This window comes from Brachyspira pilosicoli P43/6/78 (assembly GCF_000325665.1).
GTDB lineage: Bacteria > Spirochaetota > Brachyspiria > Brachyspirales > Brachyspiraceae > Brachyspira > Brachyspira pilosicoli.
Genome location: NC_019908.1, coordinates 173,014 through 288,356, shown reverse-complemented (window position 1 = coordinate 288,356; position 115,343 = coordinate 173,014). Strand labels below are relative to the sequence as shown.

The following is a 115,343-nucleotide window of genomic DNA, read 5'->3' as shown; positions in this document are numbered from 1 at the left end:
TATTTTTTTAATAAGTTGCCAAAGCCCTCTATTTCAAACTGAATATAATGCTCAAAATGATCTAGCTGAACAATCAGAATATTATGGACAATATGTTAGCAAAAAAAATGTAGGTAATAATGCAAATGAAAATCTAAATGTTTTCTTAACAAATGATAATGGTATAGGTATTTATATTTGGATAGGAAGTACATCTTTGCCTTCAATTAATAATCAAAGATTCGATATAGAAACTTCTGATATTGACGGAGAATTTCCGCATTATGCTTTTAATAATGAAAAAGTAGTTGGAAAATTCACTATAGTTAACCAAAATGTAATAACTATAACTTTTGCTACACTTTACCAACCATATCTAAATATTCAAAATATAACATGTAATAAAATTCAATAAAATATTTACTTCTATTAAAAATTAAAATATATATGTCGATAATATTAATATATATAAGTTTGGAGTTTTTTATGAAAAAAACTATTATCTTAATAACTATATTTATAATATTTTTAATATCATGTAAAGCAAATACTACAGCCCCAGAAAATGAATATTTAACAACTGCTAATAATTATAAGAGTAGCTTTCCAATACTTGGAAAAACTTATCTTTGGGTAATAACAACCACTGATCAAATATCTTTAAAATTTGGTGCTGATACTGCTCCAACAGAAACAGGTGAAATTATTTATGATGCTGCAACAGGAATTACTAATACAATGCTATCAACTGATAAAAACAATACTAATACATATGCATTTCAAACAGGAACTCTTACAGGAAGTTTAGAAGTATTAGATGCAACTAGAATAAAAGTATATTTTACTCAAAATGTAACTCCATACGCAAAAATAATGGAAGCTGTATGTGAAAAAATGAATTAAACAAAAATCATTATTGACTAAATTAAATAAATTTATTATACTTATGATATATAATTGGAGATGTTATTATCATGAAGAGAATAATAAGTTTTGTAACTATTTTTTTATCAATAATATTTTTTATATCTTGTAAAGCAAATACAGGTCCTATTGAACAATCAGAAAAAACTGCTGGTATAGTTGGAAAAGGATTAAAAAGTTCAAGCCCTGTATTAGCTACAACATATCTTTGGGTAACTTTAGATACAGATGGTTCTACTACTTCAACTATAAATTTACAATTTGGGGATAACGGTACTACAGCACCACAAAATAAAGGTGAAGAAGTTAAGTTTAATGGTAATATAGAACATATATCTCCAACAGCTAATGAAAATGCTAACTCTTATGCATTTCAAAGCGGTACTGTAACAGGTGTAGTAGAAATATTAAGTGAAACTCAAGTTAAAGTAAGCTTTTCTAGAAATATATCACCATATTTAAAAATCAATGATGTAGTATGTACTGCACAATAAAAATTATATAATATTTCCGCAAATTTAAATAAAGGTTAATACTCAATGGAAAATGTTGCAATTATAGGTGCCGGCGGTTGGGGACTTGCTTTAGCTAATATTTTTTCTGAAAAACATCATATTAAAGTATGGGTGCATAGTGAAGATAGCTATAACAATCTTAAAAAATTCCATAGAAACGACAATTATTTACAAAATATACAATTAAATGAGAAAATAGAATTTAGTATGGAGCTTGATGAGGTTATCAATGATGCTAAAATAGTAATTATTGTAACCCCCTCTTTTGCATTCTATAATACTTGTGAAAACATAGAACCATATATAAGCAATGAGCAAATAATAATATCAGCAACAAAAGGCCTAGATAGAAATACCGGCAAAACAATGAGCGAAGTTGCTAGAAGTATAATATCTGGAGAAGTAAATATTCTTACACTCTCTGGTCCTTCTCATGCTGAAGAAGTTGCCAAGGGAGTACCTACTGCAGTAGTAATAGGCGGAGAGAAAGGTGTTTCAGAATATGTGAGAGATACTTTAACAGTTCCTCCAAAATTTAGAATATATAATTCAACAGACCAAAAAGGCGTAGAAATTGGAGGAGCTTTAAAAAACATTATAGCAATAGCAGGCGGAATAGTTGATGGACTTAATTTAGGAGATAATACTAAAGCTGCACTTATAACAAGAGGTCTTCATGAAATAGTAAGATTTGCTTTAAGTAAAGGAGCAAGAATAGATACTATGTATGGTCTTTCAGGAATAGGCGATTTAATAGTAACATGCTCTAGCGGATTAAGCAGAAACAATAGACTTGGAAGAGAGCTTGCTAAAGGAAAAAAATATCAAGATGTTATAGCAAACTCCCATGGTCAAGTAGCTGAAGGAGTATACGCTACAACAGCAGCATATGAGTACGCTCAAAAAAATAATATATATATGCCAATCACAGAGGCTATTTACAATATATTATTTAATAATGCCAATATACAAGAAACCCTAAAAGAACTAATGAGCAAAGATGCTAAAAGTGAAGGTTTTTATTAATTAAAAAATTATTTAATTAATTATTCAATTTCTAATTATTCAATTCCATTAGCTTCTGGTATTTCATTATTTTTCAATTTATTAATGAAACTTCTAAGTTCATTTTTAGATGTATTTGCAGTATTTACTTTTCCTCTCTCTATAATTCTCTTAGTACCTAATCCTACTATGGTTTGAATATCAAGTATAAAACTAACTGTACCATCACCCAAGATAGTAGCCCCTGCTATACCTTCAGATTTTGTTACAGTATCTTTAAGAGTCTTTATAACAATATCTTGCTCACCTATTAAGTTATTAACAAGCAAAGCTACTTTTTTATCTTCAGAAGATATAATAACAGCATAATATGATTTAATATCAGTATATCTTGAAGGAAGTCTAAATAATTCTTTTATGCTAAGTATATTAACTACCTCATCTCTTACTTTAATAACTTCAGTGCCTTCCAATTCATGTATTTCACTAGGCTCTATTTTTATAGTTTCTAATATACTATTAATAGGAACGGCATAATATTCTTTTTCTGCATCCACTATCAAAGCCTGAATAATAGCTACAGTTAAAGGTATTCTTAAAGAGAAAGTAGAACCCTTACCATATTCTGTATCAATACCTACAGTACCATTAATTTTCTCTAAACTTTTTTTAACTAACATCCATTCCTACCCCTCTTCCAGAAACATTTGTAATTTTGGAAGCGGTAGAAAAACCAGGAGCAAATATATATTCAAGCATTTGCTGTTCTGTTAATTTAGCATCAGCAGATACAAGTCCTTTTTTAACAGCACTTTCAAATATCTTATGAGGCTGCATTCCTTTACCGTCATCTGATATTTTAATAATAATGAGGTTACCTTCATGAGATGCCTGCAAAATTACACTGCCTACTCTAGGCTTTCCTGCATTTACCCTCTCTTCAGGCATTTCTATACCATGGTCTACAGCATTTCTTATAATATGCACCAATGGATCAACCAAAGTCTCTATTACAGATTTATCAAGCTCAGTATCTTCTCCATACATTTCTAACTTGATTTCTTTACCTAAATCTCTAGATAAATCTCTTATTAAACGAGGAAATCTATTGAACGTTTGTGCTATAGGAACCATTCTTATTTTCATTACAGTTTCTTGCAATTCATTTGTTACTCTTGTAAGAAGCTGATAAGAACTTCTATATCTATCTAAAGTATATTTGAAATCATCTTCTATTTTTGATATTTCGTTTAACTTACTATTAAAACTATTAATATAGTTAGCTCTCAAGTCTTTAATTTCTTTTTTTTGTGCATAATCTTCAAACTTTCTAAGAATTTGCACTATAGTATCTCTATAATATTTTTTTATATCATTTATTGAATTTGAAATTAACTTACCATAAGAAGACAAATCATCATCATATTGAACATAAGAACTTTTATTTGTAACAAGCTCTCCAACCTGATTCATCATGGCATCTATTCTATCGCTTTCTACTCTCAAATAAGAACTTTGTCTATCAACTTTTTTATCTTTATTATTAACATTTTTTCCATCTTTTGCTGATGAAGAAGCTTCTTTTGATTTTTTACTAGCAGCTATTTTCTCATAATCTTCTAATATAAACTCTTCTATTTTTATTTCCTCTGTTGTTTCTGGGAAAGTTATATCATTAATTATATCATCATCTTCTTCAGGAGTGGCTAATAAATATATTACATCTTGATAAAACTCATCTCCCTCCAAATTTTGTAATGGAGGCACACTTGTAACAATATCCCCTTTATCTTTAAGAGCAACGAATACCTGAACCCCTCCAACTGTTCTCATTGGGCTTTCAGCATTAAATTTAACATGTACTAATTTTATTTTTAAGCCGTCATCTTTATGTTCTCTTATAGCACTTATAATACTATTATCTAAATTCAAATTATCATATATATTTGAAATTTTATCATCTGTTGTTTTATTATCTGCTACCTTACTAGTATCTAACTCTTCTAGACTAGTCTGTGTTTCTGAGCCTAATTTTGAATTTTTAAAATCATCTAGTTTTTTTATTTCGCTTTCTATATTTATAGAGCATACTGACTCATTACTAGCACAGTTAATAAGCTCTTTTAAAATATCTATTCCTTTTAATAAAATATCTATAGTAGCATCATCAACATTAATTTTATTATCTCTTATTAAATCGAGTAAATCTTCAAATCTATGGGCATATTTCTGCGTATCAAAAAGCTCCACTGCCCCAGCACTTCCTTTTAAAGTATGCACTGCTCTAAATATTTCCTGCACAGCATCAACATTATCTCTATCTTTATCAAGAATAAGAATATTCTCTTCTAATCTATCCAACATTTCAAAAGCTTCTTCAAAGAAATCTTTAAGCAAACTTTTTATATAATCATCCATTTAAAATCCTCATATTCTAAAAAAATATTATTACCCATTATTTATTATCGGATAATATTAATTATATCTATAAATTTTACTTGACAATATACTTCTTTATTATATGATAAAATAAATTAAAAGTCTATATCATAAAGAGAGGCACAATTATGGAATTATGTATAATAGGTACAGGTTATGTCGGACTTATAACAGGTGCTTGTTTAGCTGAAATGGGTAATTATGTTACATGTGTGGATAATGATAAAGAAAAATTAAAAAAATTAAAAAATGGAATTACTCCATTATATGAGCCTGGACTAGAAGAGCTTATAGTATCAAATGTATCTGAAGGCAGATTAGAGTTTACAGATGATTTAGACTATGCTGTAAAAAAATCTATTGCTTGTTTTATAGCGGTAGGCACTCCTTCTGGAGATGATGGAAGCTGTGATTTAAGCTTTGTACTTTCTGTGGCTAATGATATAGGCAAGGCTATGAATGGATATAAGGTAATTGTTGATAAATCTACTGTGCCTGTAGGAACTCATAAATTAGTAGAAGATGCTATTAAAAAACATTATAATGGTGAGTTTGATGTGGTTTCTAATCCTGAGTTTTTAAAACAAGGTGCTGCTGTTGATGATTTTCTAAAGCCTGACAGAGTTGTTATTGGTTCTAATTCTGAAAAAGCAATAGATATTATGAGAGATATTTATAATCCATTTACAAGGACTGGCAATCCTATTATTATTATGGACGTGCGTTCTGCTGAGATGACTAAATATGCCGCTAATGCTTTTCTTGCTACAAAGATTTCTTTTGCTAATGAAATTGCTAATATATGTGAAAAAGTAGGTGCTAATGCTGATTTAGTTAGAATCGGTATGTCTAGCGACAGAAGAATAGGAAATCAATTTTTATTTCATGGGCTTGGATATGGCGGAAGCTGTTTCCCTAAAGATGTGCAGGCTTTAATAAAAACTGCTTCAGACTATGGAATTAATTCTGATTTACTTAAGGCTACTCATCAAGTAAATATTAATCAAAGAAAAATTTTTGTTGAAAAGATATTAAAACATTATAACAACGACATTAATGGAAAAACTTTTGCTTTATGGGGATTAGCATTCAAACCTAGAACTAATGATATGAGAGAAGCTCCTGCTATCACAATCATTAATATGCTTCTTGAAAGGGGTGCTAAAATAAGAGCTTATGACCCCAAAGCTTTTGATAGTGCTAAGGCTATATTTGGAGATAAGATATATTATGCTGAAAACTCTTATGATGCTTTAGAGAATGCTGATGCTTTAATACTTGTTACAGAGTGGAATGAGTTTAGAAGACCTAGTTTTGATAAAATAAAAGAATTATTAAAAGAACCTGTTATATTTGACGGCAGAAATCAATACGATAAACAAAGAATGACTGAAAGAGGAATAAAATATATATCTTTAGGAAATGCTTAAAGAATAATGATATATTTTACTTCAGATACTCATTTTTTCGGCAGTATGCATGCTAAAAGAAAGCTATTATTTAATGAATATGCTGACATGCATAAAACTATATTTGATAATTGGAACTCTGTTGTAAATAATAATGATGACATATATATAATTGGCGATTTCTCTAATGAAAAAGGATATATAAAAACTACAGAGCTTCTAAAAAACTTAAATGGAAACAAATATCTAATAAAAGGCAGTAATGATAAATTTTTAGAAAATAAAAAATTCGATTATTCTCTTTTTAATTTTGTTAAAGATTATCATGTACTTAATTTTGAAAATAAAAAAATAATATTGTTCCACTACCCTATACTAGAATGGGAAGGCTATCATCAAAACTCAATTTTAATTCATGGTCATTGGCATCAAGACAAAAAATACAATACCAGAGCATTTAACGTAGCTTCAGATATTCATAACTTTACACCAGTATCCATAAAACAAATATTGAATAATATAAATTAAATGTTATTATATAATTATGAATATATACAAACAACTACTTTTAAATAGACTTCATAAAAACATACAAGATAAAAATAAAATAGAAAATGAAACTATAAGGCTTTTAACTTATGATGTAACAATAGAGCCTAAAATTGTAGAGCTTGAAGAGAAAAGCAGCGTATTATGTTCGGTTTATTTTTACATAAAAGCTCCAATAATAGGAGAAGATTTTTATGAATACTGTTCTGTTATAGCTAATGATAAATATAAGGCTATAGAATTGGTCGCTGATGATTTTGTTTACTGTGCTTTTAATGGAATGATTGATTTTTTGAATGGTGTTTCTCATCATGAGATAGATACTTATATACTTGGAAATAAGAAAAGATTTAGTGTATGTGAAAGCCCTATAATAGGTCTTGGAAGCAGTATTGAAAAAGAAAAATTTTATAATGAATATATAAAAAATGATGATAGTAATAATTATTCTTCTTTTTTGTGGTATGCTATAAGCAGAGAAATTCCTTTTATGCTTGCAAACACTAGAGTAAATATTATTAAAGTGTATGGTGCTAAAATGCCTGATGGTGAAATTGTTACAGAATGCTATATAAATAATAATCATAGCGAAAGTATTGAAAATGCTATAATTGAATATATTGATAAATGGGACAACAAAGAAGAGTTTTTCTCTATAAAGCAATTCTTTTTTATTCTTCAATATGATTATAGTTATAAAAAATATCCATACACGAGAGAAGAAATTGAATATTTTGTAATAGAATATGTATTGGAATTTGAAAAGAGTCATAAAAATTATGAAATGTTTATAAACAATATAAAAAATATAATAACAGATAAAAACATAAGAGAAGAGATTATTAACTTTGTGCCAGAAATATGCACAGAAAATGCTTTTAAAGATATTAGGTTTGATGAGAGAGTAAAAGTTAATATAGGCTCTAACAATTATACAATATTAAAAAGCCAATTTACAAGCTACAAATATATAGAAGATGCATTAATAGACGGTTTTTCTAATAAAATATTTAAAGAAGAAACATTTAATAATTTAATACATATAAGCAATTCATACAACATTATATACGAAGCTATGCAAAACAATATTAAAACTAAAGACATAATAGTTTCAACAACATTTAATTTTACAGAAGATTATCAGTATATTTAAAATATATTATTCATATTATCTTTTATAGATGCATTTACAGAGTTAATAGAATCAAAACAATTTTGAAGTCTATAAAATATATAAGAATCAGTTTTTATTGGTTCTTTTAAATCTTTGCTGTTAAAATCATCAATTTCATTTTTAAATAGTTTTGCTATATTCTCTAAAATAAATGATATATTTTCAATAAACATAAGCATATTATTTTTATCTTCTTTTCTGTTGTATTTCTTTAACAAATATATTAATTGCTCAGCTTCTACTATAAACTTTCTATTTGCCTCTATAAGTGAATCTGTAATTGGAGTGCCTTTATATTTAGTTTGATTTTTTTCATGTATTATAATATTGTTTTTTATCATATAAGCTTTTAATAATATTTCATACAAATAGCTTGAAGTATCTTCACTATTAATAACTCTTTTCATTTGATTAATTATCATAGTATCTATTTCTATAAGCTCGCTAATTTTATCAACCATACCCTTATGGCTTTCAGTTTTCATTATAAAATTGTCAAACAACCATACTATAAACAAAGCAATCATAATAAATCCTACTCTCGATGAAGTAGAAAGCAATTTCGTCATATATGGAAAAGAAGATATTAATGCAGACATTGTTCCGTATATTTTTTTAAATAAAGTATTAATAGAAGCTAAAGATAATACAAAGCATAACCCTATAAAAGGTATAATCATATAATAAGGCATATATCTAAATACAGCACCAAATATTAAAACTCCTATAATATTTCCTATAAGATTAATTTTTAAATTAGCCTTAACATCTTCATAAAAAGGATACATCATTATATAAGAAAGTATAGGAAGCCAATATCCACGTATAGCTATTTTCTCAGGCAAAAAATATCTAATTGTAAAAGTTATACACATTATAATGCCCATCTTTAAAGCAAATCTAAAATGACATTTATTAATATTAAACTCTTTTTTTATTATTCTAAATTTTAAATAAAACTCCTTTTCTATCTCTAAATCATCAGCCCTATTCTCAAACATATTATGCAGTATATTATCAAGCTTTCTTAATACATAAAGCCATTCATAATTTTTATTCTCATCGCTAAGAGTATAATTATCATTAAAAGTTTTTATTTGTTTTGTTATAGAATTAAACTCTTCTTCTTTTTTAGTAATATCATTTTTTAAAAACTCTCTAATATTCTCTAAAAGCTTATATAAATTAGAAAAATAATCAAAATCACTATCTATTAAATTATTAATATTTTTATACTCTTTTTCTATTAACTGATTAATCTCTTCCAAAAATAATACAAACTCAAAATCATTAATATTCTTATTGCTCATAATAGAGTTTCTTTTTAATGAATCTGTATATATAGAAGATGTATATAGTTTTATACTAGAAAACAAATCATCTATCTTTTTTAAATCACATTTTTTGCTGCATAGTAATAATAATTTTTTGTTTATAATTCCAATACATTTTGAAGCCAAAGCATTATTATTATTTTTAGTGATTATTTTGTTTAATGATAAAAATATAAATATAATTATCAAAGCAAAACCAATAGATTCCATTCTAAGAGATATATTTTCTATCGGAATATTATAAGCTTGAAATATCACATAAGCAAAACCATATATAAAGTATCCCCTAGGCACAAAATCATCAGATAATAAAAACACTATCAAAAAAGGCACTACAAAATTAAGTATTATTATTAAAAAAATATTTTGTTCAGCAATGGTAGCTAGAAACCCAAGTAAAAGTATTCTAAAAGCTACAAGAGGATAATTTGATGCTGTAAAACTTTGACGCATTAATCCGCATATAAATATACTAACAACACCAATAGTAGAGTTTTCTCTTCCATAAAGTTTTGCTGTTATAACAAGAATAAAAAGCCCTACCAAAACACTTGGGGTAAAGTCTGCTACCCTTTTTAAAAATGATATAAATATTTCTTTTTGCTTTATATAAAAATATTTTGACAGAAGATTTGAATTTATTATTTTATTCATAATAATTACTATAAATAAAAACAAAAAATAGTCAATACAAAAATAATATATAACTTAATTGAATTTTATATTGTAAATAGTATAATAGCATGCAATATTCATATAGGTTTAATAATGAAATTAAATTACACCCACACATTATATGCAAGTTATAATGGATATATAACTCAAGCTATAATAAATATTTTTCCTCCTCTTATTTTTATAGTATTTCAAAAAGATTTTAATATATCACTCACACAAATAGGTTTATTATCTTCTTTTAATTTTGCAATGCAAATGATAATTGATTTTTTAGCCATTAAGTTTATAGATAAAATAGGCTATAGAATACCAATAATTTTAGCACATATATTTTCTGCTTTAGGTTTAATACTGCTTGGTATACTTCCATTTTTTATTAATCCATATATTGCTATATTAATATGTTTTTTTATCAATGCTATAGGAGGAGGATTAATAGAGGTTTTAATAAGTCCAATAGTTGAAGCACTTCCAGAAAACCAAAAAACTAAAGCTATGAATATACTTCATTCTTTTTACTGTTGGGGTTCTATGTCAGTTGTAATATTTTCTACAATATATTTTAATTTATTTGGCATAGAAAATTGGAAATACTTATCTATCATCTGGGCAATAGTGCCTTTAGTAAATATATTTTTGTTTGCCAATGTACCTATAAATGTATTAGTTACTCATGAAGAAAATAAAAATGCTGATAATACAGTCTCTATAAGAAAATTATTATCTGTAAAAATAGTGTTAGTTTTTGTTTTGCTTATGATATGTGCGGGCTCTAGTGAACAAACTATTGCACAGTGGGTATCATTATTTGCTGAACTTGGTCTTAATGTAAATAAAAGTTTTGGGGATATATTTGGTACAAGCATGTTTGCTTTTTGTATGGGAATAGTTAGGCTTATTTACGGATTTAAATCTGAAAAGATAGATATAAAAAAGGCTCTTACTATATCTTCAATATTTTGTTTTATTGGCTATATTATAATAGTCTTTAGCCCTTATGCTTTAATATCATTAATAGGCTCTGCTTTAGTTGGTCTTTCTGTTGCTATAATGTGGCCTTCTGTATTTAGCTTGGCATCAAAAACTTATAGTAAAGGCGGCACTGCTATGTTTGCTTTGCTTGCTTTGGCTGGAGATATTGGCTGTGCTATTGGGCCTGGAATTGTAGGACTTGTCTCTAATAATAAAAAAATAATCAATATATTTAATAACATCATTTCAAACAATGATATAATGCAAATAGGTTTAAAGGCAGGTATATTTTTTGCTGTAATATTTCCTATAATTATGTTTATAACTTTAATATTTTTTAGAAGAAAAGAAAATTAATCTTTTACAACTTCATCTATTAACTTAAACAAATCATTTTTATTTTTCGCATTTCATAAACTCAATTTTTTTATCCATTCTAAAACCAGTAAGATATTTCATAATAAATTTACGCATAAAATGTATACCGCTTACTTCGCCATAAAGTTCACAGCAGCCGTTTATATGCTCTATTAAAACAGATTTTAAATTTCTAGTATCATCATCATTATACTCAGCATTATCATCAAATATAGTATTTAACTCTCTAAACACCCAAGGATTACCAATAGCAGCCCTTCCAACCATAATGCCGTCAACCTTTGATATTTCAAAAGCTCTTTTAGCATCTTCCTTTGTTTTTATGTCCCCATTTCCAATTAATATATAATCATCTCCTAAAGCCTCTTTTACCTTAGCAATAGCTTCCCAATCTGCAACTCCTCTATATAAGTCGCTTGCATATCTGCCGTGAAGAGTAAGAAATACTGCTCCATTCTCTTTTAAAGCTAAAGCCCTTTCTATCTCACCGCCCTCGCCTCTCTGAAAGCCTAATCTTATCTTAACACTAACAGGCAAAGGAGAAACGCTTTTTACAGTATTTAGTATAGAAACCATTTTGTCTGTATCCGATAAAAGTCCAGCTCCTCCATTGTTTCTCACCACCTTTTTTGTAGGGCAGCCCATATTAATATCTATAAATGAAAAACCAGATAAATCTGTAAGCTCTATTGCCTTCTTAAAATCATCTTCTTTATTTCCAAATATTTGCAAAGATATAGGATATTCATCTTCCTTATGCTCCATATATCTATAAGTCTTTTTTATCATTCTAGCCAAAGCAGCAGCACTCACTAATTCTGTTACAAGAAGCCCCGCACCAAACCTTCTGGAAAGTCTTCTAAATACATAATCAGTATAACCTGCCATAGGTGCTAAAAAAAATCTTGAAGGAATCTCAACGTTTGCTATTGTTATTTTTCTATTCATAAACTAAAACCTTATTTCAAATTAGAGAATTATAAACAATTAATAAAAAACTTCAATAAAAAATATAGAATTATAGTACTAAAATAGTATATAAAAAATTGATTTAATAAATTTTTATGTTAAAATGTATTGCTATGAATAGAAACTTTAATATAGAAATTTTTGATAATATAAATATCTTAAAAGAACTTGCTAAAACTTGGAATGTATTTCTACATTTTAGAATATGCTGCGTATCTCTAAAAAACTCTGAATATTTACTTAGCATACTATCTTCTATAGTAAATAAAAATTACAGCTATAAAAATGTAGAAGCTTTATCAAACAACATGATAAACGAATACAATTCAAAACATGCAGACTTTTATCTTATAAATAAATATATAAATAAAGATTATAATAATAAAGTTTTATCAGAAATAGTAAGCTCTATCGAAGGCAAAGAAGTATATATAACAGAAGATTATAATAAAGATATTGAATATTTAGATAATTTGGATTTAGACCCTATATTAAAACTACTTGTATTTCAAAGAATATCATATGATTATTTAAAAAATTATAAAAATTGCATAAATATATTTAAAATAATATTTAACCTATACTCTAAAAGAATAAAATTATTAGATAATCCAATATTATATCCAGATGCTTTTTTTCAAATTAATATGGTTGACCATTTTAATCATGAATCGGTGATAATATATTTAAAATTTTTAAGAGATATTTGTTTATATGGTATGGAGACTATTAACTTCGTATATGATAATTTAAATATATTAAAAAGCAAATTAGACAAAGATAAAAAATTTAAAAGCATTTTAAAAACGAAATCATTTTTCATAATCTTCATGACGCCATATATTAAAATAGTAGATTTAATGGAATTATTCAAATGGAAAAGAGATAAAGCAGCAAGGTTATTATTGAGACTAAAAAATGAAGGATTATTTTTTGAATTAAAAATAAAAAAAGAAAAACTCTATATAAATAAATATCTTATAGACTTATTTGCTAAGGGTAAACATAATAAACCTGATGACTTTTTATCTAAGAAAACAGCAACAAAAAAAATTAAGGAGAGCTAAAAATGAAATACTTTCAGTTTGACAGCAATTTTTTGCATAGTGTTTTAGAAGAGGCTTTAAAAAATGGAGGCGAGTATGCTGATTTATTTTTTGAAGATACTAAGATTAATAATATAAGTTATTTAGATAAAAAAGTTGATGATATGAGTCTTGGCAATAATTATGGTGTTGGACTTAGAGTAATAGTTGATAAAAAAACAATATATTTATATTCTAATGACACTACTAATGATAGTTTAATTAATTTAGCAAGAAGTGTCTCTTCTATTGTAAAGAATAAAAAACATATAGTAAAAGATTTTATAAAGTCTAAAGAAAAAGATAATCACCCTGTTCATATTAATCCTTTTGATGTTAATTTTGATGAGAAAATAGAAACTCTTGCCTATTTGGATAAAACGGCAAGAAAAGTATCAGATAAAATAAAACAAGTAAGTGCAAGATATATGGAAAAAGAGAGAAATATTTTAGTATGTACAAGCAACGGTATATTAAAAGAAGACTCTCAAACTTATATAAGATTAGTAATGATGTCTATGGCTTCAGACGGCACTAACACACAAACTTCAAGCAGAACAAAAGGAGCATTAGACGGTTTTCAGGTGATAAGAGATATTAACTTGGAAAATATGGCTATAGAAACTGCTAATTCTGCAATAAAAATGCTTGATTCAGAATATCCAAAATCTGGTAAATACCCTGTTGTAATAGACAATGCTTTTGGCGGTGTAATATTTCACGAGGCTTGCGGACATGCTTTAGAGGCTACTTCTGTTGCTGATAATGCTAGTGTTTTTTGTAATAAATTAGGAGAGAAAATAGCTTCCGATGTTGTTACTGCTATAGATGATGGCACTATAAAAAATGCTTGGGGAAGTTATAATATTGATGATGAAGGAAATGATGCACAGAGAACTGTTTTAATAGAAAACGGAATACTTAAAAGCTATTTGGTTGATGAGCTTGGTTCTATAAAGATGAATCAAAAAGTTACAGGAAGTGCAAGAAGAGAAAGCTATAAATATGCCCCTACTTCAAGAATGAGAAACACATTTATTGATAAAGGCAACTCCACTTTTGAAGAGCTCATATCTGGCATAGAGTATGGACTTTATGCTAAAAAGATGGGAGGAGGCTCTGTGGACCCTGCTACTACAGATTATAACTTTGCTGTATCTGAAGGCTATTTAATAGAAAATGGTAAAATTACCAAACCTGTAAGAGGTGCTACGCTTATAGGACGCGGTGATGAAACTCTTATGAATATAGAAGCAGTATCATCAAATTTAGAATTAGCTGACGGAATATGCGGAAGTATTTCTGGAAGTGTGCCTACTACAGTTGGACAGCCTGCTATTAGAGTAAAAGAGCTTACAGTTGGAGGAAGATAAAAAATGGAAAGAAGCGAAAAAATAAAAGAAATATTTAACATTGTCAAAAATAAATTGGATAATGATTATAAAATAGAAATTTATATGTCTAATAGCGGTGAAGAAGAGTTTACTGTTAGAGAGAGAGATTTAGATAAATACACTTTTGCTGAGTCTGGAGGCATTGGTTTAAGATTAATAAAAAATGGTCAAGTGGGTGTAAGCTTTACTGAAAAAATTGACTTTAATGATGAAAACATAAACAATTTAATTAACAATGCTAAAAACTCTCTTAAATATGCCGCATCAGAACCAGAGTTTAATACTCTTATAGAAGAAAGCGAAGAGAAAGCATATAATTTAATTAATAAAGACATAACTAATTTAACAAATGATGAACTAAAAAAAATATCACTTTCAATAGAAGATAAACTATATTCATTAGATAAAAGAATTGTAAATGTGCCTTCATGCGGTTTGGCAAGATATGATTTCTCTAAACATATTATAAACAGCAATGGAATATGCAAGGAAGAGAAAAAAAACAGTATATCATATTATGCTGAAGTAATAGCAAAAGATTCTAATGCTGTAAAAACTTTTTTTGATGTTTATTCTTCAAAAGACACTAAGTTTGATGTTGATAGTTTTTGCAAAAATATAGTTGATAATGTTGTAAGCAAATTGGAAGCTAAAGAGATAAAAAGCGGAAAATATAAAACTGTTTTTACAAGCAAAGCTATGAGAACAATGCTTGGAGCTTATTTATCATTATTTTCTTCTGAAGCTGTTCAAAAACAGTTATCCCTACTTCAAGGAAAATTAAACCAAAAAATAGCAAGCGAGATTATAAACATAAAAGATATTCCAATGTTTGATAATGGACTAGCCAACACTAATTTTGACGGAGAAGGCTCTGCTACAAAAGATTTAAATATCATCACAAATGGTGTATTAAATAGCTATCTATACAATAATTACACAGCAAGAAAAGAAAACAGAAAAACAACCTCTCATGCATCAAGAGGATTTAAAACTTCTATAGGAATATCATGCCATAACTTAATTTTAGAAAATGATAAAAATACTCAAGAAGAACTGATATCACAAATAAAAGACGGCATATTAGTAAACTCACTTACAGGTACTCATGCAGGTGTAAACTCTATAAGCGGAGATTTCTCTCTTCAAGCAGAAGGAATAAAAATAGAAAACGGTAAATTATCACACACAGCAAATCCGTTTATAGTTTCAGGAAACATATTAGATTTTCTAAACAATATAGAAATGCTTGCCAATGATACCGACTATCATCATTCATCTATATACACGCCAAGTGCATTGATAAAAGAGCTATCATTTTCAAGCTAATAGTAAAAATTTTGAAGTTTTTTATTTGTGGAGGCTTTGCCCCCTGCGAAGCGTACCCGTAGGGTGCACACCCCCACTTCTTTTTCTGCCGAAAAGAAGCAAAAAAGGCTGCATTTTTTTAACTTAAAATATATGCATTATCTTATACTTTATACATATTCCAAAATATATAACGCTATAGTATTTGTACTTTTTGCAACTTTTTGCTACGGGAAAAAGTTGATAGAAAATAATTATTTTAATATAGACTAAAAATTTTTAAGTCTCTCAAAAATATTTTTATGTTTTTTTATTCTCGGGGGCTAGCCCCCCCTGCGAAGCGTACCCGTAGGGTAGAACCCCCACTTCTTTTGCCGATAGGCACCTACTCGGTATTGATATAAAAGAAGCAAAAGAACTACATTTTCAACTAAAAATACTTTTTATTATTTAATGTAACTAACTCCAATTATAGAGTAAAAATAATACAAATATTTATTTCTTATCTGTCTTTCCTTTAAGAAGCGGCATATAATCAAAAAATGAATATATAGTAATAATTGTTACAACAAGTAAACTATAATATATTATCTTGTCATAAGGTAAAACTATAGAAGTATATTTAAGTATCTTTATTAAAAATATTATCACAACAGCAATAGCCCTTGAAGCAGTTTTTAATTTACCGCTAAACTTGGCAGCAACAGCAAATCCTCTAAGCCCTCCAAGTATTCTTACAAACATAGAAAACATATCCCTATAAAGTGAAATAATATACATCCACATAGGCATAGAGCCTTCATACAAGAATATTGTAAACATAGTAATATGAAAAACAGTATCAGCAAAAGGGTCTAATACTTTGCCCAAATCACTCACTATATTAAACTTTCTTGCGAGCATACCATCTAAAGCATCAGTTATCTCTAATATAATCAAAAATATTAAAGCAAGTATTGCCGTAATGATAGAATTATAAAAATATAAAAATATCACTAACGGCGACAAAATAATTCTGCTGAAGCTAAGTAAATTAGGAATATGTTTTTTCATAATTTTATCCTTAAATTATTTTTATAAAATTATTTTTCTAAACCTTCGTATAATTTAAGACTTTCTTCATCTGTAGAATCTAATACTTCTTCACTGTCTTCTACACTATCACTTTTTTCATAATAATCTTTGCTTCTCATAGCTGCATCATATATAGAATAATCCACCTCATAAACTATACCGCTTTTAGGCATTACATATATCTTATCATCTACAGTATATACCAACTCATAAACTTCTTTAGTATTATCCTGCATATATATTGTAATAACAGCATCTGGAATTTTAAATAACTGTTTCATTAAATCTTGGTCATATACAAAAGCAGATGCCTTAACTAAAGATAAAGTTTCATAATCTCTATATGCTTTATCCAAATCAGTCTGCTCAGCCAAATCATCTACAACCCAATTAGTTCTATTTAATTTTTTTATTGTATTAGTATAATCTTTAGTAGCAATTTCTACTGTTGTTACAGAATCTAAAATTATAGGGCTTTCAAATATCTCTTTATCTCTCAACATATCTATTGTTTTTTTAAGAGCTTCTATATAAACATACTCAACACTAAAATACTCATCATTATATTTTACATAATATCTTTCGCCATCAGGAGTTTTATTTCCAACATATATTTTATGTTCTTTTTTTCCGTCCCAAACTGTAAACTCATTAGTTGGATTATCCAAACCAAAAGAATCAACCTCGCTTAAATTGGTTATTATCAAATCTATATTAAGAGTATTAAAGTTCTTAACATTAGCAAAAGCTTCCATTTGGTCAACTTTATAATTATTCTCTGGAGAAGTTATAGTCCAAACATCATTCTTTTTTTCTACTGTTATATCCTGATTGTCATATATAAGATGATACTTGTTTACATTAGTTTCATTAAGCTCAAAAATCTGAGTTCTTGGTTTATTTGCTATTAATTGCTGTTTTTTATATTTAGTTGTAAAAAAAGCACCAAAGCTAATGATAATTAACACAACTAAAAGAATTATTATTTTTTTTAAATTTTTATTCATATGTTTATCCTAAATTATTATATATTATTTTCTATTTTGAAGAATGATATTTGCTAAATACAAAAATATAGTTGTTACAGAAAGAAAATAAACAATATCTCTTAAATCTATTACGCCTCTTGCAATATTAGCAAAATGATAATCCCCGCTAATAAATAATATAAAATTAGAAGTATTTGGAAAAAGAAGCCCCAAAAACTTTAATAATATATTTAAAGATACCATTATAGCCAAAGCAACAATCAAGGCTATTATTTGATTTTTTGTAACAGATGAAGCAAATATACCTATAGCACATAAAGCTGATATTAAAAATACACTTCCAACATAACCGCCTATCACAGGTCCAATATCTAATCTGCCTAAAAAAAGCAAAGTAATAGGATAGAGTATTGTAGGCAATAAAGCAAAAAGCATAAATACTACAGCAGATAAAAACTTACCTATTATAATATCTAATGTAGTTACAGATTGAGTGCTTATTAACTCATAAGAACCGCTTGAAAACTCACTTGATAATAAACCCATTGTAATTGGAGGTATTATAAGAGAAAGTATAAAAGGCAAAATTGAAAAATAATCTTGCATATCATTTTGCGATAATATAAAAAATCTTGAGAAAAAATATATTCCTGAAGCTATTAAAAATATTGCAGAAAATATATAAGCTATTGGAGATAAAAAGATATGTCTTAATTCTTTTTTTAATATTATTTTAGTTTTATTAAAAGAAAAAATATTAGTCATCAATTTTCTCCTTTAGTTAAAGTATGGAATACTGTCTCTAGGTTCTCTTTCTCTTTTACAAACTCATATATTATCCAATCTGTATTTTTTATAAATTTGTAAACCTTTTCAATAGGCTCTTTGTCTGTTGTTTTTACAATAATTGTTTTTATATTATTATCTTCTTCAACTAGAGTTATATCTTGAATATTATCTAAACTATTTAACTTTGTCTTTATAGTTTCAAAGCTATCATTAGTCTTTAGAGAAAGTTTAATAGATGATATTTTATTATCAACAGTTAAATGTTTAGGGTCATTATCAGCAATAATAGTTCCTTTGTTTATAATAATAGCTCTAGAACAAGTAGCCTCAACTTCGCTTAATATATGTGTAGATATTAAAACTGTTTTCTCTTTTCCAAGTTCTTTGATAAGCTCTCTAATTTCAACAATCTGATTAGGGTCAAGACCGTTTGTAGGCTCATCTAATATAAGTATTTTAGGGTCATGTATAATGGCTCCAGCAAGCCCTACTCTTTGCTTATAACCTTTAGAAAGCTCTCCTATAGGCTTTGATATTACATCTTTAAGAGAACAAGCCTCAACAACATAATTAAGTCTCTCTGATAATTTATTTCTATCTAGCTCCTGTATGTCTGCCATATAAACCAAATAATCAAAAACACACATATCATTATATAAAGGAGCAGATTCTGGAAGGTATCCTACTATTTTTTTTATCTCTATATCTTTATCTAAAATACTTTTTCCATCTATAATAGCATCTCCACTTGTAGGAGAAAGATATGATGTTAATATTCTTAAAGTGGTTGATTTACCAGCACCATTAGGTCCTAATATACCGACAATCTCTCCAGATTTTATTTCAAAGCTAATGCCTTTTAAAGCTTGAAAATCATCATAATATTTAGTTAAATTCTTAACTGAAATCATATTTTGTATATATCCTTAAAAAACATTTATTAAATAATAACTTATAATCTAAACTAATAAGAAAGAATTATAATATAAAAAATGTAAAATCTCAACTATAATAATAACCATAAAATTCTTTAAGTGTTATATATATTTTAATACATATAAATAAAAAAAGAGTGCCGGAATAATATCCAACACTCTATTATTTAGTTATAAAAAATATTTCTTAAATATTTCTTACTGATTATTAGTTACTATTTCTACGTTTTGAGTAAAAGTATAAATTAAGTTAGTACCAGAAGTAGTAGTAATAGTTAATACATCGCCGTCTAAAGCAATAGTATCAGCACCATTTAATATTTGTAAATATTCCATTTCTGCATTCATATCTTCTTCAGGACCAGCCATTTTAGTAGAACCCATAGGGCTTAATTTAATTTTGTCGCCTTCCAAAGTAAAACCGCCAAAATAATTGTTGATAACAGCTTTACCGCCTAACATATTAGTAGCAGAAAAAGCAATAGTTACTGTTTTTCCTTCATACATATTAGTAAGAGCAAACTCTTTACCTAATAAATCATCAACTGTAATCATAGCAGCATTTGCTGTTTCAGTTGTTGTATTTGAAGATTGTCCGCAAGATACTGCGAATATTGCTCCTATAACAGCAAGAACTAAAATTAATATTTTTTTCATTTTTATCCTCTCTATTAAATTTTGTAAAGAGAATTATATTATAATTAAATTTATTATCAATATAAATATTATAATTTTAATAGAATTTAATATATTTTTTTAATATTTTGGCAATAAAAATAGTATTTAATAAAAAATTATTTAGTAAATACTATTTTAAAAATATTATTTTATTAAATTATTTTGCACCAGCTGCTTTTAAAATTTCAACTATATTCTGATGTCCTCTTTCGCTTGCATAGCTTAATGCTGTTTTTCCGTATTTATCTTTGATATTAATATCAGCACCAGCATTCACCAACATACGCACTATTTCAGTATAACCTTTATATGAAGCTCTATTTAAAGCAGTTCTCTTTCTAACATTTACAGCATTTAAATCTGCTTTCTTTTCTATTAAAAGGCTAACAACTTCTGTAAGTCCTTCTTCAGCTGCCTCTATTAATGGCGTCTCTCCCATTCTGTCTTTTGTGTTAATATCCGCCCCTGAGTTTATAAGTTCTATTGCTCTTTTGCTATCTTTTTTCTCTAAAGCTTCCATCAATGGAGTCATCTTTCTTTGAGCAAATAAAGATAAACTAAAAAGCATTATCAAAATAATAATTTTTTTCATAAAAAACTCCGTTTAATTTATAAAACACACATTATAAAAATAGTATAATAAATGCAACAGAGTTTGTCAATTTTTTGTAAATAAAATTTGTAGTAAATTTACGTTTTGGCTTATATATAGAGAGACAAATAAAATTAATTTACATTGAAAGAATTTCATTATATTTTTTTTGATTAAATATAATTATAAAAATCTGCATTATTTCTTATTTTTTGCATTCATCTTTTTATAATTATTTCTATGTTTAGTGATTTTTTTAAGTAGCCATTTTTCTGTCTTTCTTTATCTCTATAGAACTTTTTTGTAATTCTCTATTTTCATTGAGAAGCGTTATATAAGCATCATATCTCTCATAAGGTATCTCATCGTTTTCAAGAAGCTCCAATATATAACAATCTGGTTCATGCTGATGCGTACAGTCTTTAAACTTACATTTTTTAGCATACTCTTCCAAATCTTCAAAAGTTTTCTTTATACCTTTATCATCTTCCCATAAACCTAAATTTCTTAAACCCGGAGTATCTATTACAACGCCTCCGCTCTCTAAAACTAAAAGCTCTCTATGTGTTGTAGTATGCATTCCTTTAAAATCGTACTCTCTCACCTCTTGAGTTTTCATTTTCTCATCTTTCAAAAGATAATTAATAATAGTAGATTTTCCAGCACCAGAGGCCCCTATAAAAACTGATGAAGTATCTTTCTTAATATATTTTAAAAATGTATCAGCGTTTTTTCCTGTTTTTGAACTGTAAGCAAATGCGGTTTCATTAGGATAAGTTTCTTTTATAGTAGCTAATAATTCTTTATATTCAGCATCTTCATACAAATCTATTTTACTTATTGCAATTATTGGTTTAATACCAGAAGTGTGAACTACAGATAAATATCTAGCAATAGCAGACATAGGCATTTCATTATCAATTCCTACTATAATAAAAGCATAATCAATATTGCTTACAATAGCTTGAATATCATTTTTCTTGACATTGGCTTTTCTATATAAAATATTTTTTCTAGTGAGAATAGTATCAATAAAAGCATTATTATCCGACTTTTTCATTAATACCCAATCACCAACAACAGGAAGCTCACTTTGTACTTCGGAGTTATATCTAATCTTTCCTTTAATTCTTGCTAAAAACTCACCTTCATCAGAGAACAAAGTATAATATCTTTTATTAATTCTTATCACTCTTGCAGGCACAAGTTCTTCGTTATTGATTTCTTTTAAAGAATTAATTTTCAAACTTTCTAATGCTAACTTTTCAAAATATTCGTCAAAACCAATATCTTTTATCTTCAATATATTTATCCTTAATATTTATTATTAATTATATAATACTAAACATAAAAATATTTGTCAATTTTATTATTATTACATAAATAATAAATTTATTAACTATTTAATACAATAGGTATTTAATAAAAAATTATTTGCCTTATAATATCAAAATAAAATTATGGATATTAATATGGTTAATTTACTTCTTTCTATTATATATTTATCTTTTATTAGTTTAGGACTTCCAGATGCTTTGCTTGGTTCTGCTTGGCCTAGTATGTATAAAGAATTCAATGTAGCAATTTCTTATGCTGGTATAATATCAATGATTATATCCGTAGGAACTATAATTTCTAGTTTGCAAAGCGATAGATTAACCAAAAAATTCGGAGCAGGAAAAATAACAGCATTTAGTGTAGCAATGACAGCTGCTGCACTTTTTGGATTTTCTATTACTCATTCATATTTATTTCTTTGTGTTTGGGCTATACCTTATGGATTAGGTGCAGGAAGTGTAGATGCTTCTTTAAATAATTATGTAGCCCTTCATTATGAAAGCAAACATATGAGCTGGCTTCATTGTATGTGGGGAATAGGAGCAACAATAGGACCTTATATAATGGGTTATGCTATCACTAATAATAATTGGAATGCAGGATACAGATATATATCAATAATGCAGATTGTGCTTACAGCCATTTTATTTTTTAGCCTTCCTTTATGGAATAAAAATGATAAAGAAAATAAAGAAAAAATAAACACAAAAACCTTAAGCCTAATAGAAATAATAAAAATAAAAGGGGCAAAAGAAATTATGATATGTTTTTTTTGCTATTGTGCCCTTGAAGCTACAACAGGATTATGGGCAAGCAGTTATCTAAATATATATAAAGGAGTAGATATAAAAACAGCAGCTTCATTTGGAAGTTTATTTTATATAGGTATCACTATTGGAAGAGCTATATCAGGATTTATCACAATGAAGTTAAATGATAATCAAATGATAGTATTAGGAGAATCTCTAATTCTTATAGGCATAATATTAATGATTATTCCTACTGTAAATACTGTATCTTTGATAGGTTTTATAATTACAGGTTTAGGCTGTGCACCAATATATCCTTCTATTATACATTCAACTCCTTATAATTTTGGTGCAGAAAATTCTCAGGCTATAATAGGAGTACAAATGGCTAGTGCTTATATAGGTACTCTTGCAATGCCTCCATTATTCGGTTACATTGCAAATCATATATCAATATCTTTGCTTCCTTTTTATTTAATATTAATTTTAGCATTAATGTTTATTATGCACAAATTGATGATAAAAAAGACTATAGAAAACAAATAAAAATACATATATATAAATCATACATCTATATAAAATATAATTATCAATAATTAATGTATGAATCTATAATTTACTAACTTTTATATTTCAAGTTTTAATAACTTTTTACATTGCTTTTCACTTCAAAGTCATAAATAATTCTTTATATAATATTTACTAAAAAATTTTCTATCATAATGAAAAATACATAACATATCTTATCAATAATTAAATTAACACTAAACATAAAAATATTTGTCAATTTTACAAAATTATTATTTTATAAAAATATATTATATTATTGACTATAAAACACACTATGATATAATCTATCTCAAACGGCTAATATGTAGAGGTTTTAGTGAATATAAATGAAATAATGGATAACCCTGAAAAACAAATTGAGGTGTTTTCTAATATCATAAAAAAAATGAATTCTTCAACAGATTATGAAGAAAGTTTAATAACTCTTATATCTGAAATAAAAGCCGTTATGAATTCAAATACAATACTTTTATATCTAGTAGACCAAGAATTAAATAACCTAAACTTCGAAATGTCTATAGGTCCTCTTGGCAATAATTTTTTTGGCTCTATTATAGATAATGATAAACCAATAGCAGTAAGAGCTTATACTACATCAGCTTCATTATATTCTAATGACCCCAAAGAAGATTCAAATTTCGTCCCTATAAAAGATATGATAGGAGATGAATTAAAAAATATATTATTTGTACCTGTAAAAATTAGAAAGAGAAATATAGCGGCAATATTTTTATTAAATAAAAAAAATGGTAATTTTGTAGAAAAAGATACTATATTAATGAAGTCTTTTGCTCATTTAGTATCTTTATCTTTAGTAAATAAAATTAATTATGAGAAAGCACAATCGAGAGCATATGAAGTAGCTGCTTTATATGAAATGTCTATATCTATTAATAGATGCGAGACAGTTGATGAAATATTAAACAATAATATTAGCATAGTATGCGAAGCTTTTGAGGCACATAGAGTTTCAGTAATATTAAAAGAAAATGGTGTATTTAAATTTAAAGCTGCAATAGGTATTGATGAAGATGTTTTACAATATGGTGCAGTTACTGTAGAAGACAATGTGCTTGCAGAAATATTAAAAACGAAAAAAGCTGTTTATTCGGTTAATGTTTCTAAAGACCATAGATTCAAGCCAAACAAATCATTAAGATATAAAAGAGAAAGTTTTATAGCAGCACCAATAATTATAAAAGATGAAATAATAGGCTTTTTATGTGCTACAGAAAGAAACATTAATAAAGCATATAATTTAAGTAATTTGATGTTATTAGAAATGTTGGCTCAGCAATTAGGTGAAAATTATATGCATGTGCTTTTATCTGAAGAATCTAAAATAAAAGAATCCCTCACAGAAGAGATTAACTATACAGAGCAATTACAAAAAAGTGTACTTCCAACACATTTTCCAAATGATAATTTATTTGATATTGCTGCAATAAGCATACCGAGTAAAAACGTTGGAGGCGACTTTTATGATTATATAAAAATAAGCAGCAGTAAATATGCTCTTATAATAGCTGATGTATCAGGTAAAGGTTTAGGTGCTGGTTTCTTTATGACTATGACAAGGTCTATATTAAGAGTTTATTTCTCTCAAATAGATGACCCTGCAAGCATATTAAAATATACTAACAAACATATTTATGAAGATTCTAAAAACGGAATGTTTGTTACTTGTTTTTTACTTGTAATAGATACAAAAAATAAAACTTTAACCTACTCTAATGCCGGACATTTGCCTCAATATTTAGTTAGAAAAGATGATTCTTCAAATACAAAAATAATAGAAGAAATGCATACAAAAGGCAAACCATTAGGATTTGTAAAAAATGAAACTTATATAAATAATAAAATATCATATTCTTCAGATGATACAATAGTATTATTCACAGACGGAGTAACTGATACTTTCAATAGGTTTGATGAAGTTTATGGAGAAGATAGGTTAAAAGAATTGCTTAAAAATGACTATGATAAACCTAAAGAATTATTAGATGATATAGTAGAAGAAACTGTTACATTTAGAGATGAGATTGCCCAATTTGATGATATTACTCTATTAATAACCAAAATTTTATAATTTTTTAAAAATCAATTAAAATTTATATGCTTGATTAATTGAATAATTGTTTTATAATATATAGAATAATTTTAAAACATTTAGGATAAAAAATTGAAAGCAAAAGATTTTTTTAAAACAAAACTATCTAATTTAAAAAATAAATATCATACAGTAAACCTTAATAAATTTATAAAAATATATATAGCAGTATTAGTTGTCATATTTTCTATAGGCACTTTAGTATTTGCTTTTTTAATAGCAGATATTATAAGACAGCCAGACGTTCAAGCGGTAGAATTATATAAACCAACAATACCAACAAAAATATATGATATAAAAGGCGAAGTTATATCAGAGTTTTTCTCAGAACAAAGAGCATTAGTAGAATATAAAGATTTACCCCCTCATCTTATAGAAGCAATTATATCTATGGAAGATAATAATTTTATGAAACATAATGGTATAGATATAATAGGTATATTTAGAGGCACTCTTGGAAACATGATAGTTGGTAAAAGACCAAGAGGAGCAAGTACTTTAACTCAGCAGGTAGCAAGAGGGATAGTATTAAAATCTAGAGAAAGAACTATCATAAGAAAATTAAAAGAGATATGGGTAACATTTCAAATAGAAAAAAGATTAACTAAAGAAGAAATAGTAACATTATATTTCAATCAAATATTTTTTGGTCATTCTGTTTATGGCGTACAGGCAGCAAGCAGATTTTATTTTAATAAGAATGTAGAGGATTTGGATTTAGCAGAATGTGCTATGCTTGCAACACTTCCGCCTTCTCCAAACACATACTCCCCTATCAATAATCCAAATATATCTATGAGCAGACATAAAGTTGTTTTAAAAAGAATGACAGATTTGAAGTTTATAAGCAAAGATGAAGCAGATAATGCCTACAAAGAATTCTGGGCTTCTTATAGCGGAAAAATAGGAAGAAGAGGTTCTACTGCTTACAGTGCTTCAATAGACAGAGCTCCATATATTACAGAATATGTTAGAAGAGAATTGATTGATAAATATGGAGAAAAAGCATTAAAAGAAGACGGATTAAAAATATATACTACTATAGATATAGAAAAACAGGAAGCTGCACAAAAATTATTAACAGAAGCATTAAAAGAATATAATGATAAATACGAAGGCGGCTCTATGGATATAAGCACTATTTATGACAGAGAGCTTATAGATAAAGTAGAAATGCTTTCTTTACTCTTTGAGCTTCCAGAAAATATGGCAAGAAATAAATTCTCTATATCAGTACGCTCGCTTCTAAACCAAGACACATCAAGTTCATTAGCACTTATCTCAGATATGTTTGGTATGGAAGAAGTTAATGATATTATGATGGAAGTAATGAAAGCAGATGAGGCAGAATTATCACGTCAAATAGAAGGAGCATTAGTTGCAATAGACCCAAGAAACGGATATATAGTTTCAATGGTTGGCGGTTCAGGATTCACTCCAAGAAACCAATTTAACAGAGCAACACAAGCAAGAAGACAGGCAGGAAGTGCATTCAAACCTTTTGTATATGCTGCTTCTATGGACATTACTAACTATAACCCTGCAACTATAGTAAGCGATGCTCCTATTGGATTTGTTCCTGAAGAAGGCGAAGAAGGAAAGGTATGGATACCAAAAAACTATTCTGGAAACTTCAAAGGAGATGTTAGCTTAAGATATGCTTTAGCTGTTTCGCTTAATATTGCTACTGTAAATGTTGTAAATTATGTTGGTATTACAAATACTATAAGATATGTAGAGCCTATATTTAAAGCACAGCCTGATGATGCTAAGTCTAAAAGAATGTTTAACCCAGATTTAACATTGGGTCTTGGTACAGGTTTATTTACTCCATTAGAACTTACTACAGGTTTTGCTACTATAGCAAACAAGGGAAAAGAAGTTGAGCCTATACTTATAAGATATGTTACAGACAGATACGGCGTTATGATGGATAATTTTGAAGAGGAATTAAAAAGAGAAATTACTCTTAAAGGCGGAGCTAAGCAGGTAATGAGCGAAGAAGTAGCTTACATGATTAGTGATATATTAGCTGGTGTACTTAGAGGAGGTACTGCTACTAGTGCTATGTATGAGGCAGGATTTACTAGAAGAGGTGCTGGTAAAACTGGTACTTCAAATGACTGGAAAGATGCTTGGTTTGTAGGATACACTCCTGAACTTACTACTGGTATATGGATTGGTTTTGACTCTTTCAAATATTCTCTTGGTAACCATCAAGTTGGAGGAAGAGTTGCTGCTCCTATTTGGGGTAAATATATGGTGGCTGCATTAAAAGATATAAAACCTACTTGGTATTCTCAGCCTGAAAATGTTGTGAGATTAGAAGTGTGTGCAAGAAGCGGTAAATTACCTAGTTCTTCTTGTCCTGCTCTTACTACTGACTTATTTATAAAAGATAAAATACCTCAAGAGACTTGCGATGTTTGTGATACTTATTTAGAAGACACTAGCAATCTTGACAGTATAATTGATTCTTTTTTTGATTAATTTTTTATGAGTAATATAGTTAATATTGATTCTAATGTTTTAAGATATAATAATATTTTAGCTATTCCCTCTATACATTCAAGAGTATATTTTGCTTTAGCTGTGAGGGAAGCTTTTTACAATTTTAAGCCTGATGCTATAGTTGTAGAGCAACCTTTGAACTTTTATAAATCTCTAAAGAATGCTGTTGCTAGACTTCCATTTATTAGCTTGATTATAAGAGAAATAGAAAATGAAGCTGTTTATATACCTATTGACCCTTGCGATTCTATTATAGAAGCTATAAGGCTTTCAATAGATGAAGAGCTTCCGTTATATACAATAGATAAAGATATTACATCAATAAATACTAACTCTCATTATCTTATGCCTGATGATTATTTATTAAATAAAATTGGACTTGAAAGTTTTTATAATGAAGTTAAAAACAATTATTCATTTGTAAAAACTAAAACAGATGAAGAGAGAGAATTATTTATGGCTAGAGAATTAGCTAATATCTCTCAAAAGCATGAAAGAATATTATTTGTTTGCGGAATGTCGCATTGGGATAATATTTTAAATTTACTTAAAAAAGATAAAAACGAAATTGATAATGAAAAAATTGAATATAGTGAAGATAACAATAAAATATTTAATATACATAAAAACTCTATAAATAAAGTACTTGGAGAGTTTCCATTTACTTCTTATATGTATGAGAAATACAGAAACAATGAATTAGAGAAGTTTGATAAAATAGAAATTATAGAAAGTATTTTTTAGAGAGGCTAAATTAAGATACAAGCTTCCTATATCTATGCTGCAGCAAAAGAATATGATGAAGTATTTAAGAAACTTATGCATATTAGACAATTATATTCTTCCAGATTATATAGATATGCTTACAGCTTCAAAGTGCATGATTAATAATGATTATGCTTTGGAAGTAATGGAAGGTATGGAATATTATCCTTACTACACAGATGAAGATGAAGATTATCCTACAATAAAATTAAACCGCGACCCTGCTACTAATGGAATGGAAGGTTTATTAAAAGACAAAAAAATAAAGCTTCATCAATATGACAATATATGGAAAACTTCTTTTAAGAAAGTTCATGTTACAACCAGACCAAAAGAAAAATATGACGGTGAATGGGCTGACACTTGGAATAAGAGAACTAATTTACTTTCGCATATACCTGAAGATGTACTTATGGAAAAGCATATGAACATACTTAGAAACAAAATTAGAAACATGCTTACAGAAGATAAAGCAAAAATAGAGCCTTTTAAGGTGAGCATTAAAGACGGTATTGATATGCGTGAGACTATAAGAAATTATTATAAAAAAGAGATATATGTTAAAGAGATTCCCAAAATAAAAGGTAATATTGGGCATATGGTTGTAATATTTGATGAGGAACATGATGAAAATTATGATTGGAATATAGTTTGGTATAGCGAAGCACATGATGACAGCGATTTAATACTTTATTCAACAGAGCCAGGTAACACTTTAGTTGGCCCTGGTATATCAAAATGCTTTTTTGGAGGGTACGCTTCATTAATGCCTCCGCAAGCTCCGTATGATGTATGGAGAGAATATGCTAGACTTAAAAAAGACGGTATAGTGAGAAATTATGCTGATTTGTTATTGTATACTGCTATAGTTTATTCTGTGGATAAATATTTAGGTTATGTTGCTCCTACTCCGCCTTCAAACATATTAAAAGAGTTTGCTAAAATGACAACAAAAGTAGAGATAGTTTATGTACCATTAAATACATTCTCTAGTGAAACATTAAGAAAACTAAGACATTTCCATGTACTTGGAGCTAAAAGATTAAGAAGCATCGCTAACGATTATATTATTTAATTAATATAATATTTCAAAACTACTTACTAACTTTATATTTAAATTATAAAAAATATATACTCAAACAATTATCAATTATATATTTTATTTAACTTTTTCCCGCCTTCGCAGCACAGGCACTTCCTTCGGTCGCGGTGCGGGCTTCATCAAAGTTGCAAAAAGACAAATACTATAACTTTACATTTTACAATATATCTTCAATATAATATAATATAATATAATATAATATAATATAATATAATATCTAAAATTTAATATATACCTAAAGATATATTTTGTTAAATGCAGTTCTTTTGGTTCTTTTATACCAATACCGAAGGCTCTTCCTACGGTCGTACCGAGTAGGTGCCTATCTGCAAAAGAATCGGGGTGATGCACGGTGTGTATTTTGTTAAGAACAAAGCCACGCAATATTTTAAAAGTTAAATTATTTTAAAATAAAAAATGCATGCATTTATAATGCATGCATCCATAAGGCAATATATTTTTTAAGCTATTTCTATTCTTTTCTCATACTTGACTTCTTCTTTCTTTGGAAGAGTAAGAATTAATACGCCATTTTCAAAATTAGCAGCTATATTATCAACATCTATTGATTTATCGCTTATGTTAAAGCTCTGCTCATATTTTGAAACAACTTCTTCTTTATCACCCTCTTCACTTTTTATAACTTTCTTTCTCTCAGCATATATTGAAAGTATGTTCTCTTTTACTCCAATCTCTAAATCTGATTTTTTTACTCCAGGCATATCCATCTCTATTGTATAGCCATTATCATCTTCATATATTTTATAATTTCTTTGATACAAAGAATAATCTCTCATACAACCCTCCCCTCTATGACATCTATTATTAAACATTGGAAAAAACATTCTTGACATAATACTAATCTCCTTTATTTTTTATATTATTTTTTAAGCTATTTCTATTTTTTTCTCATACTTAACTTCTTCTTTTTTTGGAAGAGTAAGAGTTAAAACACCATTCTCAAAATTAGCAGAAATGTTTTCAATATCTATTCCTTTCACGCTAATATTAAAGCTTTGTTCATATTTTGAAACAACTTCTTCTTTCTCATCAGTTTTTGACATTCTCTTTCTCTCAGCATATATTGAAAGCATATTCTCTTTTATACCAATATCCAAATCCTCTTTTCTTACACCAGGCATATCCATTTCTATAGTATAGCTATTATCATTCTCCTCTATCTTGTAATCGCTATATTTAGAAACGCTATTTTCTTCATTATAAAAATTAGAAAAATTATCAAAATCATCTAATATAGAATGTAAAGCAGGTAAAAATATTCTTGACATAACCAAATCTCCTTTTTTCAATCAATAATAGTAAGCAGCATTTTTTATTTTTGCTACACTATATATTATGCAAGAATCATGCCAGACATTATTTAGCATATTGTATATTTTTTATACATTTAGAATATCTTTTCATAAATATACTAAATTGTTATTTTAATATATGTATTATTTATATACACAAAAAATAGAGCTTTGTAGACTTTTAATACTATAAATAACACTACTAAAAATAAATGTATCATAACTAATACAATAATTTTAAATATATTATATAATTACATAACAGTAAAATTAAGGAGTATAATTTATGCTCAAAGAGTTTAAAAATTTTATAATGCGTGGAAGTGTAATAGATATGTCTATTGGTATTATAATAGGTTCTGCTTTTAGTAAAATAGTAAACTCATTCGTAGAAGATATTTTAATGCCTCCAATAGGCTTAATGCTTAGCGGTATAGATTTTTCTAATATATTTATAGTTATAAAAAAAGGAATAGAAAATCAAGGTCCATACACTTCATTAGAGATGGCCAAAAATGCTGGTGCTGTTGTTATAAGTGTTGGAATGTTTTTTAATGCTATAATAAGTTTTATAATAACAGCTATTTCAATATTTATAATAATAAAAGCTGTAAATAAAATACAAGAAAAAATGCCAAAAGAAAAGAAAGAAGATAAAAAAGAAATTAAAGTATGCCCCTACTGTTATTCTAATATAAATATTAAAGCTATAAAATGTCCAAATTGCACATCGGATTTAAATTAAAATATTTATTTCATAAGTGAAAAATAAATATATAAAAATTATTTAAAATATTACTAAATACAGTATTGTAAAATATGTATAAAGTAATATAATATCTAAATATACCACAACAGAGTATTTTTAGGAGATTATACTATGAGAGACAAAACTTTTTTAATTGATACCAGGACCTACACCAGTACCAGAATCTGCTTTAATAGAAATGGCCAAACACCCTATGGCACATAGAAGCAAAGAATTTTCAAACATATTAAAAGAAGTTTACGAAGATTTAAAATATGTGTTTCAAACTAAAAATGATATATTTTTGTTTACAGCAAGCGGCACTGGGGCAATGTGTGCTGCATTAGAAAATATAGTTAATGAGGGAGACAAAGTACTATGCTTAGTGATTGGAAACTTTGGAGCAAGATGGGCAAAAATTGCAGAAAGCAGAGGCGCAGAAGTAATAAAACTAGAAGTACCTCTTGGTGAAGTAATTAAACCTCAAATGCTTGAAGAAGCTTTAAATAAAAACAAAGACATAAAAATAGTAACACTCACTCATAGTGAAACTTCTACAGGTGCTGCTAATGATGTAAAAACACTATGTTCTATAATAAAAAAACATGGTGCATTATCTGTAGTTGATGGTATAACAAGTTTATGTGCTATGGAGTTTAAAACTGATGAATGGAATATCGATGTTGCATTATCAGGCTCTCAAAAAGGATTTATGATAGCTCCAGGGCTTTCATTTTTAACTGCAAGCGAAGAAGCTTTTAAAATGCATGAACAATGTAAATATCCTAGTTTTTATTTTAATTGGAAAGAGCATAAAAAATCTTTAGCTAAAGATACTACACCTTTTACACCTGCAGTAAGTCTTATAAGCTCACTTCATACATCTTTGAAGATGATTAAAGAAGAGGGAATTGAAAATGTTAATAAAAGACATAAAAAACTTTCTCTTGCTTTAAGAGCTGCTATAAAAACTATAGGCTTAAAACTTTTTGTAGAAGATGATAATAATGCAAGCTATGCCATCACTTCAATACTTCCTCCAGAAGGAATAACTGTTCCAGATATAAGAAAAACTTTGAAAGATGATTATGATATTATCGTAGCTAATGGACAGGGAAGTTTAGAAAATAAAATATTCAGAATAGGTACTTTAGGATTTGTATGCGAGAGAGATTTAATAATGGCTGTTGGTGCTTTGGAAGCAAGCTTAATTAAACTAGGATATAAATTTGAAGTTGGAAGCGGAGTTAAAAAATTAATAGAAGAGTTAAACAAATAAAATTTTTTATATAAAAAATTTTACTATAGTATGCTAATAAAATAAATATAAAAAACAAGAAATTAATATTTTATTGTTTTTAAAATACATACTAAAAATTATAACAAACTAAATTAAATGGAGATTATACAATGAAAGTTTTGATAACTGACAAAATAAATGAATGCGTTAAAGATATCATAGCAGATGTTTCTGAAGTTGTATTTCTTCCAACAATGAGCGAAGATGAACTTACTAACATTATAGGCGAATATGATGCTCTAATGGTAAGAAGCCAAACAAAAGTAACAAGAAAAATCATAGAAGCTGGAAAAAACTTAAAAATTATAGGACGTGCTGGAGTTGGTGTTGACAATATAGATGTTGAAGCTGCTACAGAGAAAGGAATAATAGTAGTAAACTCTCCAGATGGAAACACTATTGCAGCATCAGAGCATACTATTGCTTTAATGCTTGCCATATCAAGAAATATAGTTCCTGCTGTAGTTTCTACAAAAGAAGCTAAATGGAACAGAGATAAGTTTACAGGAAATGAACTTTTTGGAAAGACTTTAGGAGTTATGGGCTTTGGAAGAATTGGAAGAAAGGTTGTGCATATTGCTCTTTCTATTGGAATGAAAGTTATAGTATACGACCCATTTGCCACAGAAGAAATTGTACAAAAAGTAGGAGCTGTATACGAAACTTCTTTAGATGAGTTTTTACCTAAACTTGATTATTTATCTCTTCATATACCAAAAACGCCTGAAACAAATAATATTATAAACAAAGATAATTTATGTAAGATGAAAAAAAATGCTATCATTATAAATTGTTCAAGGGGCGGACTTGTTAATGAAGAGGATTTAAAACAGGCATTAGAAAACGGCACTATAGCAGCTGCTGCAGTTGATGTTTTTGTTAATGAACCAAAGATAGAAACTTGCCCATTAGTTGAATACAAAAATGATAATTTAATACTTACTCCTCATCTTGGTGCTAGTACAAAAGAAGCTCAAATTAATGTTGCTTTAGATGTTGCTAAACAAATAAAACAAGTATTATCTGGAGGATATACTGAATCAGCTGTTAATATACCTTCACTTAATCCTGAAAAATTAGAACCTGTAAAAGACTATATGAATATCGCAGAAAATGCAGGGGAAATGATAATGCAAATATCAACAGGCAAAATTAAATCTTTTGAAATAACAGCACAGGGAGAATTAATAAATTTAGATATTCAGCCTCTTGAAGTAGCAGTATTAAAAGGTGCATTATCTTCAATGCTTCAAGATGTAAACTATGTTAATGCTCCTTATCTTGCAAAGCAAAGAGGAATAGAAGTAAAAACAATAAAATCTGAAACTCCTTCTACATTTACAGGCATATTAAAAGTAAAACTAACTACAGACAAAGAGGTTAATAATGTATCTGTATCTTTAATAGCTAAAAATATCGCAAGAATAGTTAAGCTAAATGATTATGATGTTATAATAAAACCTCAGCCTCATATATTAATAGTACCGCATATAAACCAACCTGCTATGATAGCAAAAGTAGCAACTACATTATCAAGCGACGGAATAAATATTGGTTCTATGAATGTATCAGAAAATATAAAAGGAAGTAATATGTCTATAATGGCTATAAACGTTGACAGAATAATAGAAAGCGACATGATAGATAAAATATCACAAATAGATGGAGTTCATCAACCAAAGTATATTAAACTTACTTCAGGATATACACTATAAGGACAAATATAAATGAAATTAGCAGTTTTTGATTTTGACTCCACTTTGATGGACGGTGAGACTCTAGACATTATTGCAAGAGAAACTAATTTTGCAAAAGAGATTGCTGAAATTACTGCAAAAGGAATGAGAGGAGAGATTGATTTTTTTGAAAGTTTAGAGATGAGAGTTGCCTTACTTAAAGGAGTAAAATTAGAAACTGTTAATGAAATTTGTAATAATCTTCCTATAATGAATGGTGCAAAAGAAACTATTCAAGAGCTTCACAAAAAAGGATATAAATGTGTATGCTTTTCTGGAGGATTTAAAAATGCAACTGTCCTATTTGCAGATAAGCTTAATTTAGACGGAGAGTTTGCAAATATCTTTCACACAAAAAATAACATACTTACAGGAAAAGTTGGAGGCGAGATGATGTTTTCAAACAGCAAGGGGGATATGCTTGTAAGATTGCAAAAGCTTCTTAATGTTTCCTATGATGATACTTTAGCTGTTGGTGATGGGGCTAATGATTTAAGTATGTTTAAATATGCTAAAAAAAAGGCTGCCTTTTGTGCTAAAGAAGTTTTAAAAAAAGAAGCAAATATTGTAATAGAGAAAAAAGATTTAACACTTATATTAGATAAAGTTTAAATATATTTTCAAAAGTTTTAATAAAATATCTAAACCAAGTATATTTTATTATATAAATTTTTATTTTATTCAGCTTTTTACAGCCTTCGCACCTATACCTAAAGGTACTTCATATGGTTGCAGACACTTCCTTCGGTTACTTTGCGGACTCCATCAAAGTCGGAAAAAACGCAAATACTATAGCCAATATTTTTTGGAGTAGATGTCAAATATTATGATATTGCAGCCTTTTTGCTTCTTTGTGGCAACAAAAGAAGTGGGGGTGTGGGGCAAAGCCCTGCAAATATTAATTTAAACAAATAATTTTTTATATTAATCTATATATTTGTTTTATTCAAATTTTTCCCTCCTTCACTTTGCAGACTTCGTCAAAGTTTTTACCATTTAGGCACGCTTCGCGAAAGTGCCAATATTTAAGTTTTTCTCTTACGTTTAGCCAAAGTGCAAATTAATAAAATAATATTATTTTATATATAATATAAATTATTAAACTAAAAACAATATAAATATTTATTAATGTATTGAAATAAGTCTAATAATAAAAAGAAGCTTTATACAAAATAAAACTCCTTTTAAAAAAATTCATTATTAGAAATTATATTTAATTATCTCTTATCCATAGAAATAAACTCTTGAGGGTCAGAAACATTTTTATACGCAGGTCTTATAATTCTTCTGTCATCAAAATTAAGTTCCTCTATTCTATGAGCACACCAGCCTACAATTCTTGACATAGCAAAAAGCGGAGTATAAAGCTCTTTAGATATGCCAAGCATTTCATATATAAATCCAGAATAAAGGTCAACATTAGCACAAACTCTTTTTTTCTCTCCTTTTACTTTTATAAAACACTCTATAGCTCTCTCTTCTATTAATTCCATAAATGCAAGCTCTTTTTCTTTTTTCTTTTCTTTAGCAAGCTGACGAGCCAAATCTTTTAATATAACAGCACGAGGGTCTGATAAAGTATAAACAGCATGCCCCATTCCATATATAAGTCCGCTCTTGTCATAAGCTTCTTTGTTAAGCATTTTCATTAAATATTCATCTATCTCTTTTTTGCTCTCCCAATTATCTATAGCCTCTTTCAAATGAATTAACATATCCATTACTTTAGCATTAGCTCCTCCATGCAAATCCCCTTTTAAAGAACCAATACCAGCAGAAATGCTTGAATAAGTATCTGTTCTTGTAGAGCTTGTAACACGTACTGTAAATGTAGAGTTGTTACCGCCGCCGTGTTCTGCATGAAGTATCAAAAGCAAATCAAGCATTCTAGCCTCTAATTCGCTAAACTCCTGCTTAAGCATATATAAAAAATTCTCTGCTATAGAATATTTTGGTTTTGGCAATGTAATATTTAAATATTTTTGATTAACACTATATTGAAACATATTATAAGCATAAGCAATAACAGCAGGAAATCTTGCTATTAATTGTATAGATTGAAGCATTAAGTTTTCTAATGACAAATCTTCAGGATTAGGGTCATGAATATACATCTCAAGCACACTTCTTGAAAGTATGTTCATAATATTTTGCCCTTCCAAATCTATTATATTCATTATAGTTTTTTTATCTAAATACATATTATCAGATATTAACTCTTTAAAAGACTGCAATCTCTCCATATCTGGAAGCTTACCAGAAAGAAGAAGATAACAAACCTCCTCATAACCAAAACGTTTATTAGTTAATATATCATTAGCAATATCATTTAAATCATACCCTCTATAATAAAGCTTACCGTCTATAGGGCATACTTTTCCGTTTTTATCTCTTTCATAACCTACAACATCTCCAATATTTGTAAGCCCAACAAGCACCCCTGTTCCATCTTCATTTCTTAAACCTTTTTTTACATTATATTTCTGAAAAAGTTCACTATCTATTTTTATTCTTTTGCTTGAATGGTCATAAAGTTTGTACAATAAATATTCTTTTTTCATAAATATACCCCTATATTATTTTTTATTACATTATAGAAACAATTTTTTCTGCAAACTCTTTTGTGCCAAGTTTAGTTCCATTATCCATAAAGCTAGCCAAATCTTCTGTAGCATATCCGCTTTCAAAAGATTTCTCTAATGCATTTATTATTAAACTAGCAGCCTCATTCATATTCAAATATTCTAATGCCATCACAGAAGAAAGTATTAATGAACAAGGATTAGCCTTATTTTTTCCTGCTATATCTGGTGCTGTGCCATGGGTCGCTTCAAAAATAGCATGCCCTGTTTTATAATTAATATTTCCTCCAGGTGCTATTCCTATTCCCCCAACCATAGCTGCTAATTGGTCTGATACATAATCACCATTTAAGTTTAACGTTGCTATTACAGAATAGTCTTCCGGTTTTAATAATGTGTTTTGTAAAAAGGCATCGCAAATATTATCTTTTATTATGAGTTTACCTTGTGCTTTTGCTTCTTTTAATTTTTCTTTCGCTTTATCTTCTCCAAACTCTTTTTTTATTTCTGCATATTCTTCCATAGTAAAAGTTTGATGAGCAAACTCTTTTCTAGCTAGCTCATATCCGTATTTTTTGAACCCGCCTTCAGTGAACTTCATTATATTACCCTTATGAACCAAAGTAACAGAAGGAAGTTTATTTAATAAGGCATATTCTATTGCAGAGCGTATGAGTCTTTTAGAGCCTTCTTCAGATACTGGCTTAACTCCGAAAGATGATGTTTCTGGAAATCTTACTTTAGTTACACCCATTTCATTTTTTAGGAAGTTATAGAATTTTTTTGCTTCTTCAGTGCCTGTTTTCCATTCTATACCAGCATATATATCTTCGGTGTTCTCTCTAAACACAACCATATTAACTTTATTAGGCTCTTTTATAGGTGAAGAAGTCCCCTTAAACCATCTTACAGGTCTTAAACAAACATAAAGGTCTAAAGTTTGACGAAGTGCAACATTTAGTGAACGCATACCTTCACCAACAGGTGTAGTTAAAGGCCCTTTTATGCCTATAAGATATTCTTTAAAAGTGTTTATAGTATCATCAGGTAAAGGTGTTCCTAATTCTTTTTGAGCTTTATCTCCTGCAAGTACTTCAAGCCATTCAATAGACTTCTCGCCGTTGTAGGCTTTTTTTACAGCCGCATTTACAACCATTTGAGAAGCAGGCGTAATTTCAGCCCCTACTCCGTCCCCTTCTATAAAAGGAATTGTAACTTTATTTGGTACTATCAATTTACCATTTTTCATTTCTATTTTACTCATATTAAAATCCTATTATTGATTGTTTTTTATTTACGGGGACTAGCCCCCGCACCTCCAGTTCTTTTACGACCGTAGGAAGTGCCTTCGGTATTGGTATAAAAGAACCAAAAGAACTGTATTTTATTTATGATACTATAAAGAATATCAAACATTTAAATTTATATAAATTAATTTTTCATTAAACTATTCAATGCTCCTCCGTTTTTAAACCATTCAATCTGTGCTTCATTATATGTGTGAACCGCTTCAAAAGTCTCTTCACTTCCATTTTGATGAATTACTTTAACAGTTAAGTTTTGTTTAGGCCTAAAATCATCAAGACCTAATATGCTTATTTTATCTTTTTCTTCTATCTTGTTATAATCATCTTTATCTTTAAATGTTATAGCAAGCATACCTTGTTTTTTAAGATTAGTTTCATGTATTCTAGCAAAACTTTTAGCAAGCACTGCTTTAACATTCAAAAATCTTGGCTCCATTGCAGCATGCTCTCTGCTTGAGCCTTCTCCATAATTCTCTTCTGCCACTACTATAGAAGAAATATTTTTTTGCTTATATTCTTTTGCTGTTTTTGAAACTTCTTCATAAGTCTTGCTTAACTGATTAAATACAGAGTTTGTTTTTTCATTAAAGAAATTAACAGCTCCCATTAGCATATTGTCTGAAATATTTTCCAAATGCCCTCTGAACTTTAACCAAGGTCCAGCCATTGATATATGGTCTGTTGTACATTTACCTTTAACCTTTATAAGCAAAGGCATATTCTCAAAATCTTTTATATTAAACTTATCAAAAGGCTTTAATAATTGTAAACGTTTGGAATCTTTATCTATTATAATTTCTATGCTGCTATCTGGTGCATTTTGTCTATTTTTATTTTCTGTGCTAAGTCCGTTTTTTGGCAAAGCTATTCCAACAGGTTCATCGAGTTTAACTTCTTTTCCTTCTTCATTAATTAAACTATCTTTTAAAGGATTAAATCTTAAATCTCCTGCTATGCTTAAAGCCATTACAGTTTCAGGAGAAGCAACGAATGCATGAGTATTAGGGTTACCATCAGCACGTTTTGCAAAGTTTCTATTAAAAGATGTTACTATTGAGTTTGCTCTTGTGTTGTCTTTCTCTTCTCTGTTCCACTGACCAATACAAGGTCCGCATGCATTAGTCATTATAATAGCACCAATTTTTTTGAAGTCGTCAATTATACCATCTCTTAAAGCTGCATTATATGAAGCTTCAGAACCTGGATTAATTATTATTTTTGATTTTACTTTTAATTTTTTATCTATTACCTGACGAGCTATTGAAGAAGCCTTACTTAAATCATGATAAGAAGAATTAGTACAAGAACCTATCAAGCCAACTTCCATAGCTGTAGGATATTTATTTTCTTCAACCTTTTTAGCAAACTCGCTTATAGTACATGCTGCATCTGGTGTAAATGGTCCGTTTATATATGGTTCTAATTCTGATAAATTAATCTCTATTATTTTATTATAATATTTCTCTGGATTATTATACACTTCTTCATCTGCTTTTAGATTATTTATATTTTCATCAGCAAGTTTAGCAATCTCTTCGCGTCCTGTAGCAATTAAATATTCTTTTATATTATTGTCATAAGGAAATATTGAAGTAGTAGCCCCAACCTCTGCCCCCATATTACAAATAGAAGCCTTACCTGCTGCTGATAAACTATTAGCTCCCTCTCCAAAATATTCAATAATAGAGTTAGTTCCTCCTTTAACTGTTAATATTCCTGCCAATTTTAATATCACATCTTTTGCACTAGCCCAGCCATTTAGAGAACCTGTTAATTTTACTCCTATTATATTAGGTATTTTTAGCTCCCACTCCATTCCTGTCATAACATCAACCGCATCAGCTCCGCCAACACCTATGGCAAGCATTCCAAGACCGCCTGCATTAGGTGTATGAGAGTCTGTTCCTACCATCATGCCGCCCGGAAAAGCATAATTTTCTAAAACTATTTGGTGTATTATCCCAGAACCAGCCTCCCAAAAACCAAGCCCATATTTTTTAGCAACACTTTCCAAAAAATCATAAACTTCTTTATTAACATTAAGTGCATTTTTTAAATCCTCTTCAGCACCCTTACAAGCCTCTATTAAATGGTCGCAGTGTATTGTTGCAGGTACTGCAGAAGAAGTTTTTCCCGCATTCATAAATTGAAGTAATGCCATTTGTGCTGTAGCATCTTGCATTGCCACTCTATCTGGTCGAAAATCTGCATAATCTTCTGCCCTCTTAAAATCTTTTATTGTTTTCTCATCATACAAATGAGCGTATAATATCTTTTCTGATAATGTCAATGCTCTATTTAATTTTTGTTTTATGCTATTAACTTTATTAGAATAGTTTAAATAAAACTTTCTTATCATTTCTACATCATATATTGGCATACTTTTACCTCAAAATAAAAAAAATAATATTGTTATTAGTAATACTATACAACAATATTATTTTTTATCAATTAGTAAATTAATATTTTTTTATTTATATTTTAATATTAAAATTTTATATTAGTCCTTAAAGAAATTGCCATAAGCAAACCAAAGCTGCAAAGTAACAATACCATAAAGTATTAAACCAATTCCAATAACTACACTAACATAAACAGCACCAAGTATAGGATTGAATGCTAATACAATTCCAGCTAATAATGTTAATACTCCGCTAAATAATGATAGTCCCCATTTACTGTAGCCTTCTTTTTTTAATTCTATAGAAGAAGATATAGCAATAACACCTCTCACTATTACAAAAAATGAAACCATATATGGTATAAATGCACCGCTGATTGTGAGATTAGATATAATTATAATACCACATATAGTTGTTATTATACCATCTGCTAAAATTAAAAGAGAACTTGATAAATGTCTTAAACTGAAAAAATAAAATATAGTGCTTATTCCAGAGAATATTGTTAAAAAGCCTATTATATATGCTAATAACAATACTGTTTCTGCCGGATTAAATATAGTAGCTATACCTGATATAATAAGTAATATTCCAAATACTAACCATAAAACTCTTCCTAATTTTCCCATAATTTATACACTCCGCTATAAAAAATTTAATAAATTATAATAACTATAATTCATTATATAATAATGATAATTTAATATATAAAAAAATCAACATTTTATATATAACTTTATAAAAATAATTGCATTTTTAATTATTACTTGGGAACTTTAGTAACTATAACTTCGTCTAATATAATACAAAAACAAAACAGGAGTTACTAGAAATGAAATCAAAATTATTATTATCTACATTTATATTAACATTAGTATCAGCATTGGCATTTGCTCAGCCGCCTGCTCCAAGAGGTGGTGATGTTCCGCCTGCACCAGGACCAAGAGAAAGAGCTATGCCAAGGGCTATGGGCGGTCCTAGAGGTGATATATACAGAATTTGCAGAAACGCTGGTATATATCTAACAGATGCACAGCTTGAAGAAATGGGAAAAATATCTTATGAATATGAATTAAAAATCAATGATTTAGAATATCAAAAAAGAAGCATTGATTATAAATTCAAACTTGAAAGAGAAAAAATTGATTTAGACTTAAACCTAATAAAAGATTTAATAAATCAAAGAAAAGATTTAGAAAAAGAAATTGATTATCTTAGAATAGAAAAAGATGTTGCAGTTTTAGATGTTCTTACAGATGAACAATTAACTCAATTAAACTCATATAGAATGAGATATTATTACTATAGATAATCATTTATAATTTTTTAATAAGGAGGTAAATAAGTTATTCTTAAATTACCTCCTTTTTTTGTTTATAATTTTAATACAATTTTTTATCAAATATATTAGCCATATCTGTAAAAACGCCATCTACACCTATAGAATAAAGTTCATTAGCAAGCTCTATAGAATTCACAGTATATATATAAAGCTCATATCCCTCATTTTTAATATTTTTAGCTAAATCTTTATTTATAGTTTGGTCATACAAATGCATAGACTGAGGTTTTAATTCATCTGCTATATCTTTCCAATGAGCTGTTTCTTCCCAAAGCAGTATTCCAAATTTTGAGTTTTTTGATATTTTTTTTAGTGTTCTAAGCATGTCAAATTCAAAACTAGAATAAAATATCAAATCTTCAGCTTTATTGTCTGCTACAGTTTTTACAGTATTTTCTACTATACTATCCCAATATTTTTCATTTTTTGAAGCTTCACCTTTCAATTCTAAATTTACTATTGTATTTGTTTTTTTACATAAATCTATTAACTCTTTTAGAGTAGGTATTCTAGTGTTTTTGAATTTTGCATCTTTCCAAGAACCAGCATCTATATTCTGTATAGCATTATAATCTAAATCATTTATAATACCATCAAAATCTGTATGGTCTTTAGTCTCATAATCATGAAATAATACAAGTGTACCATCTTTCAATATTGTTACATCTGTTTCTATACATTTTATTCCAAGTTCTATTGCTTTTTGAAATGCTAACATAGTGTTTTCTGGATACTCATGAGAAAATCCTCTATGTGCTATTACTTTTCTTAAATACATATAAAACTCCTTAAATAGATTTTTTTAATTATTCATTTACTTGAGCTTTTGCTTTTCTTATTTTTATTAATCTTGATAAAATTATTGCAGATAATGCTCCTATAATAGTAAAAATCAATCCTATTAAGAATATATAATAATATCCCTGAGATGGATTATCTTTATTCATATCAATTAATGCCCCATTTACTCCATAAGCCCAAAATACAGGAGAATAAGTTAAGAAACTTGCTACAGCCATAGCAGAACCGCTAAACTCTTTAGGTATATTTGCTTCACCTATAGGAGCAAAATAAACAGACCTTGATATAAATATAACAAAAGAATATATAAACATTAATATCATACTTACATACAAATAATCAGGATTTTTTGGAGTAAGTACTACGCCCAACAATACTACTACTGTTAATAATAAGGAATAAGAAAGCATTTTAACAGGAGATTTAAACACTTTATCACCTAATAATCCGCCTATTATACCGCCCAATATACCTATTCCAGATGCATTAAATAAACCAAAAACTACCGCCTGTGAAGTAGATAATCCAAAAACATTTTGCATATAAGGAACAGAATAAACAACCGCTATATAGGCAGTATATACTGACATACCAATAAGACCAGAAAGCCATACCTCAGGATATAATAATGCTTTTATAAGTCCTGATAATGCCTCTTTGTTTTTTTCTGTACTAGTTTCTGATTTTAACAATTTTATATTAGGGATAAATTTAAATGCCAAAAACACCCATAATACTATTAAAACAGTATAAATAGTTATTATTATTCTCATAGCTGTAGGATTAGAACCTAAGGCTGTAAATATAAATAATGCCAAAGCATTCATTCCAAGTTCCATAGCTCTTCTGCCAGATTCTAATAAACCAAAAGCAATACCCTGATTCTCTTCACTTGCAAAAAGTCTAGTACCATTTAAAATAGCAGGCCAGAAGAAAGCATCTACTATACCCCAAGATAAAGCAACTATACACAATGATATATATGATGCATTTACAACTGCTACCATATATACTGTTCCTATAATTCTTATAATAAGTCCGCTGATTATTAATTGTCTGGGAGTAAATCTATTATTTAGCCAACCTGCAGGAATATAAAAGAACATAGCAGAACCTATCAATGTAAATAAAAAACCAAATTGAGTATTAGTGATATTTAACATTGTTATTAACGGTGTATAAAAACTAGCTTTAAAAGCTTCAAAGGCACAATATATTATTTGCCCTGCGGTTATAACAGTGATAAATGCTCTAAAATTTTCTTTACTTGTAAACCCTAGTTTTTTAAATAGCATATCTACCTCCTACATATGAAAATTATATATTCTCAGTATAGGAAATAAAAAATACCTTTGCAACTCTATAAAAAGTATTCTTGTAATATTAATTTAGTTTTTATCACAATTGATAAATATTCTATCTTATTAAAGATTAAAAGAAATCTAAAAAAGCTTTATCCTTAACATTATTATCATCTTTCATTTCGCCTGTATCATATAAATACCTTGTAACAGCCAAAGAAAATCCGCCTTTGATAGGAGTTCTAGGATAAAGAATTATTAGCGGTGTTCTCTTTTGAATAGACATCATTACTTTCTCTTCATCAAACAATATAGGTCCAAGTAAATTAAGTTCTATATTAAGTTCAAATTTATCAACTACTTTTTTTATCTCTTTATATAAATTAACTGCCCAATCTATATTTTTTACTTTATTTACAACTAAATAAAGTTTCTCTGTAATTTTATTAGAACATATCATTTTTATAAGTCTATACAAATCGGTAAGAGATGTTATTTCAGGATTAGCAACTAAAATAATATCATCAGAAATCTCATAAAACTTTAACATAGATTGAGTAATTCCTGCAGCATAATCTATAATAACATAATCATATTCTTCAGATAAATCTTTTAAATCATTGGCAAGTTTTGACAAATAAAAATCACTCTCAAACTGAAGAAGTTTCTGTATATTAACTCCCGCACTAATAACATCTATATTAAAAGGACTATTCAATATACAATCTTTTAAAGATATATTTCCCTCAAAATATTGCTGTAATTTAGACTGAGGCTTTACCTGCAACAATATAAAAACATTAGAACAATTAATATCTATATCAAAAACTAGTACCTTATACCCTTTGGAAACTAATTCACTAGCAAAATTGACGGAACATAAAGTTTTTCCAGCTCCACCTTTCCCACTAGAAAAAGATATTATTCTCGCCATATATTATTTCTCCATATATATTTTTAATAAATGAGCAACCTTAGCCCTAACCTCTTCGTCCCAATCTAATATATGTTCTTTTAATACTTTAATAACAGCTTTCTTATCGGCAGTAGATATTTGTTTTTCTAACTCATCAAGGGCCTGTAGTCTTTTTTCAACATTCTCACTTTCTAATCGTAAAAATATTTCTCTCATAATATGTATTTAATTCCATAAAATAACTATTATTCTAATAAATTATACATTATAATGTTTATTTGTCAAAACATTATATACAATTACATCATATAAAATAAAACTATCAAAATATATTATTATTAAGTTTCAAAAATTAAGTTACTTTTGTATTGTTTTTTAGTTCTATTTTCATTTCTCTTATTATACTATAACCTAAAGGTATTGATATAATAAAAGTAAATAAATCTGCCAAAGGCTGAGCTATTTCTATACCAAATAATCCTAAAAACTTTGGTAATATATAAACTATAGGTATAAAAAATATCCCTTGTTTCGCTAAAGCAAGTATTGAAGCTCTTATTGTTTTTCTAGTAGTTTGAAGAATCATGCTAGATAATGTTATAAGTCCCCACAATGGAAGAGTTAATGCTTGATAACGTAAAGCTCTATTTGCAACAGAGAATAATGCCTCATCTTCTTTATTAAATAGATTTACTATATAATGAGAATTAATAAAAATTATAAAAGCAAATATTATAAGCACAATTGTAGAAACTTTAACACAAAAATAAAAAGCTTTTATAACTCTATCATATTTTTTTGCCCCATAATTAAAACCGCATACAGGCTGAAAACCTTGACCAAAACCTATTATTGCAGAGTTGGCAAACATAGATACCCTATTTACTATAGACATAGCGGCTATTGCAGCATCTCCAAAAAATGAAGCAGATGTATTTAAAAAGGCAGTTGAAAAACTTGATATACTTTGTCTACAAAGACTAGGAAGCCCCCCAACAATTATAGCCTTATACTTTTCTAAACTAGGTGAAAAATCTTTTAATCTAATAGGAAGAGTACCCCATACATTTGAACCAATTAATAACACACAAAAACTTATAAATTGACTTATTATAGTACCTATAGCAGCACCTTTTATTCCCATATCAAAATAAAAAATAAAAATAGGGTCTAATATTATATTAATTATAGCTCCGCTTATTAAACCTATCATCGCAAATAAAGCATTACCTTGAAGTCTTAATTGATTATTAAGCACTATAGAAGCCGTCATATATGGTGCACCTATTAAAATATACTTCATATACGTTTTTGAATAAGGCAGTATTGTATTTGTAGAGCCTAATATATGTGCTAAAGGATTTATAAAAATAATTCCAAATATTAATATAATAAACCCAACTATCATAGCAGACAAAAAACCAGTAGCAGCCATTTTGGAAGCCTCAAGAGTATCTTTAGCTCCTAACTTAATAGAAATATAATTACCGGAACCATGTCCGAAGAAAAAACCAATAGCCTGTATTATAGCCATCATAGAAAATACTATTCCAACTGCCGCAGTAGATTGAGTGTTTATCTTACTTACAAAAAAAGTATCTGCCATATTATAAAATGATGTTGTTAACATACTAATAATTGTAGGAATTGCCATTTTTACAATTAATGGTTCTATATTTGCTTGAGTTAAATACTTATATTTTTCTTCTTGCTTAGTTTTTTTATCTGTCATATATAATTTACCAATATTTAAATGTAATATATTTTACTACAAAAAAACAAATAAACAATATAAAAGAAAATACAATATAATTATTACTTTGTTTATTTAGATAAATAAGAATCAAGTTTGACTTTTTTCTATTATAGAATATTATATATTAAATGAATAATAATGTAGAAAATTTTATAAAAAAGTTAGAAAATAATAATGAGTATTGTTTTACTCTAGAGATATCACCTCAAGCAAAATATGATTTAAGCTATATAGAAGAGAAAATAAATAATTCTCAAATACAAAATTATGCAGATGCATTTGTAGTAACCGATTCCCCTTTTGCAAACATTAAAATATCTCCAATATTAGCAGCAATACAATTACAGCAAAGGCTAAACAATAATAAGCCATTTATTGCAACACAAACAATGCGTGATAAAAACTCTCTAGCATTACAAAATGATTTAATCGGAGCGAATTATTTTGATATAAGAATGATACTTGCAGTTACAGGTGATGCTATAGCTAATGGAAATCAAAAACAAGCTAAAGGCGTATTTGAAGGAAACTCTAATTTATTAATTGATATAATAAAAAACTTAAATAAATCAAAAAGTTTAGGAGAGTTTACTTTCAAAGAACCATTAAAGCCAATATATCCTTTTTGCGTTATAAACAGTTATGCTAAAAATGATGACAGTTTAAAAGTAAGACTTGCTAAAAAGGCTAATTCTGGAGTTAAGGCAATATTTACTCAGCCAATATACGAAGTTGAGAGATTAGAATTTTTATTGAAATGCATTGATGAGTTGCCGCTAAAAGAAAAGCCTATATTAGTACCAGGATTTTTCCCTGTATTAACTTACAAAACTGCATATTTTATATACTACAAATTATCAGGCTCATATATACCAGAGAAATGGCTAAGCAAATTAAAAAAAGCAAGCGATAAATCAGAAGAAGAAGAGAGAAAAACAGCAATAGAGTTATCATCTAAACTTTTTGAAGACATGCTAAAAATACATAAAAAGATGCATATAATGAGCTTAAACAATTACGAGTTTGTGGTAGATTTACTTAAAAATATTTAGAAGTAATTAATATTATAAATTTATTTTTATAAGATTTTTAAATTTGTTATTCTTTTGGCAAATAATAATTAAATATAATAGCGATTATAAACAATGATAATTAATTAGGAGGATTACATACTTTACAGGCTGTGTATCCTCTTTTTTTTGCTTCTTGAATACTTATAGGATATTTACTAGCTCTTAATGTTCTGCAGTTTCCTCTATGATATTTTTTACCCTTATCCGAAATATAAACTGTATTAGCTTGAGCAAATACACTTGAAGCAATAATAATAGACATTAAAAATATTTTTGCAAGTTTCATATCAATCCCCGAACAATAATATGAAAAAAAATTATAATAAAATAATACTATATGTCAATATTTATAGTGATTATTTTCTATAAATATTGATTAATTTATTTGATAAAAAATATTTACATATAATAAAACTTATAAAAAGAGGCACTATTATAGTACTAAATTATGCATCTAAAAAACATGCAGCTAATAAAAGAGTATAAAATTTTAATTAGCAAAATAATAAGCGTCTTCGCAAAATGATACTATCGCACAAGTGCTAAGTTCAGGCTCCATCATATAACTTTCTGTAAGTATTACATTAAACTCTTCAGGCTTTAATTTATCAAATATTATCTTGTTGCCGTACATATTACTAAGAGCCTTATAACCAAAAGAATATCTGCATCCTACATGCTTTCTTTTTCCGTTGTTTTTTAAGTTAAGTAAATTATCCATATGGCTTTGAAGTATATCAACGTAATTCTCTATAATATGTATGCCTATTGCATTATAAAAATAATATTCTTTATAATCATTATTATCATATAAGCTTTTTAAGAATTTATGATACTTCTCTCCAAGGCTTACAAGTGTAAAACCAATAGTATCTTCATCTTTGTCAAAAAAATCAACTATAGAATTGTAAGGCTCATTTTCCATACGCTCTAAAGGTAGCTCTATTTTTTCATTTTTTAATTTATTAGTTTCAACATCATATATATAAAGCTTATCATTCTCTGTAACAGTTTTATAAAATCCATAAATCATTACAGGCTCAAGCAAATTATTTTCTATAATATTTTTTTTCATCTCCTCATATTTTGGCTCTACTTTTGTTTTAATCATTTCATTATATTTTTCCATATCCTGATTTTTTGCAGAATATCCAAATCCAACCCTAAAAAGCCTAATTTTATTAATCATATCAAAGGCTTCTTTTTCTATTTGCTTATTAAACTCAAAAACTTTTCTTCCATAGAAAGGAGGTTTATTTATATGATGTTCATGATTTTTGTGATTTATTTCCGGCATATTAGTCCTCATTATTGCTATGTTCGCCTTCGCATATAATAAGCTAGTGAGTAAACTCACTAGCTAGCTTCGGCTCACTTTTTTATTTATTGCTATGTTCGCCTTCGCATATAATAAGCTAGTGAGTAAACTCACTAGCTAGCTTCGGCTCACTTTTTTATTTATTGCTATGTTCGCCTTCGCATATAATAAGCTAGTGAATAAACTCACTAGCTAGCTTCGGCTCACTTTTTTATTTATTGCTAATAAGCTAATAGTAAACTTATTAGTTAGCTTAGGCTTAGCTTTCTTAAATTATTATTTTTCTTTATCTCTGTCTGCTATTATCTCTTTTATGGCAACAATATCATCAAAACCGTCTTTACAATAAAATATTTTCCCACTGTCTCCATAAACTTTTTTGCAAGTGTTTTCAACAAAGTCTTTAGTTAAAGCAGCACCGCCTAAAAGTATAGGTATTTTTAAGCCCTTATCTCTAATATACGCTAAATTATCTTTCATCACTTCAGTAGATTTTACCAAAAGCCCAGACATTCCTATACAATCAGCATTATGCTCATGATACGCCTCTATAAATTTCTCTATAGGAACTTTTGTACCGAGATTAACAGTTTCAAAACCATTATTTTTTATTATTATCTCTACTAAATTTTTACCCACATCATGCACATCTCCCGCAACAGTACCAAGTATTATTTTAGCAGTTTTCTCCTGTTTCTTTTTCTCTAAAAACTCAGAAAGAAAATCAACACTCTTTTTCATTACCTCCGCAGAACCCAAAACAAAAGGAAGCTGTATACTGCCCTCACCAAACTTAACTCCAATATCTGCCATAGTAGGAAGAAGTATCTCATCAATTATAGCCTGTGCAAACTTTTTCTCTCCTCCAAACTCTTCGCTATTTTCTTTAACTTCATTAAGTAAGTTTTGCATATCTTTCCACTCGCCGTCAAGCATAGCATCTCTTATAGCTTCCCTTATAGGTTTTTTTATTTTTTCTTCATTGGTTACATTGGTTAATTCTTTCTTTTCTTTTTTGTCAGAGAAATAATTTATATAATTTATAAGAGGCTCTTTAGTTTTGTTTTTGTTATATATTAATTCTCTTGCTAATTCTATTTCTTTCTCCCCTATTTTTGAAATAGGAAGAATTTGAGCCACATTAACAATAGCAGCACTAAGCCCATGATTAATAGCCTCATACAAAAATACAGAGTTCATAACCTTTCTTGCCTCTTCTTTAAGTCCAAAAGAAATATTTGACACCCCCAAACTTATAGAGCTTTCAGGATATCTTTTTGATAATTCTTTTATAGCATTCAAAGTTTCAACACCAGCTAAAAAACTATTTTCATCACCGCTTGCAAGTGTAAATGTTAAAGGGTCAAATATAATATCATGCGGAAGTATTTTATGCACATTAACAGCCCTATCATACATACGTTCGCACATTCTTAATTTATCCTCACAAGTTAATGCCATAGCTTTTTCATCTATAGTAAGAAGCATAATAGAAGCTCCATATCTTTTTGCAAGTGAACATATAGCATCAAACTTCTCTTCCCCCTGCTCCATATTGGCAGAGTTTATTATTGGTTTTCCTCCATATACTTTTAAAGCTGCTTCTATAACATCAGGCTTTATCGCATCAATAACCAAAGGTAAAGAAATTTGTTTAACATAAGCAGAAATAATTTTTGTAATATCTTCTATTTCATTACGCCCAGCCCAAGCAGCATTAACATCTATAGCATGACTTCCAGACTTAACTTGCTTTATACCAACATCAAGCATTCCGTCCATATCTCCTGCTATCATAAGCTCTCTAAATATTTTACTTCCTGTGGCATTGCTTCTCTCACCTATCATTAAAGGTGCTGGCTCTTGCTTAATGCTTACAGAATTAAATAAACTAGCTATATAAGCCCTTTGCTTTTCTAATGCTGTTTTTTTAGGTTTTACTCCTTTAACTTTTTTTGCTAATGCCTCTATATGTTTAGGAGTAGTTCCGCAGCAGCCTCCTATAAATGCAAGTCCGCTTAAATTAAAAAACTCGCTGTTAATCTCAGCAAACTCTTCAGGTGTCATGCTATAATAAGCTTTTCCATCTCTGTTTTCCGGAAGCCCTGCATTACTATGTATTGATATTGGTAAACAAGATATTTCAGAAAGTTTTTTTATGTGCTGCATTGCCATGTCAGGCCCTGTACCGCAGTTCATACCTATAGAAAATATATCCAAATTTGAAAGTATTGTGTATGCTGTCTCTATATCTGTACCCAAAAGCATAGTGCCTTCTTTTTCTATTGTTACAGAAACCATTATTGGAATATCTTTATTTAATTTTTTAGCCGTATCATTAACTGCTAATATTGCTGCTTTTAATTGCAAAACATCTTGTGCCGTTTCAAGAAGTATTATATCAACTCCGCCTTCTATTAAACCTTTTGCAGCTAAAGTATAACCGCTATACATCTCATCAAAACCAATCTGCCCCAAACTAGGTAATTTTACTCCAGGACCTAAACTACCTGCTATAAAAATATCTCTATCCAAATCGCCTTTAGAATTAGGATTTTTTAAATATTCATCTCTAGCCTCATTTGCTATAACTGCCGCTTGTTTTGCTAGTTCATAAGCCTTATCAGCAATATCATATTCGCTTAAAACCCAAGGTATAGCCCCAAAACTATTAGTCTTTGTTATATTGGCATTAGCATTCAAATAATCTATATGTATCTCTTTCATTATATGAGGAGCTGTTATATTCAATATCTCATTACAGCCTTCTATATTATTGCCGTTGAAAGTCCAATATTCTTTTTTTATTTCTTTCTTTTGAAGTTCTGTACCTGTGGCACCGTCTATTATTAAATATTGTTCTCTTATTAACTCTTTTAATCTATCCTTAACACTATTAAACATATATAAAAAACTCCAATATTATTGTTAGTAGCATTTTAATATAAAAGCCTAAATAAGCAAGTATATAGAATATAAATAATATCTTCTTATATTACAAATTATACTTGAACTTTAATATTATTGATATATAATTATTACTCATATGAGTATAGATGATAAAACTAAAAGTGCCTTAATTAGAAAAGGTAATGAACTTTTTAATGAAAGAAAAATAGAAGAAGCATATAGATGTTATCTTACAGCTTCATATTTTGGCGGAATAGAAAAAATTGCTGACTATTATAACTTTGAAAGTAAAAATTTTATAAAAGCCATGCAATTATATAAGTTTATACTCAAAGAAGATTCAAACCTCGGCGGAAATATAAGAGCTAAACAAAAATTAGATACACTATCGCAATCTATAGCAAAAGTATTGCAGAAATGGTTAAACGATGATGAAACATTTACTAATTCTAAAACAAATAAATTATCCTTAGATTCAAAAAATACATATCTTCCTAATAATTATAAAAGAAACAGCTTAGAAGATATTTTAAATGCAAAAGAAAAGCTCGATGAAGAAAAATTGGACAAAAATAAACTAAATAAAGATAATAAAATAAATAATAATGATAACAAAATTATAAAAAAACCTGTATTTGAACAAATCTATAAAAATAAAAATAAATAAAGTAAAAAAAATTAGGAGCTAGTTTATGACAAAAAGAGAAGAAGCGAATAATATAAAGAATGTAGAAGAAAGCTTAGAGCAATTATCATCTAAATTCTCTAAAAATGATAGTTTGGTAATAATATTGGCAGCAGGACATGGTAAAAGGATAAGAAGTTCAACATCAAAAATGCTTCATACTATTTGGGGAGTACCTAGTATAGAGAGAGTAAGGCTTGCTGTAAAAAATGGTATAAATAAAAGTAATATTACTATAGTTGTTGGAATAAAGGCTTTAGAAGTAGCTAATGCTGTAGGAAAGCAGGCTAATACTAATTTTGCTTATCAAGAAAAACAATTAGGAACTGGACATGCTGTAAAGGTAGGTCTTGAGAAGAGCGATTTAAAAAACATTAAATATTGTTATGTTATATATGCTGATATGGGGCTAATAGACTCTAACACTATGAAAGAGTTTCATGATGAGTTTATGAAAGCTAAAACAGACATGATATTAATGACAGCTATGTATGACGGACCTAAAGGCGGCAACTATTATGGAAGAGTATTAAGAACTAGAGGATTAACTAAAGACCATAAAAAAAGCCAATACAGAGAAGGAAGTAAGGGTCAGGTAATGGGAGTTATAGAATATAAAGACATACTTGCTCTTAAAGATGATGAAGATTTAGTAAAGGCTTATAAAGATGAAAAATTTGAGTACGGAAAAGATGAGCTTTTAGACAATATGCATGAATATGTTGCTGGTATATACGGTTTTAAAATTGACCCTCTTTTAAATTTAATAAAAGAATTAAAAGCAAATAATGCTCAAAATGAACTTTATTTAACAGACTTAATAGAGATGTTTGTTAATAATAATCTATCAATATCTACATATATGCCAAAAGATAATAGAGTTGTTTTAGGCTTTAATGATAAAACTGTACTTAAAGAAATGGAGTCTATTGCTAGAAATAATGTTTACAATAAATTAAAAAACATTATTACAATATATGACGGAGAAGACTTCTTCATTGATGACAGTGTAGTTGAGCAGATATTAGAAATTGATAAAGATGAAAAGCCTCTTGATATATATATAGGAAAAGGTGCTTATGTAGGTAAGGGCGTAAAAATCAACTATGGAGTTTATATAGACCATGGTGCAAGACTTGAAGGTAATATTGAACTTGGAGAGCATACTTATATAGGAGATAATGCATTAGTATCTTGCTTAGATAATCAAAAAATGGTGCTTTCTAACAATGTACAAATATATGCCGGAAACCAAATAAGAGGAAATGTATATATAGGAGAAAATACTACATTAGAGAGAGGTGTTAATGTTACAGGAAGCGATAAACACCCGCTTAGCATAGGTAAAAATGTACTTATTAAAGGAGTAAGCTACATATACGGCTCTATTGTAGATGATAATGCTTATATAGAACATTGTATATTCTACTATTCTCATATAAAAGCTGTTCTTGATGAAAATGGAAAAGTTATTAAGTGCAGATTTATAAGACCAAAAGAAGAAGGTATAGAATCTGTTATAAAATTAAAAGATGAAAAAATTAAAAAAACTAAAAAGAAATAAAATCTTTTTAATATTAATCGCTATTAGTATTTTCTACTCAAATATAAATGCTCAGTATGAAAGAGATATTAATAAAGATGCTCCGCCATTATCAAAACATTATTACAGAATAAGCAGTTTTGAGTCTATTTCAACTTGGTCGGTTGCATCTTTAAATAGCGAACCTTATATTAGTGAATTATTAATAGACCCAAATAATAATCTGCATATAGCTTACTATGATGATAAAATAAATGCCCCTGTTTATGTGTTTGGCAAAAATGGAAATTTCAAAAGAGAAATATTGGATAAAAATAGAGAATTAGGAAGCTTAATCAGCATAGCAAGCAATTCTGATAATATGCATATATCATATTTGAAAAATAATAAAATATGGTATGCAAATAATAATTCTGGTACATTTAATAATTATGCTATGGATTTAAGAAACAACAGAAAAATTATAGATTTAAAACTAGTAGTTTCTACATTTAATTCTCCTATATTGTTTTTTATAGACAGTAAAGGCATATTATCTGTATCTAGATTTTATAGAGATAATTTCTTTTCAGATTTAGTATATACAAATAAAATAATAGAAAAAGTATATCCTGTAGCAGAAAATGACGGATATGCTGTATATATGAAAGAATATTCTACAGGAAACTTATTTTATGCCTCAAGAAAAACAAATACAGCTTTTACTTTTTTTGGATAGTAACCCAATATTAAACAATGTAAATCAATATACTGTAGAACATGAAGCACATAATAGATTCAATATCATATACAATACTAAAGATAATACAAAAGAAATAAGGTATAAAAAGTTCTATGACGGCAATTTTATAGATGGTATAGTAGCAACAGAAGACCAAAATATTATATCATTCGATTCTACTTTAGATTATGCATCACAGCCTGTGGTATTGTATACAAAAGAAGATGGAAATAAATACATATACATAGATGGTCAAACTATAGATTTATCAATACTTGGTAAAAGTGCGGGTGAAGTGAGAATTAATGCAGCAAGATACCCAGAGTTTTACATAGCATATTATAATACTCTATTTAAAGAACTTAGAATAAGTAAACTCAATATAAGTGATATTGAAAAATAAAAATAAACCGATAATTAATTTAACATTTGTATCGTTTATAAAGTTATATAAATAGGATTTTTTATGGCTGAAGAATTAAAAATATCATACTTTGAAAAAAACCCAAGAACTTGCCCTGTATGTAACAAAGAGTTCTATCATGAAATGCTTCTTACTGGAGGGGGAAGATTAATTGCTGGTAATTTAAGAGATGATTTAAGAAGAACTTATGAGAAAAGCAAAAAATATGGAGCAGTATACCCTCTTATATATGTTGTAGCTGTTTGTCCGCATTGTTTATATGCTGCTTTTCAAGAAGATTTTAACATGGTTGATAGTCATAAAATTAAAGAAGCTTTTGATAGTTATGAACAAAGGTCTAAATATATGCATGAGTTTTTTGGACCTGATATAGATTTTAAGAAAAATAGGAATTTAATTTCGGGAGCTGCTAGCTATTTTTTAGCATTAGACGGATATCGTTATCATACTAAAGATTCTGCCCCTACACTTAAAAAAGCTTTATCATCTTTAAGATTAAGCTGGACTTTAGAAGATTTGGCTAGTATTTATCCTAATGATAATTATGATAAATTAATACCATTTTTTCAGTATAAAGCTAGTGAGTTTTATACTGAGGCTATAGAGTATATGCAAAACGGTAAAGAAAGTTTTGATAAATTAAAAAGCTTTGGTCCTGATATAGATAATAATTTTGGTTATGAAGGAATGCTTTATATGGGGGCTTTACTTGGTACCGATGCTTCTAAATTTATACCAGACCCTAATGTTAAAGCTAAAACATTAGTACAGGCTAAAAGAAAAATCAGCAAAATATTTGGTTCTGGTAAAAGCAGTAAGTCAAAACCTTCTGCATTATTAGAAAAAATAAAAGAATTGCATACACGTATAAGTGAGGAATTAACTTATTTGAATGAAAACTATGGAATAAATGTGGACTAATTTAATTAAATGAAAAAACTTAACTCGTATTTATTAAAAGAATTCTTATCTATGTTTGTAGGTTCGCTAATACTATTTGTTATATTAGTTACTATAGCAGATTTAAGCAGTAAATTATCTTACTACACCGAACACCCAGAAAATATGAAATACTTTATTACATACCATGCCGCAAGAACGCCGCATAATTTATATTACTTATTTCCAATAGCATTAATGTTTTCTTCTACTTATGTTCTTGGTACTTTTGTAAAAAATAAAGAGATGTTGGCTGTACAAAATTCTGGTATAAGTTTATTTAAATTTTCTTCGCCAATATTTATTATAGTAATAGCATTATGCTTAGGACTTATTGGTTTTTGGCAATTTGTAGCAGCTCCTATGAATAAAATATCTTTTGAAGCTAATGATTTAGGACGAGGGCATAAAAAAGGAGAATACACTGGCTCATTAAATATATTTGGAGCTAATAATTATATATATTTTATAGAGAACTTTAATTTTAATGATAATTATCTTACAAATACTGTTATTGTAAAATTAAAAGAAGATGGCGCTATAGATATGAGAATATCATCACCAAGCGTGAGATGGAATGATAATGAAAAAAAATGGTATGCTGAAACAGGCATATTAGCTGAGTTTACTGATAAAAAAAATATATCTGTAAAGGAAATAACTAATTATCCGCTTGATGTGCTTGAAAGACCTGAACATTTTATGAATAGACCTGCTTTAGACTCTATGAGCTTAACTGAAGAGATGCATTGGATTAAATTAAGAAAAGAGGTAAATTTAAATACTAATACCCTTGAAACAGATTTTCACTATAGAATATCATATTGTTTCTCTGGCTTTATTATTGTTTTGCTTGCTTCATTATTTTCAAAATTTTCTACTCAAAGTGTATTGGTAGTAAGTTTAGTAATGGTTATAATGGTTGCTTTAGTATATTATTCTATACTTATGATGTTTCGTTCTATGGGAGATGGAGGAAACATGAATCCATTTATAGCTGCTTGGATGCCTAATATTATATTTGCCGGACTTTGTTTCTTGGCATTTAAGAAATTCTATTAATTTGTTTTATAGTTTTTTCTCTAAAATTAAAGCACTATATTTATTGTTATAATATTTTTTTCTAACACCTATAGATTGAAATCCATTTTTGGTATAAAACTCTTTTGCATTAATATTATTTTCATGCAAATCTAATTTTATACTATCTACATTATTGTTTTCAGCATCGTCAAATAAATATGATAATAATTTATTGCCATAGCCTTTATTGTGAGGATATGTAGCTATAAATAAAATATCTATTTCTGGAGAGAGCAAAAAATATATGATAAAGCCTACTATCTTTTCATCATCTTTTATTATAACTACTTTATGATTTTTATCTTCTATATACTCTTTTATATAATTTTTAGATAAAGTAATATATTCGCTTTTTGATGATATAAAAAAAATAGATTCTATTATATTATCATCAATACTATTTATAAGCTCTATCATACTAAAAATATTTTATTATAATTTAGAGTTTATTTCATCAAATAATTCTTTCTTTTTTGCTTTCACATATTCAACTATATCTTCAAGCTTAACTTCAACACTCTCTAAATCTCTTCTCAACTTAAACTCAACAACTCCACGCTCAAGTGATTTTTTACCTACTATTATTCTCATAGGCACACCAATCAAATCGCAGTCATTAAGTTTAACACCAAGTCTCTCTTTTCTGTCATCAAACATAGTTTCAACACCAATAGCACTTAAAGCCTTATATATCTCTTCTGCTTTTTTGAATGACTCTTCAGTTTCTTTATCAATAGCAACAACTATAGCCTCATAAGGAGCAACACTTATAGGAAATATTATACCCTTGTCATCATAATTCTGCTCTATTACAGAAGCCAAAGCCCTATTAACTCCAATACCATAACAACCCATTATAGGAGTAATTGCTTTATTGTTTTCATCTAATACAGTGAAATTAAATGCCTGAGTATATTTATCACCAAGCTTAAATATATGTCCAAGCTCTAAACCTTTTTTCTGATAAAGTTTCTCTCCGCATTCAGGACATCTATCTCCCTCTTTGGCAACTCTAAAATCACCCCATACATCTACATTAAAATCTCTGTTTATATTAACATTTTTTATATGAGTGTCGTCTTTGTTTCCGCCAATTATTGCATCAGCTACTGTTTTTATAGACTTATCTGCAAATATTCTTATCTTTTTCTTTAATCCAACAGGAGAAGCAAAACCAACTCTAGCCCCTGTAACTTCTTTTATAATATCCTCAGAAGCAAGTTCTATATCAAGTCCGCCTAAAGCATTTGAAAGTTTTGTTTCGTTTATCTCTAAATCGCCTCTAATTGCAACCAATATTACTTCATCTTCTTCTGTTTTGTATATTATGCTTTTAATAAAATTCTTTGAAGAAGTATTAAAGAATTTCTCTAAATCTTCAATAGTTTTTATATCTGGAGTATATACTTCTTCTAATGCTTTATCAGTATAAGATTTAGCCTCTTCATCTTCCATCACATTAGCCTTTTCAACATTAGCCCTATAATTACATTTTGAGCAGAAAATAATAGTCTCTTCCCCTACTTCACTTAACACCATAAACTCTTCGCTTCCTTCACCGCCCATTGCTCCGCTGTCAGCTTTTACGCTCACTGTATCAAGCCCCATTCTCTTAAATATTTTTGTATAAGCACCGCTCATATCATTATAAGTCTTGTCAAGGCACTCTTTAGTGATATGAAATGAATAAGCATCTTTCATTGTAAACTCTTTAGAGCGAATAACCCCAAATCTTGGACGAATCTCATCTCTAAATTTTGTATGTATTTGATATAATGTAACAGGCAAATCTTTATAAGACTGTATTTCATTTTGAGCTGTAATAGTGAAAGCTTCTTCATGAGTAGGACCCATTGCCATATCAACATCATTTCTATCTTTTAGTCTAAATAATTCTTTTTTAAATCTCTCCCATCTTCCAGAAGGAGTTAATAATTCTTTTGAAACAAGTATAGGCATTATGCATTCATTAGAGCCTATTGCATCCATCTCTTCTCGTATTATGTTGGATATTTTATTTAATACCCTCACACCCAAAGGCAAATAAGAATAAAGGCCATTAGATATTTTTCTTGCAAGTGCTGCTCTTATCATTAATTTATTAGAAGCTATTATAGCATCACTTGGAGCTTCTTTTAGTGTTGGCATAAATAATTTCGATAAACGCATAATATGTTTCCCTTAAAAAATTTGTATTAATGATATATTGAAAAATTTCTTTTTTTATTATTCGCGGGGACTAGCCCCCGCCCCCCAGTTCTTTTGTTGCCACAAAGAACCAAAAAGGCTATTTTTTAGCTAAAAAATATACATTATTTTATATATTTCAAACAAAACTTAATAATTTTCAATAATATTTTATATCATCAATAAATCATAATCATATTTATTAAAAATTAAAATTGATAAAATATAGTCATTTCAGTATATACTAAAAATATAAATTATCAACCGTTATTAAAAGACTCCAAAATTATTTTTAATATTTTTTCTCTCAATAAATCTATGTTTATATTGTTTTTGGCACTGATAAAAATTGCATCATCATACATTGTAAGTATTTTGTTTTTTTGATTTTCTTCCAAACTATCAACTTTATTAAATACCATTATACGCTTTATATTTGAAGCTTCTATCTCTTTTATTGTAGCTTCAACATTAATAAGTTTCTCTTCAATGTATTCATCTGTAGAATCAACCAAATGCAAAAGTAAATCTGCCTCTACCACTTCTGATAATGTAGACTTAAAAGAAGCTATTAAAGTATGCGGAAGCCTATCTATAAAACCAACAGTATCGCTAATGATAGCCTCAACAGGTGCATCATCAGATAGATAAAGTTTTCTTGTATGAGTGTCTAATGTAGCAAAAAGTTTGTCTTCTACATAAGTATCTTCTTTACATAAAAGATTAAATAAAGTGCTTTTTCCAGCATTGGTATAACCTACAATTGCTATTCTAAAAGTAGAGCCTCTTCCCTTTCTTCCAGTGCTTGCAGATTTTTCTACTTTGCTTAATTGAGTTTTAAGTTTATGTATCCTCTCTCTTGCTCTTCTTCTATCGTACTCGAGTTGTTTCTCTCCTGCTCCTCCTCTTAAACCTATTACACCTCTCACTTGGCTTAAATTGCTTCTCTTACCTTTTAATCTAGGATATTCAAACTCCAAAAATGCTAACTCTACTTGCATTCTAGCAGTAAGTGTTTTGGCACGCATTGCAAATATCTCTAATATAATCTCTGTTCTAGTTAATGCTTTTATATTAGAGCCTTCTTCTATTGAATTAACTTGAGAACCGCTAAGCTCATTATCAAAAACAAAATATTCTACATTGTCGGCTATAGCACTCTCTTTTAAAGATTCAAGTTTACCTGTGCCTATATAAGTGCCTGCCACTATTTTCTGCTGTATAAAAGAAAATCTATCAGCTACCTCATAGCCCGCAGTATCACATAGCATGGAGAGTTCTGTTAAAATATTATCTATATTGATTTTTTTAGTTCTATATTCTTTTGAATCTGCTACAAATATTATATACGCTCTTTTCATAAATACCTTTATTATTTAATCACTAATGAATTATACAGCTCTATGGTTTTATCAGATAAATACTGTTTTTTTGAAAGTACAAAATATATTGACTCTAATACCACTTTTAAAAATGCTTCATCAAAATTAATAAAAATCTCTTCTCTTAATTTATCAGCAGTTTCCAATTTACGAGTAGGTTCAAGATAATCGGATGCATATATAATCTTTTCAAACATACTCATATTAGCATGCCCCACTGTGTGACTTTCTATAGCAGATATTATATCATCATCTTTTATATGAAACTCTTCTATTGTTATTATTGCACTTACTCTGGCATGAAGTAAAGCAGAAGTAATATGTTTAGGGTATTCTTTCTTATCATACTCTAATAAAATTTTTCTCATTTCTTCTTCTTTATATCTTTTACCTAAATCATGACATAATGCTGCAATAGATGCCTTATTAACATCAACATTATAATGCTTTGCAAGTTTTACAGATAAATCTCTCGTTGAAAGTATATGCTCTTCTCTAAATGGAAGATATTTTTTTATATAATCTAATATAGGCTTTTCATCAAAATTATTCATAATTATAAATATTATGATATATTTTAAAAATAATGTCAATTATCTGTATATAGATTTGTTATTAAATACAGGTTTATAGCGTTTTTCTTTATCTAAAAAAGATTCTTTGTATTGGTCATAAAGCACAACACTACCATCTTCATTAACATGTCCTACAGGGTCATACATATAAAAAGGCATAAAATCTTTTCCGCTAGCCATATTAGTATCAGCTGCTCCCCATTCTAAAGGCACATCAACACCAAAAGTAACCTTTTCTCTTATAGGCATGCCATATATATAAACATATTTTGAATAAGTATCAACTGCTACAAGTGAATTATCTAATGCAATTAATCCAGCACCCTTACCGCTAAATCTATAAAAATAAAAACGTTTAAGCATATTAGAATATTTACTGTTTAATTGTTTTGTATAAAGCGGATTATATCCTCTATATTGATAATACTTCATATTGTATATAGCAAATATTCCAGCCTTACTATTATCGCCTTTGTAATAATATTCATTTTTAGCAGAATCTAAACTCTCCCACTCTTTATCATCATGCTTGCTTACAAACTTAAAAGAAGGAACATTGTCTGAATTAAAAGTAGCAATCAAAAGCCAATCATTGAATTTAGAAGAACTGAAAGAATCCTCTCTCTCAATATCTCTAAAACCAAATAATGCTGTAGAATATATTAATAATATTATATAAAAAAATAGTCTTTTCATAATAATTCCAAAAATAAACACTTTTCAATATTTGTAGATATTATATAAAAAAAAGACAAAAAGTAAATAATGTCTTTTTGAAAAAACATTATAAATATTCATAAAAACAGAAATAAATATAAAAATATCAATTATTAATATACATTTTATACATTTTTTAGGACATTAATTATAATATGTCTTAATAAAACATAGAATTATTTATTATCTTCTTTATTTTGAGAGTCTAATGAAATATTGTTTGTATCTTCATTGTTTTTAGTTTCTTCATTAGTTTCAATGTTTTTAATTTCTAAAGTTTTATCATCATTTTTAATATTTTTGTTTTTTACTATGCGTCCATAAAACAAGACAAATAAAACATAATAAATAAAAGACATTAAAACAGAACTTGATGCATATGGAATTAAAGCAATTTTTGTATTGTATGCTGTGTTAAAAAAGTAATTATAAAAATAAGGCAAAACTAAATATATAATAAAAATTAAAGGAATAACAAGCAAAAGCCATATTTTATTTTTAGCAACTTTATTTGCAAAACCATAAGAAACTATTATAGTCAATATTAATATAGCAGTTAAATATGAGATTGTTTCTTTATCTAATTTAATATTCATATAATCAATTTCTAAAAAGTTTATTATAATTAAACCAGAAACAGAAGTTAAAAATATTCCAAATAAAGAAAAAAATAAAGAGAAAATTATTTTTAATAAGAATAATCTATTAGAAAAATTTTCGTTTTTATTCGGCAATAATTCAAAAGCCCATAGCAAAATAGAGAAAATTAATGTTTGTAATAAAAGTTCTGGAAGAGATATAAGATGATATTCAAGCGGGAGCTGAGTATATATTATACCTTCCAAAGATGAAGGAGCTGCCGCTGGTGTTGCTATAATGCCAATGAATACTAATATTATCCATAACTTCAAAAAACCCAATTTAGTAGCTATAATATTTCTTATAGGGTATAAAGCAATAGTAATAAATATAGCCCTTATAGGCTGTAAAAAAGGTCCTAATAATATCAAAGGAGAATCAAAACCTCTCATAAAATTATTAACAACATTATAACTATAAATAGTAGAATAATCGAAAATATTTGAAAATAATAATCCAAAAATAAAATAAGTTAATGTATGTATTAAAGCTACTTTTATATAAAAAATAAAAAAATGTCTGAAAAACAATTTAGTATTAGGCATAATATTTACTTCTCAAGTCTTTCAACTTGATCATTATTATATACTATATTAATTCTTTTAATAGAAGAAGCTTTTCCTGTTTGAGTATCTACTTGTACTATTATACCATTAATCATAGGGTTAGTAGTTTCAACTTCAAATCTATGAGGTATTTTACTAACAAATCTTGCAATAGCAGCTTCTTTTTTCATACCAATAACAGAATCATAACTTCCGCACATGCCTATATCAGATATATAAGCAGTATGAGAAGAAATTATCTTTTCATCAGCAGTTTGAACATGTGTATGAGTACCGAAAATACAGCTTACCTGTCCTTCAAGATAATAAGAAAAAGCAATTTTTTCTTGCAGTAGCTTCAGCATGAAAATCTATAAATATAACATTAGTTTTCTCTTTTAGATGTTTGATAGCAATATTAGCTTTTTTGAAAGGACAATCCAAAGGCTCTAAAAAAGTTCTGCCCATTAGGTTAAGAACACCTATTTTAAAATCATCACCGTCATATATATAATAACCAAGCCCAGGAGATTCATTAGGATAATTGTATGGACGAAGAAGTCTATTCTCATTGCCAATCAATGCAAATACATCTCTATTATTCCATACATGATTTCCTGTAGTAAGTACATCTATACCAGAATTAAACAGCTCTGAGGCAGTATCTCTAGTAATACCAACCCCATTAGCTGCATTCTCTCCATTCGCTATAACAAAATCTATATTATGTTCTAATTTAATCTCTTCTAAATGCCTTCTTACAGCATATCTTCCCGTAACACCAACAATATCGCCAAGACATAATATATTTTTAATAGCCATAAAATAAACCTTTATTATTATCTAGCAACTTCAACTGCTCTAGTTTCTCTAATAACAGTAACTCTAATAATACCCGGATATTTAAGTTCATCTTCTATTCTCTTAGCAATATCTCTTGCAATCTGCTTAGCCTTAACATCATCAACAACATCACTCTTAGTCATAACTCTAAGCTCTCTTCCAGCCTGTATAGCAAAAGATTTCTCAACACCCTCAATACTATCAGCAATCTTTTCCAAATCATCAAGTCTTTTAATATAATTTTCAAAAGATTCCATTCTAGCACCCGGACGAGCAGCACTAATAGCATCAGCTGCCTTCACTATAACAGCCTCAACAGTCTGAGTTTCCACATCATTATGATGAGCTCTTATAGCATTAACAACCTCTTCTCTCTCTCCGCATCTTTTAGCCAAATCAGCTCCGCTCATAGCATGAGAACCTTCACCCTCAATCTCTATAGCTTTTCCAACATCATGCAAAAATGCACTTCTTTTAGCCATTTCTACATTTGCACCAATTTCTGCTGCAATCATACCGGCAATATTAGCAACTTCCTTACTATGAAGAAGCATATTCTGTCCATAGCTAGTTCTATATTGAAGCCTACCCATATGTCTAATAAGCTCATGATGCATAGTAGTGAGATTTAAATCAGCAATAGCATTCTCACCTGCTGTCATAATAGAATCTTCTACTTCTCTTCTAGTTTTTTCAACAATCTCTTCTATTCTTGCAGGGTGAATACGTCCGTCTAATATAAGTTTTTCTAATGATACTTTAGCAATATGCTTTCTTACAGGGTCAAAACAAGATATAACAACAGCCTCAGGAGTATCATCTATAATAATATCAACTCCAGTAAGTGTTTCAAGCATTCTGATATTTCTTCCCTCTCTGCCTATAATTCTTCCTTTCATCTCTTCACTAGGCAAAGAAACAGAAGTAACAGAAGATTCCTGAGTTACATCGCTAGATATTCTCTGTATAGTTTGAACAATTATTTCTCTAGCCTTTTTTTCACCAGCTTCTATAGCATTTTTTTCTATATTATCTACTATCTTTGAAGCTGCTTTTTTGGCATCTTCTTCTATTTCTATCATTAGAGCATTTTTAGCCTCTTCACGAGTAAAGCCTGCTATTTTTTCAAGCTCTTTTTTTTCTTCCTCAAGAAGAGCATCTAATTTTTCTTCTTGCTCTTTAATTTTCTTTAATTTATTCTCAATATTATGTTCTTTATTTTCTAAATACTGAGTTTTTTTGTCTAAATTCGCCTCTCGTTGTAGTACTCTATTCTCTAATTTTTGAATTTCTGATCTTCTGTCTTTATTTTCATTTTCTAATCTATTACGCTCTTTTTGTAATTCTAAATTAGCCTCTGAAATGATATTTTTTCTTTCATTTTCAGCTTGCTCTTTAGCATCGCGAAGCATATTTTGTCTTATTATCTCCGCTGAATTAAGATTAATTTTAGCTATTACCCAGCGGGTTATATATCCAAAAACAAACGCAACTACAACAGAGGTGATTATTATAACTACATTCATACCTTCACCTCATTTATTTTTATACTTTATTATTCTAATATTCTATCTATACAATTATAAAATAACATAATTTCAGTATAAAGTCAATATTATCTTTTACAATAACATATTTATTTTACATAAAATTGAAAAAATTATTATTATTACATATTGGCATAAGCTATTTATTTAGAAGAATAATAAACATTAACTTGAGATATATTAGCATTAGTTCTTGCTTCATCTATAGTTATTTTTATTTTCTCAGCATTTTGAACAGTATCAAATTTCAGAAGTCTTTTATATCCTATAGTAGTTAAATTAGGTTCTTTATTATTAGCTGTTATTTTTTGCCATTGTCCAGAGCTATAAACTTCAACACTAAACTTCTCTACCCTCTGACCTTTCATAATATCTTCTTGTATAAGTAAAACATTAATTGCAGAAGGAGTTTTTAATGCATACTCTTTAGAATCTCCAATTTTTGCATTAACCCAAGTATTAGTTACATTTTTAAGTAGTCCATTAGCAAATGTTGTTTTTATATAATTACCAAACTGACCAAGAACAGCTATATCTTTGCTATCAAATTGACCTCTTTTGTCTGGCGGTACATTTAAAAGCAAAACAGAATTATATCCAACAGACTTATAATAAATATCTATTAATTTATCTAAACTTTTAGGACTTTCATAATCATGATAAAACCAAACCCGGTCTAATGGAAACATCAACTTCAGAAGGATACCAATAAACAGAATTTACTTTTTTTAATATATCTCTGCTTCCAAGGTCTTTTCCTGTTAAAACAAGACCAAGTGAAGAATTGTAACTTTCAGAATCTTTGTAAGAATTAGGTTTATAGCCTTGAACGCCCCATTCTGTCTCTCTTCCATAACCTTGTTCATTTCCAACCCATCTAACATCTTCACCCATTACGGCACTAACAGCATTAGGCTGATACTTTTTTAATACCTCTAAATATCTCTCAAAATCATAAGTTTGATTAGGAGCATTTGGGTCTTTAGCCCCATCAAGCCAAAGCTCTGTAAGTTCCCCATAGCCAGTAACAAGTTCTGTAAGCTGTGCAACATAAAAATCATTATAAGCTTCTCCAGTACCATAAGAAGAAGCATTCATATCCCAAGGTGAAAGATAAAGTCCCATTTTTATATTATATTTCTTGCAAGCATCGCTAAACTCTTTTACAATATCTCCTTTGCCGCCCTTATACGGAGAACTTGCTACAGAATGACTAGTTGTTTTAGTTTGCCACAAACAAAATCCATCATGATGTTTTGCTGTAAGTATTACTAGTTTAAAGCCAGCATCTTTTAATACTCTCACCCACTGATCAACGTCCAAACTTGTAGGATTAAAAATACTAGGACTCTCTTTTCCTGTACCCCATTCTTTACCTGTAAAAGTATTTACACCAAAATGTATAAAAGCCGTAAGCTCTAAACTTTGCCATTTATATTGATTAGTTGTAGGTATCACTCTTGAAGCCATCTCTACTTTTTCTTCTATTGTAGCAGATGCCGGAAAATCAACTTTTTTTATATAATAATTTCCTAGTTCATCTCTAATCTCAAATGAAGATAAAATCTTTTTTGTACCGCAAGAAAATGACAAAAAAGATAAAACAACTATAAAAATAATTAATTTAAACTTCACAAAAAATCCAAATAAAAAACATTAACCTTTAATAAATATATAAAATACATAATAAAAGTCAATGATATTTTAATAGTTTAAATATCAAAATTATTATTTTTTAGAGAACTCTTTTAAATTATCATGACTTAGCCTATAAGTATACCAATCTTCCATTTTAACAGCATTAATAGATAAATAAAAATCAATACTGCTCTTATTCCAATCCAAACATTGCCAATCAAGCCTTTCACACCCTCTCTCAACAGCAATCTTAGCAAGCTCCTTTAATAACCTCTTTCCATATCCCAACCCTCTAAAACTCTCTCTAATATATAAATCTTCTAAATATATACCAGCCTTACCTAAAAAAGTAGAAAAATTGTGAAAAAACAAAGCATACCCAATAGGAACATCATCTTCTAAAGCAATCAAAACTTCAGCCTTCTTTTTCTCAAATATCCATTCTTTTAATATTTCCTCAGTAGCAACAACCTCTTTTTCAAGCTTTTCATAAGAAGCTAATTCCTTAATAAACTTTAATATAGTAGAAACATCATCTATAGTAGCAAATCTTATACTAAACACTTTATCTTTCATAAAAAAATACTCCAAAAAACTCCATATAAAAATAAAGCCCAAGCGATTAACAAATAATCGCTAAGGCTTTTTATTATTAAAAAATTATTTTTAAGCTAATGGTAATTATTAATACATACCACCCATTCCGCCGCCAGGCATTGGAGGCATTGGTTTTTCAGGTTCAGGTATATCAGTAATAATAACTTCAGCAGTTAATACTTGAGAAGCAATAGAAGCAGCATTTTGTAAAGCACTTCTAGATACTTTAGCAGGGTCAATAATACCAGCTTTTAACATATCAACCCACTCATTAGTAAGAGCGTTGAAACCCATATTGCCTTTTTGTTTTTTAGCTTCAATAGCAACAACAGAACCGTCTAAACCAGCATTTTGTGCTATCATTCTTATAGGTTCTTCTATAGCTCTTTTTACTATATTAACACCAACTTGCTCATCAGGATTTTCTAATTTAATAGCATCAAGTTTAGATTGAGCATGTAAGTAAGTGATACCGCCGCCAGGAATAACTCCTTCTTCAACAGCAGCACGAGTTGCAGATAAAGCATCTTCTACTCTAGCTTTTTTCTCTTTCATTTCTACTTCAGTAGCAGCACCAATATTAATAACAGCAACACCGCCAGAAAGTTTAGCTAATCTCTCTTGTAATTTTTCTCTGTCATAATCGCTGTCAGTTTCTTCTATTTGTTTTTTAATAGTAACTACTCTAGCTTGAACATCTGCTTTTTTACCAGCACCTTCAACTATAGTAGTGTTTTCTTTATCAACAGTGATTTTTTTAGCTTTACCAAGATGCTCTAAACCAGTATTTTCAAGTTTCATACCTAAATCTTCACTGATAACTTGACCGCCTGTTAATATAGCAATATCTTCAAGCATAGCTTTTCTTCTGTCGCCAAAACCAGGAGCTTTAACTGCACATACATTTAATACTCCTCTCATTTTGTTTAATACTAAAGTAGCTAAAGCTTCAGATTCTATATCTTCAGCAATAATAATGAAAGGTTTTCCAGTTTGAGCAATTTTTTCAAGTACAGGAAGAAGTTCTTTCATGTTAGATATTTTTTTATCATAAATAAGAACTAAAGCATCTTCTAATTCAGCAGTCATACTGTCTCCATTAGTTACGAAATATGGAGAAATATAACCTCTGTCAAATTGCATACCTTCAACTAATGAAAGGCTAGTTTCTAATGATTTAGCCTCTTCAACAGTGATAACACCTTCTTTACCAACTTTTTCCATAGCATCGCTTATTAAAGCACCTATCTCTTTATCATTGTTTGCAGAAATTGTAGCAACTTGAGCGATTTCTTCTTTTCCTTTAATTTGTTTAGCTTCAGATTTAATATGAGCAACTATTTCGCTAACTGCTTTTTCTATACCTCTTTTAATAAGCATAGGATTAGCACCACTAGTTACGTTTTTTAAACCTTCTTTAACCATAGCTTGAGCTAAAACTGTAGCTGTAGTAGTACCGTCACCAGCAACATCATTAGTTTTAGTAGCTACTTCTTTAACTATTTGAGCACCCATATTTTCAAATGGGTCTTCTAATTCTATTTCTTTAGCGATAGTAACACCATCATTTATTATAGTAGGAGGACCAAATTTTTTGTCTATTACAACATTACGTCCGCGTGGTCCTAAAGTTACTTTTACTGCATTAGCTAAAGCATCTACTCCACGCATAAGGGAGCGTCTAGCTTCTTCATCAAATAACAACTGTTTTGCTGCCATAAATTTTTTCTCCTTACAAATATTTTAATTTTTAATTATTTTCTTATTTTTATTGAAAATATTATACAATCAATATATTTTTTTTCAAGTATTGATTTTATAATAATTAATCTAATCATTATTTCTCATAAGTAAAACATCTCTATATTTTATCATCGTGTTTCCACGCGGTATAATAGTGCCTCCGTCTCTTTTTATCATCACTATTAAATTATCCTTTGGCAATTTCAAATCTTTTAATTCTTTATTTTTCCAAGGGTGATTTATATTAATATTTATTTCTTTTAATGTGATATCATAATATTTTGTTCTTTTAGCATTAAGTATAATTGTATCACCGCTATTTATAATAGTGCTTCCATTTGGAATAATAGTTTCATCTCCCCTCTCTATTGTTATAATAATTGAGTTTTCTGGAAGCTCTATATCTTTAATTTCTCTGCCAACCCAATGATGATTTTTAGTGATATTAACTTGTATAAGCTCCATATCATCATCATCTACATAGTCGTTGAAAGTTTTTAATACATTTTCTGCAGAATCAACAAGTCCGAGTTTTTTGGCAATAATAGGAAGTAAAGTACCCTGAAAAGATACAGATATGATTGCTAAGAAAAATACAATATGAAATATATCATAACTAATAGCTTCTCCATTTACTATAACAAATATAGCAAAAACAATGGAAGCAGCACCTCTAAGTCCAGCCCACATGATTAAAAGCTGTTTTTTTAATGATACCTTAAAAGGAGTTAATATTGCTAATACCGCTATAGGTCTAGATACAAATGTTATAAACAGTGCTACAAATATAGCAGTAGGAGCTACATTAGATATTCTTGAAGGGAAAGAAAGAAGACCTAGCAAGAAAAATAGCACCATCTGCATAAGACCAGTAACACCGTCAAAGAAATTAACTAAAGCTACTTTATTTTTAATACTGCTGTTTCCAAGAACTATGCCAACCAAATAAACTGCTAAATATCCATTGCCACCAACTATAGAAGATAAAGAATAAGAAAGCAAAGCAACCGCAAGCACAAATATAGTATCAAGACCGCTTACTGGAAACTTGAATTTTCTTAAAACATTATAAGCCATAAAAGATATTAAAGCTGCCACTATCACAGCAAATACTATCTGAGCAAATACCATATAAACTATTGAAAGAGGACTATTTAATGTTTTTCCAATAAGACCTAAAAATATAACAGTAAGCATGTAAGACATAGGGTCATTACTTCCGCTTTCAAGCTCCAAAAGAGAAGCAAGCCCGTCTTTTAAGTTTAAATTCTTTGAACGAAGTATAGAAAACACAGAAGCAGCATCAGTAGAACCAATAACCGAAGCTATCAAAAAACTCTCAAATAATTCAAACTTTAATACAAAATAACATAATACTCCAGTAACCATTGAAGTAATAAAAGTACCGACAAATGATAGTAAAAACGCTTTTTTAGCAACTGGTTTAGCAACTTTCCAATTAGTACCAAAGCCTCCGTAAAACATTATAAATATTAAAGTGATAGTACATATCTGCTCTGCCACAACATAATTATCAAACTCTATTTTTAAAATTCCGTCAGAGCCGAAGAGCATTCCCAAAACCAAAAAAAGCAAAAGCGAAGGCACTCCCACTTTCATAGATATTTTACTAGCTACTATACAAATTATTATTATTAAAGATGATATTAATATAGCTGTATTCATATTAAAGTATTATAATCCTTATTAATTTTATTTGTTCTTTTTCTTCATTTTTCTTTAGGTTTAAATATTAACGAAATAGAGTTTACACAGTGCCTTATATTTTTATCTGTTAAATGCTCTCCTTGAAATACATGTCCTAAATGAGCACCGCAATTATTACATGTAATTTCTATTCTATATCCGTCTTCATCTAATGACCTTCTAATAGCTCCTTTTATTTCATCATCAAATGAAGGCCAGCCGCACTTTGATTTAAACTTATCTTCAGAGCGGTATAATTCTGCACCGCATTGTTTGCAGCAATAAACACCCTCCTCAAAAAAGTCATTATATTCACCTGTAAAAGGATATTCAGTACCCTTAAATATTATCACATTTCTTTCTTCTTCTGTTAATTTTCTTAATTCCATAAAAAACCTCGATAATAATATAATAATTCTAAAAAATTGTATACTAAAACTTGAAATAAAACCACACTTTTATCATTTTTTTATATTTCAAAATAAATAATAATTAAATTTATACAAAAAAATATTTTTTAATACTTGACAAAAATAAAATAATATAGTAATATACCTAAACATTAAATTGATAAATAAAAAAACGGGCCAATAGCTCAGTCGGTAGAGCATCGCCCTTTTAAGGCGGTTGTCGAAGGTTCGAACCCTTCTTGGCTCACATAGGTTTTATACACCTACAATTACTTTATATACGCCGGTGTGGTGAAGAGGTTTAACACACAGGATTTTCATTCCTGCATTCGCGGGTTCGAAACCCGTCACCGGTTCATCTATTCACCATATCTGTTAATGATATGGTTTTTTTATACCCATAATACTTTTATGAAAATTAAAAACAACGATAATAATAATAAAGCCTTAAAAACTATAAGCAATGCCAATAAAAAAGCTGTAATTATATTAATATCTTCTTTTACTTTCATCATTGTTATAGCGGCTTTTACTTTATATTATTTTCTATACAGTAAAATTGATTCAGCAATAAAAAAAGATGAAGAATTATACTTCTCTGTATTATTCATAGATGAAAACAATGAGCCTTATGGGGCATATGTGGGCGTATTATCAAGTTTACATAATAGAATTGGATTAATAGGACTTCCAAGAAATGTAGCTCTTTGGAAAAATAAAAAAGAAAACCCTATACCTCTAAAAGAATTATACAAAGAAGGCGGAGATTCTTCAGTATTTAATGCTATAGAAAATACAGTCAATAAAAAAATAACATACAAAATCACACTCGACAATAACAGCATATCAGACATAATAGATTTAATAGGCGGAGTAAAGATGTATGTAGAAGAGCCTATTCATTATGTAGAAAATAACAGCCTTTATAATATTAACTTTGATATTGGAGAATGGATGTTTCATGGCAACAAGGTAGTATCATATTTACACTATGTTACTATGAAACAATATGAGGATATAGAAACTTTATATAGACTTGAAGATGTTATTATTAATTTAATGATTAGTTTTATACAAAGTCCTGAGCTTAAATCTATGATAGTTAGAAAAGATATGAGAAATGCTATTTACTCAAAAATAAAAAGCAATTTGAGACCTCCGGATATTAAGGCTATATTAAAGATAATATCAAACAGCAATGAAAAAAGCTTAATAGTACAAAATATAGATGCGAGAGTTGATGATAAAGGAATACTTAATCCATTACTTGAAGGAAGTGCTTTTGTAAAACAGATGGAAGATTTGGCTTTATATGTGGGATTAAAAACAGAGAGAAGCGAATTAAACAATGAAGATGTTAGTTTAATAATTTTAAATGGCACTGATGTTTCTGGGCTTGCAGATAGAATAAATATTAGAATGCGTTATAGGGGATTTGCGGCTGGTGAGTATGGAAATTTTCCTGCTAAAGTGTATAATAGCATTGTTCTTATAAGAAACGGCGAAATAGAAAAGTCTTTTATGGTTGCTAATGAATGTAGAATTAGCAGAATATATGCTAAAACTGATAGAAGGCTTTTAAATAATGCAGTATTAATTTTGGGGTATGATTACTATGAAATTCAATGATTCAAACAAAACAAAAAAAATGATAGACAGAGAAATGGCTAAAAGCCTAACTCTAAAAGCAGCAAAAGCTTTAGATGATAAAAAACTTGAAGACATAGTAATATTAGATTTAGATGGTGTTACTACCCTTTCAGACTTTTTTATTATAGCAACAGCTTCTTCTGCTCCGCAAATGAAGGCTGGTTCTGATGCTGTTTATAAAGAACTAAAAGAAGAAGGCATTACTCCTTATGCAGAAAATGATAATAATTCTGATTCTTTATGGTATTTAACAGATTATGGCTTTTTGGTGATACATTTGTTTACACAGGAAGGAAGAGAGTATTATGATTTGGATAAATTATGGCATGAGGCTAAAAAAATAGAAATGAATTAAATTTTATTAAAAATTATTTTAAGGTTATTTAAAATTGTTTTTATGGAGAGTTTTATGAAAAAAATTATTATTTTATCTTTTTTATTTATATTTGCTAAATTATCATTTGCAGAGAGCGGCTGGCAATTAGGTGCTACTATACCTATTGGGGCTAGTTTTAGTTTTTATAATGTTTACTTTTCTAAAGATGCTCCTCAAAGTTATAAAGACACTTATAGAAAAAATAGCGGTACTGTTGGATTTGATGCTGGTATAAGTTTTCAAGCTGGTTATTTAGTAACTGATGAAGAGAAAGGAATTAGTTTACTCGTAGATATAGGTTATTCTCATGATTCTTTTGGGCTTAAAAGCTCTTATAAAGATGAAACTACTCAAAAAGATGTAAATGTAAGAGAATATTATACTTTTGAAAATATGCAAATTGGTATACTTCCTAAATTTCATTATAGTAATTTTGCCATTGGTCTTGGAATTGGTGTAAAAGTGCCTTTATATCTCACACATTCTGCAGAGTTTTTTAATGATAATACAAGTACTAAAACTTTTAGCTATTATGATGTTGGAAAAATTGATGATGTAATGAAAAATATGGTAATGACATATATTAAGCTTACTTTTGATTATTCTTTCAATATTCAAGATAATGTTGCTTTATTAGTTGGAGCATATATTGGTACTGATTTTGGCATAGATTTAAGAGGGGCAGAAAAAGTTCTTGTTGAAAGCAGAAATCTAGCTTCATTAGATATAGGTGCACAAATAGGAATGAAATTCGGTACTACTATTGGCAATTAAAATCGGCAATTAATAAATAATATGATATTCATAATAATATTAATAATATTACTTTTAGCTATTATTATAATATCAAATTATTATGTACAGCTAGTTTTAATTAAAGGCAAAAAAAGAGTACTAGAAATCAAAAAAAACAGCAAAGAAGAAACTAAAGAAGAGATTTTAGAAAAAGAAAAAAGAAGAGAATGGTTTGAAAAATCTCAAATAGATGTATACACAAAAACTTCTGATAATTTGAAAGTGCATGCTCATTTTATAGAAAATAAAAACTCTAATATTTACACAATAATAGTTCATGGATATGAGAGTAAAGGCTCTAATATGAGGTATTATGGTGAGAAGTTTTTTAATATGGGGTATAATGTTATTCTTATAGATTTGAGAACTCATGGATTAAGCGAAGGCAACTCTTATGGCATGGGGTATTTAGAAAAAGAGGATATTCTCGCTTGGATTAAATATATATTATCAATAAATACTAATGCTGATATTATTTTATTTGGTATATCTATGGGGGCAGAATCTATAATGATTGCTTTATCTGAAAGCATTCCTTCAAATGTAAAACTTGCAATAGAAGACTCTGGATATACTAATGCTAATGAACAGCTTGGAAATAGGCTAAAAATAAGCTATCACCTACCCTACTTTCCTTTTATACCAACAATATCATTAATAACAAAACTAAGAATAGGATATTTTTTTTCAGAGGCTAATGCTTTAAAATCTGTATCAAAAACAAAAACTCCTATATTATTTATTCATGGAAGTGAAGATGATTTAGTGCCTTTAGAGATGATGGAAAGGCTATATAATGCTTGTTCATCAAAGAAAGATAAATTAATTGTAGAAGGTGCTTATCATATAAGTTCTGCAAAACATAATGAAACATTGTATTGGAAAAAAATAAAAGAGTTTATATCAGAGCATTTATAATTTTTTATTACTGATGATAAAATTATCTAATAAATCAATCAATATCATTTTTTTATAGTATTTATAAATTAGTGTTTATTACTGCGTTAGTTTCTACAATACGGTTTGTATAGAGAGAATATAGCCTATATGAAGCTCTATCTGTAGTATAAGCTTTGTTGTTCATTTCAAAAGCATATAACTCCCAATTATAATGGTCAAGTATTTTAAATTGAAAAATATATTTGTTAGTGTCTATTGTGCCTATAATATCCACATAACGCATATAATCATCTTCTGCTATAAAATCTTCCCATTCAACTGTATTAAAAGATGTTATTAAATCCTCTATTTTTATATCAGGATACATTGTAAAAGAACTTTTTTTTATTAAACCTATAGCATCAAATTTTCTGCTTCTAACATCTATATCATTGGTATATATATTATTTGTCATATTACCAGTATATTGCTTACTTTCATAAACTATCTTTTTCTCACAAGATATGATAAAAACAAACAATAATGAAATAATTAATAATTTATTCATTACTTAAAAACCCTACCATTTTTAATATATAATTAAAACAATAAATTTCAATTATATTTTTTACTAAATAATATAATTTAACTATGTCGGAAAATAAAACAAATAAAATAATGTTTGATAAAATTAAAAATATTAAATTATCCTTGACTTAAATTTTTATTTATGATAGCATAAAATATAGTTTTATATGTTCGTATATAGAATATTATTTTAATTAAGGAGTAATTTTATGGCTGTAAAAGTAGCAATAAATGGTTTCGGACGTATTGGTCGTCTAGTTTTTCAGGCATTAGTAGAACGCGGTTTATTAGGTAAAGAGATAGATGTAGTAGGTGTTGTTGATGTTAGTACTGATGCTAAATATTTTGCTTATCAATTAAAATATGACTCAGTTCATGGCAGAATGAAAGCTGATATAACTACTGAAGGCGAAGATGTATTAGTAGTAAACGGCAACAAAATTAAATGTATCGGTGCTACTAAAGAATTAAAAGACCTTCCTTGGAAAGATTTAGGTGTTGAATATGTAATCGAATCTACTGGTCTTTTCACTGATAAAGAAAAAGCTGAAGGTCATATAGCTGCAGGTGCTAAAAAAGTTATCATTTCAGCTCCTGGTAAAGGTGATTTAAGAACTTTCGTTTATGGTGTTAACCATGAAGAATATGACCCTGCTAATCATCATGTAGTATCAAATGCTTCTTGTACTACTAACTGTTTAGCTCCACTAGTACATGTACTTCTTAAAGAAGGTATTGGTATAGAAACAGGTCTTATGACTACTATTCACTCTTATACTGCTACTCAAAAAACTGTAGACGGTCCTTCTAAAAAAGACTGGAGAGGCGGACGTGCTGCTGCTGTGAACACTATCCCATCTACTACTGGTGCTGCTAAAGCTGTTGGTGAAGTTTTACCAGTTACTAAAGGTAAATTAACAGGTATGAGTTTCAGAGTTGCTACTCCAGATGTATCTGTTGTAGATTTAACTTTCAGAAGTGAAAAAGATACTTCTATTGAAGAAATCGATGCTTTAATGAAAAAAGCTTCTGAATCTTATATGAAAGGTGTTTTAGGTTATTGTAATGAAGAATTAGTATCTAGCGACTTCATACATGACAATAGAAGCTCTATTTACGATTCTTTAGCTACAGTTCAAAATAACTTAAAAGGCGAGAAAAGATTCTTCAAAATCGTTTCTTGGTATGATAATGAATGGGGTTATTCTAACAGAGTAATTGATTTATTATTATATATGTACAACAAAAAATAATAATAAGTTATAATAACTAATTTATTAGGCTATAATAAGGGTGCATAATATTAAATTATAGCACCCTTTAAATTTTTAATGAATATAAAAATTAAAAGGATATAAAAATGAAAAAATCAGTAAAAGACATAGACATTAAAGGACAAAAAAGTCATAATGAGAGTTGACTTCAATGTGCCTCTTGATAAAGAAACTAGCTCTAAAATTACAGACACTACAAGAGTAGATGCTGCTATGCCTACTATTGAGTATATTCTCTCTCAGGGTGCTTCTCTTATACTTATGAGCCACTTAGGAAGACCAAAAGGCGAAGCTAATCCTAAATATTCTCTAAAACCTGTTTATGATTATTTAAAAACTAAACTTCCTAACAATAAAGTTATTTTTGCTAATGATTGTATAGGTGAAGAAGTAAAAAAACTTGCTTCTGATTTAAAAGCTGGAGATGTATTACTTCTTGAAAACTTAAGATATCATGCTGAAGAAGAGAAAAATGATGCAGCATTCTCAAAACAATTAGCTGATTTAGCTGATGTTTATGTTAATGATGCTTTTGGTACTGCACACAGAGCACATGCTTCTACTGCTGGTATAGTATCTGCTAAAGCTGGAATGCCTGCTGTTGCTGGTTTCTTAATGGAGAAAGAGATACAGTATTTGGGTGATGCTGTTGCTAACCCTGCTCGTCCTTTTGTTGCTATAATTGGAGGAGCTAAAGTTTCTTCTAAAATATCTGTACTTAAAAACTTACTTAACAAAGTTGATACTTTAATTGTTGTAGGCGGTATGGCTTATACTTTCTTTAAAGCTAAAGGTTTAGAAATAGGTGCTTCTTTATGCGAAGATGATTATATTTCTACTGCTAAAGAGATTATGGATAAAGCTAAAGAATTAAACAAAACTTTATATTTACCTGTTGATAACGTTATTGCTGATAAATTCGACAATGATGCTGCTATAAAAGTTGTAGATTCTACTGCTATACCTGCTGGCTGGATGGGTATGGACGTTGGACCTAAAACTTTAACAGAAATTGAAGGCATACTAAAAAATGCTAAAACAGTTGTTTGGAATGGACCATTAGGTGTATTTGAAATGGCTAATTTTGCTAAAGGTACTTTTGAGGTGGCTAAGTTTATTGCTAATTCTGGAGCTGTAAGCATTATTGGCGGCGGCGATAGTGTATCTGCTGTTAATAAATCTGGTGTTGCTGACAAGATGACTCACGTATCTACAGGAGGCGGTGCTTCTTTAGAGTTCCTAGAAGGAATAGAATTACCAGGAATTGCTGTATTACAAGATAAATAATATTATTTAATTTTTTAAGTTATAAAAAACCCGTAGAAGCTAAAGTTTCTACGGGCTTTTTTTACAAACATTTTAATTTTTTATAAAGTTATATTTTACTGTATTGAAAATACAACTTTTTTATAATATCATAAATTAATACTTATTATTATATATATTTAATTATAAAATAAAGATATATCTAAAGATTATCTATTGAGTAATTAATAAAATTATATAAATCTATTTTATATAAAAATATGTTTTAATAATTAGGTGCTTTAGAAGTAATTTTTACATCATGTACATGGCTTTCTGCAAGACCTTGATTTGTTATCTTTAAGAATACCGCCTTTTTCTGTAACTCTTCTATAGTTCTAGCACCAATATATCCCATTCCAGAACGAATACCGCCTGTAATTTGATAAACAACATCAGAAACATGCCCCTTATATTCAGTAACGCCTTCTATACCTTCAGGTACAAACTTAGATTTGTTTACAACTTCACTTTGGAAATATCTGTCTTTACTTCCATGAAGCATAGCACCTACAGAACCCATTCCTCTATAAGGTTTATATTTTTTACCGTCTATTATAATAACTTCACCAGGAGCCTCATAAGTAGAAGAGAAAAGTCCTCCAGCCATTACAGCATCAGCACCTATAGCAAAAGCCTTTACTATATCTCCAGAATATTTTATACCGCCGTCAGCAATAGCTCCAACATTATACTGTTTAGCTATCTCTGAAGCATCTTCTATAGCAGTAAGCTGAGGAACTCCAACTCCCGCAATAATTCTTGTTGTACATATTGAGCCAGCACCTATACCTATTTTTATAGCATCAACTCCCGCATCTATCAAAGCCTTAGCTCCGTCCTTTGTAGCAATATTTCCAGCTATAACTTCGACTTGAGTGTATTTCTTTTTAATATCTGCTATTGCATCTAATACATTTTTTGAATGACCATGCGCTGTATCTATTACTATTATATTTACACCAGCTTCTATTAATTTTTCTGTTCTTTCATATCTATCATCAGAGATTCCTATAGCAGCAGCAGCTATCAAAGAGCCTTTTTCATCAATGCTTGCTTTTTCTTTATTTTCTATATCTTTAAAACTTTTTACAATTGCTACTTCTTTTGCCTGTTGTTCTAACGGCATATTTTTATGTATAACTCCCAATCCTCCGCATAGTGCCATTGCTATAGCCATTTGAGATTCTGTTACTGTGTCCATTGGAGAGCTTATTAATGGAGTTTTTAATGTGATTTTTTTAGTTAATTTTCTTTCTAAAGATACATCTTTGGGAAGAATATCTGATTCTTGTGGTACTAATAATACATCGTCAAAGGTTAGAGCTTCTTTTAAATTAGCTGGCATAAGATAAAATCCTTAAAATAAAAATTCAATAAACAATTATATAATGAAAATATTTTTATTGCAATTATTTTTTATATATTATTTTTTATTGAATATTTTATATAATAAATAAAAAAGGCACAGCATTAAAAATAATGCCATGCCTCTTATAATTAATAACAATAATATATTATTTTTTTGCTAACTTTTTAAACTCATCTGCCAAGAATTGTACATCAGTACCTACTATTACTTGTACAGAAGTTTTACCAGGTCTTAATACTCCAGGGAAATGTTTTCTAATTTCAGCATCATTTACTATAGTATTGTCTTTTACTTCTAATCTTAATCTTGTAGCACAGTTATCAATATCAACTATATTTTCAAGTCCTCCAAGTAAAGGAAGAAGTAATAAAGCTTTATCTGCATAAGAAGCGTTTTTGCTGCTTGATACAGTAACTTCTATTTCATCAGTATCATCATCTTCTCTTCCAGGAGTTTTAAGATTAAATTTCTGAATAGCAAAGTTGAAAATAACAAAATAAAGCACAAAGAATACTATACCTTGTACAATTAACATATACCATTGAGTAGCTAAAGGGTTTCTAGTAGAAAGAACAAGGTCAATCAAACCAGCAGAGAAACCAAAACCAGCAATCCATTTCATGCTAGAAGCAATGATTAAAGATATAGCAGTTAATAGAGCGTGTATAAGATATAATACAGGAGCAACAAACATGAATGAGAACTCTATAGGCTCAGTAACACCAGTAAAGAAACTAGCAAAACCAGCAGCCAACATTATAGAGCGAATTTTATTTCTGTTTTCAGGTTTAGCATTTTTAATGAAAGCCAAACAAGCACCTAAAAGACCAAACATCATAATAGGGAAGAAACCAGCCTGATACATACCAGTTTGTCCGATAATACCAGTACCAGCATCAATAGAAGCCTGACCGCCTAAGAAATTAGGTATATCATTAATACCAGCAACGTCAAACCAGAATACTGAGTTAAGAGCGTGGTGTAAACCAACAGGAATTAAAAGTCTATTAAAGAAACCATAAATACCAGCACCTATAGGACCAAGACTAATGATAGCTTCACCAAAAGTTACTAAACCGCCATAAATAGCAGGCCATACAACCATTAATATGAATGATACTATCATCATAACACCAGAAGTAACTATTGGTACAAATCTTCTTCCGCTAAAGAATGCTAAGAATTCTGGTAATTTTACTTCAGAAAACTTATTGTATAAACCTCCAGCTATAATACCGCAAAGTATACCTATAAATTGGTTGTTGATTTTAGCAAAACCAGGAGCTACATCAGCAACCTCTTTGCTTTGAATCATAGCGACAGTAGCAGGCGCTAAAAGAGTTGTTACAACTAGAAATGCTACAAGTCCAGCCAAAGCAGCAGCACCATTTCTGTCTTTAGACATACCAAAAGCAACTCCAACCGCAAACAATATAGGCATATTATCTATAATAGAACCGCCTGCCTTAATAAAGAAAGCAGCAACAGGGCTTCCGCCTCCCCAGCCATTAGGGTCTATCCAGTAACCAATACCCAAAAGGATAGCAGCTGCCGGCAATACGGCTACAGGTACCATTAAGGATTTACCTATTTTTTGTAGATAACCAAACATCATATCCTCCAATATGTAAAAATATTTTTATACATAATCGTATATATATAAGTATATACTATTAATATTTATAATCAATATTAAAACGTATTATATTTCTAAAGTTAGGCCATCATATGCAGCATACATGCTTTTTGGCAGTTCTTTTTCTAAATTTTTATGTAAAACATCATGTGTTAAATGTGTAAAAAATGTTTTTTTGGCTTTAATAGTATCTGCTATATTAACAGATTCTTGAAGTGATAAATGCGTACTATGCGGACGATATCTTAATCCATTTAATACTAGAATCTCACTGCCTTCTATAAGTTTTATATTTTCATCGCTTATTGAGCTTGCATCTGTAATATATGTAAAATTATTAAATCTATAGCCTAATATATTTAATATACCATGTTTTACAGGAATTGGAGTTACAGTTATATCATCAAATTTAGTAGCATTTTCTATAATATGAAACTCTAAATCAGGAATTCCTCCGCCTATTTGAACGGGGTTAAATATATAATCGTATTTATCTTTTAATACGTCCATAGTATCTTTATTTCCATAACAATCTATATGCCTATGCATCATAAAATTTAATGAACGTAAATCTACTATTCCAGAAGAGTGGTCGGCATGATGATGTGTATAGAACACTGCTTCTAAACTATCAACTTTTTCTCTAAGCATTTGTTCTCTAAAATCTAAAGAAGTATCTATTATATAATTTTTATTTTTATGCTGTATTAAAACAGATGACCTTGTTCTTTTATCTCTTTTATCTTTGCTTTTACAAACATTACATTTGCAGCCTATCATAGGCACACCATCTGATGTACCAGTGCCTAAAAAAATTATTTTCATGATTTTTTATAACTCCTAAAATAGAATTATATATTTTTTATTACTAATATCAATATAATTATTTTATCTCTAAACAAGAAATTAATTCTATATGATAAGTGTCTGGAAACATATCTATTATATTTAAATCTATTAACTCATAATAGTCTTTCAGTAAATTAATATCTCTTGCAAATGTCATAGGGTTACAAGAAATATATATAATTTTTTTTGGTTTTATTCTAATAATGTTTTCTATTACTTTTTTATATAATCCTTCACGAGGAGGATCAACAAATAATGAATCTACATTATAATTTATTTTTTTTAATGTTTCGCTTGCATCTTCTTTTATAATATCTTTTGCAATATTTACAGCATCAGAACTTATCTCAGAAGATATTAATTTATAATCAATATTTAAACTTTCCAATTTGTTTTTAATAGCAACAGAAAAAAATACCGCTTCCGGCATAAAGCTCAACTATATTCTTATCATATTCATTAAAATATTTAACAGCACTCTTTTGAAACTCATCTAACAGATAATGATTTGATTGAAAAAAGCTTTTATGTGATAATGGCACTTCTCCAAAATATGTGTTGTAATTTGTTTTATCTATGCCGTATATTTTTATTTTCTTTTTTTGTTTTATAGTTATTCCGTCAAAATAGCTTGTATCTATATTTTTATTTTGTTTTATAATATCAGCAAATGATAGCGTTTTGTCATTATTACTTTCTATCGCATAAATATTTCCAGTTATATTACTACGATTAACAAAGTTTTTTATTTTACAAAATAGTTTCTCTTTTAATATTATACATTCATCTATATTCACAAACTCATTAGTATTAAATTTATAAAAGCCAATATTTCCGTTTTGAGCTATCATATTTACTCTAAGTCTATAATGTTCATTAGGTGATTTTATGATGTTTATTTTATTCTTATATTCAATATTTCTTATAGAGTTTAATACTATACTTTTTTTTATTTCTAATTGCTTATTATATTCAATATGGTTAAATACACACCCTCCGCAAATACCTGCATATTTACATTTTGCTTTTATTCTATGCTTTGAAGGCTGTATGATGCTATTTATATTAGCATAGCAAAAGTTTTTATTTTCTTTGTTTATGGATATATCAACTATATCGCCTTCAACAGAATGTGCTACAAATATAACTTTTCCTTCTTTAGCAACGCCATATCCGCCATAAGCTGTATCTATTATTTCTACTTTCATAAATACTAATTATATATTAAAACACCAATATATCTAGAAATAAATATTTATATTTTTTAAGTTTTTTATTTTATTCAATTTTCTAATCTCAAAAGTGCAAATGTTTTACTTTATATTATAAATATAATCTTATATTTTACCTAAAAATAAACTCATTTGAATATAATACAAAAATTAAAGATTTTTATATTTCTATATTAAACTATTAATTATATACCAAAATATCTTAATTAGAGTTTGTATATAAAGTCCAACTATTATCTGGAAGCTGATAGTAGCTGTTATTTACAAGACGCTCTATATTTCTCTTATAAAGTGCCGCCTCTACTTCTTTTATATTAGACATTGTAAGTTTAGGGTCTGATAATATTAAATATTCAGCTATAATTTTTCTGTCAGCATTTTCTTTTTCCATTATTTCTTTTATATATTCTATTCTAGTTTCTCCATATTGAACTTCAGGCTCTGTAACGTCAAATGCTATATATGATAAATATCCGCTGTTATTCTCTCCAATATAGGCATTAGTTTTATAAAGGTTAATCTCATCTTGATTAAACATGCTTCTAATTAAAGCCTCTTTATATTCTGAAGCAACCTCATCAGAAACATTTGTACTAACCATTATTAGGCTTAAATCTTTATCTGTTGAAAGAGTAGAAATCTGATAAGCACTCTCATCAATTTGTCTATATCTGCCCAAAACCTGTGCTTCTATTAAAGTCTTTCCTCCCAAAACTCTCATCTCAGGCTCTTGAACTAATATTAATTTAGAACAGCTAGTAAAAATAATTGATATAAAAATACAAAATATTAAATACTTCTTCATAAAATCTCCTTAATTTCCGCCTTCTAAGTAAGATATAACATCAGAGAAAGGCATAGGTTCAAGACCGAACTTATCTCCTTCAAATGCTATTAATTGCTGTTTTTGCTGATTAGGCTTGTCTAAGTTTTGGTCTCTAAAGTAGAATGTAGTAAATACTTTATTTGCAGATATACTAAACTCTACCGAATTAGGGTCATAACCAAATTGAACAATATTTTCAACAGTAGATATACCAGGGTTAATTGGACGTATCATCTCTATTAAGAATTTAGAAAACTCTGTAGACATCTTACTAATACCAACAAAGAATGTAGTAGGTCTTATATTATTAAGAGGGCTAATTCCAACACCTGCAATATCTGCTGTTAAATTAACTAATAATTTTTCATCATTAATTTTATCTCTATTTTCTGGAGGAAGCAAATATTTAAAGTTAATATCACTTGCAAGCATTCTCATATCATACTTTATAGTACTAGTATCAAAGCTTCCCAAATCAACATTAAGCCAAGGTAAGTGTATAGCTCCCCTTCTTGGTGCTGTGTTGTTTGATATTGATGCTAAAAATAAATTATCATCAAACTTCTCTCCTCCAATGTATAATGATGATTTTAAGTCTTGTATTGTAAGACCGTGTCCTTGTACTCTCACTGAAGAAGAAAAATCCATTATTCTAATACTGTCATCTATAAAAGGAGGTATTTTTAAATATACTCTAAGCTGGTCAATAAATAAATTTGGCACTTGACTTGTTAGAGGATTATATCTTGCTGCAGTTGAAACTACCTGATTTTTATTAGGAGTTAAATCAAAATGATAATCTATATTAGAATCTAAGCCTTTTAATAGTATAGACATCTTATCTGGAGAATCCATATTAGCAAAGAAATTATCAGCAATCAAATCACCATCGGCAATATTATTTTTTAAATTTCCTATTATGCTTAAAAGCCCGCCAATCTCAATTCCAAAAGGCAAATATAAACTATCAGTATCTAAACCAACTTCATAGTTCAAATCAGCATTTTTTATTACAGGTGTAAAATAACCATCAACTCTCACTTTTAAATTATTAGTAGGACTATCTATATTAAACTTTCTTATATTAGCGTATAAGTTCTCACCAAAATTAACATCAGCATCAACTTGCATAGTAACATCTTGAAGCTTATACTGCTTTTCTGTTACATAAACAGTTGTATAATTTGTAACACTCGCAAATGTATCTTCTAAAGATAAATTATAAGCAATAGCACTTGTTAGCTTAACATCATCTTCAAAAGGAAGCCCATCTACTAACTCAGCAAACTTTGTAGAAAGCCAATTTTTCATGGCATAAGGAGCAATTCTTAAAGTATGCACATTAACAAAACCGCTTTTTAACCCCATACCCTGTAAATTCAAATAAGACTTAAAATTAAAGAAATTACCCAAATCAATATTAAACTCAGAAACATTAATATCCTGTGAAATAATATTGGCATTAGCAAGCATATTAATATTAGCCTTTGTAGTAGAAGAAACCTCACCATTTAAATTGTAAGAGAAATTATTTATTATTCCTTTCAAATTAAGGTCTATATCACTTAATAGCTTACCAAAAATATTAGCATCTAAATTTAATGAACCTCTTGCCAAACCTCCGCTAAAATCAGCAACTGGAAGTGATGAAACGTTCAATTTTAAATCTGTAGGCTCATCAAAACGTACAAGCCCTTTAAGTAAAATATTAGCATTTCCATATTTAGCAGAAATATCATCTATATAAACAATAGCGTCGCTTTTTTTATTAGGGTCATTTATTACAGTAGCTATAGAAGTAAGTCCGTTTAACGAAGAATCAACCCTCAATGCCACATTAGCATTATTAAATCTATATCTTCTTAAAGCAGTTGCTCTCTCTATTGTAAGTTTATTATCAACAGCAACTTCTATTTCTGGATTAATAATTAAATCAACTACAGTTGTAGAATTAAGGTTCTTTATAGATATAGTTTTTTGCATATCAAAATTGATATTCTTCATAGCTATAGTAAGTTTATTATTAAGATTATTAATAGTACCTGTAGTTTTATCAGCATCAACATTCAAAAGACCATTCATATTTACACCTAATGCAGGCATAAACATAGATGTTAAACTATTTAATTTTCCTAAATCAAGTCTTGCATAAAAAGTATTTAAATCAATTCCTATATTGCTATTAAATATATTTGTTGCTGATGCTATTACTTTGAGAACTTCATCATTTAAAAGCTCTGATGAAATATTATCTATAAATACGCTTTGAGTTTTTACATTATATCTAGCAAGCAAATTAAATGCTAATTGCATATCATCTTTTTTAATTCCATTATATCTTAAATTTGGCTCACTTACTTCAAAATCAAATACAATCTTTATTTCATCTTCATTAGGATAAGATATATCCAAATTAAATAACGGCTCATCTTTGAAATTTAAAGCAGAATTATTATAAACTAAATCATTACTTATAAAACTCTTTATATTAAGCTTCTTTAAAACCTCAGGAGCAGAAACTCCCATTACTTTAGATAAAGCAAATCTTTTTGTATTTAAATCTAAATGCAAATTAAAATTACTTAAACTTGCAAAAAGTCCGCTGTTATTTGTAACATAAGATAAACTATCAGCACTAAATGATAAATTATTAATTCTAATATTTTCTATATCAGCTTTTAATTTTAGGAAATCTAATTTAGTAAAATCAAAAGGCTCTTTATTTGTATCTTCTACTTTCGGCTCTGAAGGAGGCATATCAGGAAGGTTCCAATTTCCTGCCTCATCTGTAAACATATTAACATACAAATTATCAATACTTAATTCTTTCACATGAAGCCTCAAGAAAAATAATTGAAATAATGAAAACCTTAATCTTAAATTATCTAAACTTATATTTTCTGCTTCATTAAAGTTTGTAGAATTATAAAGAGTTATATTACTTGCTTCTATCTTAGGAAAGAGCAGTCCATAACTAAATTTCTCTATTACTAATTTTCTATTTAGAGAAGAATATACCACATTTTCTACTATAGTCTTTACCCTATCATTATTTAAATATATCCTAGCTCCAATTACAGCTATAATTAAAACACAAATTATTATTAAAGGAATATATCTCTTTTTAAATCTTCTTTTTTTAGCATTATTTTCTTTAGTACTGTTTTCTAAAGAAGATTCTTTGTTTTCAGATGAATCTTTTTTAATATTTTTTTTCTTAAAAATATCCTTTATGCCCATAATTAATATTCACCATAATTAGTATATTCTTGATTATTTATCATATTACTATCTTCACTATTATAATGATAATAATCTGCATTATAATCTTCATCTTTTAGTATAATATAATTATTAGTCTCTTCATTATTATTTTGATTATCATTATTAACACTGTCGCTATATCCATTATTGTAAAAGCCATCACTATAATTATTGTTGTAAAAACTATCATCATAATCATTACTATAATAATCATTAAAATAATTTAAATCCTCATAATATCCGCTAATTTCATTGGATATAGCCATACTAAACTCATAATTTCTAATCCTAGAACTTCCCTTCACCCATTTCTCTTTAGTCGTATCTCTCTCAAAAATTAAATAATACTTTCCTTGCTTTAAGCTAGTAGTATACTCATCATCATTTTGAGGCATAGTAGCTATTATTCCTTCATTTTCATTAGATATTCTTAAATTAATAGCCTGAGAATCTATTAGAAAATAAGATAGTTTTATGCTTGATTGTATCGGCACATTGAATGTATAATAGTCTCTATCATAAGAATAATCTATAGCACCCTTATAAGTTTTATTAAACTCTAGATTCTGTGCTTGTGTATATTTATTATTAGGTTCATCTTCAGTATATTTATCATAAGGCTTAGCTAATACACTTACCCTATATGGTATATTTAATACAGCCTTATCAGATACCAAAACAAAATAATATGACATATAAGGATAAAGCACTAACTTTTCAACAATCTCTCCATCTCCAACATTATTAAGGTCATAATTAGCAATAAAGTTTCCAGTATTATCATATAATCTTATACTAGCATCAACAGAAGGAACTCCAGAAAGTTCTATGGATATAGAATAAGTATTAAATGAACTGTTTGTAACTTTATAAGAATCTATTTCCATGTTCTTTAAATCCCCAGAATATAACTTAGGATTAAAAACTTGGCTGTAATATCCATCTATAGTATAAAGTCTATTTTCACTATTAACATCTATTATCTGCGACATAGATATTATATCATTAGGCTCTTTTTCATCAGTTTCATTATATTCTCTTTTTTTAAGAATAAAGCTATATTCAGTATCATCATTTTTTGATTCTATAACTATATAATATTTATTTTCTTCAATGTTTTCTGATGGTTTAAAATAAATACCTTTCATAACCTGAGAAGAATACACTTCCCCTTTATCATTGGTTTGAATAGTATAAACTCTAGTGTTTTCATTTGTATTCTCAAACTCACTTATCACTTTAATAACATTGTTTTTATAGTTATATAAAGTCATAGTTATAGGCTTATCTCCTAAGTTAGATATATCAAAATCAATAAGCTCTTCTTTATTAACATTAAAATAATAATAATCCTTTTGACCTTTAACAATACTTCCTTTTATACCGTCTTTAGATATAAGCTGTGAGTTTTCAAAAGTATTATTATTACTGCTTTTATCTTCCAAGCGATAACTATTTTTATTGCATGAGAATATGCTTAACAAAATAATAACAAAATAAATAAATCTAAACATCTATACCTTTTGTAAATAATTATATGCATTAATTATATATTATTTAAAATAAAAAGATATAGCTAAATATGTAATAATTAATGATAGTTTTTTTATTAATAAATATTTATAATATTTTAATTTTATTATTTGTATATTTTTTATTCAACTTTTTCCCGCCTTCGCACCATGCCTAAATGTACTTCCTACGGTCGTAAAAGAACTGGGTGCTGCACGGTGTGTAGTTCGTTAAGGGCAAAGCCATGCAAATATATTAATAAAAAAATAATTTTGACAAAAAATTAGTATATGTTGAAAAAACTTTATTGTTCTTTTTCCCGCCGCAAAAAGAACCAAAAAGTGCAAATATTTCAACTTTATATTTTGGAATATATAAGATTAAATTAATGCCTATATTTTGTATCTTTTTAAAAATAATTTTATTCTTTCAAAAAACTCATACACCTTAACGGCAATATTATTATTATTATTATTATTCAAGCACCTTTAGCAAACTTCCTAAACGCAGTAACAGTCTGCACCGAGCCGTAACCAAAAAGCAATTTTACCTATAAAGTAATTAAAACCTCTAAAAAGTGTATTATCGTTATAAATATAAATAGACTCTTTTATTTGTTCAAAGTTTGTAGGAATTAAAAACATAAATAATTCTTTAATATAGCTTTCATCAAAACTAGTGATTCCAATATATAATAATGGTAATAATATACATACTATTAAATATACTAAAATAGAATTAATAATATATTTTAGAATATCTTTAAAGAATAAAATATTTATTGCATAAGTTATTAATAACATATAAAAATATAATCCAACTTTAAAATTTGTATACGATAAAGTAAAAAACACAGTTGGAAAAAGAATAGTGCAAATAAAAGCCCTAATCCAATTCTGCCCATTGTCGCTATATAAAGAACTTAATCCAATGGAAACTATATCTCCGAAAGTTTTGAAATCCTTATTCTTCTGCCAATCTTTTATTAAATCTTCCTTGTGTTTATCAATTTCTTTAGCCTTATATTCTAATGCATCAATAGCATTGTTTCTGGCATAAGCCTGCTGTTTAAGAAATAAAGCACTTTCACGATTAGCAAATTTATGCACTTTGAAATTAACAGGATTGATTAAACCTCCGTTAATAACCGAGCCTTTAAAATTGGCTTCATTAACCTCTATATTTTGTAAATCTATTATACCATCAATTAGTACATTAGTAAAATAAAAATTATTAATTTGATTCTTTTTACTATTTTCATTTTTTATAGATAAATATGAATTATTATCTTTAAATATTATTTCTTCAAAAATAATATTATTATTTATCTTTATATTATTCAAAAGCATATTGCTAGCAATTAAAGATTTTTTTATATTAATATTTTTCTTAATTATTGTTTCATTGAAATAAACGTCTCCATAAAATTCAGATTTAATAAAATTAAGTTCATTGTGAAATATAGAATTATTAAAATATAAATTTTTATTAGAAAAAATATTAGAAAAACTTATTTCTGATTTAAATTCAGCATTATTAAAAAATACTTCATTATATAAATGTATATTTTCAAAAAAAACTTTTTTATTAAAAATAATATTTTTGAAGTTTAATTGATAATCTTCTATTTTATCAAATTTATTTTTTATTACTTGAAAATTAAATTCAAAATCAATTTTTATAATATTTTTATCATTACCGATATTAGCTATTATTTTATTTGATTCATAAAACGATTCAATAGAGAATATTGTTTTATCAGATTGCTGAGTACTAAGATCGTAATTCAACCAATCTATTAATTCTTTTTCATCTTTATATATTATAGGTTGCTTCTTTAATGGTGATGTATTTATTTTATTTTTATTATATATAAGCATAAAAAACTCTTAAAAAATCATACTTCAATTATAACCCAAATACATAAATCATCAACAATATATAAGATGACAATAAGTGCTTGCAGTCCTTTTGCTTCTTTATGCCAACAAAAGAAGTGGGGGTGTGGGGTTTAGTCCTCACAAATAATAAAAAAGATAAAAATTTTATTGTTCTTTTTCTCGCCTTCGCACCCACAGGCACTTCCTTCGGTCGCTGTGCGGACTTCATCAAAGAACCAAAAAGTGCAAGTACTTTTAGTAAAAAATACATGATATACAAAATAATATCCATATTTTTATAAATCCTATCTTTAATGGAAGTTAAAATATAAAGTTAAAACGCTTAAACTTTTTGTTTATTTTACTAAGTCCACATCGTGACTGAAAGAAGTACTTTAGAGCAACAGTAAGAAGTGTCAGTTCTATAAAAAATTATTATTTTTAATTTAAAAAAATTGTAATTATAAAAAAAATTGTTATATTTAAATAAACATTTCATATACAACAATAAAGGCAATAATGAAAAATATATTAAAAATCCTAATAACAATTCTAATATTTAGCTCTACACTGCTTGCAAAAAGCGGGCTTGAAATAGCTCTATTTGTTCCTATTGGCATGAGTGTAGGCATCAATACTCACCCAGAACGCCCAACAAATATGAATCAAAACACATATGATAGCTATATATCAAACAATACAAGAAATACATTTGTTGGCTTTGATACAGGTGCTTTAGTTCAAATTGGTTATAAGCTAGATATTAATAGAACTTCTGGTTTTAGTTTTTTAGCTGAATTGGGCTATAGCAGAGATACATTCAATTACAAGTTAAAAGATACAGAAACTAATTCGCAGGCAATAAGAATGGAAAATTACAGAAACTACACTTTTGATAGTTTTCTAATTGGAGTGCTTCCTAAATTCAATTATAAAAGATTTTCTATAGGTATAGGTGCCGGTGTAAAAATTGCTTTAGCTGGAACTATAAATAATTCAAGCTATAATCCTCTGCTTGGATATTCTACTGAAAAACTTCAAATAATAAATACAAAAAACTACAAAGATTATTTTAAATCTAACATAATACCATATATTAAATTAGCAGTGGATTATAGTATTTACACTTCTCAAAAATTTGATTTTGTACTTGGCGGATATATAGCTTATGATTTTCCGCTTACATATACACCAAAAAATGCTGATTTAACAAAAATAGTGCCGGATAAAATATCTAGTTTTGATATAGGATTTAATGTTGGCGTAAAAATAAGACCTTTATAATAAAGAGAGATTAAATGAGATTTTTTAAGATATTAATAATAATGTTGGCTTTATCATATATAAATGCATTTGCTAAAAACAGTCTTGAAATTGGAATATTTGTGCCGTTAGGAATTGGAGTTGGAATAAATCAATATTCTCTTACAAATGAAAATCCAACTCAGCAGCAAGAAACTAATTTTAACAACATTGTAAAAAAAGAAAATAGAAAATCTGGAGTTGGTTTTGATTCTGGAGTTTTATTAAATATAGGCTATAGATTTAATATTAATAGAGATATGAGTTTTAGTTTATTAGGTGAAATAGGCTATTCTCATGATGAGTTTTCTTTTTTTAGAGGAGATGATAATAATAAAAATACTTCTGTTTATATGTTTGAAAGTATTGTTTTTGGAATATATCCGAAATTAAATTGGAAAAAATTCTCTTTTGGTTTGGCAGGCGGAGTAAAAGTGCCTTTATATGTTAGGTCTGTTTCTTCATATTATAATTATACAAAAAATGAAATTGATAGAAACATTGAAAATTATAATGCTTTTCAAGTAAAAAATATATTTAATATTCCAGTAATACCATATATAAAATTTTCAGTAGACTATACTATTTATACAGATAAAAAAATAAATTTTGTTTTAGGCGGGTATGTTGGATACGACTTTGGAGTTTCTCTAAAAACACCTCTTTTAAACAATCAAAATGCAAATCTAACCAAATTAATGAAACAAAACATATCAAGCTTTGACATAGGTTTTCAAGTTGGCATAAAAATATTGCCTAATTATTAAATTTATATTTAAGTTTTAAGGAGCAAAAATGAAAAAAACACTATTTATAACATTAAGCTTATTTACAATGATATTATTTCTATTAAGCTGTAATAACAATTCCTTGAAACCAGATACCTATACAAAAGAAGAAATTAATAGAAAATATCCTTATTGGAATGTTGGAGTTGCTGAGTTTAAGATAGCAGAAGATTTGACTAATTATGCCACTATAACAGTAGAAGAGAAACGTTTTATATTAAGATGTATGGCACTTATGAGAACTGCCGTAAATAGTGAAGAATTTCCTACAAAAGTAAATGAAAAGAAAAATGAGTTAGGATCTTCAGTTGATGCAAGTTATGGAAATTTCTCTATAAAAAAAGGCGATATGTATGACCCTAATATAATGGTTGAAGTAATACGTACTGTAAAACATGATTTTATATATGAAAAATTAAAAACAGGCGGTGCTGGTTTAGGAGTTGTAGGTCAATCAAGATATGTGCATTATGTTGGAGGGCAGCCTGTAGACCAAATTCCTACTGCAGATTGGGTTGGTTTTGAAAATGCTAATTGGATTCAATGGTCTGGAAATAGTTTATATGGTTATGCTAGTTTTTCTGGTTTGATGTTTCATGAGCATATGCATAATATAGGTTTTAGCCATGTAGGAACTTATGCTGTGCCTTATGCTCTTCAAGATATTGTACAAAAACTAATAGAGCGAATATTATACGGCGATTTAAAAAGCAAATATGCTAAAGCTTTAGATGAACTTACTGCTTACTACTATACTGAATATAAAGATTTACTTATAGAAGACAGTGTTTTTGACCCAAGCAAGAAATAACATTTTTTAATTATCCTAAATTTTAATTATTTTTAGATAATACTTTAAGCATTTATATATCAAAAAATGCTTAAAGTAAGTTATCATAATTCCGAAAAGTTATGTAAACTACACACAAGGACTGTCAATGAAAGACAATATAGCTTCTAGTGCTTACAGCCTCATAAGAAGAAAAAAATATAAAAAAGCTAAGGAACTTCTTTTATCTAATAGAACTGCATTAAATCGTGATGCTAATGCTCTTGCTATGCTTGCTTTTGCTGATATATTTTTAAAAGATTTTTATGCTGCTGAAGAGGTATCTAGAAAGGCACTTAGAGAGGATAGTTTTTGTGTAAATGCCATGCTTGCAAAGGGATATATTAGTTTGCATAATGGGCATAGAGAAAATGCTTTAAGAGAATATTTTAGAATATTAGAGCTTGACCCTCAAAACAAAATAGCTAAAGATAATATTGAAAGAGTGAGATTTTTAACTAATAATGCTAAAGGAAATGAGATTAATCCAAAGGCATATATTTTAGGAAAAAGAGAAATATCAATATTAAAACTGCTTATCATTATACCTATAATATTTGTTATATCTTTCTTATCATATTTGGCAATAGACAGAGGATATCCTGCTGTAAAATATATATTATTAGACAAAGAACAAAAAGAGCTTAGAGAGAAATTACAAGATGTGTATTTATTTGAGGGGCTTGAAGATGGAAAGATTCCAGAGAGTGCAAAAAGCCCTACCTACTCTCCTAAAGAAGTAGCAGAGATGTTTGACAAGGCAAAAAAGAATATGAGAAGTGCATCAGTTAATGAGGCTGTTATGATAATAAATGGTGCATTAAAAAGCGACATAAACGAATATCTAAAAGAAAGATTTAGAGTTTTGAAAGATTTTGTAATAGCACCAGATTATAATATATTTAGAGAAAGTCCAGATTATATTACAGTAGTAGGCAACTATGACTTATATAACGGTGGATATATAAAATGGAAAGCAGATGTAAACAGCATATCAAAAACTAATATAGACGGAGTGCCAAAGAATAAAGCAAGAATATTAGTATATGACCATAATGCAGAAAACATAGTTGGTGTTGCTGACTTAATATATAATGTAACATTAAATCTAGAGCCAAAGAACTATATAGAAGTTTACGGCAAAGTATTGGGCTACGACAACAAACAAAAATCTATACAGTTAGAAGCCCAAGTAATAAAGTATTTGCCTAAGAAGAAGTAAAAATTATAATTGCATAATAAAAAAATCTATTAATAGAATTTTATATATCTAAATATTATAAATATTTTATTTATAAAAAAATAATACAAATTACTTAACCCACTTCTCTACCTTCATCACCCACGCTTTAGTTCCATACGCAGCTTCCAATCCAACTTCGCTGTCTTCAAAAATTATTGTCTCTTTGTTTGATACATTAAAATAATCCATGCACTTAAAAAATATCTCTGGGTGAGGCTTTTTGTTTGTTATGTCTGCCCCTGTTAAAACTAAGTCAAACACTTCATCTAATTTAAACGCTTTTAATATACCGTATACTCCGTTTGGTGAGGCTGTGGTTGCTAGTGCTAGTTTTTTCTTACCCCTATTTGATAATATTGTTTCGTAAATAAAAGGGTGAATGTCTAAAAGATTGAGATTGTTTAAATATATTTCCTCTTTTTTAATATGTATCTTCTCGATTAAAGCATCTTTATCTTCAGTTATTTTATTTAAATCCAAAATATTAGACACAAAAGTTTTGTAATGTAAGCCAAAGCATTTTTTATAATAATATTCTTCATCAAGCTCTATATTAAACTCTCTAAAAGCATTGCTGTATGAATAATAATTCAAATAAGCACTGTCAATTAAAGTGCCGTCCATATCAAATATTAAAAGTTTTATATCTGTCATAATTAAACCTTATAATTTTTTGAATATTGATTATAACATAAAGATAAATTTTTTACATTAATATTTATTCTGTAATTATAATATTGTATAATTCCAATATAATATATATAATATCAGCAATAAACAACTATGAAAATATATACATTACTACTATTAACATTATTTGTAATATCCGCATGTACAACACTCCCAAAAAAATATATAAATAATGAAGAAGCTCAAATTTGGATTGAAAAATCAAAAAACAAGATAGTAATGGATAATTTTCAAAATATATACAGATTCGATAAACACTCTAATATAGACATTATAATATACGGCTACTCTAACCCTACTAAATATAATCTTTTAAAAATGTCAGAAAACAACAAAGCTGTGTATTATACAAAAACAAAAAGACAAAACTTTATATTAAGTTCTCTTCCAGCATTTAATTTATATAATCTATTAGAAAATAAAAAAGTATATGACCCAATGTATTTAACTGTAGATTTTAATTATAGTGGCAATTTTCAAAATAATACAGTATATAGATTTAAAGGATTTGTAATAGAAAGCGGCAACCTATATATAGCAAACAATTATAATAAATATTATATGGAAAAATTACAAAAATGGCTAAATAAAAACGGTTATGGCAAAGATTTATATTGGAAACCCTATAATAGTGCCAATTGGAATGAATATCCCATACCAACAGAAGATGATATAGACTGGGATAATGTATTTTTATTAGGAAAATTAGAAAAATAGTTATAATATGCTATAGAAAATAGTCATTTTATTTTATTGTTAGATACTCCTAATTAAGTTAATATTAAGCTACAACAATTAGGAGGAATCATGACCGCTAATTCAAAATGCATTATAAAAAACAATCAAAAGATAGGAGAATTATATTCAGCTATTTCTCATAGTGTAGGAGCTTTATTGGCTATAGCTGGATTTGTTCTTATGCTTATAAAAGTAAATAAAAACTATGTGCTTCCTGTGGTAGTTTATGGTGTTGGTATTACATTACTATATACATTTAGCTCACTATATCACTTTTTTCCAGATGGTAAAGTTAAGAGATTATTTCGCAAATTTGACCACATAGGCATATATATTTTTATAGCAGCAACATACACGCCGCTATGCATATTTTCACTTCCAAAAAATGTCGGAATGCTTATATTATCTGTGATATGGACATGTGCATTAATCGGCGTGATATCAAATACCATTTTAATATATAAAAGCCCAATACTCACAATAATTTTATATATTTCTATGGGCTGGATTATTGCTTTTGCTTTCAAACCTCTTTTACAAGAGTTTAATATACTTCATTTAAGCTGGCTTATATGGGGAGGAATATTTTATACTATAGGGGCATTCTTATATGCATTAGGAAAAAAGTATCAGTATAAAACTAAACAATTCACCCATGACATATTTCATATATTTGTATTAATGGGCTCATTCTCTCATTTCTGGTTTTTATACCAATATGTGATTTCTTGATATACAAAAAGGGCTGCTCTAAATATTTAGAAACAGCCCTTGATTTTTTTATATATTATATTATCTCATTACAGTATCATAATAATTTACTATGTACCAATATTCACCCATCTTTCTTAGTATAAATATTCTTTTTACTGTAGGGTCATAAACATCACCAGTATTCATATTAAAGAATCTATTATACATAGTAACTTCAACTTGTGCTCTTTTTAGTCCATACTCTTCTGTGATAGTAACTTTATCAACAGTATAGTTTAATAAAGTATATACTGATGCAGCATCATATTCTTTAGTCATCATATCTAAAACCATAGTATAATGATTTTTTAATGCTGTATCTTTTGTGGATACTATATTTCTTCTTAATTCTGTCATAAACTGATTTCTAAGATTTCTATCATAAGCAGAAGCTAAATATTTTTTAAACTCATCAAACAAAGCTTTTTTCTCTTCAGGCAAAGAAGTTCTATAAAGAATATCAAATCTTATAGCAAGCTCTCTAATATTTTCTGACTTATAAGCATTTTCCAAATCATTTAAGAAATTATTTCCAAAATTAGTTCTTATCATATTAACGCTGACAGTATCAGAGAATTGTTCTTTTAAGAAATTTTGAAAACTCAATCTAGCAGCTTTTTGATATATTCCAGTATCAGTAAAATCTTCAAGATAAGTGTTGCTGTAGTTTTTTCTATAAGCTTCACTGTATCTTTGGCTTATACTAATAATAGAAGGCATATGCATATAATTAAAATAGTTACTCCACTCTTTTCTCTTCATAGCATCTAAAGTATATGTAACAACCTCATCAGGATAATATACAGGCAAAGTAGAAGCACTATTAGTAGAAGTTCTAGCAACAACAATATTATTTGTAGATTGAGTGCTTGCTGCTTTTAGAGGTTCATCTATAAAGAAATATGCATCATCTGCTTTAATAACATATTTTTCAGTTAAATCAGGCATAGGGTTAAAAGTAGCCTCTATTCTATATCTTCCAGATTTTGTAAAATAGAACCAATTATTCAAATCTATAAAAAATGAATAACTCTCACCCTCTCTTAAAGTAATTACTCTATCTTTTGAATTATCTATAGTTCTTTCATTTTGATATTTCCATAAAGTATAATTATCTGATGAAACAACTTTATTATTATAATTATCATAAACTGTGAACTTATAATTATTGAAAGGATTAATAGAATTAGTAAAACTTATTTCTCCTTTTTGGGCATATATTTTTATTTCCATAGTTATAGGTTCATTTAATCTATATCTATTTAAATCAAAGTTCATGCTAATATTAAAGGAATTAGGAGCCACTATTTCATCATTAGGATATATTCTCTCAACTTCATTTAATACTATCTCATCTAAAAAATTATCTTGAGCAAAAAGTATAGAAAAACTAAATATAAAAAGTATTATATATTTCATACAACATTACCTTAAAAAATACTACTATAATAGTTTATCGACAAAAGCCGAAATAACATAAGAAAAATTATATGTCTATTATATAAATATAATAAAGTTTTATTTTTATATAATTTTATAGTTCCTTATTTATTTTTATTAAAGCTCTGCTTATTATGTAATGATTATAATCAATGCTCTCTCTCATAGCCTCATAAAGCTTAAAAGAGCCTAAAATGGATTTATCATAATTACTATCTTCAAACTCAAAGCCCTCTGTAATAGATTTTATAACCCTCTGCATTGTAACACCCAAAAACTCATTGATTTTGCTTATATTAAGTATCTTTATATCGGATTCGCTTAACTTCTCTAAAAGTTTATCTACTTTTCTATGCCTTTTTAATTCGCTGTTAATTTCATCGCATAATTTAATAGCATTTAATACATAAGGCTTAAGCTCTATTATTTCAGCATCTATTTTCTCTAAACCTGTTTTTATACTTAATAATATTTCATTTTTTTTATTTAATTCTTCAGAGTTTTTATCTATTTCTATATTAATATTGTCAAGTTTCTTAAGAAGCTCATCAACTGTAATGTTTTCCATTGCCTTGATTATTACTCCGCCTTCTGTGGCATTATAAAATTTTTTACTGCTATTTATTTTGCATTGTTCTTCATACCAATTTCTATACATATCAAAACGGGAATCTGTAAACACACTCTCCCCATAAACATTTTTCTCTTCTCTCAAATTTCCAGAAACAAGCACTTTATATATTCTGCTGTCATAAGAATCAAGCTTTCCTATCTCTGTAAAAAAGTTCTCTTCATGATAGCTTCCTTTTATATGAGTCTGATGATTAGGAAAAGATAAATCAAGCCCAAGCATTATTATAGGGTTAGCTCCAATTCTAATGGCAAAGTCGTATGCTGCTGTAGAAACACTTCCTCCCATAGTAATGTCTCCTCTTTTTCCCAAAGGCCTCATAAAATATTTAGCAAGAGGAAATATAGAATCCAAAAAATATATTGCACCTTTAAATGACGATATTGCCTCATTATCAACAGAAGACTCTGCTATTAAAACAGTATCTTTAAAATTTACATTTCTAAAATATTTAGAGTTCTTTTTTTGCGGGTCAATAGTGATAACAAAATGAGGCGATATATTATGACTTGATAACGGCTTCATCGCAGTATCTACAGCTATTATTATTGCTTTATCTTTTAACTCTTTTAATTTTCTAATATTTTTCTCTAATGAAGGACCAGCAGAAACTACCACCGCTGGAATATTTTTATATTTATCAAAAAACCTATTTACACCATAATGAGTTGCTATCTCTACAACATTTGATGCTATATTATAAGCCCATAATTTATCGAATCTTAAAATTGTGTTTATGTTAATAGTTTTTTTGTCTATTATGGATAATACTTTTGTTTGATAAAATAAAGCATCATCTGTAAATAAATTGCTGTAAGACCTTGTAATAAAAAATTTTACTTTTTTAGTAGTTTTTAGAGATATAAACTTCTCTATATCTTCAATGTCATTTCCGCCAATAAAAAATGTAATCTTACTGTCTTCTAATATTTTATCTAATTTAAAATTATCAATAAGCAAATTAAAAAAACTAATAGAAGGCTCAATTACTACTATATTGATATTAAGTTTCTTTATAGCATTAATTAAATAACCGCCACCAATACCAAATATAAATACCACATCAACATCATCTTCTATTTCTTTAATTAAAGTATTAGCCTCTTTTATAGGGTCATAAGCACTATGAAGCAAAACGCTCTTTCCATTCTTTATAACTTTTGCTGAAAGGTTTTTAGATTTTGTTTCAATAACCTCTAAAGAAATATCATCTTCTTTTTTAGCACTATCAAGTAAATCTAAAAAATTAAGAGGATATGCTTTTATATTTTTTTTAATGGCATTTAAATTATTTTCTCTAATTTCTATCATTCACGATTTTCTCTCTACTATATAATTTGCAAGCTCAATTAATATATTTTTTGCCTCGTTATCATCGTATACATTTAAATAATCTATAGCCTCTTTTGAAGTCTCTATTGCTTTCTCTTTTGCTCCCTCAAGCCCAAACTGTTTAACATAAGTAAGTTTACCATCTTTCTCATCTTTACCCACAGTTTTACCAAGAGTTTCATTGTCAGAAATTACATCAAGTATATCATCTTGTATCTGAAAAGCTAAACCAATAGCCTCTCCATATTTAGTAATGTTTTCTAAATTAATATTCTCTTTCTCTGAAGCAATAGCCCCTACTCTCACAGCCCCTCTAATCATAGCACCTGTTTTTTTGGAGTGAAGTATTTTAAGCATTTCAAAATCAATATCTCTCTCTTCATAATACAAATCTATAAACTGCCCCATAACCATTCCAGAAACTCCCGCAGCATAACTTATCTCATAAAGAAGTTTTCTCAAAGTTTTATCATTAACGTTAGCATTAGATAAAATCTCAAATGAATGAGTAAGAAGTCCGTCTCCAACAAGTATAGCATTAGCCTCACCATATTTAACATGTGTAGTTGGTTTGCCTCTTCTTAAATCATCATTATCCATAGCAGGCAAATCATCATGAACCAAAGAATATGTATGAATAAGCTCTAAAGATACAGCTGGTATAATAGCCTTTTTATAATCTCCATTAAATAATTCACAAGCAAGGCAAGTTAAAATTGGTCTTAATCTCTTTCCTCCTGCATCAAGCGGATATTTAAGCATATCTAAAAAATTATTTTCTAATGAAATACTACTGCTTTTAAAAATATTATTTATCTCACTATCAATATCTTTTAATCTTATATTCATATACTCTTTAAGATTCATTTTATTTATTCCTTACCACTTAATAATAAAATCATTATATAAAAAGAGATGAAAATGTAAAGCTAATATTAAATAAAAATATTGTATAAGTTATTAATTATTTAATTTAATACGATAAAAAATATATAACATATTTAAAAATTGGAAACATTATAAAATGGAAAAAATCATTATAGAAACAGATAGGCTAATATTAAGAGAATTAAACGAAAACATCAAAGAAGATTATAATAGTTTATGCGAGATATTAAAAGACAAAGAAACTATGTATGCTTATGAACATGGATTTACAGAAGAAGAATGCAGAGAATGGTTTGAAAGACAAATAAATAGATATAAAACTTATGGATTTGGACTTTGGGCTGTGATATTAAAAGAAAATAATAAACTCATTGGGCAGGCTGGTTTAACTATGCAAAATATTGATATAAAAATTAATGGCTCTAATGAGCTTCTTGAAATAGGATATTTATTTAATAAAAATTATTGGCATAAAGGATTTGCTATAGAAAGTGCCGTATCTTGCAAAGAATATGCTTTTAATAAACTAAATGCTGATAGAGTTTATTCTATAATAAGAGATAATAATATAGCCTCTCAAAAAGTAGCTATAAAAAACCAAATGAAAATAGTAGGCAAAATAACAAAACATTATTACAATATGGATATGCCTCATTATGTTTTTTGCTGTGAAAAATAAAATAACATATTAAAAAAAGGCATGCAATTTATGCACACCTTTTATAATAAATTATTTAATAATTATTAATCTCTGCTTCTTATCTTTGATAAAAGTTTTAATATCTCTAAATATAACCAAACCAAAGTAACAAGTAAACCAAAAGCAGCATACCATTCAAAATATTTAGGCATGTTATAAGCTTCGCCTTTCTCCATAAAATCAAAATCTAAAAGCAAATTAAGTGAAGCTATTACAACTATAACAACACTAATACCAATACTTAAAGGACTTGAACCATATAAGAAAGGAATCCTAGCACCAAAAAATGACATTACAAAATTAACTAAATATACAATAGCTATACATAAAGTTGCAGCCACTATTACACTTCTAAACTTTTCTGTTACTCTTATAATTCTAAATCTATAAAGAAGAAGCATAATAAATAAATCAGCAAAAGTAAAAAATACAGCCTGAACAACTATGCCATCATAAGCAGCATTAAAAACATAAGAAACTGCCCCAATAGCAACACCCTCAAGTATAGCATAAAGTATAGATAAAACCTTTGCCAACTCTTTTTTGAAAGTCATTATTAAAGCCAAAACAAAAGCACCTATAGATGAACCCAAAGCAACAGGATAAAGCATTGCTGGGTTATTTGCTAAAACAAAAAATACACTAACCATTGCAGAAAGTATTAAAACCAATGTTAAAATAATAGATTTGTTTATAGCACCATTAATAGTCATAGTGCCTTCATTTGCATTCCTTAATTCATAATCAAAAGCTTTTTCTGATAAAACTGGATTAGCCATTTTATAATTAAACCTCCGAATAAAATTAATAATATTTTAAAAGCTAAAATATTATTTTGTACATTATATAGGTATAAACAAAAAACTCAAGCCCAATTATATTCAAAAATCTCATTAACGCACGGTAAATAAAATTTCAAATATAATAAAATTAGAATAGCAAACAAGTTTATATTATAAAATTCATTCTGCGTGCGGTTGAATAATAAAGAAAAATCTACATAAATGGTTGTTGCATTAGAAATTAAGAACTAAATATTGTTTATATTTTTATATTTAAATTGTATAATGAAGTATATAAATATGATAGGGTAAAAAATATGTCTGATAATAATACCAACACAGAAAATACTAATAACAATACAAATAATGATAACAACAATACCAAAGAAAAAAACAAATCTAATAAAAAAAATATAATAATAGATTTTTTTAAAAGGCATTTTAGTTTTATGCTATATTCTATAATATGCATAATATTTTTGTTAGTTCTGATATGCAAATATTCTAAATACACAAATGAAAGTAAAGCCCTAATAGAAAATAGCATCAAACAATTTGAATTAAACTCGCAAACACAACTAAGCAATTATTATGAATTCCTAAAAGAAACGGTCACAAATGAAAGTTTTGAAAGCAAAGAGTTTATAAAAAATACACTCGAAGAAGCATTCAAACCCAACATTGATTTACTTAGAGAAACGCTAAAAGATAGCAAAGACTTTTCAATAAATACAGTAACTTTCTGGCTAGCATTTTTATCTTTAATAATGATAATATTTACAATATTGGGCATATACGCGAACAATAAAATAATGGAGAGCAACCAAAAGCAATCGGAATTGATTATAGAAAAAACTGAATTTGAATCAAACCAAACCTTAAAAGAACTAAATGAAAAAGCTAAAGAAATAGAAGAAACATTAAAGAAAATAGAACAACAAACAAAACAATCAGAAAAAAATGCTAATAGAGCTAAAGTAAGTGAATTATTTAATAGAGCTTGGACAGAAGACAATAAAAATAATAAAGAAAAAGCTATAAAATTATATACTGAAATAATAGATAAATATAATCCAAACGATATAGATTCTTTGAATAATAGAGGTATTTTGTATTCAGATAAATACAGAGAAACTAAAAAAGAAGAATATTTTAATAAAGCTTTAGATGATTATAATAAAGTGTTAAATATCAATAAAAATAATATTGATACTTTAAATAATAGGGGAAATTTATATGCAAATAAATATGAAATAATTAAAGGAGAAAAATATTTTAATAAAGCCTTAGATGATTATAATAAAGTATTAAGTATCAATAAAAATAATATTGATGCTTTAAATAACATAGCTACTCTATATTCATATAAATATAGAGAAACTAAAAAAGAAAAATATTTTAATAAAGCCTTAAATGATTATAATAAAGTATTAAGTATTAATAAAAATCGTATAGGAGTTTTTAATAATAGAGGTGTTTTGTATTCAGATAAATACAAAGAAACTAAAGAAGAAGAATATTTTAATAAATCCTTAGAGGATTATAATAAAGTGTTAAATATCAATAAAAATGATATTAATGCTTTAAATAACAGAGGTAATTTATATTCAGATAAATATGAAGAAAGTAAAGAAGAAGAATATTTTAATAAATCCTTAGAGGATTATAATAAAGTGTTAAATATCAATAAAAATGATATTAATGCTTTAAATAACAGAGGTAATTTATATTCAGATAAATATGAAGAAAGTAAAGAAGAAGAATATTTTAATAAGGCTTTAGAGGATTATAATAAAATATTAAATATTAATGAAAATAATATTAATGCTTTAAATAATAGAGGTAATTTATATGCTAACAAATATAGAGAAACTAAAGAAGAAGAATATTTTAATAAGGCTTTAGAGGATTATAATAAAGTGTTAAGTATCAATAAAAATAATCCTTACATATATCAGAATATGTCCTTTTTATATTTAAATCATTATGAGGTAAATAAAAAAGAAAATGAAGAAAGTTTAATGCAAGCAGAAAAATATTTAAATAAAGGATTAAAGTTATATCCTAACAATTTAGAATTGATAAATAATTATGGTATATTATTGTATTTAAAATACAAAGAAAATAAAATAATTGATAATTTAAATAATTCTGAAGAATATTTGAAAAAATCTATAAATAAAAGCAGAGTAAAAGAAGATATAGGAGAAACCTACTACTATTTACATCTTGCATATAAAGAATACTATAAACTTGGTAAAAAGATAAGCGGTTACTCAAAAAAAGAATGCGAAAATAAAAGTAAAGAATATCTTAAACAGTCAGAAGATTCAGGATATAAGCACTTTATGGATAAATAAAAATAATATATTTTTGTAAATATATTATCAACTTTTTTGTGTATTAAAATTTTTTTATCACTCGTTATGCTTTACTAAAGATGAAGTAAAAAACGCACTTTTTGCAACTTTTTGCTGCGGGAAAAAGTTGAATAAAATAAAAAACTTATATGACAATTTTTTTAAGTTTGTGATTTGTGGTGGCTTTGCCCCCTGCGAAGCGTGCCCTTAGGGTACACACCCCCACTTCTTTTAGTGACCCAAAGAAGCAAAAGGACTGCATTTTCATGGAATATAGTTATAAACATATATCATTATTTAATATATATTCATAATCAATAAAATTAAAACACTATAAATATTTATTAAGTTACTTTAAAAAAATTACATTATTTCTTATACACAGAATAAGCGTAAGATATTATAGCGGATGCTGCTGATACATTAAGTGAATCAAAATCGCTCTGGGCTCTTATTATAATGCTGCCGTCAGAATTCTTCTTCAAACTCTCCCTTACTCCGCTATGCTCATTTCCAAGTATAATAGCTGTAGGTGTGTCAAATTTAAAATTTTCTAATGATGTGTCGCCCTTCTCGCTCGCATAATATACCCAAAAACCTTTCTCTTTCATTATATCAATAACCCTATTAAGATTGGTCTCTATTGATATAGGCAAATGATAGGCAGCACCAGCCGATATCTCATAAACCTTTTCATTTATAGGAGCAGCATTGTCTTTAGGTATAATAATTCCGCCCAAATCAAAAAAATATGCATTTCTTATAATGGCACCCAAATTATGAACATCAGTTATAGAATCAAGTATAAATATGAGCGGTGTACTAGTTTTTTCTAAAGCCCTATCCAAAAAAACATCAATACCTATCTCAGCATTTTCTTTCACACTCGCAGCAATAGAATAAACCTTCCCTACAATGCTTTCCATCTCTCTTTTATCAACATTTTTTATTAAAACCTTCTTTCTCTCGGCAAGCTTAATAATTTCTTTTTCTCTTTTAGATATAGGAAATTTTATATAAATAACATCAACCAAGTCTTTAGATAGAGCTTCAACTATAGCATTTTTTGAACTAATAAACATTATTTCTTATAACCATTAGGGTGATTTTTATGCCAATTCCAAGCAGTTTCAACTATTTTCTCTAATGAGTCTATAGTAGGAGTCCAACCCAACACCTCTTTAGCCCTATCACTGCTAGCAATAAGTTCAGATGAATCCCCTGCCCTTCTCGGACAAACTTCTGCAGGTATAGCATGACCTGTTACTTTTCTAGCCACCTCTATAACCTCTTTTACACTAAATCCGTTTCCATTACCCAAATTACAAGCAACACTCTTACCGCCATTTTTAAGATAATTCATAGCAGCAATATGTGCCAAAGCTAAATCGCATACATGTATATAATCTCTCAAACAAGTACCGTCAGGTGTAGGATAATCATCACCAAATATTTTTATGTTTTCTCTTTTTCCGAGAGGAACTTGAAGTATTAAAGGTATTAAATGCGATTCTGGGTTATGGTCTTCTCCAATGTCTCCGTCAGGGTGAGCACCAGAAGCATTAAAATATCTCAAAGCAACATAATTAAAATCATAAGCTTTTGTATACCAAGCAAGTATTTTCTCTAATGCAAGCTTACTGTCTCCATAAGGATTAGTAGGCTCTTTTCTGCAATCTTCTTTTAGAGGAATAGCTTCAGGCTCTCCATAAACAGCAGCAGTAGAAGAAAATATAAAGTTCTTTACTTTAGCTCTAAGCATAGCGTTAAGTAAATTTATAGAGTTAGATACATTGTTATGATAATATTTAGCAGGATTTTGTACGCTCTCTCCAACTTCTATATAAGCACATAAATGCATAACAGAATCAATATTATGTTTAGCAAATATTTCATCAAGTAAAGCACTATCTCCAATGTTTCCCTGATAAAAGTTCTTACAATCTTTAATAGCCTCTTTATGTCCATACTCAAGTGAATCTATTACAACAGTTTCTATATTCTGTTTTAAAAGTTCACGCACCACATGCGAACCAATATAACCAGCTCCTCCGCAAACTAATACAGCCATAATAAAAACCCTCCTATTTATAAAAATTAATTTTCAGCACCTAAACTCTCTAAAAGCTCAGTAGTCTCAGTATCATTAGCATAATATAAAACACCATCTCCGTCTTCATCAGTGCTGTTAATATCAAAATCCAAATCATTAACCAAATATTTAATAACTTCTAAATTATCATTCAAAGAAGCAATATGAAGCCCATTAGCATCATAAATATTTCTGGAATCAACTAAATCAGGATGAGCTTGAACTAACATTTTTACTTCCTCCGCACTTCCAGTACCGCAAGCCCATAAAAAAGCATTCCACCCATCTTCATCTTTAATATAAGGGTCAGCATTATTGTCAAGTAGATATTTCATTATACCCAAATCTCTATAAAATATAGCAAATATTAAAGGAGTAGCTCCATCAATGCTATAACTATCGTCCATAAACTCGCTATACTCGCTTTCATCTGTACTTATAGTATCATTAATTAATTGATTATCATTCTCTATTAATTCTGCCACCCTTTTTAAACTGTGATTTCTTATAGCATCAAATATATCATACTCTTCACTATATTCCCCCTCTTCTCTGCCTTCATAAGCAAATGCATAAGCACTCTTAGTATCAACAAACTTACCATTTACTTTCACAACATTAGTATACTCTTTATGATATATATTATTAGGGTCACTAACATACACTTTATTATTATTATTAACTGAAACTTCAGATTCTTTCTTACAAGAAAATAAAACAACAGATAATACTATCAAAATAATAAACAATATTCTTTTCATAAATACAAAACCGCCATTCCATATAACTTATATTATATAGCTAATTATACTACAAAAATCAATTATTTTCTATAGCAATATAATAATAAAAAATATTTACTATTATCTTATATAAACTGTTATAATTAGTATAATATTATAATTGACTTTTTTAATAAAAAATATTAGACTCTACCGAGATTTTTTAGGAGATTTTATTATGGGACACAATATAATAGATGGATATAGAAAAATAGAAGGTAATTATCCAACATATAGAGAATATTTAATACATTTCTACTGTAAAGATTGTTCTAATTTTTGGGCTGTAGATGATAAAGAAATCAATATCGTAGAAGATGATGATTTAACTAATATAGATGATATAATAGATGATTCTGTATCAAACTGCCCTATATGCGGTTCAACAAATATAGCAAGAAGCAATAAAAATAATTAATTGCCTAATTTGTTTTTAATAAGTTCTATAATCTCTTTAGAATCAATCTCATTAGCTAATTGTAAGGCATCTTTATCTTCCTCATTTTTAATGCCTAAATTAGCACCGTTTTCTATTAATATTTTTGCCACATGAATATTATAATTTTTTAAAGCTATTATCAAAGCAGATTCATTTCTAACATCAACATCATCTAAATTAGCACCATTATCTAAAAGAAAATTCACAGTCTCAATAGCACCGTCTTCAGCAGCATACATAAGAGGAGTTTTATTACTAAAGTCCCTAGCATTAATATTTATACCAGACCTAAGTAAAGCTTTAATCTTTTTTAAATCCCCATACAAACAAGCTATATGTATATTATCACTATTAGAATCTAGCCTAATATTTTTAAAAGCTCGTTTTAATATGGGTGTAAGTATAACAAGACCAACTATTACGATAATTATTATAGTACTGTATTCCATAATACAAAATCCTATGATTTCAAATCACAACTTAAGAACTAATATAAAAACATAAAATCTTTAAATTTAGTAAAAGTATATAATAAGATTATTAATTATTCAAATAAATTATATCTTTATTATTAGTATCTATTACAATATTTTTTCCGTCAAACTTCTTAGCATCTTTATAAACTATATAAGGCATATTTAATTCCTTCAAAAGTATAGCAGAATGAGAAATAGAACTTCCATTCAATGATATAACACCTTTAATATTGTTAGAAAAATTAGCAATGTTTGACACATAAATATTATCTGATATCAATATAATATCTTTATCATCAGGCAATTGTATTTTCTTATCTAACATTACAGATAAAACTTGATTTAAAATATCCTGAATATCATATTTTCTCTCTACCATATATAAATCATCAAACTCATTAAAACAATCATACATATTTTGCATAATATTAGTATACAAATATAAAGCAGTATGTTTAGAAGTATCAAGCAAACTATCTACATCATTAATAACAGCCTCATCTAAAAGCATAGATAAATGTGAATCAAATATAAAAGAAGCATCATTAGAAACTTTTTTTTCTTCCATTTTCTTTTTTTGTTTCAATATCTCTTTTCTTACGGTTTCTATTGCATATACAAATTTTTCCTTTTCAGCTTTTACATCAATATCTCTCTGCTCTTCATATCCTATCTTAATATCTAAATCAACATACTTAGCTAAACCGCTAACCTTTCCCTCGCACACAATTTCAAAATCAGAATTAACAGTGTAAACTTTTTTCGCTTCATTATCACTAAAGTCAAACTTTCCGCCAAATAAATCTTTAAAAAACTCTGTTAAAACTTGATTATTATCTCCTTTTACATATACTTCCACAACATCATCTTTTTGTATATTTAATAAAGATATCTTACTCATACTATCAGCACAAACAATATTTTTATTTTTAGTTTTATTAGTAATATACACAGAGCAATTATTTTTTGAAACCATATTCATAAACATAAATATAGGTCTTGCATGAAAACCATTTTTTAATTTTACAGTATATTCTTGTTTTATATAATCTTTTAAATTTTCTTGAATATTTTCACTGAAATATTTTTTCTCAAGATTATTTAATTTCTCTTCTATATCATTTATTTTTTTATTTAAAGAAGCCTCAGAAGCAGCAATCATTGCCCCCTCTACAATAGGAGCAAATGATATTCTTACATTCTTTTGTTTTTCTTTATCTAACATATCTATAGCTTTTTTGCAATTTGCCAAAGCTTCTTTACTATCAAAAAATATAAGAACACCATCATCAGTATAATTATCATTTATAACATTATAAATATCATTATAGTTAGTACCCAATAACCCCTCTCCTATTCCTCCAGAACAAGCAGCAGATATTTTACTAACTTGATTAACATATTTTTGTAATGCTCTTACAAATTCATTACTATCAGAAACTAAAATTAAACCAACCACATTTAATCCTTTTTATAATTTTTTATTAATTAACATATTATTTATAAGATAAAGTATAATAAAAACATAATTTTTTGCAATATTATTGCCTTCTATTATAAAAATATTTTTATCTTCATATTAAATTGCTTGCAATTATTTTACAATAAATATATTATTACAACAAATATTAAGGGGGGTTCTAATGCTCAAAAAAATATTAATTTCAACATTAGTTCTTGCATTTTCTGTAGCAACTATGTTTGCACAAGAAACTGCACAAACAACAACAGACACTACTACTACTCAAGAATCTAATAACACAACAGGTGAAAAACCTAGAGAAGAATTAGATCAAAACTTTGTAGACGCTTTGGTTAACCAAGATGAAGAGCTTTTAATTAATGCTATAGAAACTGGTTCACCATCAGTTAAAGCATTATGTTTTGAAGCTTTAACTAAAAAAGGTGTTAATAGTGATTTAGCTATCAAAACTATTAACAGATATGTTAGCTATGGTTTAGGTACTTCTTCTAGCTCTAATGCTGATTCTACTGTAAGATATCAAGCATTACAAGCAGCAAAAATTGCTAAATCAGAAACTAGCGTAGACTATATATCTCAAATGCTTTTTGCTGAACAAGAAACTTTCAATATCATCGCTGCTGTACAAGCTTTAGGTGAAATAGGAAGTGAAAAAGCTGTTCCTGCTTTACTTTTCCAATTAAGATTAGGAAGAACTCAAGGTATAGTTTATGAAGTAGCTGTTGCTTTAGGTAAAATAGGAAGCCCTATGGCTTTAGGTGATTTGATAGATCTTTCTCAAGATGATCAATATTTCTTAGCTATTAGACAAGCTGCTATAGATGCTATTAAAAATATTAAACCTGCTGCTGATAATAACAACAATACTCAACAAAATACTGAAAACAACTGAAACTACTCAGCAATAATAATAATATATTTTTATAGTATATATAAAAAAGCCCTCTATTATAAAAATAGATGGGCTTTTTTAATTTATAAGTTTATATGTTTTTGGAGTTCATATGAATATTTTAAAAAATTATAAATTTTCGTTTATCTTGATTTTAGGAATGTTGGTAGGCTCTATTATTGGTGTAATTTTTGGAGAGAAGGCTACTGTACTTCAGCCTATTGCTGATATATTTTTGAATTTACTTTATTGCTGTGTTGTTCCTATGATATTTGTTTCGCTTGTATATTCTATATCAAATATGGAAAATACAAATAAACTTGGAAAAGTATTGGGTATAATGATAGTTATATTTTTATTAGCTGAAACTATAGCTGCTATATATATGCTTATAATAACTATAATATTTAATCCTGCTGAGGGAGCTAATATTGCTATGAATGAAACTATAAATAACATGACTAGCAATTCAAATATATTGGCAATGTTTACAGTTAATGATTTTCCTCTTTTATGGTCTAGACAAAACCTAATGGCTTTAATAGTATTTGCAATGCTAATAGGAATTGCTACTGTAAAGGTTGGAGAAGTTGGAAAACCTGTAGTAAAATTTTTTGGTTCTTTAACTTCAATAATATCAAAAGTAGTTTCATATGTTATGTATATAGCACCTATTGGTCTTGGAGCTTTCTTTGCAACATTAGTAGGACAAAATGGAGCAGCACTTTCTGGACCATTATCCAGAGCTTTAATAATATATTTTATAGCGGCTGTAGTATTTTATTTTTTATCGAATACAGTATTTGCTTATTTAGCTTATGGAATAAAAGGAGTAAAATTATTTTGGAAATATATAATACCTCCTTCTTTAGTTTCTCTAGGAACATGTTCTTCTGCTGCTACAATACCAACTAATTTAATAGCAGGAAAAAATATTGGCATACCAGATGATATTAATGATTTAACAATACCTATGGGTTGTAATCTGCATAAGTCTGGTGCTACACTAATAACTATATTAAAAATTACTTTTATGTGCAGTATGTTTAACATCAATATATTAGAACCGCAAAACATAATAACAGCTATATTGGTATCAGTTTTAGCATCGTCTGTAATGGGAGCTATACCTGCTGGAGGATATGTTGGAGAGATTTTTATAATATCTGCTTTTAATTTCCCTCCAGAGTCTATACCTATTATGGTTTTAATTGGTACAATCACAGATGCTCCTGCTACTGCAATAAATGCTACAAATGATGTTGGAGCTGGTATGTTATTGGCTAGAATTTTTAAAGGTAAAAATTGGATAAAAGATAATTAACTATTAAATATTAATTTTTATAAATGCTTAATAATTACATTATTAGGCATTTTTTATTAGTTTCAATTAAGTATATTTTCTAATATTAGAATAAACAGTATGTACAGATATTTGCAATCTTTCTGCTAATGCCTCTACAGAGCCCTTTATATTGAAGAATCCTATTTCATAAAGTTTTATTATTATACTCTTGTTTTTATCCTGATTTGGTATTGACATATCAAGCATGATTTCATTTATATTTTTATTAAGGATAGATGATATCATATCGTCTATATTTGAGCTATAATTTTCATGAAACTTTTTTTTATTATCTTTTATATCAAATTCTTTTACAAAATCTATTAAACTTACTTCCATATTGATATTTATACATAATAATCCTATAAGTTTATCTTTATTTTTTATTGGTATGGTTATGGATTTGCATCTGTCTCCATTTGGAAATTTAGATTCGTATGGCTCTAAAAATTTCTTATCTTCATGTACACCTGCTATAATCTCTAATGCCAAATTAGTAATAGGTGCTCCTGGATTTCTAGAAGAATTATGTCCGTTTTCTATAAATTTAACTGCATTTTCAAAGTTATCTAAAGAATGTACTAATGCTTCACAGCTTCTTCCAAAGGCATTTGCTATACCTTTTACAACATATTTGTACGATTCTATTATTGCTCTATCTGTTTCATCAAAATATACGGGATTAATTTTATTTTCTGAATTATCTTTATCAAAATTATCCATAATAAATCCTTATTATAAAATTATAAATCATAAAATAAAAATATCAAGTATAAAAAAAATATATATTTTTTATATATATTTTTTTATTTTATAGAAATTTTATTGATTTTATCAAAAAAAATTAACTATACTTAAAATAAAAATATCATGTAA

General features: G+C 28.0%; 99 protein-coding genes, 2 tRNA genes and 5 pseudogenes (1 of these 106 running past the window's edge). 46 read left to right on the top strand and 60 right to left on the bottom strand.

The genetic code is table 11. The annotated features are described in order from the left end of the window. The 4 genes from BPP43_RS01300 to BPP43_RS01285 form a co-directional block, all read left to right on the top strand. On the top strand, positions 1–394 hold the 3' portion of the coding sequence (locus BPP43_RS01300) for a hypothetical protein (protein WP_015273928.1). It extends 56 nt beyond the left edge of the window; 394 of the gene's 450 nt are visible here — the last part of the coding sequence; its start codon lies beyond the left edge, outside the window; it ends in the stop codon at positions 392–394. Between the two features lie 71 nt (positions 395–465). Further along, complete coding sequence (locus BPP43_RS01295; RefSeq protein WP_015273927.1) at positions 466–882, top strand: hypothetical protein; 417 nt, start codon at positions 466–468, stop codon at positions 880–882. A 71-nt stretch (positions 883–953) separates the two neighbouring features. Next, positions 954–1,397 (top strand): hypothetical protein, encoded by a 444-nt coding sequence (locus tag BPP43_RS01290; protein WP_015273926.1) that lies wholly within the window; start codon positions 954–956, stop codon positions 1,395–1,397. A gap of 45 nt (positions 1,398–1,442) precedes the next feature. Then, positions 1,443–2,444, top strand: a complete 1,002-nt coding sequence (locus BPP43_RS01285) for an NAD(P)H-dependent glycerol-3-phosphate dehydrogenase (RefSeq protein WP_015273925.1) — start codon at positions 1,443–1,445, stop codon at positions 2,442–2,444. Positions 2,445–2,479: 35 nt separating this feature from the next. Here the strand turns inward: BPP43_RS01285 and BPP43_RS12720 are convergent, their stop codons facing one another. Both BPP43_RS12720 and BPP43_RS01280 read right to left on the bottom strand, forming a co-directional pair. Further along, positions 2,480–3,103: a chemotaxis protein CheW gene (locus tag BPP43_RS12720; RefSeq protein WP_252832351.1), complete on the bottom strand. Its 624-nt coding sequence runs from the start codon at positions 3,101–3,103 to the stop codon at positions 2,480–2,482. Continuing rightward, a complete protein-coding gene (locus tag BPP43_RS01280) occupies positions 3,093–4,841 on the bottom strand; it encodes a chemotaxis protein CheA (RefSeq protein WP_252832350.1) in 1,749 nt (582 codons plus the stop codon). The genes BPP43_RS12720 and BPP43_RS01280 overlap by 11 nt, the downstream gene beginning before the upstream one ends. 149 nt (positions 4,842–4,990) lie before the next feature. Here BPP43_RS01280 and BPP43_RS01275 point away from each other — a divergent pair, with 149 nt between their 5' ends. From BPP43_RS01275 to BPP43_RS01265, 3 genes are read left to right on the top strand one after another with little or no spacing between them, the layout of a single operon-like run. Next, positions 4,991–6,292: a UDP-glucose dehydrogenase family protein gene (locus BPP43_RS01275; protein WP_015273924.1), complete on the top strand. Its 1,302-nt coding sequence runs from the start codon at positions 4,991–4,993 to the stop codon at positions 6,290–6,292. Between the two features lie 6 nt (positions 6,293–6,298). Continuing rightward, positions 6,299–6,799 carry a metallophosphoesterase family protein gene (locus tag BPP43_RS01270; RefSeq protein WP_015273923.1) on the top strand — a complete coding sequence of 167 codons (501 nt, stop codon included), beginning with the start codon at positions 6,299–6,301 and terminating at the stop codon, positions 6,797–6,799. 16 nt (positions 6,800–6,815) lie between these two features. After that, positions 6,816–7,973 carry a DUF6348 family protein gene (locus BPP43_RS01265; RefSeq protein WP_015273922.1) on the top strand — a complete coding sequence of 386 codons (1,158 nt, stop codon included), beginning with the start codon at positions 6,816–6,818 and terminating at the stop codon, positions 7,971–7,973. On the opposite strand, the gene BPP43_RS01260 is transcribed toward BPP43_RS01265, so the two are convergent. Further along, positions 7,970–9,982 carry an FUSC family protein gene (locus BPP43_RS01260; protein ID WP_015273921.1) on the bottom strand — a complete coding sequence of 671 codons (2,013 nt, stop codon included), beginning with the start codon at positions 9,980–9,982 and terminating at the stop codon, positions 7,970–7,972. The genes BPP43_RS01265 and BPP43_RS01260 overlap by 4 nt on opposite strands. Positions 9,983–10,096: 114 nt before the next feature. Between BPP43_RS01260 and BPP43_RS01255 the strand changes: the two genes are divergently transcribed. Further along, entirely contained in the window at positions 10,097–11,335 is a 1,239-nt protein-coding gene (locus BPP43_RS01255; RefSeq protein ID WP_015273920.1) for an MFS transporter, read from the top strand. Here the strand turns inward: BPP43_RS01255 and BPP43_RS01250 are convergent. Then, positions 11,332–12,304 (bottom strand): annotated as a pseudogene (locus BPP43_RS01250) (tRNA dihydrouridine synthase). The gene BPP43_RS01255 and the pseudogene BPP43_RS01250 sit on opposite strands and share 4 nt — an antisense overlap. Before the next feature lie 116 nt (positions 12,305–12,420). Here BPP43_RS01250 and BPP43_RS01245 point away from each other — a divergent pair. From BPP43_RS01245 to BPP43_RS01235, 3 genes are read left to right on the top strand one after another with little or no spacing between them, the layout of a single operon-like run. Next, complete coding sequence (locus tag BPP43_RS01245; RefSeq protein ID WP_015273918.1) at positions 12,421–13,392, top strand: hypothetical protein; 972 nt, start codon at positions 12,421–12,423, stop codon at positions 13,390–13,392. A gap of 2 nt (positions 13,393–13,394) precedes the next feature. Next, positions 13,395–14,783 (top strand): TldD/PmbA family protein, encoded by a 1,389-nt coding sequence (locus BPP43_RS01240; RefSeq protein WP_013243306.1) that lies wholly within the window; start codon positions 13,395–13,397, stop codon positions 14,781–14,783. A 3-nt stretch (positions 14,784–14,786) separates the two neighbouring features. Then, on the top strand, positions 14,787–16,133 hold the full coding sequence (locus BPP43_RS01235) for a TldD/PmbA family protein (protein ID WP_015273917.1): 1,347 nt from the start codon (positions 14,787–14,789) through the stop codon (positions 16,131–16,133). Between the two features lie 474 nt (positions 16,134–16,607). Here the strand turns inward: BPP43_RS01235 and pgsA are convergent, their stop codons facing one another. The 7 genes and pseudogenes from pgsA to rsgA form a co-directional block, all read right to left on the bottom strand. Then, positions 16,608–17,165 carry a CDP-diacylglycerol--glycerol-3-phosphate 3-phosphatidyltransferase gene (gene pgsA, locus BPP43_RS01230; RefSeq protein ID WP_015273916.1) on the bottom strand — a complete coding sequence of 186 codons (558 nt, stop codon included), beginning with the start codon at positions 17,163–17,165 and terminating at the stop codon, positions 16,608–16,610. A 29-nt stretch (positions 17,166–17,194) separates the two neighbouring features. Then, entirely contained in the window at positions 17,195–18,193 is a 999-nt protein-coding gene (locus BPP43_RS01225) for a DUF4340 domain-containing protein (protein ID WP_013243309.1), read from the bottom strand. A gap of 24 nt (positions 18,194–18,217) precedes the next feature. Continuing rightward, complete coding sequence (locus BPP43_RS01220; protein ID WP_013243310.1) at positions 18,218–18,940, bottom strand: ABC transporter permease subunit; 723 nt, start codon at positions 18,938–18,940, stop codon at positions 18,218–18,220. Further along, entirely contained in the window at positions 18,940–19,875 is a 936-nt protein-coding gene (locus BPP43_RS01215) for an ABC transporter ATP-binding protein (RefSeq protein WP_015273915.1), read from the bottom strand. The genes BPP43_RS01220 and BPP43_RS01215 overlap by 1 nt, the downstream gene beginning before the upstream one ends. Before the next feature lie 222 nt (positions 19,876–20,097). Then, complete coding sequence (locus BPP43_RS01210) at positions 20,098–20,556, bottom strand: META domain-containing protein (RefSeq protein WP_013243312.1); 459 nt, start codon at positions 20,554–20,556, stop codon at positions 20,098–20,100. 178 nt (positions 20,557–20,734) lie between these two features. Beyond that, positions 20,735–21,169, bottom strand: coding sequence for an ankyrin repeat domain-containing protein (locus BPP43_RS01205; protein WP_015273914.1), 435 nt, complete (start codon positions 21,167–21,169; stop codon positions 20,735–20,737). A 198-nt stretch (positions 21,170–21,367) separates the two neighbouring features. After that, positions 21,368–22,472 (bottom strand): annotated as a pseudogene (gene rsgA, locus BPP43_RS01200) (ribosome small subunit-dependent GTPase A). 169 nt (positions 22,473–22,641) lie between these two features. On the opposite strand from rsgA, the gene BPP43_RS01195 reads away from it, so the two are divergent. From BPP43_RS01195 to BPP43_RS12510, 4 genes and pseudogenes are all read left to right on the top strand, one after another. Further along, complete coding sequence (locus BPP43_RS01195; protein WP_015273912.1) at positions 22,642–23,802, top strand: MFS transporter; 1,161 nt, start codon at positions 22,642–22,644, stop codon at positions 23,800–23,802. 340 nt (positions 23,803–24,142) lie between these two features. After that, a complete protein-coding gene (locus BPP43_RS01190; protein WP_014933298.1) occupies positions 24,143–25,915 on the top strand; it encodes a SpoIIE family protein phosphatase in 1,773 nt (590 codons plus the stop codon). 93 nt (positions 25,916–26,008) lie between these two features. Further along, complete coding sequence (locus BPP43_RS01185; protein ID WP_013243318.1) at positions 26,009–28,426, top strand: penicillin-binding protein 1A; 2,418 nt, start codon at positions 26,009–26,011, stop codon at positions 28,424–28,426. 6 nt (positions 28,427–28,432) lie between these two features. Continuing rightward, positions 28,433–30,287: pseudogene (locus tag BPP43_RS12510) on the top strand (conjugal transfer protein TraB). Positions 30,288–30,775: 488 nt separating this feature from the next. On the opposite strand, the gene BPP43_RS01175 reads toward BPP43_RS12510, so the two are convergent. Further along, the gene (locus BPP43_RS01175) at positions 30,776–31,168 is read right to left on the bottom strand and encodes an Hsp20/alpha crystallin family protein (RefSeq protein WP_015273911.1); all 393 of its coding nucleotides are present in this window, start codon (positions 31,166–31,168) and stop codon (positions 30,776–30,778) included. Positions 31,169–31,201: 33 nt separating this feature from the next. Further along, positions 31,202–31,603 (bottom strand): Hsp20/alpha crystallin family protein, encoded by a 402-nt coding sequence (locus BPP43_RS01170; RefSeq protein ID WP_014933304.1) that lies wholly within the window; start codon positions 31,601–31,603, stop codon positions 31,202–31,204. Between the two features lie 310 nt (positions 31,604–31,913). On the opposite strand from BPP43_RS01170, the gene mscL reads away from it, so the two are divergent. From mscL to serB, 4 genes are all read left to right on the top strand, one after another. Next, positions 31,914–32,372 (top strand): large conductance mechanosensitive channel protein MscL, encoded by a 459-nt coding sequence (mscL, locus tag BPP43_RS01165; RefSeq protein ID WP_013243324.1) that lies wholly within the window; start codon positions 31,914–31,916, stop codon positions 32,370–32,372. A 157-nt stretch (positions 32,373–32,529) separates the two neighbouring features. Further along, positions 32,530–33,654 carry a pyridoxal-phosphate-dependent aminotransferase family protein gene (locus tag BPP43_RS01160; RefSeq protein ID WP_015273910.1) on the top strand — a complete coding sequence of 375 codons (1,125 nt, stop codon included), beginning with the start codon at positions 32,530–32,532 and terminating at the stop codon, positions 33,652–33,654. A 131-nt stretch (positions 33,655–33,785) separates the two neighbouring features. Continuing rightward, positions 33,786–35,390: a phosphoglycerate dehydrogenase gene (gene serA / locus BPP43_RS01155; RefSeq protein WP_015273909.1), complete on the top strand. Its 1,605-nt coding sequence runs from the start codon at positions 33,786–33,788 to the stop codon at positions 35,388–35,390. Between the two features lie 12 nt (positions 35,391–35,402). Next, positions 35,403–36,023, top strand: coding sequence for a phosphoserine phosphatase SerB (serB, locus tag BPP43_RS01150; protein ID WP_015273908.1), 621 nt, complete (start codon positions 35,403–35,405; stop codon positions 36,021–36,023). Between the two features lie 605 nt (positions 36,024–36,628). Here serB and BPP43_RS01145 read toward each other — a convergent pair. The 4 genes from BPP43_RS01145 to BPP43_RS01130 all read right to left on the bottom strand — a co-directional run bounded on the left by BPP43_RS01145 (position 36,629) and on the right by BPP43_RS01130 (position 42,331). Further along, positions 36,629–37,972 (bottom strand): citrate/2-methylcitrate synthase, encoded by a 1,344-nt coding sequence (locus BPP43_RS01145; RefSeq protein WP_013243328.1) that lies wholly within the window; start codon positions 37,970–37,972, stop codon positions 36,629–36,631. Positions 37,973–37,997: 25 nt separating this feature from the next. Then, a complete protein-coding gene (gene icd / locus BPP43_RS01140; RefSeq protein WP_015273907.1) occupies positions 37,998–39,257 on the bottom strand; it encodes an NADP-dependent isocitrate dehydrogenase in 1,260 nt (419 codons plus the stop codon). Between the two features lie 167 nt (positions 39,258–39,424). Beyond that, positions 39,425–41,680, bottom strand: a complete 2,256-nt coding sequence (locus tag BPP43_RS01135; RefSeq protein ID WP_015273906.1) for an aconitate hydratase — start codon at positions 41,678–41,680, stop codon at positions 39,425–39,427. Between the two features lie 120 nt (positions 41,681–41,800). Continuing rightward, positions 41,801–42,331 (bottom strand): HdeD family acid-resistance protein, encoded by a 531-nt coding sequence (locus tag BPP43_RS01130; protein ID WP_013243331.1) that lies wholly within the window; start codon positions 42,329–42,331, stop codon positions 41,801–41,803. Between the two features lie 203 nt (positions 42,332–42,534). Between BPP43_RS01130 and BPP43_RS01125 the strand changes: the two genes are divergently transcribed. Next, positions 42,535–43,014 carry a Spy/CpxP family protein refolding chaperone gene (locus BPP43_RS01125; RefSeq protein ID WP_013243332.1) on the top strand — a complete coding sequence of 160 codons (480 nt, stop codon included), beginning with the start codon at positions 42,535–42,537 and terminating at the stop codon, positions 43,012–43,014. A gap of 70 nt (positions 43,015–43,084) precedes the next feature. Here the strand turns inward: BPP43_RS01125 and BPP43_RS01120 are convergent, their stop codons facing one another. The 5 genes from BPP43_RS01120 to BPP43_RS01100 all read right to left on the bottom strand — a co-directional run bounded on the left by BPP43_RS01120 (position 43,085) and on the right by BPP43_RS01100 (position 47,794). Beyond that, positions 43,085–43,822, bottom strand: a complete 738-nt coding sequence (locus BPP43_RS01120; RefSeq protein WP_013243333.1) for a glycerophosphodiester phosphodiesterase — start codon at positions 43,820–43,822, stop codon at positions 43,085–43,087. A 28-nt stretch (positions 43,823–43,850) separates the two neighbouring features. Next, positions 43,851–45,140, bottom strand: coding sequence for an MFS transporter (locus BPP43_RS01115; RefSeq protein ID WP_013243334.1), 1,290 nt, complete (start codon positions 45,138–45,140; stop codon positions 43,851–43,853). Positions 45,141–45,276: 136 nt separating this feature from the next. Further along, positions 45,277–46,080, bottom strand: a complete 804-nt coding sequence (locus tag BPP43_RS01110; protein ID WP_014933373.1) for an AAA family ATPase — start codon at positions 46,078–46,080, stop codon at positions 45,277–45,279. Between the two features lie 3 nt (positions 46,081–46,083). Further along, entirely contained in the window at positions 46,084–46,278 is a 195-nt protein-coding gene (locus tag BPP43_RS01105; RefSeq protein ID WP_013243336.1) for a hypothetical protein, read from the bottom strand. A 136-nt stretch (positions 46,279–46,414) separates the two neighbouring features. Then, complete coding sequence (locus BPP43_RS01100; RefSeq protein WP_013243337.1) at positions 46,415–47,794, bottom strand: MATE family efflux transporter; 1,380 nt, start codon at positions 47,792–47,794, stop codon at positions 46,415–46,417. A gap of 152 nt (positions 47,795–47,946) precedes the next feature. Between BPP43_RS01100 and BPP43_RS01095 the strand changes: the two genes are divergently transcribed. Further along, positions 47,947–48,870, top strand: a complete 924-nt coding sequence (locus tag BPP43_RS01095) for a methylenetetrahydrofolate reductase (protein ID WP_013243338.1) — start codon at positions 47,947–47,949, stop codon at positions 48,868–48,870. 100 nt (positions 48,871–48,970) lie between these two features. On the opposite strand, the gene BPP43_RS01090 is transcribed toward BPP43_RS01095, so the two are convergent. The 3 genes from BPP43_RS01090 to BPP43_RS01080 all read right to left on the bottom strand — a co-directional run bounded on the left by BPP43_RS01090 (position 48,971) and on the right by BPP43_RS01080 (position 53,113). After that, complete coding sequence (locus tag BPP43_RS01090) at positions 48,971–49,177, bottom strand: hypothetical protein (RefSeq protein WP_015273905.1); 207 nt, start codon at positions 49,175–49,177, stop codon at positions 48,971–48,973. Between the two features lie 204 nt (positions 49,178–49,381). Beyond that, entirely contained in the window at positions 49,382–50,188 is an 807-nt protein-coding gene (locus BPP43_RS01085) for a vitamin B12 dependent-methionine synthase activation domain-containing protein (protein WP_014935741.1), read from the bottom strand. Between the two features lie 297 nt (positions 50,189–50,485). Beyond that, entirely contained in the window at positions 50,486–53,113 is a 2,628-nt protein-coding gene (locus BPP43_RS01080) for a homocysteine S-methyltransferase family protein (protein WP_015273904.1), read from the bottom strand. 142 nt (positions 53,114–53,255) lie between these two features. Here BPP43_RS01080 and BPP43_RS01075 point away from each other — a divergent pair, with 142 nt between their 5' ends. From BPP43_RS01075 to BPP43_RS01055, 6 genes are all read left to right on the top strand, one after another. Next, a complete protein-coding gene (locus BPP43_RS01075; protein ID WP_015273903.1) occupies positions 53,256–53,786 on the top strand; it encodes a hypothetical protein in 531 nt (176 codons plus the stop codon). A 25-nt stretch (positions 53,787–53,811) separates the two neighbouring features. Continuing rightward, positions 53,812–55,368, top strand: a complete 1,557-nt coding sequence (locus BPP43_RS01070) for an NTP transferase domain-containing protein (protein ID WP_013243342.1) — start codon at positions 53,812–53,814, stop codon at positions 55,366–55,368. Next, positions 55,337–56,065 (top strand): hypothetical protein, encoded by a 729-nt coding sequence (locus BPP43_RS11800; RefSeq protein WP_252832347.1) that lies wholly within the window; start codon positions 55,337–55,339, stop codon positions 56,063–56,065. The genes BPP43_RS01070 and BPP43_RS11800 overlap by 32 nt, the downstream gene beginning before the upstream one ends. Continuing rightward, on the top strand, positions 56,022–56,471 hold the full coding sequence (locus tag BPP43_RS11795; protein ID WP_252832346.1) for a hypothetical protein: 450 nt from the start codon (positions 56,022–56,024) through the stop codon (positions 56,469–56,471). Before BPP43_RS11800 ends, BPP43_RS11795 begins: the two co-directional genes overlap by 44 nt. A 63-nt stretch (positions 56,472–56,534) precedes the next feature. Next, positions 56,535–57,413, top strand: coding sequence for a DUF2225 domain-containing protein (locus BPP43_RS01060; protein ID WP_013243344.1), 879 nt, complete (start codon positions 56,535–56,537; stop codon positions 57,411–57,413). A 9-nt stretch (positions 57,414–57,422) separates the two neighbouring features. Further along, positions 57,423–58,493: an LptF/LptG family permease gene (locus BPP43_RS01055; protein ID WP_013243345.1), complete on the top strand. Its 1,071-nt coding sequence runs from the start codon at positions 57,423–57,425 to the stop codon at positions 58,491–58,493. Positions 58,494–58,499: 6 nt separating this feature from the next. Here the strand turns inward: BPP43_RS01055 and BPP43_RS01050 are convergent, their stop codons facing one another. From BPP43_RS01050 to BPP43_RS00990, 15 genes are all read right to left on the bottom strand, one after another. Beyond that, positions 58,500–58,931 (bottom strand): GNAT family N-acetyltransferase, encoded by a 432-nt coding sequence (locus BPP43_RS01050; protein WP_015273902.1) that lies wholly within the window; start codon positions 58,929–58,931, stop codon positions 58,500–58,502. A gap of 15 nt (positions 58,932–58,946) precedes the next feature. Next, complete coding sequence (locus BPP43_RS01045; RefSeq protein ID WP_014935735.1) at positions 58,947–60,683, bottom strand: proline--tRNA ligase; 1,737 nt, start codon at positions 60,681–60,683, stop codon at positions 58,947–58,949. 278 nt (positions 60,684–60,961) lie between these two features. Then, complete coding sequence (gene hflX, locus BPP43_RS01040) at positions 60,962–62,062, bottom strand: GTPase HflX (protein WP_014935734.1); 1,101 nt, start codon at positions 62,060–62,062, stop codon at positions 60,962–60,964. An 11-nt stretch (positions 62,063–62,073) separates the two neighbouring features. Next, complete coding sequence (yqeK, locus tag BPP43_RS01035) at positions 62,074–62,637, bottom strand: bis(5'-nucleosyl)-tetraphosphatase (symmetrical) YqeK (RefSeq protein WP_015273901.1); 564 nt, start codon at positions 62,635–62,637, stop codon at positions 62,074–62,076. A 39-nt stretch (positions 62,638–62,676) separates the two neighbouring features. Beyond that, the gene (locus tag BPP43_RS01030; RefSeq protein ID WP_013243350.1) at positions 62,677–63,354 is read right to left on the bottom strand and encodes a hypothetical protein; all 678 of its coding nucleotides are present in this window, start codon (positions 63,352–63,354) and stop codon (positions 62,677–62,679) included. Positions 63,355–63,551: 197 nt separating this feature from the next. After that, positions 63,552–64,559 carry an LTA synthase family protein gene (locus tag BPP43_RS01025; protein ID WP_015273900.1) on the bottom strand — a complete coding sequence of 336 codons (1,008 nt, stop codon included), beginning with the start codon at positions 64,557–64,559 and terminating at the stop codon, positions 63,552–63,554. Positions 64,560–64,564: 5 nt separating this feature from the next. Beyond that, positions 64,565–64,924 (bottom strand): YmdB family metallophosphoesterase, encoded by a 360-nt coding sequence (locus BPP43_RS11790; protein ID WP_252832345.1) that lies wholly within the window; start codon positions 64,922–64,924, stop codon positions 64,565–64,567. Then, a complete protein-coding gene (locus BPP43_RS11785) occupies positions 64,878–65,381 on the bottom strand; it encodes a YmdB family metallophosphoesterase (RefSeq protein WP_252832344.1) in 504 nt (167 codons plus the stop codon). Before BPP43_RS11785 ends, BPP43_RS11790 begins: the two co-directional genes overlap by 47 nt. A gap of 17 nt (positions 65,382–65,398) precedes the next feature. Beyond that, the gene (gene rny / locus BPP43_RS01015; protein WP_014933394.1) at positions 65,399–66,928 is read right to left on the bottom strand and encodes a ribonuclease Y; all 1,530 of its coding nucleotides are present in this window, start codon (positions 66,926–66,928) and stop codon (positions 65,399–65,401) included. 164 nt (positions 66,929–67,092) lie between these two features. Further along, the gene (locus tag BPP43_RS11780; protein ID WP_252832343.1) at positions 67,093–67,638 is read right to left on the bottom strand and encodes an alpha-L-fucosidase; all 546 of its coding nucleotides are present in this window, start codon (positions 67,636–67,638) and stop codon (positions 67,093–67,095) included. Continuing rightward, entirely contained in the window at positions 67,604–68,584 is a 981-nt protein-coding gene (locus BPP43_RS01010) for an alpha-L-fucosidase (protein ID WP_252832342.1), read from the bottom strand. Before BPP43_RS01010 ends, BPP43_RS11780 begins: the two co-directional genes overlap by 35 nt. A 93-nt stretch (positions 68,585–68,677) precedes the next feature. Next, positions 68,678–69,163, bottom strand: coding sequence for a GNAT family N-acetyltransferase (locus BPP43_RS01005; RefSeq protein ID WP_015273899.1), 486 nt, complete (start codon positions 69,161–69,163; stop codon positions 68,678–68,680). A gap of 108 nt (positions 69,164–69,271) precedes the next feature. Next, entirely contained in the window at positions 69,272–70,903 is a 1,632-nt protein-coding gene (groL, locus tag BPP43_RS01000; protein WP_013243356.1) for a chaperonin GroEL, read from the bottom strand. Positions 70,904–71,014: 111 nt separating this feature from the next. After that, the gene (locus tag BPP43_RS00995; RefSeq protein WP_015273898.1) at positions 71,015–72,613 is read right to left on the bottom strand and encodes a potassium/proton antiporter; all 1,599 of its coding nucleotides are present in this window, start codon (positions 72,611–72,613) and stop codon (positions 71,015–71,017) included. A 44-nt stretch (positions 72,614–72,657) separates the two neighbouring features. Next, complete coding sequence (locus BPP43_RS00990) at positions 72,658–73,023, bottom strand: methionine-R-sulfoxide reductase (RefSeq protein WP_013243358.1); 366 nt, start codon at positions 73,021–73,023, stop codon at positions 72,658–72,660. A 195-nt stretch (positions 73,024–73,218) separates the two neighbouring features. Here BPP43_RS00990 and BPP43_RS00985 point away from each other — a divergent pair. The 6 genes from BPP43_RS00985 (at position 73,219) to BPP43_RS00960 (ending at position 76,783) form a co-directional block, all read left to right on the top strand. Continuing rightward, a tRNA-Lys gene (locus tag BPP43_RS00985) sits at positions 73,219–73,291 on the top strand. A gap of 35 nt (positions 73,292–73,326) precedes the next feature. Continuing rightward, a tRNA-Glu gene (locus tag BPP43_RS00980) sits at positions 73,327–73,400 on the top strand. A 55-nt stretch (positions 73,401–73,455) separates the two neighbouring features. After that, on the top strand, positions 73,456–74,673 hold the full coding sequence (locus BPP43_RS00975) for an LCP family protein (protein ID WP_013243359.1): 1,218 nt from the start codon (positions 73,456–73,458) through the stop codon (positions 74,671–74,673). Next, complete coding sequence (gene rsfS / locus BPP43_RS00970; RefSeq protein WP_015273897.1) at positions 74,660–75,049, top strand: ribosome silencing factor; 390 nt, start codon at positions 74,660–74,662, stop codon at positions 75,047–75,049. The genes BPP43_RS00975 and rsfS overlap by 14 nt, the downstream gene beginning before the upstream one ends. Positions 75,050–75,103: 54 nt before the next feature. Further along, entirely contained in the window at positions 75,104–75,844 is a 741-nt protein-coding gene (locus BPP43_RS00965; RefSeq protein ID WP_014933401.1) for a hypothetical protein, read from the top strand. A 21-nt stretch (positions 75,845–75,865) separates the two neighbouring features. After that, positions 75,866–76,783, top strand: coding sequence for an alpha/beta hydrolase (locus BPP43_RS00960; protein ID WP_015273896.1), 918 nt, complete (start codon positions 75,866–75,868; stop codon positions 76,781–76,783). 61 nt (positions 76,784–76,844) lie between these two features. On the opposite strand, the gene BPP43_RS00955 is transcribed toward BPP43_RS00960, so the two are convergent. Further along, a complete protein-coding gene (locus BPP43_RS00955; protein ID WP_013243363.1) occupies positions 76,845–77,312 on the bottom strand; it encodes a hypothetical protein in 468 nt (155 codons plus the stop codon). A gap of 229 nt (positions 77,313–77,541) precedes the next feature. On the opposite strand from BPP43_RS00955, the gene gap reads away from it, so the two are divergent. Next, the gene (gap, locus tag BPP43_RS00950) at positions 77,542–78,585 is read left to right on the top strand and encodes a type I glyceraldehyde-3-phosphate dehydrogenase (protein WP_013243364.1); all 1,044 of its coding nucleotides are present in this window, start codon (positions 77,542–77,544) and stop codon (positions 78,583–78,585) included. A gap of 107 nt (positions 78,586–78,692) precedes the next feature. Further along, positions 78,693–79,893, top strand: a pseudogene (locus tag BPP43_RS00945) (phosphoglycerate kinase). Positions 79,894–80,137: 244 nt separating this feature from the next. Here BPP43_RS00945 and guaB read toward each other — a convergent pair. The 8 genes and pseudogenes from guaB to BPP43_RS00905 form a co-directional block, all read right to left on the bottom strand. Beyond that, positions 80,138–81,259, bottom strand: a complete 1,122-nt coding sequence (gene guaB, locus BPP43_RS00940) for an IMP dehydrogenase (RefSeq protein WP_013243366.1) — start codon at positions 81,257–81,259, stop codon at positions 80,138–80,140. 169 nt (positions 81,260–81,428) lie between these two features. Beyond that, entirely contained in the window at positions 81,429–82,895 is a 1,467-nt protein-coding gene (gene nagE, locus BPP43_RS00935; protein ID WP_015273894.1) for an N-acetylglucosamine-specific PTS transporter subunit IIBC, read from the bottom strand. A gap of 90 nt (positions 82,896–82,985) precedes the next feature. Next, positions 82,986–83,744 (bottom strand): MBL fold metallo-hydrolase, encoded by a 759-nt coding sequence (locus BPP43_RS00930; protein WP_015273893.1) that lies wholly within the window; start codon positions 83,742–83,744, stop codon positions 82,986–82,988. Positions 83,745–83,802: 58 nt separating this feature from the next. After that, positions 83,803–84,976, bottom strand: a pseudogene (locus BPP43_RS00925) (class I SAM-dependent RNA methyltransferase). Between the two features lie 226 nt (positions 84,977–85,202). Continuing rightward, the gene (locus BPP43_RS00920) at positions 85,203–85,805 is read right to left on the bottom strand and encodes a YdbL family probable chaperone protein (RefSeq protein WP_013243370.1); all 603 of its coding nucleotides are present in this window, start codon (positions 85,803–85,805) and stop codon (positions 85,203–85,205) included. 9 nt (positions 85,806–85,814) lie between these two features. Further along, complete coding sequence (locus BPP43_RS00915) at positions 85,815–89,066, bottom strand: AsmA family protein (protein WP_015273892.1); 3,252 nt, start codon at positions 89,064–89,066, stop codon at positions 85,815–85,817. Positions 89,067–89,068: 2 nt separating this feature from the next. Continuing rightward, positions 89,069–90,604, bottom strand: a complete 1,536-nt coding sequence (locus tag BPP43_RS00910; protein WP_041752799.1) for a hypothetical protein — start codon at positions 90,602–90,604, stop codon at positions 89,069–89,071. Positions 90,605–91,102: 498 nt separating this feature from the next. Further along, positions 91,103–92,482 carry a pentapeptide repeat-containing protein gene (locus tag BPP43_RS00905; protein ID WP_015273890.1) on the bottom strand — a complete coding sequence of 460 codons (1,380 nt, stop codon included), beginning with the start codon at positions 92,480–92,482 and terminating at the stop codon, positions 91,103–91,105. 519 nt (positions 92,483–93,001) lie between these two features. Between BPP43_RS00905 and BPP43_RS00895 the strand changes: the two genes are divergently transcribed. The 4 genes from BPP43_RS00895 to BPP43_RS00880 all read left to right on the top strand — a co-directional run bounded on the left by BPP43_RS00895 (position 93,002) and on the right by BPP43_RS00880 (position 96,623). Beyond that, complete coding sequence (locus tag BPP43_RS00895; RefSeq protein ID WP_015273888.1) at positions 93,002–93,766, top strand: hypothetical protein; 765 nt, start codon at positions 93,002–93,004, stop codon at positions 93,764–93,766. 14 nt (positions 93,767–93,780) lie between these two features. After that, complete coding sequence (locus BPP43_RS00890) at positions 93,781–94,551, top strand: outer membrane beta-barrel protein (protein WP_013243377.1); 771 nt, start codon at positions 93,781–93,783, stop codon at positions 94,549–94,551. 28 nt (positions 94,552–94,579) lie between these two features. After that, positions 94,580–95,383, top strand: coding sequence for a hypothetical protein (locus tag BPP43_RS00885; RefSeq protein WP_015273887.1), 804 nt, complete (start codon positions 94,580–94,582; stop codon positions 95,381–95,383). 127 nt (positions 95,384–95,510) lie between these two features. Beyond that, complete coding sequence (locus BPP43_RS00880; RefSeq protein ID WP_015273886.1) at positions 95,511–96,623, top strand: tetratricopeptide repeat protein; 1,113 nt, start codon at positions 95,511–95,513, stop codon at positions 96,621–96,623. 90 nt (positions 96,624–96,713) lie between these two features. On the opposite strand, the gene BPP43_RS00875 is transcribed toward BPP43_RS00880, so the two are convergent. Beyond that, positions 96,714–97,298, bottom strand: coding sequence for an HAD family hydrolase (locus tag BPP43_RS00875; RefSeq protein ID WP_013243380.1), 585 nt, complete (start codon positions 97,296–97,298; stop codon positions 96,714–96,716). Between the two features lie 129 nt (positions 97,299–97,427). Here BPP43_RS00875 and BPP43_RS00870 point away from each other — a divergent pair, with 129 nt between their 5' ends. After that, a complete protein-coding gene (locus BPP43_RS00870) occupies positions 97,428–98,051 on the top strand; it encodes a hypothetical protein (protein WP_015273885.1) in 624 nt (207 codons plus the stop codon). 90 nt (positions 98,052–98,141) lie between these two features. Beyond that, complete coding sequence (gene trhA, locus BPP43_RS00865) at positions 98,142–98,804, top strand: PAQR family membrane homeostasis protein TrhA (RefSeq protein ID WP_013243382.1); 663 nt, start codon at positions 98,142–98,144, stop codon at positions 98,802–98,804. Positions 98,805–98,864: 60 nt separating this feature from the next. Here trhA and BPP43_RS00860 read toward each other — a convergent pair whose 3' ends face one another. The 3 genes from BPP43_RS00860 to BPP43_RS00850 form a co-directional block, all read right to left on the bottom strand. Next, complete coding sequence (locus BPP43_RS00860) at positions 98,865–100,244, bottom strand: hypothetical protein (protein ID WP_013243383.1); 1,380 nt, start codon at positions 100,242–100,244, stop codon at positions 98,865–98,867. A 115-nt stretch (positions 100,245–100,359) separates the two neighbouring features. Next, positions 100,360–102,207 carry a motility associated factor glycosyltransferase family protein gene (locus BPP43_RS00855; protein WP_015273884.1) on the bottom strand — a complete coding sequence of 616 codons (1,848 nt, stop codon included), beginning with the start codon at positions 102,205–102,207 and terminating at the stop codon, positions 100,360–100,362. Further along, the gene (locus BPP43_RS00850) at positions 102,208–103,095 is read right to left on the bottom strand and encodes a polyprenyl synthetase family protein (protein ID WP_015273883.1); all 888 of its coding nucleotides are present in this window, start codon (positions 103,093–103,095) and stop codon (positions 102,208–102,210) included. 157 nt (positions 103,096–103,252) lie between these two features. Here BPP43_RS00850 and BPP43_RS00845 point away from each other — a divergent pair, with 157 nt between their 5' ends. Beyond that, a complete protein-coding gene (locus BPP43_RS00845) occupies positions 103,253–103,795 on the top strand; it encodes a GNAT family N-acetyltransferase (protein WP_015273882.1) in 543 nt (180 codons plus the stop codon). A gap of 65 nt (positions 103,796–103,860) precedes the next feature. On the opposite strand, the gene BPP43_RS00840 is transcribed toward BPP43_RS00845, so the two are convergent. Beyond that, entirely contained in the window at positions 103,861–104,595 is a 735-nt protein-coding gene (locus BPP43_RS00840; RefSeq protein WP_014933418.1) for a Bax inhibitor-1/YccA family protein, read from the bottom strand. Positions 104,596–104,915: 320 nt separating this feature from the next. Between BPP43_RS00840 and BPP43_RS00835 the strand changes: the two genes are divergently transcribed. Further along, positions 104,916–106,958 (top strand): tetratricopeptide repeat protein, encoded by a 2,043-nt coding sequence (locus BPP43_RS00835; RefSeq protein ID WP_015273881.1) that lies wholly within the window; start codon positions 104,916–104,918, stop codon positions 106,956–106,958. Positions 106,959–107,326: 368 nt separating this feature from the next. Here the strand turns inward: BPP43_RS00835 and rlmB are convergent, their stop codons facing one another. The 3 genes from rlmB to BPP43_RS00820 are packed head-to-tail and all read right to left on the bottom strand — an operon-like array spanning position 107,327 to position 109,811. Continuing rightward, positions 107,327–108,040 carry a 23S rRNA (guanosine(2251)-2'-O)-methyltransferase RlmB gene (rlmB, locus tag BPP43_RS00830; protein WP_015273880.1) on the bottom strand — a complete coding sequence of 238 codons (714 nt, stop codon included), beginning with the start codon at positions 108,038–108,040 and terminating at the stop codon, positions 107,327–107,329. Beyond that, positions 108,040–109,029, bottom strand: a complete 990-nt coding sequence (galE, locus tag BPP43_RS00825; protein WP_014935701.1) for a UDP-glucose 4-epimerase GalE — start codon at positions 109,027–109,029, stop codon at positions 108,040–108,042. Before galE ends, rlmB begins: the two co-directional genes overlap by 1 nt. 26 nt (positions 109,030–109,055) lie before the next feature. After that, on the bottom strand, positions 109,056–109,811 hold the full coding sequence (locus tag BPP43_RS00820; protein ID WP_015273879.1) for an ankyrin repeat domain-containing protein: 756 nt from the start codon (positions 109,809–109,811) through the stop codon (positions 109,056–109,058). A 199-nt stretch (positions 109,812–110,010) separates the two neighbouring features. On the opposite strand from BPP43_RS00820, the gene BPP43_RS00815 reads away from it, so the two are divergent. Beyond that, positions 110,011–110,250, top strand: coding sequence for a hypothetical protein (locus tag BPP43_RS00815; protein WP_013243392.1), 240 nt, complete (start codon positions 110,011–110,013; stop codon positions 110,248–110,250). Here the strand turns inward: BPP43_RS00815 and BPP43_RS00810 are convergent. Beyond that, a complete protein-coding gene (locus BPP43_RS00810) occupies positions 110,247–110,720 on the bottom strand; it encodes an ankyrin repeat domain-containing protein (RefSeq protein WP_013243393.1) in 474 nt (157 codons plus the stop codon). The genes BPP43_RS00815 and BPP43_RS00810 overlap by 4 nt on opposite strands. Before the next feature lie 91 nt (positions 110,721–110,811). Then, positions 110,812–112,206 (bottom strand): phosphoenolpyruvate-utilizing N-terminal domain-containing protein, encoded by a 1,395-nt coding sequence (locus tag BPP43_RS00805; RefSeq protein ID WP_015273878.1) that lies wholly within the window; start codon positions 112,204–112,206, stop codon positions 110,812–110,814. Positions 112,207–112,390: 184 nt separating this feature from the next. Here BPP43_RS00805 and BPP43_RS00800 point away from each other — a divergent pair, with 184 nt between their 5' ends. Beyond that, entirely contained in the window at positions 112,391–113,122 is a 732-nt protein-coding gene (locus BPP43_RS00800) for a HEAT repeat domain-containing protein (protein ID WP_015273877.1), read from the top strand. A 112-nt stretch (positions 113,123–113,234) separates the two neighbouring features. Then, positions 113,235–114,446, top strand: a complete 1,212-nt coding sequence (locus BPP43_RS00795; RefSeq protein ID WP_014933425.1) for a dicarboxylate/amino acid:cation symporter — start codon at positions 113,235–113,237, stop codon at positions 114,444–114,446. 66 nt (positions 114,447–114,512) lie between these two features. Here BPP43_RS00795 and BPP43_RS00790 read toward each other — a convergent pair whose 3' ends face one another. Further along, positions 114,513–115,190: a helix-turn-helix transcriptional regulator gene (locus BPP43_RS00790; protein ID WP_013243397.1), complete on the bottom strand. Its 678-nt coding sequence runs from the start codon at positions 115,188–115,190 to the stop codon at positions 114,513–114,515. Between the last annotated feature and the right edge of the window lie 153 nt (positions 115,191–115,343).

What these genes read in the sequence shown, in the direction of transcription:
- BPP43_RS01130 (WP_013243331.1), bottom strand. Translation starts at nt 42,331, where the DNA reads ATGGGAAAATTAGGAAGAGTTTTATGGTTAGTATTTGGAATATTACTT.
- BPP43_RS01235 (WP_015273917.1), top strand. Translation starts at nt 14,787, where the DNA reads ATGGAAAGAAGCGAAAAAATAAAAGAAATATTTAACATTGTCAAAAAT.
- BPP43_RS01260 (WP_015273921.1), bottom strand. Translation starts at nt 9,982, where the DNA reads ATGAATAAAATAATAAATTCAAATCTTCTGTCAAAATATTTTTATATA.
- BPP43_RS00795 (WP_014933425.1), top strand. Translation starts at nt 113,235, where the DNA reads ATGAATATTTTAAAAAATTATAAATTTTCGTTTATCTTGATTTTAGGA.
- BPP43_RS01240 (WP_013243306.1), top strand. Translation starts at nt 13,395, where the DNA reads ATGAAATACTTTCAGTTTGACAGCAATTTTTTGCATAGTGTTTTAGAA.
- BPP43_RS00915 (WP_015273892.1), bottom strand. Translation starts at nt 89,066, where the DNA reads ATGGGCATAAAGGATATTTTTAAGAAAAAAAATATTAAAAAAGATTCA.
- BPP43_RS01170 (WP_014933304.1), bottom strand. Translation starts at nt 31,603, where the DNA reads ATGTCAAGAATATTTTTACCTGCTTTACATTCTATATTAGATGATTTT.
- BPP43_RS01075 (WP_015273903.1), top strand. Translation starts at nt 53,256, where the DNA reads ATGAGTATAGATGATAAAACTAAAAGTGCCTTAATTAGAAAAGGTAAT.
- BPP43_RS11785 (WP_252832344.1), bottom strand. Translation starts at nt 65,381, where the DNA reads ATGGCTATTAAAAATATATTATGTCTTGGCGATATTGTTGGTGTTACG.
- BPP43_RS00800 (WP_015273877.1), top strand. Translation starts at nt 112,391, where the DNA reads ATGCTCAAAAAAATATTAATTTCAACATTAGTTCTTGCATTTTCTGTA.
- pgsA (WP_015273916.1), bottom strand. Translation starts at nt 17,165, where the DNA reads ATGAAAAAACATATTCCTAATTTACTTAGCTTCAGCAGAATTATTTTG.
- BPP43_RS00995 (WP_015273898.1), bottom strand. Translation starts at nt 72,613, where the DNA reads ATGAATACAGCTATATTAATATCATCTTTAATAATAATAATTTGTATA.
- BPP43_RS00875 (WP_013243380.1), bottom strand. Translation starts at nt 97,298, where the DNA reads ATGACAGATATAAAACTTTTAATATTTGATATGGACGGCACTTTAATT.
- rlmB (WP_015273880.1), bottom strand. Translation starts at nt 108,040, where the DNA reads ATGTTTATTAGTTCAAAAAATGCTATAGTTGAAGCTCTATCTAAAGAC.
- BPP43_RS01145 (WP_013243328.1), bottom strand. Translation starts at nt 37,972, where the DNA reads ATGAAAAAAGAATATTTATTGTACAAACTTTATGACCATTCAAGCAAA.
- BPP43_RS01105 (WP_013243336.1), bottom strand. Translation starts at nt 46,278, where the DNA reads ATGAGAGAAATATTTTTACGATTAGAAAGTGAGAATGTTGAAAAAAGA.
- gap (WP_013243364.1), top strand. Translation starts at nt 77,542, where the DNA reads ATGGCTGTAAAAGTAGCAATAAATGGTTTCGGACGTATTGGTCGTCTA.
- groL (WP_013243356.1), bottom strand. Translation starts at nt 70,903, where the DNA reads ATGGCAGCAAAACAGTTGTTATTTGATGAAGAAGCTAGACGCTCCCTT.
- BPP43_RS00855 (WP_015273884.1), bottom strand. Translation starts at nt 102,207, where the DNA reads ATGATAGAAATTAGAGAAAATAATTTAAATGCCATTAAAAAAAATATA.
- BPP43_RS11780 (WP_252832343.1), bottom strand. Translation starts at nt 67,638, where the DNA reads ATGTTTCCATTAGACCGGGTTTGGTTTTATCATGATTATGAAAGTCCT.
- BPP43_RS01270 (WP_015273923.1), top strand. Translation starts at nt 6,299, where the DNA reads ATGATATATTTTACTTCAGATACTCATTTTTTCGGCAGTATGCATGCT.
- BPP43_RS01265 (WP_015273922.1), top strand. Translation starts at nt 6,816, where the DNA reads ATGAATATATACAAACAACTACTTTTAAATAGACTTCATAAAAACATA.
- BPP43_RS01210 (WP_013243312.1), bottom strand. Translation starts at nt 20,556, where the DNA reads ATGAAAAAAATATTAATTTTAGTTCTTGCTGTTATAGGAGCAATATTC.
- BPP43_RS11795 (WP_252832346.1), top strand. Translation starts at nt 56,022, where the DNA reads ATGCCTCAAGAAAAACAAATACAGCTTTTACTTTTTTTGGATAGTAAC.
- guaB (WP_013243366.1), bottom strand. Translation starts at nt 81,259, where the DNA reads ATGCCAGCTAATTTAAAAGAAGCTCTAACCTTTGACGATGTATTATTA.
- BPP43_RS00870 (WP_015273885.1), top strand. Translation starts at nt 97,428, where the DNA reads ATGAAAATATATACATTACTACTATTAACATTATTTGTAATATCCGCA.
- hflX (WP_014935734.1), bottom strand. Translation starts at nt 62,062, where the DNA reads ATGAAAAGAGCGTATATAATATTTGTAGCAGATTCAAAAGAATATAGA.
- rsfS (WP_015273897.1), top strand. Translation starts at nt 74,660, where the DNA reads ATGAAATTCAATGATTCAAACAAAACAAAAAAAATGATAGACAGAGAA.
- nagE (WP_015273894.1), bottom strand. Translation starts at nt 82,895, where the DNA reads ATGTTTGGTTATCTACAAAAAATAGGTAAATCCTTAATGGTACCTGTA.
- BPP43_RS01045 (WP_014935735.1), bottom strand. Translation starts at nt 60,683, where the DNA reads ATGCGTTTATCGAAATTATTTATGCCAACACTAAAAGAAGCTCCAAGT.
- rny (WP_014933394.1), bottom strand. Translation starts at nt 66,928, where the DNA reads ATGAATGTAGTTATAATAATCACCTCTGTTGTAGTTGCGTTTGTTTTT.
- BPP43_RS00850 (WP_015273883.1), bottom strand. Translation starts at nt 103,095, where the DNA reads ATGAATCTTAAAGAGTATATGAATATAAGATTAAAAGATATTGATAGT.
- BPP43_RS00880 (WP_015273886.1), top strand. Translation starts at nt 95,511, where the DNA reads ATGAAAGACAATATAGCTTCTAGTGCTTACAGCCTCATAAGAAGAAAA.
- BPP43_RS01100 (WP_013243337.1), bottom strand. Translation starts at nt 47,794, where the DNA reads ATGACAGATAAAAAAACTAAGCAAGAAGAAAAATATAAGTATTTAACT.
- mscL (WP_013243324.1), top strand. Translation starts at nt 31,914, where the DNA reads ATGCTCAAAGAGTTTAAAAATTTTATAATGCGTGGAAGTGTAATAGAT.
- BPP43_RS00965 (WP_014933401.1), top strand. Translation starts at nt 75,104, where the DNA reads ATGAAAAAAATTATTATTTTATCTTTTTTATTTATATTTGCTAAATTA.
- BPP43_RS01050 (WP_015273902.1), bottom strand. Translation starts at nt 58,931, where the DNA reads ATGATAGAGCTTATAAATAGTATTGATGATAATATAATAGAATCTATT.
- BPP43_RS01295 (WP_015273927.1), top strand. Translation starts at nt 466, where the DNA reads ATGAAAAAAACTATTATCTTAATAACTATATTTATAATATTTTTAATA.
- BPP43_RS00920 (WP_013243370.1), bottom strand. Translation starts at nt 85,805, where the DNA reads ATGAAGAAGTATTTAATATTTTGTATTTTTATATCAATTATTTTTACT.
- BPP43_RS01225 (WP_013243309.1), bottom strand. Translation starts at nt 18,193, where the DNA reads ATGAATAAAAATTTAAAAAAAATAATAATTCTTTTAGTTGTGTTAATT.
- BPP43_RS00845 (WP_015273882.1), top strand. Translation starts at nt 103,253, where the DNA reads ATGGAAAAAATCATTATAGAAACAGATAGGCTAATATTAAGAGAATTA.
- BPP43_RS00810 (WP_013243393.1), bottom strand. Translation starts at nt 110,720, where the DNA reads ATGGAATACAGTACTATAATAATTATCGTAATAGTTGGTCTTGTTATA.
- BPP43_RS01110 (WP_014933373.1), bottom strand. Translation starts at nt 46,080, where the DNA reads ATGGCGAGAATAATATCTTTTTCTAGTGGGAAAGGTGGAGCTGGAAAA.
- BPP43_RS01115 (WP_013243334.1), bottom strand. Translation starts at nt 45,140, where the DNA reads ATGCTATTTAAAAAACTAGGGTTTACAAGTAAAGAAAATTTTAGAGCA.
- BPP43_RS00960 (WP_015273896.1), top strand. Translation starts at nt 75,866, where the DNA reads ATGATATTCATAATAATATTAATAATATTACTTTTAGCTATTATTATA.
- BPP43_RS00905 (WP_015273890.1), bottom strand. Translation starts at nt 92,482, where the DNA reads ATGCTTATATATAATAAAAATAAAATAAATACATCACCATTAAAGAAG.
- BPP43_RS01280 (WP_252832350.1), bottom strand. Translation starts at nt 4,841, where the DNA reads ATGGATGATTATATAAAAAGTTTGCTTAAAGATTTCTTTGAAGAAGCT.
- BPP43_RS01030 (WP_013243350.1), bottom strand. Translation starts at nt 63,354, where the DNA reads ATGAAAAGACTATTTTTTTATATAATATTATTAATATATTCTACAGCA.
- BPP43_RS00840 (WP_014933418.1), bottom strand. Translation starts at nt 104,595, where the DNA reads ATGGCTAATCCAGTTTTATCAGAAAAAGCTTTTGATTATGAATTAAGG.
- serA (WP_015273909.1), top strand. Translation starts at nt 33,786, where the DNA reads ATGAAAGTTTTGATAACTGACAAAATAAATGAATGCGTTAAAGATATC.
- BPP43_RS01120 (WP_013243333.1), bottom strand. Translation starts at nt 43,822, where the DNA reads ATGTATTTAAGAAAAGTAATAGCACATAGAGGATTTTCTCATGAGTAT.
- BPP43_RS01125 (WP_013243332.1), top strand. Translation starts at nt 42,535, where the DNA reads ATGAAATCAAAATTATTATTATCTACATTTATATTAACATTAGTATCA.
- BPP43_RS00835 (WP_015273881.1), top strand. Translation starts at nt 104,916, where the DNA reads ATGTCTGATAATAATACCAACACAGAAAATACTAATAACAATACAAAT.
- BPP43_RS00790 (WP_013243397.1), bottom strand. Translation starts at nt 115,190, where the DNA reads ATGGATAATTTTGATAAAGATAATTCAGAAAATAAAATTAATCCCGTA.
- BPP43_RS01005 (WP_015273899.1), bottom strand. Translation starts at nt 69,163, where the DNA reads ATGAAAGATAAAGTGTTTAGTATAAGATTTGCTACTATAGATGATGTT.
- BPP43_RS01220 (WP_013243310.1), bottom strand. Translation starts at nt 18,940, where the DNA reads ATGACTAATATTTTTTCTTTTAATAAAACTAAAATAATATTAAAAAAA.
- BPP43_RS01285 (WP_015273925.1), top strand. Translation starts at nt 1,443, where the DNA reads ATGGAAAATGTTGCAATTATAGGTGCCGGCGGTTGGGGACTTGCTTTA.
- BPP43_RS01080 (WP_015273904.1), bottom strand. Translation starts at nt 53,113, where the DNA reads ATGTTTAATAGTGTTAAGGATAGATTAAAAGAGTTAATAAGAGAACAA.
- BPP43_RS00990 (WP_013243358.1), bottom strand. Translation starts at nt 73,023, where the DNA reads ATGGAATTAAGAAAATTAACAGAAGAAGAAAGAAATGTGATAATATTT.
- BPP43_RS01070 (WP_013243342.1), top strand. Translation starts at nt 53,812, where the DNA reads ATGACAAAAAGAGAAGAAGCGAATAATATAAAGAATGTAGAAGAAAGC.
- icd (WP_015273907.1), bottom strand. Translation starts at nt 39,257, where the DNA reads ATGAGTAAAATAGAAATGAAAAATGGTAAATTGATAGTACCAAATAAA.
- BPP43_RS00815 (WP_013243392.1), top strand. Translation starts at nt 110,011, where the DNA reads ATGGGACACAATATAATAGATGGATATAGAAAAATAGAAGGTAATTAT.
- serB (WP_015273908.1), top strand. Translation starts at nt 35,403, where the DNA reads ATGAAATTAGCAGTTTTTGATTTTGACTCCACTTTGATGGACGGTGAG.
- BPP43_RS00955 (WP_013243363.1), bottom strand. Translation starts at nt 77,312, where the DNA reads ATGAATAAATTATTAATTATTTCATTATTGTTTGTTTTTATCATATCT.
- galE (WP_014935701.1), bottom strand. Translation starts at nt 109,029, where the DNA reads ATGGCTGTATTAGTTTGCGGAGGAGCTGGTTATATTGGTTCGCATGTG.
- BPP43_RS01085 (WP_014935741.1), bottom strand. Translation starts at nt 50,188, where the DNA reads ATGCCGGAAATAAATCACAAAAATCATGAACATCATATAAATAAACCT.
- BPP43_RS00890 (WP_013243377.1), top strand. Translation starts at nt 93,781, where the DNA reads ATGAGATTTTTTAAGATATTAATAATAATGTTGGCTTTATCATATATA.
- BPP43_RS01055 (WP_013243345.1), top strand. Translation starts at nt 57,423, where the DNA reads ATGAAAAAACTTAACTCGTATTTATTAAAAGAATTCTTATCTATGTTT.
- BPP43_RS00860 (WP_013243383.1), bottom strand. Translation starts at nt 100,244, where the DNA reads ATGAAATATATAATACTTTTTATATTTAGTTTTTCTATACTTTTTGCT.
- BPP43_RS01095 (WP_013243338.1), top strand. Translation starts at nt 47,947, where the DNA reads ATGAATAATAATGTAGAAAATTTTATAAAAAAGTTAGAAAATAATAAT.
- BPP43_RS11790 (WP_252832345.1), bottom strand. Translation starts at nt 64,924, where the DNA reads ATGCTGAAGCTACTGCAAGAAAAAATTGCTTTTTCTTATTATCTTGAA.
- trhA (WP_013243382.1), top strand. Translation starts at nt 98,142, where the DNA reads ATGACCGCTAATTCAAAATGCATTATAAAAAACAATCAAAAGATAGGA.
- BPP43_RS01205 (WP_015273914.1), bottom strand. Translation starts at nt 21,169, where the DNA reads ATGAAAAAAATTATTATTTTGATAATGCTTTTTAGTTTATCTTTATTT.
- BPP43_RS00820 (WP_015273879.1), bottom strand. Translation starts at nt 109,811, where the DNA reads ATGAAAAGAATATTGTTTATTATTTTGATAGTATTATCTGTTGTTTTA.
- BPP43_RS00930 (WP_015273893.1), bottom strand. Translation starts at nt 83,744, where the DNA reads ATGAAAATAATTTTTTTAGGCACTGGTACATCAGATGGTGTGCCTATG.
- BPP43_RS01245 (WP_015273918.1), top strand. Translation starts at nt 12,421, where the DNA reads ATGTTAAAATGTATTGCTATGAATAGAAACTTTAATATAGAAATTTTT.
- BPP43_RS01215 (WP_015273915.1), bottom strand. Translation starts at nt 19,875, where the DNA reads ATGATTTCAGTTAAGAATTTAACTAAATATTATGATGATTTTCAAGCT.
- BPP43_RS01135 (WP_015273906.1), bottom strand. Translation starts at nt 41,680, where the DNA reads ATGCCAATATATGATGTAGAAATGATAAGAAAGTTTTATTTAAACTAT.
- yqeK (WP_015273901.1), bottom strand. Translation starts at nt 62,637, where the DNA reads ATGAATAATTTTGATGAAAAGCCTATATTAGATTATATAAAAAAATAT.
- BPP43_RS01175 (WP_015273911.1), bottom strand. Translation starts at nt 31,168, where the DNA reads ATGTCAAGAATGTTTTTTCCAATGTTTAATAATAGATGTCATAGAGGG.
- BPP43_RS01060 (WP_013243344.1), top strand. Translation starts at nt 56,535, where the DNA reads ATGGCTGAAGAATTAAAAATATCATACTTTGAAAAAAACCCAAGAACT.
- BPP43_RS00885 (WP_015273887.1), top strand. Translation starts at nt 94,580, where the DNA reads ATGAAAAAAACACTATTTATAACATTAAGCTTATTTACAATGATATTA.
- BPP43_RS00910 (WP_041752799.1), bottom strand. Translation starts at nt 90,604, where the DNA reads ATGTTTAGATTTATTTATTTTGTTATTATTTTGTTAAGCATATTCTCA.
- BPP43_RS01290 (WP_015273926.1), top strand. Translation starts at nt 954, where the DNA reads ATGAAGAGAATAATAAGTTTTGTAACTATTTTTTTATCAATAATATTT.
- BPP43_RS00895 (WP_015273888.1), top strand. Translation starts at nt 93,002, where the DNA reads ATGAAAAATATATTAAAAATCCTAATAACAATTCTAATATTTAGCTCT.
- BPP43_RS01255 (WP_015273920.1), top strand. Translation starts at nt 10,097, where the DNA reads ATGAAATTAAATTACACCCACACATTATATGCAAGTTATAATGGATAT.
- BPP43_RS00975 (WP_013243359.1), top strand. Translation starts at nt 73,456, where the DNA reads ATGAAAATTAAAAACAACGATAATAATAATAAAGCCTTAAAAACTATA.
- BPP43_RS01195 (WP_015273912.1), top strand. Translation starts at nt 22,642, where the DNA reads ATGGTTAATTTACTTCTTTCTATTATATATTTATCTTTTATTAGTTTA.
- BPP43_RS01025 (WP_015273900.1), bottom strand. Translation starts at nt 64,559, where the DNA reads ATGCCTAATACTAAATTGTTTTTCAGACATTTTTTTATTTTTTATATA.
- BPP43_RS01275 (WP_015273924.1), top strand. Translation starts at nt 4,991, where the DNA reads ATGGAATTATGTATAATAGGTACAGGTTATGTCGGACTTATAACAGGT.
- BPP43_RS01090 (WP_015273905.1), bottom strand. Translation starts at nt 49,177, where the DNA reads ATGAAACTTGCAAAAATATTTTTAATGTCTATTATTATTGCTTCAAGT.
- BPP43_RS12720 (WP_252832351.1), bottom strand. Translation starts at nt 3,103, where the DNA reads ATGTTAGTTAAAAAAAGTTTAGAGAAAATTAATGGTACTGTAGGTATT.
- BPP43_RS11800 (WP_252832347.1), top strand. Translation starts at nt 55,337, where the DNA reads ATGAAAAAATTAAAAAAACTAAAAAGAAATAAAATCTTTTTAATATTA.